This is a genomic window from Gibbsiella quercinecans, assembly GCF_002291425.1.
GTDB classification, from domain to species: Bacteria; Pseudomonadota; Gammaproteobacteria; order Enterobacterales; family Enterobacteriaceae; genus Gibbsiella; species Gibbsiella quercinecans.
The window spans coordinates 5,236,242-5,349,977 of record NZ_CP014136.1 but is presented as its reverse complement, the minus strand read 5'-3'; the positions used below and the strand labels follow the sequence as shown (position 1 = coordinate 5,349,977).

Below are 113,736 nucleotides of genomic sequence, written 5' to 3'. Positions count from 1 at the left end.
AACAGTCGAATTGGAGGAAGAGGATGATGGCTGCCAGATATTTCATTTAACTGTATTAGCTCAGACCTGATCTGACAGTTACCGGTTATTTATACAGGTATCTGTCAGGTTACATCTGGCTTAAATTTTTCTCGGCCCAGATGCGCTTTCCATCAAGTAATGTTTCCATTGGCGTCCGGCCACAGCACATTTTCCCCTGATGAGTTCGCTCATTATTATAGTGAGCCAGCCATTCATCAAGATCCGATTGTAATGTATCAAGATCGCCATATAACTTTTTGCGGAACGTCACCTGATAAAACTCGTTCAGTATCGTTTTATGGAACCGCATCGCAGATGCCGTTGGTCTGTGGTGACATCGCCTTAGTTTTTGTGTGTCCGATGTCATTTATCGCCAGATAAAGCTGATAATCATGGTGGTCCACTTTGCCGCAATATTCTGTACCTCTGTCTGTCAGTATTCTCAGCATCGGCAGGCCCTGAGACTCATAAAATGGCAGTACACTATCATTCAGCAAATCAGCTGCTGTAATCGGCGCTTTGGTGACGTAAAGCTTTCAGTGAGCCACCTTCGAGTACGTATCAACGAACGTCTGTTGATAGATACGCCCGACGCCTTTCAGGTTGCCCACGTAGAACGTGTCCTGTGAACCCAGATAACCCGGATGAGCGGTTTCAATCTCACACAATTTAACTTATGTTGAGTGCAAATCTCGTTCATTGAATACATGGTTATTAAATATTTGTTTTTAAATTAATTTTCACTATCATTAATCACCCTCCAATAATTCACTTCATGAACGAGTGCTATGGGACCATTTTTTGAACTATTTTTACACGTAACTAACCTACCTGATTATATCTATCTATCCGGCAAGGGTACCTACAAGCACACCTGTTTTATTGAAGCCGATGCGACGCTGATAGACGACATTTTCTTGGAAATGATGGAATACGCCGAGAAAAATCCCCGTCCGGTATTCCACTTGAATGAGTTATACCATGCCTCGCGCAATCTGAAAAAGCATGACTACTATGTCATTCGTCATTTTGTGAAACATTTCGGAGAGGATTACGGTTTTTACTTTGACGGAAAATCTCAGGCGGATTCGGTCGGGCTGGAGAAAGGCTTTAAGAACATCACGCAAAAGGACGTCATCGTTGAAGCGATGAACAACAACGATAAGCCACTAACGAAACCTGAAATTGCCAATTTGCTGAAGAGTAAAAGCCTAGCACATGCGTCGTTTTATCTGGACAACATGATTGAACAGGGGAGTGTTGTTCAGGTGGATCGCATGCTCTACACCACGCCTGCCTGTGCCTATAAAAACATCGTCATCGACGACTATTTAGCGGCCCTTCATGCCCTGCTTCTGCATTTTGGTAAGCCGGTGGAGCCATCCATTTTTAAAGAACAATTGAACATACAATTTGAGCGAAGCTACTCGAAATATTTCTATGCTTCCCTTGCCCGGTTAAATGCCAAAGCAAAGGGTTGGCACCGTAAACATAGCCTCTATTCGGTCACGGAGATCCCTTTTAGCAATATATCATCGGCGATGGATACGCTCTGCGATTCAGGGGCCGCACTGCAGCAGAATATTGATGTCCTGCAGGCAAATATCGCTATTACTCGTGAAACGGCCGCCATTGCCATTCAAAACTGGCGCACTGCACGATTTACGGTCAATGGCTAACCTTGCAATTTCCCCAGTATAACGGGAAGCGCAGCAATATTTTGCAGTGACCATAAGATCATGAAACTTGATGAAGTGGAATGGTAATCCTCCCATTTTTAACGGAGGTGATAAGTAGAATCAGGTCATGCGTTGAATATGCTGCATCGGCGTGTAGCCATTCAATGCCATATTCGGACGCTCGTCCGGTTTATCAGCGCATCCACGCCACCTTCATCGGCCAGTTCGCGGTAACGATAAAATGTATCACGTGAAACGCCCATGATTTTACAGGCTTTCGATACGTTGCTGAGTTCTTCCGCCAGATTGAGCAAACCGGCTTTGTGTTTGATAACGGGCTACAACTTAACTTTAGCAAACGACTGATTCACCGGTAAGTTCCTGAAAGAGAGGCGCTCATGAACTTAAGTACAAACCCAGCATATTTAACATAATATACATTATGCGCACCATGGTTGAGATAGGCGGAATCTAACACTTTGCACGCTGTCATTGCTGGTTCTGCTTTTCTGCACAAACGTCTTTCTCTAGCCGAATCGCCATTGCATCCGCGTTTCGTTCTGGACTTTGGGGATCTTGTCTTGCCCTTGAGCGCCGTTTCCGGCGCTCAGGAACTTCATAATCCAAACCAAACGTCAGATCATAATCCATTGTGTTATGACGATTCACCAAACCCTTCAGCAAAAGCAGTTTTAAGTTCATTCATAAAAGCCTGTTCATCTTCTCCTTCACAAATCAGTTCTATCATCGTGTTGCCTTTCACGCCGGCACCAAGAATGCTCATCATACTTTTAATCGGGATGGCCTTGCCATTATTCACCAACACCAGTGACGACCGGTATTTCTTAACGATTTTCGCCAGCGTTGCTGCGGGCCTGGCATGTAATCCCGTACTGTTAACCACCCGTATGGATTGCTTAATCATTTCCGCGTCCCTCATGCAATTATTTAGCCTGGTGCAACGCTGAGTGATCTTTGTTCATCATAATGATTTTGGCATAGACATCCTCTTCGACTGCCTGTTTAGCGTTTGCCATTACCCGCGCCAGATTCGCCTCGTTATTATTGTGCACATACGCCTTGCCAACCGCAGTAATAAAAGCCTTGCGTAAATCGCTGGCGATATTCACTTTCACCACGTTGTAATTCACAAAGCTACGCAAAATATCGGCATCAATTCCTGAACCACCGTGAATCACCAGTGGCACCGGAGTAACGGCGGCAATACGCTGAAGCAGCGGGATATCAATACGCGGAATATCCTCCAGACCATGTACGTTGCCCACCGATACGGCCAGCATGTCACAACCGGTTTGCTCAACAAACCTCTGCACCTTCTCCGGCTCGGTTTTGCAATCTGCTTCGCTGACGTGATCGTCTTCTTTGCCGAGAATCGCACCAAGTTCAGCTTCGACAGGTACGCCGAAAGACTTGCAGAAATCCACAGCCGCGCGAGTAAAATCAATATTCTCTTCAAAAGATAAGGCTGCACCATCAATCATCACGGAGGTGAAACCCGCGCGCACAGCCATTTTAACATCATCCAGGGTTTTACCGTGGTCGAGATGTAGGCTTACCGGAACATCCATTTTATCGGCATGGCGTTTAACGATTTCATAAATATAGTCGTAACCTGAAAGTTGCGCATTGGTGGGTGCAATCTGAATAAAATTCGGTAATCCAGAGCGCTCAATAGCGTTCAGAATTGAAATTGTGGTTTCCAGATTGGTGGTATTAAATGCACCCGCAATCACGCGTTTTTCCTGAATCCGGTTGAGTAAAACCCTACCATTAACTAAAGGCATGTTAACTCCTTATCTCTGGATGATATTAATAAAATATAATTACCTATTGCATGGAATTATCTAATGGTGGGAATACCTAATGGTGGGAATACCCTCCTGTGATAATTTGAAATTATAAAATTCCAGCCAGTGCTTTTGATATTCCTTTATTTTTCCTGCCCGTTGCGGATTAGGAAAGTAACGGCCAGCAAGCGTTATTGAGGGCGGCGATAAATCCGGGCAGGCAACCAATAATGCGCCAACAGAAACCGCCTCATCAAAAGCTATTGCTTCTACCGGGCATTGCAAGACATCGGCTTTTAACTGTAGCCAGAACGGATTATTCACTGCTGGGCCAATGACCTTCAGTGGACGCCCTGCTGGTACGTTAAAACAGCCATAACAGTTAGCGAATTCCATTGTCAGGCCCATAAAAATGCTTTCCACCAATGTATCAACCCCCAGCGTATCCCCCAGGCCATACAGCAATCCACGGGTAGCACGGTTTTTATTTGGCGAACCCGAGCCCCGCAGATGAGGAATAAACACGGGCACGGCGTTTGGCGACCACGAAGCCTGTTGATAGCGAAGCCAGACTCGCGCTAGCGCTGAGTCTATTTCTTCCTCTGTTAAGCGGAATGTACGGCGCAACCACTCAAGGGCGTAACCGCCAATCGGCAGAGAGGCAAACAGTGTGCATAAATCACCGTCAGAGTAACGGCCATTCGCCAACTTATTTCGCTGGGCCTGTGCATCCAGTAAAGGCTGTGGGGTTAGCAGTAAAATGCCTTCGGTGGTTCCCGTCGAGTTCAGTGCTTCACCTGGCACCAATTGCAACGCCCTCGCCCCAACCATATGGTCATGTCCCGCCAGGGTGACGCTCACGTCACTCGTTATGCCGAGTTCTTTAGCAAGCACAGGAGTGACCCATCCCGCGATCTCGCCGGGTTCCAGCAGTGGCGCCAATACATCAAACGGGATTTTCAGCAACTCAGCGGCTTGTTGTGACCACTTGCACGTAGTGACGTCCAAACACAATGTGCGGCTGGCGAGCGTAATTTCGGTACGTTTTTGCCCGGTCAGCAACCACAACAACACTTCTGGCGCATGTAACCAACACATCCCGCGGTGTTTCGGCAGCGGATAGTTTTCCAGCAGCCATCGCATTTTGAATGCGGAGTAATTACTGTGCGGCGGCAAACCGGTAATCGAATACAGCTCCTGCTTTTGTGCTTCATTCAGCGCTGAAAGATAATCCTCACCACGCCGATCATACCAGGCCAGCATCGGCGTCAGGATAGTACCGTCTTCGTCGATAAACACCCCGGATTCACCAAAACTGGCGATACTGATGCGGCTGATCGCCACGGGCGTTAGCATGATCAGTTCAGCCATAACGCACTTTATTGTTTGCCAAAGTTGGTTAATATCAAAATCGACATCGCCCTGCCCTGAAACCCGTTTTGGCGTCGGGAATTTACGCACATCCATTACACTTGCATCGAGGCAGGAATAACAGCTGACTTTACAGTTGGTGGTACCAATATCGATAACGATCGCCGCCGTGTTGTCAGGCATATACCGTTCCTTTTGTCAGACGAAATACAGCATAAAGCGCCAGCGCGACAACCGGAATTAAGCCCATTGCAATGAAATTGCCATTGAAGATTTCCAGCAACCAAAAACGGAACGGATTCCCCCCGTCCAGAAAGCTGGATACTTGCCCGCTAGAACCTTCAGCGAATTTGAAATTAACATCTTTCGCCATCTCGGTAATAAATGGCGCAATTTTGGTAGCAATCCACAGGTCGGCCACGATGACGGGAATAGCGGTGATCACGGCACGGAAGATATTGCCGCGGCAGGCCAATACGATCATGGATGCCATCACCGCCAAGTTGGCCAGATCGCCAAGCGGCAGCACTTGATTACCCGGCAGGATAAAGGCGATAAAGACCGAGATTGGGGTCAGCAGCAGAGCCGTGGAGATAATCGCTGGATTCCCTACCGCTACAGCAATATCTAGCCCGATATAGAGATCGTCGCGGCCCGGATATTTGGCATTGAGGTATTTCTTAATGGCTTCAGACAAAGGCAACAGCCCTTCCATCAGGATACGTACCATGCGCGGAAGAATGAACATCACCCCACCAATGCTGATACCAAGCAGCAGAATGTGTTTAATATCGTAGCCAGCAATCACGCCCAACATGACACCAAGAATGGTGCCGACCATCATTGGCTCACCGAAAATACCGAATTTTTTCTGAACACTTTCCGGATCAATATTAATTCGGTTCAGCCCGGGAATTTTGTTGATCACCGCGTCGAACAGTAACCCGATGGGGAAAAAGACTGCCGACGATAACGTGGGTAAGGAGATCCCTTCTAGGCCAAAGTATTTACGGACCAGCGGCGCAGACCAGTCTGCCAGTTTCAAAACCACGATGGCTGCTACTGCTGCCGCCAGCAACCCCAACACAAAACTGCCGGTGCTGTAGTAAACTAGTGTCCCTGCTAATGCAAAGTGCCAATAGTTCCACATATCGACATCCACCGTGCGGGTTTTATTTAACGCCAGCATAGCGACGTTAATTAGAATGGTGAGCGGGATAACAAAAGGCGCTATCGGTGAACCCCAGGTAATTGCGGATAGCGGTGGCCAACCAAGATCGACGACCGGCAGGTTAATACCGGTCCGTTCAACCATCGCCTGGGCCGCCGGGCCTACACTGCTGGTGAGAATATCGAATATGGCGTAAATACCGACAAAGCCGATCCCTACCGTTAATGATGAGCGAAGCGCTTTCGCCGGTTTGACTTTAAAACAAAGGGCCAGAATAAAGAGTACCAGTGGCAATAATACAGTCGGGCCAAAACCCAGAATATATTGCACAATGGTATAAAGTGTATGTGCTAAATTGTTCATATCAGACCTCTACTCAGGTATAACCAGATACTTTATAAGCATCCGGATATCTTGGCTGAATTTATTTAATTTAATTATTATTGGCTTTTAAAATGGCGACTATCTGTTCAAGGACCTTATCTTCACCTACACCGGTAATAATAGGAAGGCCATTAACCACGGGGATATCAAGTTCATAGGGAACTTTCGTGGTCGAAACTATCAGTGTGGCGCCACTTGTGTTATTGGGCAACGAAGCAACATTGGTCTGTGAATAATCAACCTTTAGGCCATGTTCTTTGCAATACACCATTACTTTTTCAGTTACTGCTGTGGATGTCGCAATGCCCGTTGCACAAACAAATAATATTGTTTGACTCATAATTCACCTCTTTCCACTATTTTAGTTAAAATGGATTGATAAATCTCCTCATCATCCATGGCAAGAAGGCGTTGCATAAACTCGCCATCCTGAATGATATCCATGATCAACCCCAGGACGTTGAGCTGTTTATTGCTTTCTCCCAGAGCCAACAGAAATACTACCTGAACAGCTACCGATTCGGGAGCTCCACCCATATCGGCAAATATCACTGGCTTTGGCAGCACACCGATGCTGATAGCATTGTGGCGTACGTATTTGTGGTCGGTATGTGGAATCGCTACCCCTACCGGCTCAACTGGAAGCCCCGTGGGGAACTTTGCTTCGCGCGCGATCACATGGCTGGCGAAATCCTCTACAACCATGCGATCGTTAATTAACGGACCGGCAAGCTGGTGAATTAGCGCTTCTACCGACAATCCCTGAGGAAGATGTTGTACATAGTGACGACGAAAATGAATATCTTGCATAATATCCTCGTGACTTAGTTGGCGTCTCTGCGTTGTAATATGGTGCCAAGATAATATTTATTACCTTTTAACCAGACGTTCCCGAACTCTACCGGTAAACCATGAGAAAAAAACACCAGTTGTTCAAGGTGTAATACAGGGGCATCTTCACTAATATCGAGGTAATGCCCACGGTCATTCCCAATTAGTCGTGCTGCATAACGGCTTTCTGAGTATCTGATTTTATTATTTGATAGTTTTTCAATCGTGGGGAATAAGTTATTTTGTGTAAAATCCACATCTGTTATTCCTGGGCAGAGTTCAATGTTAATACGGTTTTCAATTAACATCACTTTCTCGTCGCCAATACAGCGGAGACGTTCGAGAAATAAAATATCTTGGCCGGATTTAATATTTAGCTTTTCCGCCACATAGCGGTTTGCCGGCTCAACCCGTGAGGTGATCACTCTGGTTGTGAAGTGTATTTTTTGGCTTTCCAGTGATTCTGCAAAAGATAGCAGCCCTTCACCTAGTGGATAGGCAATATTCTCTTTTTTCACGAAGGTGCCTTTCCCCTGAACCTGAACCAGTACGCCCTCCCTGACCAGTTGGTTAACCGCTTTTTTTACCGTTCCCCGGCTGACGTCCAGCATATCCATAATCTGAAATTCAGAAGGAATGCGATCGTCTTCAACCAGTTCACCGCTATAAATGTTCTCCCTAATCCACTCAACCACCTGTTGGTAGAGTGGGATTTGCGAACTTTTGCTTAACGTTTTCGAGCCATTCATCTGAACGTCCAAAGTTGTCTATAGACAATCATGTACAATGTAGTGCTTATGATAGGTAAATCTGTTGGGAAGTGGCTCGAAGGGGGTCACACTTTGGGGGAGCGATTCAGGATCCATTTTCTGTGAGTCACATCACGAACCAGGTGAAATCCTTGGTGAAGAAAATGAGGGCGACTGAAAATGGGGGAAAGAAAAACAGAAGGGAAATGGGCAATACAAGCACCGAAAACAGAGCCAACTGCGGCCCTTTTCCCGATCGCGCTACGCGAAATCTGTAAAACATGACCAGCTAAGTCCCTGCAGATTTGTTCAAAACGCACCAATGGAATCGCCGAAAAGCTGGCCGCAAAATCAAACGCATACCACCCACTTCGGCTCTAACCAGAATGGTGAATTTCAATAAGACTGATGCTGTATTTAACATAACAAAGTGACATTGTCACTCATGATGGGTGCAATTACGCCCCTTTCCAGGCTTAACCAGCAACAACCTCGCCGTTGCTGGCCATGTGTAACATGTTAGTTCAGCGTATATTGCAGCGTGATTTCTGCTTTGAGCAGTTGCGACACCGGGCAGCCGGCTTTGGCTTTGTTGATGATTTTATCGAAGGTGGCTTCATCAATCCCCGGCAGTTTCACCGTGCTGGTAAGCTCAATTTTGGTGATGGCAAAACCGCCGTCGACTTTATCCAGAGAGACATTGGCCGTGGTATCAATCGATTCGGGCGTGTAACCTTCTTCGCCAAGCATCAGCGATAACGCCATGGAAAAGCAGCCTGCGTGCGCAGCGCCGATCAGTTCCTCCGGGTTGGTGCCCGGTTTGCCCTCGAAGCGAGTATTAAAACCGTACGGCTGCTGTTTCAGCGCGCCGCTTTCGGTCGAAATGGTGCCTTTCCCACGCTTAATATCGCCTTCCCAATGTGCCTGGCCTTTCTTATGAATCGTCATGCCGTCTCCTTTATCCGTTCAGATTGGCGCCTGGCAGGCACCACCGTCGTGACATTCAACATTGTCACCTCACCTTAAACCCTAGTTCACATCCGGCAAAAAAGCCAAGCCGGTATAGTTAACTAATTGATTTTTATTAATTCATATATTGAGGGGGAATGTTGAGATGATAATCGGCCCCCACGCTATGCCGGGGCCGATGCAAGGCCGCATCGGGCCAGTCAGGCGCGAGCTGCCTGCTGCGGCACTAATGCAATATGGGATAAACGGAACGTCATTCCCGCGGCAATCAGCGTGATAACGCTGCAAACCAACAGGCCGGCATCAATGGCGTTGATCAAGGTATGACGCGCCAGGATCACGTCTGCGGTGATCGGGTTGTTGCCCAGGCTAAGCAACTTGCCGGGATCGGCCCAGTGCTGCCAGGCTTCTTTTAACTCGTTACGTTGTAACAACCAGTGGTACAGCGTCATCAACAACAGGCTGGTTGCCGCGGTGCCGAGCAGCCCGCCCACCAGGCGGAAAGATTGCAGTAATGCCGTGGCAATGCCCAAATGTTCGCGTGGTGCCAGCGTTTGGGTGAAAATGGTCAGGTTTAGCAAAATAAAGCCCAGCCCTACGCCGGCCATCAGCATCAACAGCAGCAACTGGTGAAAACTGCCCTGCGCCCCGCTTAGCGCCAGCCCCAGGCAGGCAACGCCAAGCAACAGAAAACCGGATACCGGCAACAACGCCGGGTTGCGCAGCCGGGTGACGATCCGCCCGTTGATGATTGCGCCAACGGTAATGCTCACGCCCATCGGGGTTAACAGCAACGCGGCCTGTTGTGCCGAGTAGCCATAGCCGGCCTGGAATAACAGCGGCGCGAAATACAGCAGAATAAACATCACCGCGCCTGCCAGCGTGGAGAGGATGAACAGTTGCCGCAGCGTGCCGGCAACGAACAAAGATGGCGGTAACAGAGGAGATACGGCGCGTTTTTGCTGGGCAAGCAGCGCCAAAAGCGAAGCCAGCGCGGCCAGCATCAGCGCGATAACGCCAACTATATTCATCTGTGAAGATAATCCCGTCACCCCTAACTGCAGGCAGCCAAGCAACGTTATCACCAACAGCCCACCCAGCCAGTCCAGATGAATATCGTGCTGTTGCACCGGCTTAAAATAGGGCAAATAACGCCAGGCGATGACTAACGCCACCACGCCGCACGGCACGTTCAGGTAGAACACGGCGCGCCAGCCGTAATGTTCAGTCAGGATCCCGCCGACCGTCGGCCCCAGCGCGTTGACGATGCTAAACGCGGTGCTAAGCAGGATTTGCCAGCGCAGCCGGCGGCGCATATCGGGGAACAGCTCGGGAATGCAGGCAAAAGCGGTGCCGATCAACATCCCACCGCCAATGCCCTGCAGCGCCCGCCAAATCACCAGCATCAGCATACTGCCGGCCTGGGCGCACAGCAGCGAGGCCAGCGTAAACACCAGCGTTGCCGCAATCACAAAATATTTGCGCCCAAAATAGTCGCCCAAGCGGCCAAAGATCGGCACGGTGACGATGGATGTCAGCAGGTAGCCAGTAGCCAGCCAGGCATAGAGATCAAAACCACCGAGATCGGCCACAATGTAAGGCATGGTATTGCCGATCACGGTCTGATCAAGCGCCGAGAGCATCAGCGTCAGTGAAAGCCCCAGCATAGCCAGCAAAGCGCGCCGGAAACCTAACGGCGCTGGCGTTTCTATTTTGGGCATGGTCATTCCCCGTATTTAGCGCAGCTGTGCCACGGCGCGCGCCATACGGTTGGCGCCTTCAAGCAAAGTATCGATATCCGTGGCGATCGACAAACGGAAGAACGGTGAAATGCCATAGGCGGCGCCCGGCACCACGGCCACCCCTTCGCTTTCCAGCAGATACAGCACCACATCATTGTCATTCTGCAGCGTGTTGCCCTGCGGCGTTTGGCGCCCAAGGATGCCGGCGCAGTTGACATACAGGTAAAACGCCCCATCTGGCTTTTTGCACGCCAGGCCTGGAATGTTGTTGATGGCTTCCACCATCCGATCGCGCCGCAACCGGTAGGTTTCGCGGCTGCGATCGATAAAATCGGTGCCGCTGCCCAGTGCCGCCAACGCCGCCGCCTGGCTCACCGAGCAGGCATTACTGGTTGACTGTGATTGCAGCGTGCCCATCGCGGTGATTAACGCTGCGGGGCCGGCGGCATAGCCAATGCGCCAGCCGGTCATGGCATAGGTTTTTGATACGCCGTTCACCACCAGGGTGCGGTCTGCCAGCGCAGGCTCAACCGCCAGCAGATGGCAAGGTTGGCTATCGTCAAAACGAATGTGCTCGTAAATATCATCCGTCATGATCGCCAGCCCCGGGTGCTCCAATAGCACATCGGCCAGTGCGCGCAGTTCGCTCTCGGTATAGCTGGCGCCGCTGGGGTTGCTGGGTGAATTGAGTAACAGCCAACGGCACTCTGGCGTGATGGCCGCTTGCAGCTGTTCGGCGGTCAGTTTAAAGCCGTTCTCTTCCTGGCAGGCCAGGATCACCGGTTCCCCTTCACAGGCCAGCACCATATCCGGGTAAGAAACCCAGTACGGCGCCGGGATCAGCACTTTGTCGCCCGGCTCCAGCGTGGCGGTCAGCGCGTTGAAAATCGCGCTTTTGGCGCCGCAGGTGACGATAATGTTGTCGGGTGAGAAGCTCAGCCGGTTTTCCCGTTGGAATTTGTCGGCAATCGCCTGGCGCAGCGCCGGTGTACCGTTATTCTGCGTGTAGCGTGTTTCGCCCCGCTCAATCGCCGCACAGGCGGCCTGGCGAATAACCTCTGGCGTATCAAAGTCCGGCTCGCCGGTCACCAAATTAACGATCGATTTGCCGGCGCGGCGCAGCGCGTTGGCACGATCGGCCGCCGTGCTGCTGGGCGAGGTCTTGATGCGGGTGATGCGTGAAGCGATGCGAATTGCACTCATGACAAACTCCTGATGCCTTTGTGGATTGAAAATACGGTAATAGAGAGCCTGTACCGGCGCTAAGAGGAGTTCGTTCTGGTTCAATCGCGTTGGCTTATGGATAAGCACCAGCAATAGCATAAATGCATTGCTACTGTGCAGCACGGGAGCGAGCACCATTGCTGCTCTCGTGATTATTTTCAAAATAACAATTAAATTACATATAGTTATAGTGTATTGAACATTAATGGCAAAAGCTGGCTTAAGAATTGCTTAACCCTTCATGATATCTTTTGTTATGAGGGTAAAGACCATGAATCTCAGGCGATTAAAGTACTTTGTGAAAATTGTCGATATCGGCAGTTTGACTCAGGCTGCTGATATTCTGCATATTGCCCAACCTGCGTTAAGCCAGCAATTGGCGACGCTTGAGAGCGAAGTAAAGCAGCAACTGTTGATCCGCACCAAACGTGGCGTAACCCCCACCGATGCCGGCAAAATCCTTTATACCCACGCCCAAGCCATCCTGCGCCAGTGCGAGCAGGCGCAAAGCGCCATCGACGGTTCCGCGCAGTTGCTTTCCGGCACCGTCTCCGTTGGGCTGGCGCCCGGCACCGCCGCCAGCCAACTGGCGCTGCCGCTGTTCAAGGCCGTTAAGCAACAACACCCCGGCATCCTGTTGTATTACAATGAAAACTTCGGCATTACGCTCAGCGAGCTGATCATGAGCGGGCGTATGGATATGGCAGTGCTGTACGGAAACCGCCAGATCCACGGGTTATCGTTTGTCCCACTGATGAAAGAAGACCTTTACCTGGTCAGCAGCAGCGCCAAAAAACCGCAAGGCAACACGGTTGATCTTGAACAGGTGGCGGCAAAAGATCTGTTTTTACCGCAGTCTTATAACTTTATGCGCAAGATGGTGGATGATGCCTTTGCCGCCCGCGGGCTGACCGGGCGCGTGGTGTGCGAGATCGAATCGGCCACCACGCTCACGGCGGCCGTGGCCAGCGGTTATGGCGCCACTATTCTGCCGGAGTCTGCCGCGCGCACCCTGCTCGCGCCCGCCGGCGCCTGGATGGCGAAGATCGTCAACCCAGGGATCCAGGCCCCATTATCATTCTGTTCGTCCGACCATCTGCCGCTTTCACAGCCTGCACAGGCGGTGAAAAAAATCCTGCTAGCGTTGATGGCCGAACGGGCGCCGGATAATCGGCCCCTTGCGTTGGCCTAACGCGCGGTGTGATAAGTCTCGCTTATTACCACAAAACGAAACCCTCTTAGTGGATGGGATAAACGGCACGCTACAGTGCGAATACCACTCACAAGAAGCCCCTTTCGCCGCTTAAGGGGCCATAAGAGGTAACGATGGACCTTGCGCAACAGTGGGTTAACCCGCAATTGAGTTTATTAGGTACGCGGACAATGCTATTTGAAGCGCCTGGCTCGCTGTGCCTGGAAAACCAGCAGCGTATCTGGGCGCTGGCCAAATTTGCCGAGGAACTGCCGGAGATCGCAGAAACGGTGCCGGGCATGAACAATTTGATGCTGGTGCTGCGCCGGGCGCCGGAAGCCCCTGAAGAGATGTTCAGCAAGCTGCTTAAGCAGTGGCAGCGCGATGAACGTATGCAACTGCAGGGGAAAACCATCGAACTGCCGGTGGTATACGGCGGTGAATATGGCCCGCATCTGCACGATGTCGCCGAACACAGCGGCCTCAGCGTGCATGAGGTCGTCACGCGCCACTGCGCCCCGCTCTATCCGGTATATGCCCTCGGCAGCCACCCAGGTTATTGCTATCTCGGCGATATGGATCCCAGCATCGCTACCCCACGCCGCCAAACGCCGCTGATGAGCATCCCCGGCGGCGCCGTTTCAATCGGTGGGCTGCAAACCGGGGTATCCGCTTCGGCTGGCCCCAGCGGCTGGAATACCATCGGTCATACCGATTTCGTCTTTTTTGATGCCTACGCCTGCCCACCGGTCACCCTGCAACCGGGCGATAATATCGCCTTCAAAGCCGTGGGGGTGCAGGCATGATCGTCATTGACAGAACCACCCCACTTAGCAGCGTGCAGGATCTTGGGCGCACGGGCTGCCTGCACTACGGCGTTGGCACGGCGGGCGCCATGGATCCACTGGCGCTGCAATTGGGCAATGCCTTGCTGGGCAATGATCTCAACGCCGCCGCGATAGAAATCCCGCTGTTCCCGTTCCAGGTGCGCTTCCTCGCCGATTGCCGGTTTGCCGTGACCGGTCATGACGGCAAGGTGATGCTGGACGATGAGCCATTGCCTTTCTGGTGGTGCACCCAGGCGCGTAAGGGCCAACGTTTAACCTTGTCGGCATCGAATAAGACCACCCGCGCGTATCTGCATTTGCCTGGCGGCGTTGATGTGCCGCAGGTGCTCGGCTCCCGCAGTACCCAACTGCGCGGCGAGTTCGGCGGTTACCAGGGGCGTGGCCTGCAAAACGGCGATCGGCTCAACGCCGCCGCGCCAAGCCAGGATGGCCCGGTAGATTTCGGCATTGTTCCCCCGCTGTTGGCGTTTGGCCTGAATGATGCGCCCGAACGGGTGATCCGCGTGCTGCCGGCGGCGGAAAACAACGCCTTTACCGAAGCCTCGCGCCGGGCCTTTTGGCGCCAGGCCTGGCAAATCACCCCACAAAGCAACCGTTACGGTTACCGCCTGGCGGGTGAACGCCTGGTGGCCAACGCGCCGATGGAAATGCGCTCACACGGCATTATCCCCGGCGTTATTCAGGTGCCGCACAACGGGCAGCCGATTATTCAGATGCGCGACGCGCAGCCGAGCGGCGGTTACCCCAAATTCGGCACCGTGATTGATGCCGACATGTGGCTGCTGGGGCAAATTCCGGTCGGTAGCAAAGTGCGTTTTGCCGAGGTGACCTATCAGCAGGCGCGGGAGGCCGAGTGCCAACAGCAGGCTTATCTGCACAAGGTGATTGAGCAAATCGCCTGTTACCGGCGCTATGCGGATTAACCCCCTATTTTGGAGATGATGTGATGTTGGCGATTGCCGAACTGCGCCAGATTGCGCACAAAATAAGCCAGTCTGGGGTGCAAGACATTGAAATTGCGGGCAGCCACTACCGGGTGCGCATGCGGTGTGCGCCCCGCTACCCCCAACCGCGACCACAGGCGGAACCCCTGCCGGTGGCGCAGGCCGAGCCTGAAAACAAAGTTATCACGGCGCAACGGCCGGGCATTATTTGGTTTACCCATCCGCTGAACGGCAAAGCGATATCCACACCGGGCGAAACCGTCAAGCCCGGCGCGTTGCTGGCGCTGCTCAGCATTGGCCACCTGATGCTGCCGGTGCGCAGCCCGGTTGGCGGCACGTTGCTGGAACACTGCGCCGCCAACGGCAGCGTGGTGGAATACGGCAGCGAACTGGTTGCCCTGGCCGAGAACGATTAAGGAGAACACGATGAACGTCATTGATCTGAACGCCGATCTTGGCGAAGGCTTCGGCGATTACACCATCGCCGACGATACCGCGCTGATGGGATTAATCTCTTCCGCCAACGTGGCCTGCGGTTTCCATGCCGGTGATGCCACCATCATGGCCAACAGCGTGCGGATGGCCAAAGAACGGCAGGTCGATTTGGGCGCGCACGTCGGCTTCCCTGATTTGCTGGGTTTTGGCCGCCGCCGCATGCAAATCGATGTCCCCACGCTGGCGAACTACGTGACCTATCAGTTAGGCGCCCTGGCGGGCTTTGCGCAGGCCGCCGATTACCCGATGACCCACATGAGTTTCCATGGTGCGTTGGGCAACATGGCCGCGGAAGATCCCGCGCTTGCCCTGCCATTGTTGAAAGCGGTCAAGGCGTTTAACGCCGATTTGATTATCAGCACCACCGCCGGCAATGCGGTTGAACATGGCGCGCGCGAGCTGGGCTTTAAAGTCGCCACCACCTTCCTGGCCGATCGCGCTTACGATCGCCACGGTATGCTGGTGCGGCGCGGCCTGCCCGGCGCGGTGATCCACGATGCGCAGCACATCAGCCGGCGAGTTACCCGCCTGTTGACCGATGGCACGGTGGAAAGCATCGAAGGCGAAACGCTGGCGATGCCGGTCACGTCCATCCTGTTGCATGGCGACACGCCGGGCGCGCTGACGCTGGCGCAGCAAATACGCAGTGATATCGAAGCGATGGGCGTGAAGATCGTCCCTATTTCACGGCATTCGCGATGATGTACGGGGAACCATAAGGCAGCCTTATTGCCACACAGGCTTTCTGTCTTATCTCACCCACAGATTACTGGTTACAGTCCATTTATAGCTTTTTTCCCGTTTGCCTTACGCGCAAATGGCCGATCATTCAGGGGAGTTACTATGCCATTTTCAGATTATAAAACCGCGTTGGTCACCGGCGCTTCCGCCGGCCTGGGTGAAGCCATTGTCGAACGTCTGTGTAAGGAAGGGATCACCGTGCACGCCGTCGCCCGGCGCCAGGAACAGCTGGCGGCCCTGGCCGAACGCACTGGTTGCATCCCGCACGCCGTGGATATCTCTGATACCCAAGCCGTGGCCCAGCTGTGCGAAGGGCTGGAGATCGATATTCTGGTTAACAACGCCGGGGTTTCACGTTCCGGCTCGCTGCTTGATTCCGACGAAGAGGGCATCGACAGCCAGGTTGACGTCAACCTGCGCGCGGTGCTGCATTTAACCCGCCTGTTGGTGCCCGGCATGGTCAAACGTGACCGCGGCCATGTGATCAACATTTCTTCCATTGCCGGCGTGTACAACTTCAACGGCAATACCATTTACCACGCCACCAAAGCCGCGGTGCATATGCTTTCGCGTCAGTTGCGCATCGACGTTTACGGCAAGCGGGTGCGCGTGACCGAGATCTGCCCTGGCCGCGTCGCAACCGATATTTTCGGCAACGTTTGGGGCGACGCGGAAGAAGCGCGCAAGCGGTTTATTGATGGCTTTGAGCTGCCGCAGGCTTCTGACGTAGCCGACGCGGTGGCGTTCAGCATCGCCGCCCCTATCGCCGTTAATATCGGCCATATTGAACTGACGCCGACTCTGCAGGTGCCTGGCGGGCTTTCGACCATGCGCCCTGATGATGCAACCCTATGATATCAGGGCATTGGCACCGTTAATGGAGAGGGAATGGTGATGAAAAACACGTTTGATTTTAACGCCATCTTGCAAGGGCAGTACGGTGAGATGCTGTTGTCCGGCATCAAGCTGACGCTGGAGCTGGCACTGGGCTCCTGGCTGCTGGCGATGGCGTTGGCCATGCTGTTGGTGGTGCTGCGCCTGGCGAATAAACGGCTGGCGACGGCCTTTGTGGCGGTTTACGTGTCTTATCACCGCAATGTGCCGACGCTGGTCCAATTGATGATGTGGTATTTCGCCATTCCTACCCTGCTGCCGGAGTCTTTGCAGATGTGGTTGAGCGATTACAACACCGAGTTTGTCTTTTCGCTGATTGCACTGGGGCTTTGCCAGGCGGCTTACTTCTCTGAAGATATCCGCAGCGGGCTGCGCGCCATTCCCGATGGCCAGACTGAAGCGGCGCGGGCGCTGGGCATGGGCCACATCCGCGCCATGCAACTGGTGATCCTGCCGCAAGGCATTCGCAACGCGCTGCCGGCGCTGATCAACCACACCGTGCTGCTGTTTAAAAACACCAGCCTGGCGATGGTGATTGGCGTGGCGGAGCTGACCTATGCAACGCGAGAGGTTGAAAACTACACGTTCCGCACGTTTGAAGTTTACCTGCTCTCTTCGCTCGCCTATCTGGCGTGTTCCCTGCTGCTGATGGGCATCGGCGCGGTTATGGCTCAGCGTTATCAACGCGCTCTGGAGAGGTAACTATCATGCTGGATTTCTTCTCGATTATTCATCAAAACTGGATGCTGTTCCTGATCGGCCAGTACCCGAACGGCCCAATGGGCGGCATTGTCTGCACCCTGCTGCTGTCGTTGCTCGCGATGCTATTTTCCTTTCCGATCGGTGTGCTGCTGGGCATGGCGCGCATTTCCCCTTTCCGCTGGCTGCGCTACCCGGCCACCGCCTGGGTGTATGTGCTGCGCGGCATCCCGCTGATGATGGTGGTGTTCTGGACTTATTTCTGCGTGCCGTTGCTGCTGGGCCACAACATTGATGGTTTCGCCACCATGCTGTGCACTCTGGTGGTTTATGAAAGTGCCTATATCGCTGAAATTGTCCGCGCCGGCATCCAGGCGCTGCCTTCCGGCCAGTATGAAGCGGCGCGTGCCATGGGCATGAGCTATCTCAAGGCTTTTCGCCTGATCCTGTTGCCGCAGGCGCTGTACAACATGCTGCCCAGCCTGATCAGCCAGCTGGTTTCCATCATCAAGGACAGTACCTTGGGCTACGTCATCAACGTGCAGGAACTGACGTTCGCCGCCAACCAGGTCAACAACCAGCTGCTGACCAAGCCCTTCGAGGTATTTGCCATCGTGGCGCTCAGCTACTACATCATTTGCTTCAGCCTGACCTGGCTGGCGAACCGCCTGGAGCAGCGTATTGCCCGTAAACGCCTGAATTCGGCGCCTGCTGGCGCGGCCAAAGCCGCCCTGTTGTCCTCAACGTCTTAATATAAAAGGAATATCTCTATGATTCCGATGATTATGTTTAACCAGGTCAATAAATGGTACGGCGATTACCAGGCGCTCACCGATCTCAGTGCAGAAATCAAGAGCGGCGAGGTAGTTGTGGTTTGCGGGCCTTCCGGCTCCGGTAAATCCACGCTGATCCGCACCGTTAATCGCCTGGAGCCGATCGAAAAAGGCCAGATCCTGTTCGACGGCCACGATATTCATGGTTCCAGCACCCGCCTGAACCAGTTGCGTACCCGCATCGGGTTTGTGTTCCAAAGCTTCAATTTATTTCCGCACATCACAGTGTTGGAAAACATCATGCTGTCGCCGATAAAAGTGCTGGGGCTGCGCCGTGCAGAGGCACGCAAACAGGCGATGGCGCTGCTGGAGCGCGTCGGCCTGGAGCACAAGGCCGATGCCTACCCCGCCCAGCTCTCCGGCGGCCAACAGCAGCGTGTCGCCATTGCGCGGGCGCTGGCGATGAAACCGCCGGTGATGCTGTTTGATGAGCCCACCAGCGCGCTGGATCCGGAAATGGTGGGCGAAGTGCTGAACGTCATGCGCGATCTGGCGCAGGAAGGCATGACCATGATGTGCGTTACCCACGAAATGAATTTTGCCCGTGAAGTGGCCGATACCATTTGGTTCATGGACGCCGGCAAGATCCTGGAACAGGCGCCGCCGGAGCAATTCTTCACCCGGCCGCAACACCCCCGGGCACAGCGTTTTCTGGCCGATCTGCGCCAGCACTGATGATTTAGCCACTGGAGCTACTGACGATGAAAAAACTGAATAAATTGAGTTTAGCCGTGCTGACCGGCTCGTTACTGCTGGGCGCGCTCCCATCCTGGGCGGATATGTTGACGGATATTCAAGGCCGCGGGGTGCTCAACTGCGGAGTTTACTCCGACGTACCGCCCTTTTCGTCACCCGATCCTAAAACCCGCCAGTTGGCCGGTATGGACGTGGATCTGTGCAATGCCCTGGCAAAACAGATGGGCCTGAAGCTCAACCTGATGCCGGTTTCCGTTGAAGCGCGCATTGCCGTGCTCACCACCGGCCGGGTAGACGTGCTGATCGCTAACCTGGCGTATACCAAAACCCGCGCGGCGCAAATTCAGTTCAGCGATCCCTACTACGTTGCGAAGGAAGTCCTGGTGGTGAAAAGCGCCAACGCCGACAAAACCCGGGCGGATTTCAAAGGCAAACGCATCAGCTCCACCAAAGGCTCCACCTCGGAACAGTCCATCCGCCTGGCCGATGCCAAGCCGGTGACGTTCCAGGACACCGCATCCGCCTACCTGGCGCTGCAGCAGAATAAATCGGTCGGTTTCGTTACCAACAATATGACCGCCGCCAAACTGGTGATGCAGGCGCAAAAAGACGGCGTCAATCTGGCGATCATCAAAGAACCGATGGCGCTGGAGCCCATTGCGATTGGGCTGAAACAAGGGGAACCGGCGCTGCTGGCGAAGGTAAACAGCAGCCTGAAGGCCATGGATGACGCCGGCGAGATCGACCAGATCTGGAACCACTGGATCGGCCCAAACACCGATTACAAAATGGTGCGCGAAGAGAAGGTCCAGCCGCTCAGCAGCCTGAAGTTTGTGCCGTTGGAATAACAACGATCATGGGTGGCGTTACGAATTAACATGCTCTCTGCAGTAGCGGCGTTTCCAGACTGCGGGCGTCAGCCCGGTATGTTTACGGAAGATTTGCCGAAAGTAGCTGATGTCGTTGAATCCACACTGGAGACTCACTTCAGTCAAAGACAGCGAATTGTTGATCAGCAGCTTCTCTGCCGCCAGTACGCGCTGGCGGTGGAGGGCTTCCGTCAGTGTGAGGCGAAAGGTTCGGCGATAGACACGCCCGAGATAATCCGCGTTGCAATGCAGCTCTTTTGCCAGCGACGAAGTGGATAGAGGGAGATGGAATTGCGTGCGAATGATCTTATGTGCTCTCCACGCCAGCGCCAGTCCGGGGTATGCGTTGGTGCTTTCCTGTGGGCCAGGGGCGACAATCTGCTGCAGAATCAGCAACAAAATGCACTCCAGTGCTATGCTGCGGTGAATATTTTCCTGCTCGCTGAGAAACTGGCGAAACAGTGAAATAACATATTGTGGATCACTCACTCGCTTGTACTGGGGAATACTCAACAGCGCCGGATGTAACCCCGTTTCTGCCACGCCTTGCAACCAGTCAAAGTGCAGCCAATAGAATTTGAGATCGGCAGGAAATGCCCCTTCCCCCACATGGCGGTGACCGGGCCTCAGCAGCAAACACTCTCCCGCCTGTACCCTGAACAGGCGATCATCTTCGCGGATTTGCAGTTGTCCACGCTCAACAAAAATGATTTCCCACGAGGTGAGTGTGCGCGCGGGATGGCTCCCTACCCCGCGTGAAATGAACAACCCACCATTTTGTACCTGGATCGGAAATGCTATGGATAATTCGAGCATAAATATTCAATTTTCCGCTTTATGAGCAATCATAAAACTCGCCTTGTGATTGATTATTAAATATAAATTCGTTTATCGCTCGATCCAGTTCACACTTTACGAACAAGGTCGGAATTACCCTCTTTTTATACTTTTCTCTTCCCTTGTTGGGCGGAGTATTCCGGGCAGAATAAATCAGTACCTACAAATAAGCCCACACTGATGTGGGCAATAGACTCTGACCCTGATGAGGAGTTTGCGATGACTTCTACCTCTATAACCCAAACCGGGCTGGCGCAGCAGGAAGCGAGTGATGTACTCCCTCTGCGTGAGAAAATCGGTTACGGGCTGGGTGACGCCGGTGGCACGGTGATCACCTGCCTGATCATGAATTTCCTGACATTTTTCTATACCGATGTTTTTGGTCTGACACCCGCGCTGGTCGGGACACTGTTTATGGCGTTGCGTGTATTTGATGCGATATCCGACCCGATTATGGGAATCATTGCCGACCGTACTCAAAGCCGTTGGGGACGTTTTCGTCCGTGGCAGTTATGGATTGCGGTGCCGATTAGCATTATCGGCGTGCTGACCTTTACTGTTCCTGACGTCAGTATGAACATGAAGATTGTCTGGGCGTTTGGCACCTATCTATTACTTTCTGTCAGCTATACCGCGATTAACGTGCCTTACTGCGCGCTGATCAACACTATGACCAGCCACCATAGTGAAGTGATTTCCTGTCAGTCATGGCGTTTTGTCTTGTGTGGTGTGGCGGGCTTTCTGGTGTCAGTTGGTCTGCCGTGGCTGGTATCGGCCCTGGGTAAGGGTAATGCAGCCCAAGGCTATCAATGGGGCGTGGGGATCCTCTGTACTTTGGCGATGGTGATGTTTCTGTGTTGCTTTTTCTGGGTGCGGGAGCGTGTATCACTCGACATCATGGGGAGATTTACCCTGCGCGAACACCTGGCAGGATTACGTAAAAATGACCAGTTGCTGCTGATGTTGCTGATGTCGTTCCTGCTGATCAATGTCTTCAACATTCGGGGTGGAGGCTACATGTACTTCATCACCTACGTACTACATGGCAGTACCTCTTACACCTCGCTATTTTTTACGATGGTGACTTTTGCCTCGATTCTTGGCTCAGTGATTGTCAGCCCGTTGTCAAAACGCGTGGATACCGTCAAGTTGTACTACTGGACCAATATCGTGCTGGCTGCGCTGGCAGTATTAATGTGGTTCCTGCCCACCGGGCCGGCGTGGCAAACCCTCTGGCTGGCGGTGATCCTTGGCAACGGTATTATCCTTGGCTTCACCTTGCCGCTGCATTTTTCGCTGATGGCCTTTGCCGATGATTACGGTGAGTGGAAAACCGGGGTGCGCTCCTCGGGCATGAACTTCGCTTTCAACCTGTTCTGCATCAAACTCGCTTGGGCTTCCAGTGCCGGAATTATCAGCCTGATATTTATCGTCGTTGCTTATAAGCCCGGTGCGGGCAACCAGACGGCGGCGTCACTGAATGGCATCACCAGCATGGAAACGCTGTTGCCTGCCCTGTTTCACTTGCTGTTGGCGTTCACCATACTCGCCTGCAAACTCAATAATCCACTGATGGCGCGGATTGCCAGCGATCTGCGTGTTCGTCATGTTCAGTCTTAAGGGGAACATTATGTCTGTGATGGAAGTCGATCTGCACAAGCTCAAAATTAATGATCCGTTTCTCGGGCAGTATCAGCAACTGGTACGTGATGTGGTGATCCCCTATCAGTGGGATGCACTGAACGATCGTATCGCGGAAGCCGATCCCAGCCATGCAATTGAAAATTTCCGTATCGCTGCCGGGTTACAGCTCGGGGAATTTTACGGCATGGTGTTTCAGGACAGTGACGTGGCGAAGTGGCTGGAGGCGGTTGCCTGGTCGCTGTGCCAGCAGCCAGACGCGGAGTTAGAGAAAACCGCCGATGAGGTGATTGAACTGATAGCGGCTGCCCAGTGTGACGACGGGTATCTCAACACCTATTTCACCGTCAAAGCACCGCAGGATCGCTGGACCAATCTCGCGGAATGTCACGAACTGTATTGTGCCGGACATATGATTGAGGCCGGTGTCGCTTTCTTTCAGGCCACCGGCAAGCGCTGTCTGCTGAAGGTCGTAGGTAAACTCGCCGACCATATCGACAGCGTGTTTGGGCCAGGCGACACGCAGTTACACGGTTATCCGGGGCATCCGGAAATTGAGCTGGCGCTGATGCGCCTGTATGAAGTGACACAGGAACCGCGTTATATGACGCTGGTGAACTACTTTGTTGAACAACGAGGAACGCAGCCGCATTTCTACGATATCGAGTATGAAAAGCGTGGCAAAACTGCTTACTGGAACACTTACGGCCCGGCATGGATGGTGAATGACAAAGCCTACAGCCAGGCGCATAAACCGATTACCGAACAACAAACCGCCATCGGCCATGCGGTACGTTTTGTCTATCTGATGGCCGGTGTAGCGCACCTGGCAAGACTTAGCCAGGATGAAGCGAAGCGTCAGGACTGCCTGCGCCTGTGGCATAATATGGCCCAGCGTCAGTTGTATATCACGGGCGGCATCGGTTCGCAAAGCAGAGGCGAAGCCTTCAGCAGTGATTATGATTTACCGAACGATAGCGTGTATGCCGAAAGCTGTGCTTCGATTGGCCTGATGATGTTTGCCCGGCGCATGCTGCAAATGGAAGCCGACAGTCAGTATGCCGATGTAATGGAACGCGCATTGTATAACACCGTGCTGGGCGGAATGGCTCTGGATGGCAAACACTTCTTCTACGTTAATCCGCTGGAGGTACACCCTAAAACCCTCAGGTTTAACCATCTCTATGACCACGTAAAACCGGTGCGTCAACGCTGGTTCGGATGTGCCTGTTGCCCGCCCAATATTGCCCGCGTGCTGATGTCACTCGGCCACTACATCTACACGCCGCGCGAAGATGCGCTCTATATCAATCTTTATGTGGGTAACAGCATTGAGGTGCCGGTAGGTAAAGAGATGCTGCGGCTACGTATCAGCGGCAATTTCCCCTGGCAGGAGAAGGTGACTGTCGCCATTGATTCGGCGCTGCCGGTTCAGCATACCCTTGCTTTACGCATGCCGGACTGGTGTGATGCTCCGAAGTTAATGCTCAATGGTGTTGAGGTTGCCCAGGATGTGCGCAAAGGTTATCTGCATATTAACCGCCTCTGGCAGGAAGGCGATACGCTAACCCTGTTCCTGCCCATGCCAGTGCGGCGCGTTTACGGTAATCCGCTGGTGCGCCATGTTGCCGGAAAAGTGGCCATTCAGAGGGGGCCACTTATCTATTGTCTTGAGCAGGCAGATAACGGTGAGGAACTGCACAACCTGTGGTTGCCACAAACCGCGACCTTCAAAACTATTGAAGGCAAAGGGATATTCGCGCACAAAATACTGATTCAGGCTGAGGGAAATAAGCGTACCTCCAGTGCACCAGGAAAACAGTTGCTTTGGCACTATGACCGTTCACCGTCAACCCAGCAGCCACAGACGTTAATCTTTATACCCTGGTTTAGCTGGGCCAACCGAGGAGAAGGTGAGATGAGGATTTGGGTAAACGAAGAATAGAGATTTCTTTTATCGCCAGATTACGTGGCGGCGGGTTTACCTATTCACTAAACTTTTCAGTATGTCTTTCCATGAGCTGACAAGCTAAATAAGTCCCTACGGCCTTCCGGCTTATATTGCCGCACCGGCGGGGGCAAAGCCTTGTGCGAAGGCGGCTTTCAAATAGCGGCTGAACTCCGCCACCGCCCGCGATACCTGCGGCGTGTAAGGCCGCACTACGTACAGGCTCTCGGCAAAGATCCCGACCGGTTGCCAATCCGGAAGCAGTTCCACGAGCCGCCCGTCGGCAAGCGCTTGCTGGGCCGTAAAGTCCGGCAGCAATGCGATGCCTAAACCGCTGGCGGCGGCATCGCGGATCGCTTCACTGTTATTGGTGATAAATACCCCGTTAACCGCCACATTCAGGCGTGGGCTTTCTGCCGCCTGGCGGCGAACAAACGCCCACACCGGCTGTTCGCCACCGCGTGGGTAACACAAGCATTGGTGTTGTTTCAGCTCATCTGGTGTTTGCGGCATGCCGTACTGGTGAACATACGCCGGGGCGGCCACCATCACCGTGCGGGTGGCGCATAACCGCCAGGCCACGTGGGTTTCCGGCATGGCGTCGCTGTGGCGGATGGCCATATCAAACCCTTCGGTGGCCAGCGAAGCCAGATGGTTCGATACATCAAGCTGAATGCGCACTTCCGGGTTGGCGTGCAAAAACGCGGTAATATGCGGCACCAGATGCTGGCACGCAAAGGCGACCGGTGCGGTCACCCTCACCATGCCACGCAGCGGTCCGCTGGAATCGCACAGACCGACAAAACTCTGTTTGATCTGCGCAAAAGGCTCGCGCAACGCCGCCACCAGGTTCGCACCGGCTTCAGTCAAGCGCACGCTGCGCGTGGTCCGCTGCACCAGCGGAACACCGGCCTGGGTTTCCAGTTCCTTAATTTTTTGGCTGACCGCCGCTTTGCTCACTTTCAACCGCTGCGCGGCGCGGGTGTAACTGCCCTGTTCGGCCAGCACCGTCAACCAGTGCAAGTGCGTCCAGAGCGCTTCGGCTCTTTCATTCATATTGATTGTTCAGATTTATAAACAATGAATTCAAATGATAGCGCTTTTTTTGCACTAAACGCCAGCTTAATATGGCCCGGTATTCGCCACCAAAAAGGAAATGAAAAATGCCATTGTTAATCTTTGATGTGATTGAAGGCCGAAGTGAACAGCAGTTGAAAACGTTGCTGGATGCCGCTCATCGCGCCGTGCTGAGCGCATTCGAAGTGCCCGAACGCGATCGCTATCAGATTGTTCACGAAAATAAGGCCCATCATATGGTGATTGAAGATACTGGGTTGCCGTTACAGCGCACGCGCGATCTGGTGGTGGTCAGGGTGTTTACCAGCCCGCGCAGTGACGCGCAGAAACAAGCATTCTACGCTGAACTGGCCCGTGAACTGCATGACAGCTGTAGCATCAAAGGCGACGATCTGATGGTGTCGATTATCACCAACACCAAGGGGGACTGGAGTTTCGGCAACGGTGTTGCCCAATATATGACGGGTGAACTGTGAACCCGTGGCGGTGCTTTGGCACCGCCACCCGGTAATAACCGGTTATGAAGCCGATTCTTCTTCGTCGTCCGCCAGTTTTTTTGCCTGCTGTTTCATAAACACCACTTCCTGCGGGCTAGACAAGCTCACTTGTTGTTCACGCAGCAGCTTCAGGATGTTGAACAACAGTTCGCTCTTGCTGGCGCCCACCATTCGCGGGCTGGCAACGTAGCCGGTAACGCTCAGGATGATGCCATCCGGCCCCAGTTGGCTAAAGCGCACATAGGGCGATGGGCTATCCTGAATCGCGTCAAAGTCGCGGTAGGCGCTGAGCAAAAGATTGCGCACCTGCTCCGGATCGATATCCGTCGGGAAGGTCAAGGCGATGGTTACCACCCCCTGCGCATTGCCCATTGTTGCGTTGCGCACGTTCTGCGAAATCAACTGCGAATTGGGCACGATCATGGTTGAACGATCGCTAAGCTGGATTTCGGTGGCACGCACGTTAATGCGCCGTACGTCGCCTTCAACCCCGGCAATGCTGATCATATCGCCCACTTTCACTGGCCGCTCGGTGAGGAGGATCATGCCGGAGATAAAGTTCTTCACGATTTCCTGCAGGCCGAAACCGATCCCCACAGACAGCGCGCTGACGATCCAGGCCAGGTTGTTCCACTGAATGCCCAGCGCCGCCAGCGTCACCAGAATCAACAGCACATAGCCCACGTTGCTGAACAGCGTGACCAGCGATGCGCGGATACCGATATCCATAATGGTCTTCGGCAACAGCTCGTTGCTTAGCCAGCGCTGGGTGATGCGCAAAATATAGATACCGATCGCCAGGCAGATTACCGCATTAATCAGGTTGCCGGGCACGATATTCAGCTTTTTCAGCCCTTCGCCCGTGAGGATGGCGGCAATTTTTTCCAGCAGCGCATTTGGCGTGGTGGTGCCAAACGAACCGTTCACCAGTGAGACAATCATCAGCAGCAGCAAGGAACATTTGGCGATGGCGGTGGTGATAATCGCCATCTGCTCCAGGTGCCGATCGCTAAAGTTAAATGAGCGCTTCAGTGCTTTACCGCTGGCGGTCTGGTTGGAGAACAACGCCGCGCACAAATCGGTGATGCATAGCACCAGGAAATAGAACGACATCAAAACCAGCGATATCCAGATAATCTGGTAGATCAGGAAACGGGCAAAAGCGATATAGCCAATCAGCAATGCCGCCAGCACCACCAGTGAGGAGGTCAGCACCACAATGTGCACCAAGCCGCCGAGGGTGGAACGTTTGTCCTGGCTCTCGCCGTGCAGTTCAATACGGCGGCGCAGACGGCGCGCGCGCAGCGGCATTGCCAGCAGCACCAGCGCCATCAGCGTCGCCACCAGCCCATTGCCGAAAATCGTGGTGTTCAAACTGGCGCCGACCACGTTATTCGTCAATTCCACCGTGCCGAACAACAGCGCCAGGACCGACAGCAGCGGCGAGAAGAATCGCATGCCGGTAGCCATTTCATCGTCCAGCGGCGCCAAACGCCAGGACGGGCGGTTGATAGATAAAAATGCCCGCCCCAGGCCAGCGACCAACGCGCAAAAAATCGCCAGCCGGGTAAAGCTGTCGGTAAAGTCTTGCACCAGCGGTGGGAACGGCGCGGCGCGTGACATCGCCTGATACACCAGATCCAGCGCGATGGTGGTGCCAAACAGGGTAACCAGGACGGTCGCCAGCGCCATAAAGCTGCGGCGCAGACGGCCGTCCGGCAGGTAGCGGATGCTGAACCAGGATAAATAACGCTCGGAGAAATAGCGCCCTAACGACCACACCACCACCGCCGCCAGCAACAGCAGGAACGTGCCTGTTCGCCACGTCTCCTGCCAACTGGTCGTCCAGATTTGTATCAACGCTTGGTTAATCTGCTCAAGGCGCCGCAGATCGTCGGCCAATGGATGGGTGATCGGTTGCCAGAACTGTGTGCCAAGGATGCTGCCGGAGTTGAGCGCCAGTTGGCTTTTAAACGCCACGCGGCGCAGATCGCTGATTTGCTGGCCAAGCGACAGCGCGCTGGTGCGGATGGCCTGCGCACGCTGCACCGCATCATCCAACTGCTTTTTATTGCTGTTGAGCGCATTGCGCTGCTGGATCACCACACGGTTCTCCGCCTGCGCCCCCGGCGCCGGCGTTGGGCCCAACACGTCCAACTGCGCCTGCAGTTTTTCTTGCAGCGGTTGCAGATCCGTTTCCAATTGATCCAGATCCGCTGCCAACACCTGCGTGCTTTCAAACAGTTTACTGAGTTGGTTATCCGTGGTGGCATTGGATACCTGCTGCTTAATGCTATCTAGCTCCTTTTGGAAGCTTTTCAACGCAGTGGCAGTATCCGCCAGGCTTTGTTCCGTGGTATCAGCCGGCGCCGCCGATGCGGTTTGGGGGCTTAGCGGCAGCCCAAACAGCAACAAAAGGAGGAACAGGATCTGCAGCGGTCTTCTCATAGGTTTCGGGGCTCAACGGGCAGTTAGCGGGCAAATGAAACAGGCGGGCCGTTGGCATGGCCCGCCTGATTGACAATACTCGCTGATTATAATCTGCGGCGAACTTAAGGCAATATATCCTGAACGATCGCGGAAATTAACCGACGGCGGGGGGTGAACTTTAGGAACAATCCGGCACGTGCGCAGGTTCCACGTCGATAATTTTTAGCTGGCTGCCAGAGCGTGTGAGTGCGGCCACCGAACGGCGCCGTAAATAAAAACGGTAACAATGCGATGGCAGATAGAATGTTGCGTTGGTTGTACAGGCGGCGCGATGGCGGTTTATTTTTTTATTCTTGTGCCGGTCGTGAAACGCCAAACAAACAGTATCAGCAGCGTGCCGACGGCAAAGGTTAGCGTCAGGCTGGTCAGAAATGCGGTGTTACCCGTGGAGTATTGATAGATTTCATTAACACCGACGGCAATCATGAATAGCGCGTATAAAAAACCGAAAATAAGCATCGTTATTATCCCCTGGTTCAGGTGCGGTGAGGAACTTATTGCCACCTCCCTACCGTTAATTGCCTAGCGACAGGGAGGTGGCGTTGGGGTGGACCGTTATCGTTCATTAATCATCCCATTTCGTGCTCATGTAGGCGGCCAACAGGCCCAGTGAGCTGATGAATCCCAAAAATCCGATAAAAAAAGTCATGTTTTCCATTTCTACATCCTCAAAATTGGCTGTTATCGATAAGTACCTCGTGAGTTCATTGTGTGTTTATCCCTCCCTTCTTTGCTGTTAACAACGCCCTGGCCTCTGCCGGGGCTTGGAATATGGGCAACTGGCTTGGCGATGATAACCAGGCCGCCCGTTCTGAATTATAAAATAATCCAGATTTATATTTGCCAGCGAGCCCGTAGGTATTTTTCGCGGCCAGTATAAAATAATAAAAAAACGGCTGCCGGATAATCAGGCAGCTGTTTATGAAATATTTAGAAAAGAATAACGATCAGCGGCAGGTTTTATCATGCCGTGGTTTTTTCGGCGCCAGCAGGTAGTCAACCACCGTGTCATCCACACAGCGGTCAATGCCATGCAGTGCCAGCGTATGGCCGTCACGTTCCTGGGTCACCAGCGGGCTTTTGAACCAACTGGCCATCATGCGGGCGCTGCGGTACGGCGTGGCGGCATCGTAACGGCGCGCAACGAACAGCAGCGGCGGCAGCGCCGGGGACAGGCGCGGTACATGGGGGCTGTCTTTTCCGGGGTATGGCCACAGATCGCACATTTCCAGCGGGTATTCATGCAGCGGTAAGTAGTGGGTGAAGGTGGCGGTGGTGTTGATCGCCTGGCGTTTGCGGCGCAGCATTTGCTCATCGGCCCCCGGCGTGGCGCTGTCTGCACAGGTAATCACGTTGCGCGCATCTTCCGCATCCGGCGCATAGCTTTCATCGATCAGGGTGCTGGCCTGCTCACCGGCCTGGCCGCTGGCGATTTGTTCCAGCACTTGCGCCAGCTCCGGCCAACGTTGGGGCCACAGTAACAAGGCGCGGGTCACGGCAATCACATCGTCGGGGTAAATTTCATAGCCCGCTTGGGTGACGAACGGCGCCGCATGCAGTTTGCTTAACAGCGCATGGAATGCCTGAATGGCGAGGTTAGGGTCGCTCGGCAACGGGCAACGGGTGGTTTTGGCGCAAAAGGCGGCAAAGCGCAGGAAGCTTTGCTGGTAGGCGCGCTCCTGGCTTATCCGCCGGGTGAACTCATCCTCCGAAATATCCACCACGCCATCCAGCACCAGCGCGCGGGTTCGCTTGGGGAAGCGTTCGGCATACAGCGCCGCCACTTTAGTGCCGTAGGCATAGGCAACGGCGTTAAGCGCCGGTTCGCCCAGGGCGTAGCGTATCGCGTTCAGATCGCTGACCGCTTCTTCCGTGCCGACATGCTGCACCACCTGCGCGCCGGTTTGTTTGATGCAGGCGGTGATCATCGCCCTCACCTGCGTTTCCGCGCCGGCGATATCGTTATCGTCCAGCGCCGGCGTTTCATCATCGTCCGCCATCTGACAAGAAATCTTTGGCGCTGACTGGCCGACGCCGCGCGGATCATAACCAATCACATCGTAAGATTTACGCAGCTTTGCGATCGCCGGCTCGGCAGGCAGATAGGGGTTAATGCCAGATAACCCCGGCCCGCCGGGGATCATCACCACGCTGCCCTTCTTCTCACCGGTGGCTGGCAGCCGGGTCAACGCCAGGCGCACAACCTCCCCCCTGGCCGGCAGTGGGTTGCTGGCGGTGCCATAGATTAACGGCACGTCCAGATAGCCACACTGCAAGCCAGGCTGCGGCGGCGTGTCCTGGAACCAACGCTGAAACATGGCGTTGTGGCACGGTTGCCAGCGGATGCTTCCACCATCGTGAGCCGGCGCCGGTTTGGCATAGGCGGGCAAGCCGGCGGCAACGAAAATAAACAGTAAAACACGCACTACTGACATGACGAATCCTTTCAACGTAGGACAACGATCTGAAAAAAGGCCCTGTAATCAGCCTGCCAATAGAACACAAAAAGCCCTTGGGTTGAAGGCCATGGCCCCTGGTCGGTCGAAAAAGCGTCAACCGCTACGCGCCGTATAACATGCCTTTTTCGCGCAAAGCCGCATGGCAGCGCCCGTTCAGCCCGGGTAGATTGCCCCAAATATGATGGCCAAAACTAAGATTATTCTTATTCACACAATGTGTATTGACGAATATGAGAAAATTCTCATTTAATACAACTTCAACTTGCTAGCTCTGGGTGAACGCTATGGAATACCTGTCACTAGTAATCCTCGTTGTACTGATAGCAGTTGTCATCGTTTCATTTTCCATGTACTGGAAACAAAAAAGAGCTCGGACGCTTTCCACCCTAAAGAAAAGACGATAGCAGTCTGGGTGCGTATGAGAATGCGCCCAAACTGCTATCTCCTCGCCCTTTCACGCCATGCCACCCGTACCCTCTCTGTGAGAGGGTACGAACGGCTTCTGCACCGCTGGTAATAACCCTTGAGTATTATCCTGCTCATTGTTCGACTTTATTCGTATTGGCGATGGCAGCGATAGCTGCATAGAATCGAGGTTATCGGCTAAGCTCAATCGGACAACAGCTAACCGTGTTTAGCGGACAGGCAATGCTATTACTCTATAAGACTGGCCGGGTCTCGCCCACCGCCTGTTGGGAAAGAACCTGCGCCGCCCCACGCCAAATGGCTAAGTAAGGTTGATTATGGCACGTACTACCCCCATTGAACGCTACCGCAATATCGGCATCTCGGCGCATATTGATGCCGGCAAAACCACGACGACCGAGCGGATTCTGTTTTATACCGGGGTCAGTCACAAGCTGGGCGAAGTGCACGACGGCGCCGCCACCATGGACTGGATGGCGCAGGAGCAAGAGCGCGGTATTACCATCACCTCAGCCGCCACCACCTGTTTCTGGAACGGGATGGAACACAGTTACCCACAGCACCGGATCAATATCATTGATACCCCAGGGCACGTCGATTTCACCATTGAAGTTGAGCGCTCAATGCGCGTACTGGACGGCGCGGTGATGGTGTATGACTCGGTGGGTGGCGTGCAGCCGCAGTCGGAAACCGTCTGGCGCCAGGCCAATAAATACCGGGTGCCACGCCTGGCGTTCGTCAACAAAATGGACCGCATGGGCGCCGATTTCTTCCGCGTGCGGCAAATGATGATCGATCGTCTGAAAGCCAACCCGGTGCCGATTGTCATTCCGATCGGCGCCGAAGAGCACTTTGCGGGCGTGGTGGATCTGGTGCGCATGCAGGCCATTTTCTGGGATGATGAAACCCAGGGCATGCGGTTCAGTTTTGAGCCGATCCCGCCGGAACTGTTGGAATCCGCCAATGCATGGCGGGAAAAGATGGTCGAAGCGGCGGCCGAAGGTTCGGAAGCGCTGATGGAAAAATACCTTGGCGGCGAAGCGTTGAGCGAACAGGAGATCGTCGCCGGCCTGCGCGCCCGCACCATCGCCGGTGAAATCCAGCCGATGCTGTGCGGTTCGGCCTTCCGCAACAAAGGCGTGCAGCGCATGTTGGATGCAGTAATCGAGCTGATGCCCTCACCGCTGGATGTGCCGCCAATGGAAGGCCACGATGAGCACGACAACATCGTGACGCGCCGCGCCGACGACAACGAAAAATTCTCTGCGCTGGCCTTCAAACTGATGACCGACCCGTTCGTCGGCCAGTTGACCTTTGTGCGCGTCTATTCCGGCGTGCTCGCCAAAGGCAGCAGCGTTTACAACCCGGTGAAAGGCAAGAAAGAGCGCATTGGGCGCATTGTGCAAATGCATGCCAACGACCGTAAAGACGTGGATGAGCTGCACGCCGGCGATATCGCTGCCTGCGTGGGCCTGAAGGATGTCACCACCGGCGACACGCTGTGCGATCCGAACGCCATCATCACGCTTGAGCGGATGGTCTTCCCAGAGCCGGTGATCGCCCAGGCGATCGAACCCAAGACCAAAGCCGACCAGGAAAAAATGGGCATCGCCCTGCAGCGCCTAATGTCTGAAGATCCGTCGTTCCAGGTGCGCTCCGATGAAGAGTCCGGCCAGACGCTGATTTACGGCATGGGCGAACTGCACCTGGAGATCATCGTCGATCGCCTACGGCGTGAATTTGGCGTGGAAACCAATACCGGCAGGCCGCAGGTTTCCTACCGTGAAACCATTCGCCGTAAAGTGGTTGATGTGGAAGGCAAATTTGTTCGCCAATCCGGCGGTAAGGGCCAGTATGGCCACGTGGTGCTGACCGTTGAGCCGAACGAACCCGGCAAGGGCTTCGAGTTTTTCGATGAAATCAAAGGCGGCGTGATCCCGGGCGAATATATCCCGGCGGTGAAAAAAGGCGTTCAGGAAGCGATGAACAACGGCATTTTGGCCGGTTACCCGGTGGTGGATATCAAGGTGCACCTGACCTTCGGTTCTTACCATGACGTTGACTCCTCCGAACAGGCCTTCCGTATGGCGGCCATCTTCGGTTTCAAAGAGGCTTGCCGCCAGGCCGAGCCGGTGATCCTGGAGCCGATCATGAAAGTTGAAGTGGAAACGCCGGAGGATTATGCCGGCGGCGTGATGGGCGATTTGTCGTCACGGCGCGGGCAACTGCAAGGGATGGAAGACATTCCCGGCGGCGGCGGCAAAGCCATCCACGCCACGGTTCCGCTGTCGGAGATGTTCGGTTATTCCACCACCCTGCGTTCGATGACCCAGGGCCGCGCCACCTTCACCATGGAGTTTGGCCATTACGCCGAAGCGCCGCGCAACGTGGCGGAAGAGATCATCAACCACCGAAAACGCTAACCTCCCCCTGCCTGCCGCATTGTGCGGCAGGCGCTATTTCTCTACGCTCACCTGTACCACCACCGGCTTCGGGCGGATCCGCATGGCGGTAATCACGCCCAATATCAGGCAGGCAATCCCAGCCACGGTCAGCAATGGCGGCCAGGCCTGGCGCAGCATGAAGGTATACGCCAGCCCGGCAAGCGTTTCAAACACGATAAGAGGCCCCACCAACACCGTTGGCAGGCGTTGGCTCGCTTCATTCCAGCATAACGCCCCCACCCATGAACACAGAATGCCGATCGCCAGCATCAGCGTGATAAACACCGCCGGCCGGGGGCCAAACGGCACGGCGAATGCCGGTTGGCTGATGGCCAACTGCCCACAAACCGCCAGATAGCCGACCAGCGCCAGCGGCAACGTCACCACCCCTTGCGCGGTGGCCCAGGTGGATGGGCGCTGCGTCGGGTTCTGCCGCAGCCAGCGGGCGTTGCGCAGCGGGTACCAGGTCCAGCAGATCACCGCCGTGATGGCCAGCAGCAGGCCGCTGCCATAGCGCCAGGCATTGACCGGCTCGGCGTTGGCCCGCAGTTCGGCAATGTTGACCAGCACCAGCCCGACGACGATCAGCGCTAGCGCCGGCGCAAGCCGGTGCCACGGCAGTTGGCCGTCGTGCCGGCCGTAAAACAGGTTGGCGCTGATCGCGATCACCACCGGCAGCGTGCCGATGATCATGGTGGAGACCGGCGCGCCGGTGCGTTGAATCGCGCTGGCGAGAAAAAAGTAATACAGCAGATTGCCGATTAACGTCAGCTTCAGCGCCTCCACCCAGTCTTGCCGTTGCAGCCGCAGCAAACGGCGGCGATCCCACCATGCCAGCGGCAGTGACAGCAGGCCAAAGGCCAGATAGCGGCCGGTGGACTGCAACGCCGCCGGGTAGTCAGGCACCATTTCCGGCCCAACGAAAATCAGCCCCCACATCAACCCGGCGGCCAGCGCAAACAACACCCCTGCAAACATAAAGACTCCATCAACCACGCACAGCCGCGTAGGCATACACTTCGGGTATATTCGTGTGCCAGCTTACGGTTTTTTCAGGCGTTTGTCTTATTACGCATCGCGCGGCGCCATGCATTAGCTTAACCGGCTGCCGTTGAAGCCGCAGCCTCACGTTTCAACCACTGCTGCAACTCTTGCCCTTCCTGGGAAAGCTCTGTGTCTTGGCGCACGCACAGGTAGTAATCACGGCCATCGTCAATCGGCAAATCGAACAGCTTCACCAGTTCGCCGCGCTGAAGATAGTTTTCGATCAGCGGCTCGCGCATCAGCGCACACCCCAGCCCCGCCTGAACGGCGGCCAGCGTCAACAGGCCATCTTCAAACATCGGGCCGGTGCTGCGCAGCGGGCGCTTCACCTCGGCCAGTTGGAACCACTGCATCCAGGTATTGCGCTCCTCATCGTGCAGTAGCGGCAACGGCGCCAACTGATCCGGCGTATCCAGCACGCCGTGCAGTTGCATAAAGCCGCGGCTGCAAACCGGGATCATCTTGCCGGACATCAGTTTTTCACTGTGATAACCGGGCCACTGGCCCATGCCGAAGCGGATCGAGATATCAGCCGCATCGCTGAAATAATTGCGGTGGTTGGCATAGACCACGTTAATGTCGATATCCGGGTTTTCCCGCAGAAAGCCGCGTAGCCGCGGGATAAACCAGCCCATGCCGAACAAGGGGATCAGGCTGATGGTCACCTGGCGCGATGCGGACTGCTCACGCACGTGCTCGGTCGCCTGGCGCAACACGTTAAATGCGGAGCGGATAGAACGGTAATATTCGCGCCCTTCGTTACGCAGGATCAGGCGCCGCCCCTGGCGCTCGGTCAACGGCATTTGCAGAAACGCCTCCAGCGTTTTCAACTGGTGGCTGACCGCCGAGGGCGAGATCGCCAGTTCGCGCGCGGCGGCGCTGATGCTGCCCAGGCGAGCAATGGCCTCGAACGCACGCACCGCGCGCAGCGGTGGATCGTTGGGCATGGTCGGCAACGGATGTTCGTACTGTTCTGTTTTTTTCATATATTGACTATTTTTCAGTAGGCGCAGTGAGTGGGTAAAATTAATGTAGATTAAAATCAATAAATTAAAAACACACAATTTTTGTATAAGAAATTATTTTTCCGTATTTCACAAAAAATTTTAATTCTCTACTGTGAACGGTAAATCACGCCTTTAGAGAATTTGCCCTATGGATACGTTGATACAGCAGACCATCAACGGGGTACTGCTTGGCAGCATTTATGCCTTAATCGCCCTGGGTTACACCATGGTGTACGGCATTTTGCGCATTATCAATTTCGCCCATGGCGACGTGCTGATGGTCGGCGCATTGAGCGCCCTATCCACCATTACACTGCTACAACAGCATTTTCCCGATATTTCTCCTTACCTGGTGCTAGGGATTGCGGCCGCCATCGCCGCGGCGACCTGTGCGTTGGTTTCGATGGGCATTGAACGCCTGGCCTACCGCCGCCTGCGCAATGCGCCGCGCCTGGCGCCGCTCATCAGCGGCATTGGGGTATCGCTGTTGCTGCAGACGCTGGCGATGTTGATTTGGTCACGCAACCCGCTGATGTTCCCGCAGCTACTGCCGATGGAGCCTATCGCGTTAACCCCCGGCAGCGCCGGCCATCCGCCGGCGGTGATCACCGGCACCGGCATCGCCACGGTAACCGCGGCCCTGTTGGTCATGGGCGGCTTATTGCTGTTGGTTGAGCATTCACGCCTGGGGCGGGCAATGCGCGCCACGGCGGAAAGCAGCCAGGTCGCCAGCCTGATGGGCGTTAACCCTAACCGCATCATCACCGTCACGTTTGCTCTGGGCGGTGCTTTGGCTGCGTTAGCCGGCATCATGATGGCCAGCAACTATGGCAGCGCCAGCTTCTCGATGGGTTTCCTGCCCGGTATTAAAGCCTTCACGGCGGCCGTGCTGGGCGGCATTGGCAATCTGCGCGGCGCCATGCTCGGTGGCCTGCTGCTGGGGTTGATCGAATCGCTCGGCACCGGTTACCTCGGCACGCTGACCGGCGGTGCGTTCGGCAGTAATTATCAGGATGTGTTCGCCTTCCTGGTGCTGATCGCCGTGCTGATTTTTCGCCCGTCCGGCCTGCTGGGCGAACGCGTTGCCACCCGATCCTAAATGGAGCGCCAAAAATGATGACACTGACTTCTCCTGCCAAGGCCTCAGCGGCACGGCGCCCCTGGTTCGGCACCACGCTGTTCATCGCCGGGCTGCTGTTGGCGCCGTGGCTGGTGGGGGCCGCCGGCGGCAATTACTGGGTGCGGGTAATGGATTTTGCCCTGCTGTACCTGATGTTGGCGCTGGGGTTGAACATCGTGGTGGGCTTCGCCGGCCTGCTGGATATGGGCTTTATCGCCTTTTACGCCGTGGGCGCCTATCTGGCCGCGCTATTGTCATCGCCGCATCTGGTTACCCAGTTCCCGATGCTGCTGCAATGGTTTCCCGGCGGCCTGCATATGCCGATCCTGTTGTTGATCCCGCTGGCCGCCGTGCTGGCTGCAGTGTGCGGCATCCTGCTTGGCGCGCCGACCTTGCGCCTGCGGGGGGATTACCTGGCCATCGTCACTCTCGGCTTTGGTGAAATCATCCGTATCCTTATGCGCAATCTGGATCGGCCGATCAATATCACCAACGGCCCAAAGGGCATTTCGGGGATTGAGCCGGTCAGCCTGTTCGGGGTGAAATTTACCGGCATGCACGAGCTGTTCGGCATCCGCTTTTCATCGTTATATTTCTACTATTATCTGTTCGCCGCGCTGTTGGTGGCGATCCTGTTCGTCTGCATTCGGCTACAGCATTCACGCATCGGCCGCGCCTGGGGCGCCATTCGCGAAGATGAAGACGCCGCCCGCGCTATGGGTATCAATACCCGCAACTTCAAACTGCTGGCATTTGCCATTGGCGCGACCTTCGGCGGCATAGCCGGCGCCTTGTTCGCCGCATTTCAGGGCTTTGTCTCGCCGGAATCCTTCACCTTGCAAGAATCGATTGCCGTGCTGGCGATGGTAGTGCTTGGCGGTATGGGGCATATTCCCGGCGTGATCCTGGGTGCCCTGCTGCTGGCGGCGCTGCCGGAATTTCTGCGCAGCAGCATGGGGCCGTTGCAACAAACGCTGTTCGGCCAGGTGCTGATCGATCCCGAGATTATCCGCCAACTGTTTTACGGGCTGGCGCTGATTCTGGTGATGCTCTACCGCCCTGCCGGCCTGTGGCCCGCGCGCCACCAACAAGGAGGCGCCTCATGATCCCGTTGCTTCAACTGGCTGATGTCAACAAACGCTTTGGCGGACTGGTCGCGGTCAACAACGTCAGTATGGCGGTCCGGCAAGGCGAAATTTACGGCCTGATCGGCCCCAACGGCGCGGGCAAAACCACCTGTTTCAACTTGATCACTGGGTTGTATCGCGCCGACAGCGGCGACTTTAGCCTGCAGGGGCAGCGATACAAACCGCAGGCGATCGACAAAGTGACGCAGGCCGGCATTGCCCGCACCTTTCAAAATCTCCGGCTGTTCAATGAGATGAGCGTTCTGGAAAACGTCATGGTGGGTTGCCATGCCCGCACCCGCAATGGTCTGTGGGCCGCGATCGCCCGTCACCGGCGCGCCAGGGAGGAAGAAAACCATACGCTGGCGAAATCGCATGCGCTGCTGGAATACGTCGGCATCGGCCAATTCGCCCATTATCGCGCCGGGGATTTGTCCTACGGGCACCAGCGCCGCCTGGAAATCGCCCGCGCGCTGGCAACCGAGCCCAAACTGTTGGCGCTGGATGAACCCGCCGCCGGGATGAACGCCGGCGAAAAGGTCGCACTGCGCGAACTGCTGCTGCGCATCCGTGACAGCGGTAAAACCCTGTTGCTGATTGAACATGACGTCAAGCTGGTGATGGGGCTGTGCGATCGCCTCACCGTGCTGGACTACGGCCGGGTGATTGCCGAAGGCCGGCCTGAACAGGTGCGCCGCGATCCGGCAGTCATACAGGCCTATCTGGGAGGATCCGCTCATGTCTGAACCTTTGCTGGCGGTTAAACAGCTGGCCGTCTCCTACGGTGGTATCCACGCGGTGAAAGGCATTGATTTTCACGTTAACCAGGGTGAACAGGTCACGCTGATTGGTGCTAACGGCGCGGGAAAAACCTCCAGCCTGCGTGCGCTGACCGGGCTGCAACCTTTTGGCGGCGAGGTGTACTTCAACGGTAAATCTATCCGCGGCGTTCCCCCACATCGTTTATTGCAACAGGGGCTGGTGATGGCGCCGGAGGGGCGCGGCATTTTTGCCCGCATGACGGTGCTGGAGAATTTGCAGATTGGCGCCTACGCACGCCGCGACAAAGCGGCGATTCGGCAGGATATGGCACGCGTCAATGAGATATTCCCGCGGCTGCGCGAACGGTTGCAGCAACAGGCGGGGCTACTTTCCGGGGGCGAACAGCAAATGCTGGCCATTGGCCGCGCTCTGCTAAGCCGCCCACGGTTACTGGTGCTGGATGAGCCTTCAATGGGGCTGGCGCCAATCATGGTAGAAGCGATTTTTGAGGTGATCAAAACGCTGGCAAAAAGCGGCGTAACGCTGCTGCTGGTCGAACAAAACGCGCGCCTGGCGCTTGAGGCTACCGATCGGGCCTATGTGCTCGACAGCGGCAACCTCAGCCATAGCGGTCCTTCGGCCGGCATGCTGGACGACGAAAAAATCAAACAGGCCTATTTAGGCGAATAATCATTGGCTCACTACACCGGGAAACAACATCATGAAAAATAAAACGTTGCACACTCTCTCACTGGCGGCTGCGGTTATGGCCGCGCTCGGCAATAGCCCGCAGGCAGCCGCCGCCGACACGGTTCTGATCGGCCTGGCCGGGCCGCTGACGGGGCCGTCGGCCAGGATTGGTAAAGATCTGGAGAACGGCGCACAGTTGGCAATCCGCGACGCCAACAGCCAGAACCCAACTCTGGGCGGCAAACCGGTGACGTTTAAGCTGGTGTCGGAAGACGATCAGTCCGATCCGCGCACCGCGGTTGCAGTCGCGCAGCGCCTGGTGGACCAGGGTGTGGCGGGCGTGGTTGGCCACTGGAACACCGGCACCAGTATTCCGGCCGCCCGTATTTATCATGACGCGGGCATCGCCCAGGTGGCCCCGGTTGCCACCGGCCACGCCTATACCCAACAAGGCTTTGATACCAGCTTCCGCGTGATGGGCCACGACGATGACGGCGGCAACTACGCCGGGCAGTATGCGGTCAATGTGTTGAAGGCCAAACGCGTAGCGGTCATTGACGATCGCACCGCTTTCGGCCAGGGGCTGGCGGATGAGTTTATCAAATCGTTGGCGGCGCAAGGGGTGCAGGTTGTCGCCCGTGAGTATGTCGATGACAAAACGGTGGATTTCAGCGCCGTGCTGACATCCATCCGCAGCAAAAACGCCGACCTGATCTTCTTCGGCGGCGTGGACTCGCAGGCCGCGCCGTTAGCGCGCCGTATCAAACAACTTGGCATCAATGCCACGCTGATGGGCGCCGGCGGGTTTGTCAGCCAAACCTTCCTGACGCTGGCGCAGAAGGAAGGCGAAGGCGTGGTGGCGCTGGAGCCCGGCCTGCCGGTGGAACAAATGCCGGGCGGCAAGGCGTTTGAGCAGGCCTATCGCGATCGCTACAAAACCCATATCGAACTGCATGCGCCCTTCGCCTATGACGCCACCCGGGTGCTGATCGCGGCGATTGAACAGGCGGACTCCGCCGATCCGGCTAAGTACCTGCCGAAACTGCGTGCGATTCAGTACCAGGGCGTGACCGGTACCCTCGCCTTCGATGCACAGGGCAACCTGCTGCAGCCAAGTTTCACCGTTTACAAGGTGGTGGCGGGCAAATGGCAGCCGCAAACGGTGCTGGGCGGCACGAAACAGTAATCAACACAAAGAGGAACAAGGTAATGAGCTGTGCAAACGACCAATTAGGCATTCTGGCCCGGCGGCGGATCGAAGCGGAGATTATCAAACCGATTTATCAGATCCTGGTGCGTGAGATAGGCAAAGCGCGCGCGCAGGCAGTGATTGGCGAAGCCATCGAAAACGCCGCCGTGGCGGCAGGCCGGGAATTCGCGGCTCAGGAGCCCAATGGCGCTGATTTGCAAAGTTTCGTCGCCTTGCAATACCTGTGGGAAAAAGACGACGCGCTGCAGGTGAAGGTGATCCATCAGGATGAACAGCACTTTGACTATGATGTGACCCGCTGCCGCTATGCCGAGATGTATCACGAAATGGGGCTGGGCGAGATAGGCCACCTGCTCTCCTGTGCGCGCGACAGTCAGTTTATCGTCGGTTACGCGCCGGAGGTGGCCTTGCAGCGCAAGCAAACGATCATGGGCGGGGCGCCCTGCTGCGATTTCCGCTATGCGGTTCAAACGCCCAAGGAGGAAAAATGACGATACAGGTGAATGGTGAACGCCTGTGGCAAAGCCTGCGGGATATGGCGCAGTTCGGCGCTATTCCTAAAGACGGTGTCACACGCCTGGCGCTCAGTGAGGAAGACCGGTTAGCGCGCAACCAACTGCGGATATGGGCGCAAGAGGCCGGCTGTAGCGTGCGGATCGACCAAATGGGCAACATGTTTTTGCGCCGCGAAGGCGCCCGCCCCGATCTGCCGCCAGTGGTGACCGGCTCGCACGTGGACTCGCAGCCCAACGGCGGCCGTTTCGACGGGGTTTACGGCGTGCTGTCCGGCCTGGAGGCGCTTCGTAGTTTGAATGACCGGCAGATCACCACCGAACGTGCAATTGAAGTGATCAACTGGACCAATGAAGAAGGCGCGCGCTTTGCGCCGGCGATGATCGCCTCCGGCGTGTTCGCCGGCGTGTTCGATCTGCCCTACGGGCTTTCGCGCGCCGATGCTCAGGGCGTCACGATCGGCCAGGCGCTGCAACAGATTGGCTATGCCGGCGAGCATCCGGTCGGCGGCACGCCGATCCACGCCGCCTTTGAATTGCACATCGAACAAGGCCCTGTGCTGGAAGCCGAACAGGTGCAGATTGGCGTGGTTACCCATGCGCAGGGCCAGCGTTGGTATGAACTGACCATCGTCGGCTTCAGCGCCCATGCTGGCACAACGCCGATGGACCGCCGCCGCGATGCTTTGCTCGGTTTTGCCCGCACCGTGGAGGCGGTTAACCGCATCGGCCTTGATTTTATGCCGGATGCGCGCGCCACGGTGGGAATGGCGCAGATTACGCCGAACTCCAGGAACGTGGTGCCGGGCAAGGTATTTTTCAGCGTGGAGTTTCGCCACCCGCAGGAAGCGGTGCTGGAACAGATGGAACAGCAACTGTTCGCTGCAGCAGCCGCCGTTAACGGCAACGGGCTGGCCGCCTCTGCCGAACGCATATTCCAGTATCCGCCAGTGAGCTTCAACGCCGGTTGCATTGCCAGCGTGCGCCAGGCGGCGCAGCGGTTGGGCTATTCATATCGCGATATGGTGTCCGGCGCCGGCCATGATGCCTGCTACCTTAGCCGGGTTGCGCCCACGGCGATGATATTCATCCCCTGCGTTGACGGCATTAGCCATAACGAGCTGGAAAACATTACGCCGGCCTGGTCTACCGCCGGCGCCAATGTGTTGCTTCATGCACTGATCGATCAGGCCGGCGTGCCGGCAACCTGACCTTGGAGCGCTATTCGTCGCGGCGTTTTAACGCCAGATAGCCGGTAACCAGCGTGAAGGCGCCGACCAGCAGCACCAACAGGATAAACCCGTGGTGGTTGCCCGCCAGCGGAATGCCGCCCACGTTCATGCCGAAAAAGCCGGCGACGATGTTGATTGGCAACGCCAGCACCGTGATCACCGTCAGGGTATACAGCGTGCGGTTATTTTGCTCCATGCGCTTGGCGCCGATCTCTTCTTGCAGCAGGCGAATTCGCTCGGTCAACGCCACCAGATCGTTCAGCACCACGGTGAACTCTTCGGCGAACTGGCGCAAATCCTGCAGTCCTTCGCGGCTCAGCCAGGCCGGCGGGCGGTTCAGCAAGCGGAATAGCGATGCCGGCTCGGGGGCCAGCAGACGTTGAAAGCGCAACAGTAGCCGGCGCATCTGCCCCAGTTCGGTGCGGTTTTGTTGCACGTGATGGCTAAGCAGCCGGTCTTCGATCGCGTCGACGTTTTGGTTGGCCTGGCGCACTATTTGCTCCAGCACGTCCTCTTGTTCTTCCAACAGCTGCGCCAGAAGTTCGGTGGTGGAGGCCACAGATAACGCATCAAGCCGCCGCAGCACCTGCTCGATGAGCCGCAGCGGCTTATGCCGCACCGTCACAATCAGTTGGCTGCAGCAATACAGCCACAGCGTTGAAACTTCCGGGTTGGTTTCTTTCGGGTGGAAATTGACATCGTTGAGCACCGCAAACAGATCTTCGCCCTGCCGCTCAATGCGCGTGGTGTATGAGCCTTGGCGGATTTCCTCAAAGAAAAAGTCCGGGATGGCGAAATGATTTTTCAGCCACTTTTCCGCTGCAGCGTGGTTAAGGTTCAGGTGCAGCCAGACAAAACCGCCCCCGGGCGGCAACGCGCGGTAGGCCTGGCAAATGGTTGACGAAGACATTTTCTGCGGCGCTTCGTCAGGGCGAAACACGTGGCCGCAAATCAGGCCGGTCACCTCATCATCAAAATCCAGCCTGTGTATTCTTTCAGCAACCGTCTGAACCATATATCAAATGTCCCATTATTCCGTAGAGCCAGCTATTTACCCTTCATACTTCAAGTTGCAGGTGTGTTGGCTTAGTTACTCGGCCCATCCCTGGGCCTCGCCCCTTCGGGGCCGCTGCCAACAGCGTTCAAATCTGCTCCCGGCAGATTTGTCGCTCACCCCAGTCACTTACTGGAGTAAGCTCCTGGGGATTCACTGCGTTGCCGCCTTCCTGCAACTCGAATTATTTTGGGTATAGTATTTTGCGCCGGGCGCCATGCGTTAAACTTATTTTAATTGCCGGATCAATTCAATCCCAAAGCGACTACATCTTGGCCGAGGCTTAATTTTTGCGTCATAAAAAAGTCATAATTATTGCGAATAATTAAAATGCCCGCGAACGAGGTAATAGCGGGAATCTTTCGTAATTTTGAAAAATGAAGGTAATTTATGAGCGATAACAGTGCTATAGAGTCAAGTGCGCAACCCGCGCCAGGCCGACCGCAAATATACAAACAGAACAGCCGTATGACTGTTCTTTTTTTTGTGTTTTTATTAGTCATTGGGATCGCGTTTGCAGGGGTTAATTTATTTAATGATGTCACCGATGCTGGCGGAGTATACACCAGTTACGTTCCCTTTTTGTTATTAGGTATGGCCCTGTTGATTGCGCTGGGCTTCGAATTCGTCAATGGCTTTCACGATACCGCCAATGCGGTGGCAACGGTTATTTATACCCACTCATTATCACCGACGGTAGCCGTGGTTTGGTCCGGCTTTTTTAATTTTCTGGGCGTATTGCTCTCCAGCGGCGTCGTGGCGTTTGGGATAATATCCCTGTTGCCGGTGGAGTTGATTTTGCAGGCGGGCACCGGCAGCGGGTTTGCCATGGTGTATGCCCTGCTGTTTTCCGCCATTATCTGGAACCTGGGTACCTGGTGGCTCGGCCTGCCGGCATCGTCCTCGCATACGTTGATTGGCTCGGTCATCGGCGTTGGCATCGCCAATGCCTTGATTCACGGGCGCACCGGCACCAGCGGCGTTGACTGGGATCAGGCACTGAAAGTCGGCTACTCGTTGCTGCTGTCGCCGGTGATTGGTTTTGTTTTCGCTGCGCTGTTGCTGATAGTGCTGAAAGCGTTCGTTAAAAATCGCCAGTTGTATACCGCGCCCAAAGGCAACACCCCGCCGCCGCTGTGGATCCGCGGCCTGTTGATCCTGACCTGCACTGGCGTCTCTTTTGCTCACGGCTCCAATGACGGCCAAAAAGGCATGGGGCTTATCATGCTGATCCTGGTTGGCACCATGCCGATCGCCTATGCCCTGAACCGGGCGCTGCCGCCGGATCAAATTCCGCGGGTTGCCGCACTGGCAACGGTAACCAAACACGAGCTGCTGCGCCAATTCCCACCGGTTGGCCAAGCCCCGGCGCGTGAGGTGCTGACCAACTATGTGCGCACCGGCGAACTGGTGCCGGACGTGCTGCCCGCGTTGGCGCAACTGACGGGCATTATCGGTGATGGTATCCGCCAATACGGTTCGGTCGATAAGATCCCGGCGCAGGTGGTTTCCAACACCCGTAATGATATGTACCTGGCTTCAGAGACCATTAAACACCTGAAAAGCGAGAAGCAACTGACGCTACCAGCCAACACCGTGCGTAATTTGGACGCACTGAAGACCGAGCTGGATCACTCCACCCGCTTTATCCCCTTCTGGGTGAAAGTGGTGGTCGCCATCGCCCTTGGCCTGGGTACGATGGTGGGTTGGCGGCGCATTGTGGTCACCGTGGGCGAGAAAATTGGCAAAACCCACCTGACCTATGCCCAGGGCGCCAGCGCCGAGTTGGTCACCATGACCACCATCGGCGCCGCGGACGCTTTCGGCCTGCCGGTTTCCACCACCCACGTGCTCTCATCCGGGGTTGCCGGCACCATGGCGGCCAACAAATCCGGCCTGCAGATGGCCACGTTGCGTAACCTGCTGATGGCCTGGGTGCTGACGCTACCCGCGTCAATCCTGCTCGCCGCCGGCTTATACTGGTTCTTCAACCATTTCTAACCTTCTCGTTGCGCCAACGTGGCACAGGCAGCGTTGCCGTTGCTGGCCGTTGGCGCACGATTTCACCCCGATGCGCTAAAACAGCGCATATCCTGCCCCACAATGAATCAATGATCTGCAATCTGCCCGCATCACTGCGGCCACCGGCGATGTAAAACACTGGTATGAAAATTGCTTTCCTTAGGTAGCAAAAAAGGAGAAAAACATGAAAGCAATTGTTATTGGCGGTGGTATCGGCGGGCTATGCGCGGCTATCGCATTACGGCGCTTCGGCATCGAAACCGAGGTCTATGAAGCGGTAAAAGAAATTAAGCCGGTCGGCGCAGCCATTTCGATCTGGCCGAACGGCGTGAAGTGCCTCAACTATCTGGGAATGAAAGAGCAGGTGCGCCAACTGGGCGGGCCAATGCACTACATGGCCTATAACGAGTACCAAAAAGGCCAAACCCTGACCCGTTTTAGCCTGGATCCTCTGGTGGAAAGCGTGGGTGAGCGCCCTTACCCGGTCGCACGCGCCGAACTGCAGGATATGCTGCTGGAGACTTACGGCCGCGATAAGGTGCAGTTCGGTAAACGTGTTAGCGGCGTTGAAGAAACCGCCGCCGGCGTCACCGCCTGGTTTGAAGACGGCAGCCAGGCGCACGGCGATTTTCTGGTGGCGGCGGACGGCACCCACTCGGTGATCCGCCCTTACGTGCTGGGCCAGCAGGTTGAGCGCCGCTATGCGGGGTACGTTAATTGGAACGGGCTGGTCACCATTGATGAAAGCATCGCGCCGGCCAACCAGTGGACCACTTTTGTCGGCGAAGGCAAACGCGTTTCGCTGATGCCGGTTTGCGGCAACCGTTTTTACTTTTTCTTCGATGTGCCGCTGGAAAAAGGCTTGCCGGAAGATCGCAGCACGGTGCGCGACGATCTGCAACGCTACTTTGCCGGTTGGGCCGCTCCGGTGCAAAAACTGATCGCCGCGATTGATCCGGCCACCACTAACCGTATCGAGATCCACGATATTGAACCGTTCGAGCAGTTGGTGCGCGGGCGCGTAGCGTTGCTGGGCGACGCCGGGCACAGCACCACGCCGGATATCGGCCAGGGCGGTTGCGCAGCGATGGAAGACGCCGTGGTGTTGGCCATTGCCCTGCAAACCAACTCGTTGGGCATAGCCGATGCCCTGCAGCGCTATCAGGAAAAACGCAGCTACCGGGTAAAAGATCTGGTGTTAAAAGCGCGCAAACGCTGTGATGTGACCCACGGCAAAGAGATGGCCGTGACTCACGATTGGTACGAAGAGCTGAAAAGCGAAACCGGTGAACGCATCCTTACCGGCATGCGGGAAACCATTCTGGGCGGGCCGTTGGCCTAAGGTTGCAGCGGCTTGCCAGTAAGTACAGGGCGCCGGCGGCGCCCTATTTTTTTACCCTTATTGGGCTTCCAACCCGCGGTTAATCAGCATCGGCGTGATGCTCGGCGCTTGGCCGCGCCAGTTTTCATACATTTTTTCCAGATCTTCGCTATTGCCGCGCGACAGGATTTTATCGCGCAGGCGCTGCCCATTTTCCGCCGTCAAACCGCCCTGCGCCTGAATACCCTGGAAAGCATCATCCGCCAGCATTTGCGTCCACAGATAGGCATAATACCCCGCGGCATAGCCATTGCCCCAGATATGCTGAAAGTAGCTGGAGCGGTAGCGCGGCGGAACATAACCAAGCTCGATGTTTTCCTGCTGCAACGCCTGCGCCTCCAGCTTATCGACATCCTGCAGCGGCTGATCCGCACCCAGCATGTGCCAGTGCATATCCAACAAGGCCGCGGCCAACAGTTCCGTCATGTCATAGCCTTGGTTGAAGGCGTTGGCTTTGTTGATTTTATCGACCAATGCCTGAGGCATGGCCGCGCCAGTTTGATAGTGCCGCGCATAGTGGGCGAACACCTGCGGATCACGCGCCCAGTGCTCGTTAAGCTGGGATGGAAATTCGACGAAATCGCGCGGCGTGTTGGTGCCGGACAGGCTGGCATATTGCTGATTGGCGAACATACCGTGCAGGGTATGGCCAAACTCATGGAACAGGGTTATCACATCGTCGAATGACAGCAGCGCCGGCTGGCCCGGCACCGGTTTGCTGAAGTTGGCGACGTTATAGATCACCGGTTTGCTGCCGTTGAGCGCCGACTGTTCGACGAAGTTGCCCATCCAGGCGCCGCCGCCCTTGTTATCGCGCTTGAAATAATCGGTGTAAAACAGCGCCAGCGGCGCGCCGTTTTTGTCGATCACTTCATAGACCCGCACGTCCGGGTGATACACCGGGATATCATGGCGCTGTTTGAAGCTGATGCCATACAGGCGGTTAGCCGCATAAAACACGCCGTTATTGAGTACGGAATCCAGTTCGAAATAGGGTTTGATCTGGCTTTCATCCAAATCGTAACGCGCTTTACGCACCTGTTCTGCGTAAAACGGCCAGTCCCAGGCAGCCAGTGTAAAACCGCCACGCTGCCGATCGATCGCCGCCTGAATATCGTTGGCCTCGCCTCTGGCGCGCGCCGCCGCCGCCGGCACTATTGCACGCATGAAACTCAGAGCGGCATCCGGGGTTTTCGCCATCTGATTTTGCAGTTTCCAGGCGGCATAGTTAGGGTAGCCCAGCAGCTTGGCCTGTTCGGCACGCACCTTCGCCAGGCCGGCGATAGTCTGGCGGGTATCGTCGCCGTTGCCCTTCTCTGCCCGGGTGGTGGAAGCGACGAACAGCGCCTTGCGGGTATCGCGATCCTGTAGGCTTTGCAAAGCCGGTTGCTGGGTGGTGTTTTGCAACGCCAGCAGCCAGTGGTTACTCAATTTGCGCTCACTGGCTGCCTGTGCGGCCGCGGCCAGTTCCCCTTCGGAAAGGCAGCTCAACCGGGTTTTATCGGCGATTGTCAACGCACCGTTTTTGCTGGCCGCCAGCAGTTTGTTGGTGAACTGACTGCTTAACGTGGCCGCTTCCTGATTCAGCGCCTTGAGTTTGGCTTTGTCGGCGTTGGGCAAATTGGCGCCGGCCAGCTCAAAGTTTTGATAGGTAATCTCGAGCAAGCGTTGCGATTCCGCATCCAACCCCAACTGCTCGCGTTGCTGATACAGCGTTTTTATTCGTGTGAAAAGCCGCTCGTTAAGCTTGATGGCATCATCAAGTGCGGCCAGTTTAGGGGCCGTGTCCTCATCCAGTTGCTGCAGAGCATCGCTGGTGTTGGCCGCGGTCATGGCGCTAAAGACGTTGAGCACCCGGCTCAGCATGGCGCCCGCTTGCTCCAGCGCCACTACGGTGTTGGCAAAGGTCGGCGCCGCCGGGTTATTGGCGATTTTTTCTGCTTCGGCCAACTTCTGCTGGATGCCCGCCGCAATCGCCGGCGCGTAGTCTTTCTCTTCGATCAGATCAAACTGCGGCGCTTGGAACGGCAGGCGGCTTTGAGTAAAGAATGGGTTTTCATGTTTGCTGTTGTGTTGCAGCGTTGTGCTGGTCACGTCTGCCTCCGTGGTCTGCCCGCCTGGCGGTACCTGATGTACCGCCTGCGATTCATTGTTTATGGCCTGTGCCTGCGATGCCAGCGCCGAGCCGATTGCCAGCACTAAAACAGATAAACGCTTCAAAGCTAAGCTCCTTTTAGTAGAGGAAACGATCCTCCTTAACATTCCCTAGCTTAGCCCAGCCGGCGGCTATGGCAAAAACAGATTGCAGGCTTATGCGGCCATCTTAAAATGGTACAGACGTCAGATAAATGGGAACCAAAAATAATGAATCATTCACCCGATAAACTGAAGGGGCGTTAAACGCAAATACCGCGCCCTTCACAGATAAATAAATCGCGTTCTTGTCAACTTTCTGAAGCGCATTGCGGTCAGAGGTGACAAGAAACGGCTTGGTATCGTCACGTAAACTATCCATGAACGCGTTGTCACTCTTACTGGCGTCAAACAGATAAAAGCGATAGGAGAAGTCAGTAGTGGCACCAGCGCTGGCTTCAGTGATGTAGAGATTTGCCAGGTTGTTAACTTTCACTTTTTTAACGATAGACTGTTCAAGCGGTGAAAATTTAGAAATCTGATACCCCCCAATAGATAAAGCCGCCAGCAGGATTAGCAGCAGGATATACCGTTTCTTAAAACCCCGCGCGTTTTGCATATTCAATACCTGCTCTTATCCAATATTGGTCATCTGGGTCATCGCCATACGGTGCCGAGTCGTACCAGCTACCATACTCTGGTCTGCTGGTTCCCGTTTGCCGCTGTGCCCAACCAGCCCCCCTAAGTAGGATGTCGTCAGTAATGCCTGCGGCATGACCTGCCGCCCCATAATTAAAGTTGCCAAAATTGGCATACAGACGGCCATTCTGATTTTTATAATCCCAGGGGCCGTGCCCTCTAACCTGGTAATAAAACCATATATAAGTCAGTGCAGATGGGCCCTTGTGAAACCGTGCCATCATCATGTTGTTCATGATTGAGACACCTGGCGGTGCAAAGGAACCGATATCATACGGTGGATGAGGTGAGGCCGCTATTGCTGGATACCTCATAATTATGCTCGCTCATTCCAGCTATCTGAAAAAATGATATTGCCGTCGCAATGTTTCCAAGTGATCTTTGTATAAGCCAGCTCAACGCATTCCAGATGATTATGCTTTTCTTTAGCCGAGTCTTTGGTGTCATGCATGATTGGGGAAACACTAACAATTTTCACCCCTTCTAAAAGCATGTTGTAATATTCCACCTCTTGCCCTGCATCGTTAATGTGGTACCACTTAAATTCAGCCGATTTGAGGTTTTGCCCAGTTGCTACGGCTTTCATTAAGTAGGGGGATGAAGAGTCGAACTCTTTCTGAAACATGACTGGAGCATGTTTTCGCGGGCCAGTTGGCTTTCCGTTCATCGGGTCTGTAGGAAGACGAAGATTATGAGCGAATCCAGTAACTTCAATGCTACCCTCTCGTTCCTGAACGTCGACGGAACCTTTAATATCTGCGCCACCGTCATCTTTTAGCCATAGGTAAGATGGAATTGCCATAATTTCTATATCCTTATTGATTTATTTATATCCGCATGTTTATGAGACTACATGAAATCGACCTTTTTATATGCGACATGTAACAAAAAAACAGCAAGCAGGCCAGATTTAGGCCGAGAAAAGTAAGCATCCTGCTCGCTTTTGACGGTTCCCACTTAACCGGCCTGATAGACCACCTTGCCGTCGACATAGGTGCGGTAAATATTGCGATCGTCCCCTAACGTCATCAATATAAACAGCTGTTCGGCCAGTTCGCGGCTATTTTCATGGCGCAGCTTTTGCAACGGAGAAACCGCCGGATCGAGCACCACAAAGTCGGCCTCTTTGCCCACGTTGAAGTTGCCAATGTGCGCATCCAGCCCGAGCGCCCGCGCGCCGCCGAGCGTCGCATGATAGAACGCCTCACATGCAGAAAGTTTATAACGCTGCAATTGCCCCACCTTGTATGCCTCGCCCAGCGTTTGCAGCATATTGAAGGTGGTGCCGGCGCCAACATCGGTACCCACCCCCACCTTCACCCGTTTGTGCCACGCCTTTTGCATATCGAACAGGCCACTACCGAGAAACAGATTGGAGGTTGGGCAGAAGGCGATTGATGAATGGGTGTCGCACAGGCAATCCCACTCGGCCTCTTCCAGATGCAGACAATGGGCAAACACGCTTTTATCGCCGGTTAAGCCATATTGGTGATACACGTCCAGGTAACCGCTGTGTTCCGGGAACAGATCTTTCACCCACGCCACTTCATCCGAGTTTTCGCTTAAATGGGTATGCAGGTAAACATCCGGGAACTCTTCGCGCAGGCGCTGCACCTGGGCCAGCAACTCCGGGGTGCTGGTCGGCGCGAAACGCGGGGTAATGGCGTAACCCAGCCGCTGTTTGCCGTGCCAGCGTAGAATTAATTCCCGGGTTTGCTGATAGCTTTGCGCCGGGGTTTCCAACAGCGCCTCCGGTGCGTGACGATCCATCATCACCTTGCCGGCGATCAAGCGCATATTCAAATCTGCCGCCTGTTCAAACAGCGCGTTCACCGACTGCGGGTGGACGGTGCCGAATACCAACGCGGTGGTCGTGCCGTTGTTCAACAACTGTTGCAGGAAAAACGCCGACATGCGTGCCGCGTGTTGCTCACAGCCGTACTGGCTCTCCGTTGGGAAGGTATATTGCTGCAGCCAGGACAACAGTTGCTCGCCGTAAGCACCGATCATCTCGGTTTGGGGATAATGAATGTGGGTGTCGACAAAGCCCGGCACGATCAGCTTGCCGCGGTAATCCACCACCTCAAACCCCGCAGGCAGCAACGCTTCACCCTGCAGCCAACTGCCGTGCCAGACGATAGTGCCGCCATTGAGCAGCAGCAGCCCGTCGGGAATATGCCGTAGCGCGTGTTCCAGCTGTTGCGGCTGATCCACACAGGCTGCCATGTCAAAAAAATTGCCACGAATCGCCGTGGTAAAGTGCATGCTCATCAGTTGTTCCTTATTATGGCTAACCGGTTGTTGTTCTCTCTCTGTACTGACGGTCGATGGCCCGCTGCAGATGTTAATAGAAGGTTAGCAATCAACATGCCAGGATATACACTCCTGATTTTTACCATTTAAAAACAATGAGATAAAAACAATAAAAACGGCGATTAAAAATAGCGACGACGCCGAAAAATAAGCAAACGGTTGCATTTTCAGGCAACCGTTTGCTTATTTGCGCCGATGAACGGCATGCACCAACGCTGGGCACCAGCCCGCTCGCCCAAGAATCAAACATGAAAAATCGCCCATCCCTACGCCTGCTAATAATCGCACCCGGCGTGCTTTTTATGCCGGCATCATTGCGCTATGCTCATCATTCCGCATTAGTTTTGGTTTTGGGATAGCACCTAAGCCCGCCGTAATCTGATGGATATTATTCACGCATGAGCGTATTCACCCGCCTTAACGCCCTGCCACTGCTGGTTGCCGGTGCGATGTTTATGGAAAACCTTGACGGCACGGTAATCGTGACCGCTCTGCCGCAAATGGCGGCGTCTTTTGGCGTGCAGGCCGTTGATATGAACATCGGCGTTTCCGCCTATTTGCTGGCGCTGACGGTGTTTATCCCCGCCAGCGGTTGGATCGCCAACCGTTTCGGCGCACGCAATGTGTTTGCCGCTGCGATAGTGGCATTCACCCTGGCCTCGGTGCTGTGCGCGCTCAGCATCAGCCTGCCCACCTTCACGGCTGCACGCATTTTGCAGGGGATTGCCGGCGCGCTGATGGTGCCGGTCGGCCGCCTGGTGGTGCTGCGCAACACCGCAAAGACTGACCTGATCAAAGCGATTGCCACCATCACCTGGCCGGGACTGGTGGCACCGGTTCTGGGGCCGCCGGTGGGCGGTTTCATTACCACCTATGCTTCCTGGCATTGGATTTTCATTCTCAATGTGCCGCTTGGGCTGATCGCATTGTTTTTCACCTGGCGCCTGATCCCGCATGAAGATACGCGCAGCCAGGTTCCATTCGATATGCTGGGCTTTGTGCTTACCGGCGTTGCCTGCTTCGGCCTGATGTTCGGCCTGGATATGATAAGCCACCCGCAGTTGCCGTGGCTGGTGCCAGTGCTGTGCGTTTGCGCCAGCGTGGCGCTCGGCGTGCTGGCGGTATTCCATGCCAAACGCAGCGCTGCCCCGCTAATCGAACTGTGGGCGATGCGGTTAAAAAGTTACGCCGTCACTATTTGGGGCGGTACGCTATTCCGCATCGCCATCGGCGCAGTGCCCTTTCTGCTGCCGCTGATGTTCCAACTGGCGTTTGGACTAAGTGCTTTTACCGCCGGGTTACTGGTGCTGACGGTGTTTGCCGGCAACCTGGCAATGAAACCCTTTACCACCGCCATTTTGTATCGCTTCCCGTTCCGCACCACGCTGGTGGTCAACGGCGTGTTGAACGCGGCGGCCATTTTCGCCTGTGCGTTACTTACGCCGCACACGCCGTTCTGGCTGATCGTCATTCTGCTGTTTATTAGCGGCCTGACGCGCTCCATGCAGTTTACCGCGATGAACACGCTGGCGTTTTCTGAAGTGCCGCAGGCAAAGATGAGCGGTGCAAATACCCTTTTTAACATGGCCCAGCAGCTCGGCGGCGGCCTGAGCATCGCCATCGGCGCGCTGGCCCTGCGGCTGGCGGAAATGCTTTTGCCCGGCGACAGCAACGCGGTACCGTTAGGCGCATTTCAGCTGGCGTTCGTGGCGATCGGCATCATTGCGCTATTGGCGGTAGCCAATGGGCTGACGTTGACCCGCGACGCCGGCGATGTCATCCGCCAACGGAAACTGGCGCCGGCCAAGGAGAGCGCGGCGGGCAAGCAGCAACGCGAATAATCACGCCACAAGAAAAATCATTCTCATTGGCGATTAATCAACGTAGTATTGATGATCCGCTCCGTTTTTAACCGGCGCGGATTTTTTGCCTTTATTGGCCTGAAAAGCGAGGTAATAATAATGATATACAGTGACCTTTCTCAGTGCCGCCTGAATACCGACCGGTTGTTAATTGCCCCTTTTACCGCAGCAGACGCCGAAGAGGTTTATCAGGCGATCACCCCTACCCTGACCCGCTATATGAACTTTGAACCGTCGCCTTCGCCTGAAGAGTTCGCCAACGTCTGGCAAGGCTGGCTGCCGTTGATCCGCGAAGGTGAAGAAGCGATCTTCATCGCCCGGCTATGCGGCAGTAAACAGTTTGTCGGTATGGTCGGCGCGCACAACCTGCAGAGCCAAACGCCGGAGCTGGGTGTTTGGGTGGCGGAAAGCCTGCACAACCAGGGCTATGGGCGCGAAATGGTGCGCGCCGTCGCCGCCTGGGCCAGCGAGCGTTATCACCCCAAACATTTTGTTTACCCGGTCGCGGAACAAAATACCGCCAGCCGGCGCATTGCGGAAGCGCTGGGCGGCGTGATCAACGGCCGGCGTGACAACATCAAATACGACTGTGTTGTCTATCACCTGCCGCCACAGCATTGATCCAGCTCAGGGCCGCACGTCTGGCCCTGCATTAGTATTCACTTTGCTTTATTATTCGCGTATTCATCATTATGCAGAACAAGGGATTACCTGTGCAAAAAGACGCAATGCAAGAAATGCTGATTCTGGTCAACAAGGATGATAAACCGATCGGCGCCGATACCAAGCTGCGGGTTCACCAACTCGGTATGTTACACCGGGCGTTCTCACTGTTCATTTTTGATGAACAAGGCCGCTTTATGCTGCAACAACGTGCAGCGTGCAAGTATCACTCCGCCGGGCTGTGGAGCAATACCTGTTGCGGCCATCCACGCCAGGGGGAAACGCTGGAATCCGCGGCGCACCGCCGCCTGCAGGAGGAAATGGGTTTTGATTGCCCGCTGCAGGAAGTCGCGACGCTGACTTACCGCTCACCGTTGCCCAACGATCTGATCGAGCACGAATACGATCATATTCTGGTTGGCCATTATAACCGGGCCCCCACGCCCAACCCATCCGAAGCCGCCGCCTGGCAATGGCTGGAAGAAACAACGATCGCCGCGCAGTTGCGCAGCCAACCGCAGCACTACACCATCTGGTTCCAAACCATCTTTCAGCAAACGCCGAGCGCCGAGTTTAAACGCTGGCAGAATTTAGCCAGCGCCGCTGCCCAATCTTAATGCCTTAAATCAGTGAGTTAACAGCACAGAACCCCGTTTTTTTGTCTTGCAGACCATTCCCTCTGCCACTTGGTATAGGATTATGCTAATGGTAGTAAACGGTAAAACAGCAGAGGAACAGGATAATGATCATTTTTGTCACCGGCGCCACCTCCGGTTTTGGTGAAGCGATTGCCCGCAAGTTTATACGTGAAGGCCACCAGGTTATTGGCGCAGGCCGCCGCATCGAACGCCTGCAAACGTTGAAAAACGAATTAGGCGATGCGCTGCATATCCTCCGCCTTGACGTGCGTAACCGCGCCGCCATCCAGGAAGCCATCGCCAGCCTGCCGGCGGAACTGAAAAATGTCGACGTACTGGTTAACAACGCCGGGCTGGCATTGGGGCTGGAGCCAGCCTATAAAGCCAATGCAGACGACTGGGAAACCATGATTGATACCAATGCCAAAGGGCTGGTGAACATGACCCGCGCGCTGCTGCCCGAAATGGTGGAACGTAATGTCGGCCATGTGATTAACATCGGCTCAACCGCAGCCAACTGGCCTTATGCCGGCGGCAATGTGTATGGCGCCACCAAAGCCTTCGTCCGCCAGTTCAGCCTGGGGCTGCGGGCGGATCTGCATGGCACCCAGATTCGGGTTACCGACATCGAGCCAGGGCTGGTCGGCGGCACGGAGTTCTCCAACGTGCGCTTTAAAGGGGATGACGGCAAAGTCAGCAAAACCTACGAAGGCAGCAATGCGTTGACGGCAGAAGATGTGGCGGAATCCGTGTTCTGGGTGGCTACCCTGCCGGCGCATGTGAATATCAATACGCTGGAAATGATGCCTGTCAGCCAGTCATTTGCCGGGCTGAACGTTTACCGCGGTGCCTGATGCCTTGCCGGCGGCGCCATAGCCGCCGGCCTCAATAGGGTCCCTCTTTCCCCTGCGCCATGATCTCCCTCTCTAAAAAGTAAACGAATGCGGCAGGTAACTGGCATCGTCCAAGATCGTAATGGTATAGTGCCGCCTACGCCCAGTGGCGAGATTATATGGCGTTGTTATCACCGCGCAACGCGAAATCATAAGGATGAATCGATGAAGAAAATGTCTACTCCGTGGTTGCTGCGTGGAATGCTGCCAGCCGCAATGTTGGTGTTTATTGGTGCGTGGCAGGGGCCGGCCGTTGCCGCTACCTGCACACAGGGCAGTACCTGCGTCACCGTCGATGGCAGCGGCAATAGCGCATTAAACAACGAAGCGGCCCGCCAGAGCAAAGAGCAGTGGAACGAGACGCGTACGCTGCGTAACAAGGTTAACAATCGGACAGAGAAAGAGTTCGACAAGTTCGATAAAGCGATTGATGATGAAGATCGCTGTAACGATAGCACCAACGTCAACGCTTATTGGGAACCCAATACCCGTAAATGCCTGGATCGCCAGACTGGACGTCGGATTAATCCTTAATCGGCAGGCGAAGGCGCGCGTTGGTTAAACTCTGTGATAACAGCTGTTATCCTCAGAAACGGAATTCATGGCAAATAAGGATGGTAGGATGAAAAAAGCGCTTATAGCAAGTGTACTTGTGCTGGCTGCCGCACCGCTGGCCGCTTTTGCGTCATGCGAAAGCGTAAAGGCAGACATCGCCCAGAAGATCATCAATAACGGCGTGCCCGAATCGGGTTTCAAGCTGGATATTGTGGCTAACGATCAGGCCGACCAGGCCGGCGGCCAGGTGGTTGGGCACTGCGAAAACGACACGCAGAAAATTGTCTATACCCGCTTGTCCGGCGATGGCGAAGGCAGTGATGCCAGCCAGGATAGCGGCGCGCCGCAGTAATCCGCACTTCCCCAGGGGCCGTAGCAACGGCCCCTCTCTTTTGGGATAATCCCACCTATTGTTCCCTGCGCAACAATTCTCTGGTTTTCACCTGCACAGACACGCACAATGTACGCATCGCCTTCCCTTTTTCGCTTACTTTGAAAGACATATGAAACCTTGGGCCCACCTGTACCAATATCGCGCCCTGCTGCGGCGGCTATTTATCGCCATTTTTATTGGCCTGGCCGCCGCACTGGCCGTCTGGGGATTCCATAGCGCCATGCTGCTGCTTGAATGGTTGCTGTTGGATCACAACAGCGGCAGCCTGGTTGCCGCGGCGGCAGCGCTGCCGGGCTGGCGACGGGTGCTGACGCCGGCTCTGGGCGGGTTGGCGGCAGGGCTGCTGCTCTGGATCTATCAACGCTACCGGCACCAACGCCCGGCGGCGCCAACCGACTACATGGAAGCGATCGAAACCGGCGACGGGCGGCTTGGCGTCAGCGCCAGCCTGGTGAAGTGTCTGGCTTCGCTGTTAGTGGTCTCCAGCGGCAGCGCTATCGGCCGTGAAGGGGCGATGATTCTGCTGGCGGCATTGGTGGCATCGGTGTTTGCCCAGCGCTTTACCCACGCGCGTGAATGGAAACTATGGGTTGCCTGTGGCGCCGCCGCCGGTATGGCCAGCGCCTATCATGCGCCGCTGGCCGGCAGCCTGTTTATCGCCGAAATCCTTTTCGGTACCTTGATGCTGGCCTCTCTGGGGCCAGTTGTGATCTCGGCTGTCAGCGCCCTGCTGCTTACCAACCTGCTCAATGGCGGCCAGGCGCCGCTGTATGCCGTCGAAAACCTTCCTTCGCCCTGGCCGTTGCAATATCTGCTGATGGCCTTGCTGGGCGTCGTGGCCGGGATTGGCGGCCCGTTGTTTCTGTGGGGGCTGGCGGCCAGCGGGCGTGGTTTCCGCGCGTTGCGCCTGAAGCCGCCGTTTCAGTTGGCGCTCGGCGGGTTGATTGTCGGTTTGCTTTCGCTGGTGTTTCCCCAGGCCTGGGGCAATGGTTACAGCGTGGTGCAGGCGCTGCTCTCGGCACCGCCGGGCGCGTTGCTGGTCAGTGCGATCCTGCTATGTAAGCTGCTGGCGGTGCTGGCCAGCAGCGGCTCCGGCGCCCCGGGCGGCGTTTTCACCCCCACGCTGTTTGTTGGCGCGGCTTTGGGTTCAGTCATTGGACAACTGTGCGCCATGTGGCCGGCGCTGGGCGCCACTACACCATTGCTAATGGCGCTGACCGGGATGGCAACCTTTCTTGCCGCCACGACTCACGCGCCGGTCATGGCCGCGCTAATGGTATTTGAAATGACGGGAGAATATGCGTTGCTGCCGGGGTTTTTGCTTTCTTGCGTGGTAGCCACCACCGTTTCACGCGGGCTACGCCAGGTTTCGGTTTACCACAATGCTTAGGCATTCACGCCCGCGCCAAAGCTGCGGGCGTGAACGAACTGCACGTTATGCCTCGCGATCGAGCAATGGGGAAATATCCAGATAGTGCGCCAGTTCCCGCTGCTCGGCACGTGGGAGATACGGGATCTCGCCCAGCAATGGCGCCGGGATACGCAACTGTAGCGCATCGATGGTTTCAGCATAGTGAGCCAACCCCGGGTTGATGCGGTTGGCTACCCAGCCCAACAGCGGCAGGCCATCGTTAATGATCGATTGCGCCGTCAGCAATGCGTGGCTGACGCAGCCTAATTTGATGCCGACCACCAGGATCACCGGCAGTTGCTCCTGCACTACCCATTCTGCATATGGGCGTAAATCATTCATCAGCACCCGCCAGCCGCCGCTGCCTTCAACCACCACGGTATCTGCCTTGGCGGAAAGCTGCTGCAGGCCGCGGCTCATGACATTGTATTCAATATCCTGCGTTGCATGGGCGTGGAAAACCTCATCCATACAGGTGATAGGATTAACTTCTTCATAAGACAACGGCATGGTTGACGATGCCTGTAAAACCAAAGCGTCTTTATTGCGCACGCCTTCATCAGTTTCCAGGCAGTGCGCCGCAATCGGCTTATACCCTGCCACAGAACGTCCTTGTGCCGCAAAAGCCTGCAACAACGCGCGAGAAACCACAGTTTTACCGACGTCGGTATCCGTACCTGTCACAAATAAACGCTTTAACATGAATGCCCCGGAAAACTCCGTTAATAAAAATGATGCTGAATATGCAGACTGAAACCCAGAGAGAGAACCAAGCGCCACCACCGTTCACGTTGACGGCAAAACGTTAGCGTGGCGCAGCGGCCAAAAGAGACACAGCCTATGACAAGCAAAAGTCTATGGGATGGCGATCCGAAGCGGATTGAGGTAGCTCAATATTTGTTGTTAAAACAGAAAATGTTATTACGCCTGTTTATTAACCCTGCAGCAGTTTCACTAGCAACGAGCCGTTATATAACGCTTCTTTTACTAGCGCCGCGCCGGGCATCGTGCCCTGATTGAAAAACTGCGTCGAGATCACTTTAATCTGCTCGCTGTAGGCGGGCAGCGACTGCTGGCGAATGCAGGAAAGAATGGCCGGGAAAAGAATATCGGCGGCGCGGTTTAACGGCGAACCCACCAGGATTTTTTCCGGATTAAACAGGTTAACCATGATCGCCAAAATGCGCCCCACGCTATGGCCGACGCCAAGAATAACGTCCTTCGCCAGTTGATCGCCCGCCAACGCCGCATCACACAACGATTCAATGCTCAACGGCACGCCCTGCAACATCGAATCTATCGCACCGTTCAGGCGCTGCTGGGTGAGTTCCAGAATGCTTTCAATGCTGGCGACAGTTTCCAGGCAGCCGTGATTACCGCAGTAACAACGTTTCCCATAGGGATCAACCTGGGTATGGCCAATTTCCACCACGCTGTGGCTGCCGGCATGCAGCACCCTGCCGCCGGAAATAACCCCGGCGCCGACATTATGGTCGATCACAACCTGAATCACGTTCTGGTTGCCGCGGGAAGCGCCGTACAGCGCTTCAGCCATAGTCCAGGCACTGATATCATGCTGTATGAACACCGGCAGCCCGGTGCGCTCTTCCAGCACCGGGCCGAGCGGCATTTCACGCACGTCGTAAAACGGCATGCTGTGCACGATGCCGTTGGCGACGTCAATGATGCCCGGTAAAGTGATGGCAATCGCGGTGAGGCGTTCGAGTTTCTGTTGATGGCGGATAAAAAACTGGTCGATTTCAGTGACGATCCGCTGCAATAGCGCCTCTGGGTGATCTGCCGCAAGCGCCAGCAGATCTTCAACCACCAAACGGCTGCTAAGATCCCGCAGCGCCAGCGTAATACTGCCCCGGCTGATGCGGATTGAAAGGTAATGCCAGGCTTCGGTATCCAGCACCAACCCCACCGCCGGCCGGCCGCGACTGCCTACTTCCTGGTATTCGGTTTCTTTCACCAGGTGGGCTTCAAGTAACTCACGCACAATTTTGGTAATGCTGGCTGGCGCGAGCTGCGCGCGTTTTGACAACTCAATGCGCGAAACAGGCCCCCACAGATCAATCAGCCGATATACCGCACCGGCATTGGTCTGCTTAATCTGGTCAATATGCCCAGGCTTCCCGTCCGCGATCACACGCTGCTCCTACTATTTTCGCGCTTCTAAATAAAGATTAGTGGCTATGGTGGAGCTTTTATCAGAAGGCGTCAACTGTTTGATTATTTATGTGATTTACAGCACAAATTCGCCATTTTTCGCTGCAGGTAACACCAATTTGTGCCACGTAAAGTTTGGCGGTTAACGCCGTAGCATTAGCGCCTGCAGCGTCTTGGCCGCTGCGGTTAGCGGCCGTTGGCGATGGAATACCAGCCACACTTCGGTCAACGCTTCCGGTTCCGCCAACGGCAGGTAACGAACGCCATCAATTTTAACCCGGGCAAAAGACGCCGGCAGAATGGAAATACCCAGCCCGGAGGAGACCAGGCCGATGATGGTCATCGCTTCCCCCACTTCCTGGGTAATGAACGGAGTGACACCCGCGCGGCCGAGCATCGAGAGCGTTTCGTCGTATAACGCCGTGCCGACTTCACGCGCGAAAAACACGAACGGTTCCTGCGCCAGATGGTGAAAACGCAGCCCGCCGGGCGCAATCTGGTTAAGCGAGTGCCCCGCCGGTACCACTGCCACAAGCGGCTCATGCAACAACACCTCATGGCAAAGCGCGTCCGGCAGGCGGGTATTACGCATAACGCCCAGATCCAGTTCGCCGTTCAGCAATGGGTTCAACTGCTGCCGGGAGTTGATTTCCTGCATTTTGATGTGCACTTCCGGGTGCTGATGGCGAAATGCCCGCAGGCTTCGGGCCACGGCGGTAATGAACGGCGCAGAAGAGGTAAAGCCGATGGTCAACTCCCCTATTTCGCCACGCTCAAGGCGCGCGGCCTTTTCTGCCGCCCGGTTTACCTGATCGATAACCTGATAGGCTTCCTTGAGGAACATTTCCCCTGCCTGCGTGAGCGTCACGTTGCGGCTGTTACGGGACAACAGCCTGGCGCCGACCATTTCTTCCAGTGCCTGAATTTGTTGGCTCAGCGGCGGCTGGGAAATACGCAGCCGCTCTGCGGCGCGGCCAAAGTGCAACTCTTCAGCCACGGTAATGAAATACCGGAGGTGTCTTAGCTCAATATTCATATTTAATACGTATCAATTTTAATGATTAATATATTAGACAAAATAGTACGGGCTACCTATCATTTTCCACACCAACGTAGCACCTATTTAACTCACCCGAAGTTCGGTAAGGAAACACTGTGACAACCCCTCAGCGTTCAGCGGCCGCTATGCCGTCGACGCCGGCCGCCAATGATGACACGGCCCCAGCACCAAAAACCAAACGCGCTTCCCTAAATAGACTCCCTTATATTGAACGTGGCACGCCGCAATTTATGCGCGTGACGCTGGCGCTATTTTCTGCCGGGTTAGCGACCTTCGCCTTGCTCTACTGCGTGCAACCCATATTGCCGGTGTTATCGCAGGATTTTGGCATCTCGCCGGCGGAAAGTAGCCTGTCACTGTCGCTTTCCACCGCATTATTGGCGATAGGCCTGATGTTCACCGGGCCGCTTTCCGATGCCATCGGCCGCAAGTCGGTGATGGTCGTCGCTTTGCTGCTGGCCGCCGTTTGCACGCTAATCTGCGCGTTTATGAGCAGTTGGCAAGGCATCTTGCTGATGCGCGCCCTGATTGGCCTTTCGCTCAGCGGTGTGGCGGCGGTTGGCATGACCTATCTAAGTGAAGAAATCCATCCCAGCTTTGTCGCCTTTTCCATGGGGCTTTATATCAGCGGTAACTCTATCGGCGGCATGAGCGGGCGCCTGATCACCGGTGTGCTGACGGATTTCTTCAGTTGGCGTATTGCCCTGGCGTTCATTGGGCTGTTGGCGTTGGCCGCCGCCTGTATGTTCTGGCGCATTCTGCCCGCTTCACGGCACTTCAGGGCCAGTTCGTTACGCCCGCGCACGCTGCTAATCAATTTTAAACTGCACTGGCACGACAAAGGGCTGCCGTTGTTGTTTGCCGAAGGCTTCCTGTTGATGGGCAGCTTTGTCACGCTGTTTAACTACATTGGCTATCGCCTGCTGGAAAACCCCTATCACTTAAGCCAGGCCGTTGTGGGGTTGCTGTCGGTGGTGTACCTCACAGGTTCATACAGTTCGCCGAAAGCCGGGGCGTTGACCGCCCGCTTCGGGCGTGGGCCGGTGTTGCGGGCGTCTATCCTGATCATGCTGGCTGGCGTGGTGATCACCGCCCTGGCGCCGATTGCCGTGGTGTTTATCGGCATGATGCTGTTCTCCGCGGGCTTTTTCGCTTCCCACTCGGTGGCCAGCAGTTGGATTGGCCGCCGCGCCCGCCGGGCAAAAGGCCAGGCTTCCTCGCTATACCTGTTCTGTTACTACGCCGGCTCCAGTATCGCCGGGACGTTAGGCGGCGTATTTTGGCACAGCTTTGGCTGGATCGGCGTGGTTGGCTTTATCAGTATTATGCTGCTGCTGGCTCTGCTGGTTGTGCATTATCTGAAACAACTGCCGGAAGCTGCACGCATCTAATCGCCCTATCTTATGCTGAGGGCCCGCTGGCCCTCGGCATGACAATTTCTTGCTGCATGACGTGGTTTCCGCTTTATTTCCTATGTTCACCGTTGCTGATGTTGCCCCCTTTGGTTGATGCCTTATAATATATGTTGTAACTAAAATGGGGTAACATAATGAGCAAATACGATGTTATAGGCCGCATGAATACCTGCTTCAACACCCTGGAGCAGGAACTGGCGACGTTGCAACAGCAAATCCTGCCGCTGCGCCTGCTGGCCGCGCGGGTGTTCACCCTGCCGGAAATTGAAAAAGGCAAAGAGCACCAGGAAATTACCCAGATCCCGGTTGAACAACACCTTGGGCAACAGGCGCGCGATTTGGCGCTGGCGCACTATCAGCGGCTGTTCCTCCACCATAATAAGCAGCATATCAGCAGCAAGGCCGCAGTACGCCTGCCCGGCGTGGTGTGCCTGGCGGTGGAACACCACGACTACCAGGCGTTAACCCAGCGCATCGCCACCATTAACCGATTAAAAAACGAGCTGGAGCACATTATCACCGTGGAATCCGGCCTGGCACCGGAACAGCGCTTTGACTTTGTGCATACCCATCTGCATGGGCTGCTCACTCTCAGCGCCTACCGGACGATCCCCCTGCTCACTAACCCGGACTCGGTGCGTTTTGGCTGGGCCAACAAGCACATCATCAAAAATGTACGCCGGGACGATATTCTGCGGCAGTTGGAAAAGAGCCAAAAGGCCGGGCGCACCGTGCCGCCCTACAACCGCGAACAGTGGGCTGAAATGGTAGGCCGCGAGATAGCGGATATCGCTCGCCTGCCGCAGCAGGCGGTGCTGAAGATCAAACGGCCGGTCAAGGTACAGCCGATCGCCCGCGTGTGGTATCAGCAGCAGCAAAAACAGGTGCAACACCCCTGCCCGCTACCGCTGCTGGCGCTGTGCCAGATAGAAAGCGGGCCGCAGATACCGCGCATTGGCGAACTGCTCAATTACGATGCCAATGCGGTAACACACAAATACAAACCTGAAGCCCGCCCGCTGCGGCTATTGATTAAGCGGCTGCATTTATACACCAACGCCTAGGCGGCATTACGACGCGTTATTTAACGTATAAACGCGCAGGCGGTGGCGATCGGGATCGGTCGCCACAAAGGTATAGCCAAACTCCATTTCTATCGGCGGCTGAATGATTGGCGCATTTTTCCCGCACCACTGTTGGTAGAGCGCATCCACCTGCTGCGCGGTCGCACACAAAAAACAGAACTCTGCCCCGCCGCCACCAGTTTCAGCCGGCGGCACTACCTTATCGCGCTGCCATAAGCCCAGTTTGCTGCCGTTATCAAACACAAATAACGCAAAGGTCGGTGAAAGCTCGACCGGCTCCAACGCCAACAGTTGGCGGTAGAAAGCGGCGCTTTTTTCGGGATTGTCGACGTACAACAGGGTAAGGCCTGGGGTATTCATAATGTTCTCCTGATGGATAAAGGCCGGCTGGCCCGATACCCATAGGCTAAACAATCACGCTGTCAGTTTTTGGCAGTAGCGATCCCTTCCTGTTGCCGCCAGTCTTTCAACAGTGCGCGGCGGCGGCGCGGATAGCGCTGTTCCAGCGCGGTAATTTGCCCAATGCGGTCCAGGCGAAAATGGCGAAATGTCTGGCGGAGTTCGCACCAGGCAACCAGCAGTTGCACCTGTTCAAAATAACCGATAGCAAACGGCCACAGCACCCGCTCGCTGGCGCGGCCTTCGGCATCCACATACTGGATAACGCACTTGCGTTCCTGGCGGATCAGCGCGCGAACCAATACCATCACGTCATCCGCCACCGGCGTGGCGTCCGCCGGCCCGATAAACAGCGTGCTACTGTCCAAATCATCGCGCAATGCGGCGGGCAACACGGCCGCGATCTTGGCTTGCGCATGGTTTGCCGCATCGGCCAATTGGCTGTCGCCACGCCGGCTCACCCAACGCATCCCCAGCACCAAAGCCTCAATTTCCTGCGGTGAAAACATCAGCGGCGGCAGCGTGAACCCCGGCTTCAACAGATAGCCAACGCCGGCTTCGCCGCAAATGTCGGCGCCCTGCTGCTGCAGCGTCGCAATATCGCGGTACAGGGTGCGCATGCTGATCCCCAGTTCCTGCGCCAGGGTATGGCCGGCGATCGGGTAACGATGTTGCCTGAGTATTTGCATCAACGCTAAAAGGCGCTGGGTACGTGACACCGCATTTTCTCCATAAAAAAAGCCTATGCAGGCGATAATGCCTGCCAGCTCAACCCCCGCGGTTTAAACGGGCGTTGACGGCTGGCGGGCATTATCGCCCCATAGGCCTGCATAACAACGGTTTATTTCTTCAGGCTGCCGACCATATCTTCCGGCCGCACCCATTCATCAAACTGCGCTTCCGTCAGGTAACCGAGCTGCAGCGCCGAGGCTTTCAGCGTCAGCCCTTCTTTGTGCGCCTTCTTGGCAATCTGCGCCGCCTTATCATAACCGATATGCGTATTCAGCGCGGTCACCAACATCAACGACTCATTTAGCAACTGGCTGATGCGCTCGCGGTTCGGCTGGATCCCCACGGCACAGTGCTCATTGAAGCCGCTGATACCGTCGGCCAGCAGGCGAACAGACTGCAGGAAGTTATGGATCACCAGGGGGCGGAACACGTTCAGCTCAAAGTTGCCGGATGCGCCGCCAATGTTCACCGCCACGTCATTGCCCAATATCTGGGCACACAGCATCGTCATGGCTTCGCACTGGGTCGGGTTGACTTTGCCCGGCATGATCGAACTGCCCGGCTCATTTTCAGGAATGGCGATCTCGCCAATGCCGCAGCGCGGGCCGGAAGCCAGCCAGCGCACGTCGTTGGCGATTTTCATCAGCGAAGCCGCCAACCCTTTCAGCGCGCCGTGGCCATGCACCAGCGCATCGCAGGTGGCCAGCGATTCAAACTTGTTAGGCGCCGTGATGAACGGCTGCCCGGTAAGCTCCGCCAGCGCCTTGGCCACCCGCACCGCGTATTCCGGGTGGGTATTAAGCCCAGTGCCGACCGCCGTCCCACCGAGCGCCAGTTCGCAAATATGCGGGATGCTGGCCTCGATATGGCGAAGATTGTGCTCAAGCATGGCGGCCCAGCCGGAAATTTCCTGCCCGAGCGTTAATGGGGTGGCGTCTTGCAGGTGGGTACGGCCAATCTTGACGATATCGCTGAACGCCGCGGCTTTCTCGTTCAACGTGCTATGCAGCACCTTAAGCTGCGGAATTAACCGTTCGCGCAAGGCGATCACCGCCGCCACGTGCATCGCAGTCGGGAATACGTCATTTGAGCTTTGGCTCTTGTTGACGTCATCGTTCGGGTGCACCCGCCGCCCTTCGCCGCGTTCCCCGCCCAACAGCTCGCTGGCGCGGTTAGCCAGCACTTCGTTCATGTTCATGTTGGTCTGGGTACCCGAGCCGGTTTGCCAAATCGACAACGGAAACTCGCTTGGGTGCTTGCCCGCCAGCACTTCGTCGGCGGCATCGATAATGGCGTGGCCACGCTCCCCCGGCAGCAGGCCAAGATCCATATTCACACTGGCGGCGGCACGTTTGGTCAGCGCCAGCGCATGAATCAGTTCGGGCGGCATTTTCTCCGAGGAAATGCGAAAATGCTCCAGCGAGCGTTGTGTCTGCGCGCCCCATAGTTGAGCGGCGGGCACTTCGATCGGGCCCATAGTGTCTTTTTCGATACGAACGGCTGCCATTAGTGTCTCCTCAGCAGTAGCTAAACTTGCAAGGGCCGGCGACGTGCCAGCCCCATGACAAACATTCCAGCATAGTGACATAATAATCATTCGCATTAAGAGAGGCATCTCACAGCATTTTGAGACATCTTCCACTTGCATGCCAGTCACGCACATTGTTTACTTAGCAACAATTTCCTTATTTAGCAGGCAGTAATCATGCAAAAAATGATTAATACGGTACAAAACTACGCATGGGGCTCACGCGATGCGCTAACCAACCTGTATGGCATTGCCAATCCGGACGGGAAGCCGATGGCGGAACTGTGGATGGGCGCCCACCCGAAAAGCAGCTCGCGCGTCGCCGCCGCCGGTGATTCTCGTTCGCTACGGGATATTATAGATGCAGACCAGCCACGGCTGTTGGGCGCGCAAGTCGCCGAACGCTTTGGCGAACTGCCCTTCCTGTTCAAAGTGCTGTGCGCCGATCAACCGTTATCGATTCAGGTGCACCCGAGCAAGTCCGCCGCGGAAGTCGGCTTCGCCAAAGAAAACGCCGCCGGTATTCCACTGGATGCGGCAGAGCGCAACTATAAAGACCCGAACCACAAACCGGAGCTGGTTGTTGCCCTGACGCCGTTCCTGGCCATCAATGGCTTTCGCGAACTGGATGATATTAAGGCCCTGTTGCAGCCACTCGCCGGCGCTCACCATGATATCGCTGCTTTCCTGAACCAACCGGACACCGCCCACCTCGCCACCCTGTTTGCCAGCTTGCTCAGCATGACCGGTGAGCAAAAAACACGCGCGCTGGGCGTGTTGAAGGCGGCGCTCAACAGCCAGCAGGGCGAACCCTGGGATACCATTCGCTTTATCGCCGGCTTCTACCCGGAAGACAGCGGCCTGTTCTCGCCGCTGTTGCTCAATGTGATCAAGCTGGCGCCGGGCGAAGCGATGTTCCTGTACGCAGAAACACCGCACGCGTATCTGAAAGGCGTGGCGCTGGAAGTAATGGCCAATTCCGATAACGTGCTGCGCGCCGGCCTGACGCCGAAGTTCATCGATATCCCCGAATTGCTGGCTAACTTGCAGTTCCGCCCGCAGCCGGCCAGCGGGTTGCTTACCCAGCCGGAACAGCGCGGCAATGAGCTGTTCTTCCCGATCCCGGTGGACGACTTTGCCTTTTCACTGCATGAGCTGACTACGGCACCGCGGCCATTAGCGCAAAACAGCGCCGCCATCGTATTTTGCGTTACGGGTGAGGCCGTGCTGGAAAAACAGGGTGAGACAGTGCGCCTGCAGCCCGGTGAGTCTTGCTTTATCAGCGCCGACGAGTCACCCATCACCGTCAGCGGCCAGGGCCGCATTGCGCGCGTGTATAATTTACTGGCGTAATCATCAAGTAAATTTTGCAAACCAGTTGCTATACCACGTGCATTACCTTCACAATTAAACGCCTGCGGGCGTTTTTTTGTTGGCCCATTTAGCCCACATGCCCCGCTCTGGGGCTCGAAAAAGGATGAACAGAACTATGAAAAAATCGTTAGTCGCTGTCAGCGTCATTGTAATTCTTGGCGCAGCATGGACTGGAGCGGCCTGGTACACCGGCAAACTTATCGAACAGCGCATGGGCGAAATGGTGGATAACGCCAACAACCAGCTAAAAAAGGATATGCCGCAGCTCGGCATGACGTTGAGCTTCGACAACTACCAGCGTGGGCTGTTCAGTAGCCAAGTGCGCTATGTGCTGCGCACCGATAACGCCGCCGGCTATGGGCTACTCAAACCGGGCGACGAAGTGGTATTGCAAGATACCATCGATCACGGCCCGTTCCCGCTGGCGCAGTTGAAAAAGTTCAACCTGATCCCCAGCATGGCTTCGCTGCATACCCGCCTGGAGAACACCCCGGCGCTGAAAACGCTGTTTGACATCACCAAAGGCCAACCGCTGTTCAGCGCCGATTCGCGCATTTCCTACAGCGGCACAATCTCTACCGTTGCCGAGGTGATCCCGGTTGATTACCAAAAAGACGCGACGTCAGTCAAATTTAGCGGTGCCACCATCAATTCCGAGATCTCGCGGGATATGAAGGGCATGTCGATGAGCCTCCAGAACGCCAGTACGGTGTTCAGCGGGCCTAACCAGTTTGGCCAGGTCGAGCAAATCACGCTGCAGGATGTAAAATATACCGGCAACAGCCGCCTGAGTTCCGTTGAGCTGGCCCTGGGCGATCAATTGGCAACCATCAAACAAATGAACGTGGCCATTGACGGTAAAGATACCGTACAGTTGGACGGTTTCAGCTTAGTGAGCAAGTTTGGCGAACAGGAGAGCAACATCAACGGCCAGCTTGACTACACCCTGGATGCGATGAAAGTGCTGGGCAACGATTTCGGCTCCAGCAAGCTCACGATCAAAATCGACCGGCTGGACAGCCAATCAGTAAAAGCCTTCGCTGAGAACTACAACAAACAGGCGTTGGCCCTGGTGCAGAAGATCAACGAACTGGATAAAACCGAGTACCAACGGCAGGCAACGGATACCCTGCTGCAAAACCTGCCGCTGTTGCTGAAAGGCAACCCGTCAGTCAGCATCGCCCCGCTGAGCTGGAAAAACAGTAAGGGCGAAAGCAGTTTTACCCTGAAGCTGGATCTGGCCGATCCAACCCAGGGCGGCACCACGGCAGCGCAAAATCAGCCGTTGGCGAACGCGGTGAAAACCTTGGACGCTAAGCTGAGCATTCCTGTCGCCATGGCCACGGAAACCACTGCGCAAGCCGCGCGCTTGCAAGGCTACAACACCGAAGAAGCCCAAAAGCTGGCGCAGCAGCAGGTTCAAGGGCTGGCGGCTATGGGGCAAATGTTCAAACTGACCACGTTGAAGGACGACGTGATCGGCAGCAGCTTCCACTATGCCGATAATCAGGTGGATCTGAACGGCAATAAAATGACGCTGCAGGAATTCATTGGCCTGTTCGGCCTGATGTCTGGCCCGGCGCAGCAGTAACCTTCCCCACCCCGGCGTTTAGCCGGGGTTTACCCCATACACGGCATCACGAATCTGCAGCGTATATTGGCCGTTCATCCCCTCATAAGCCGTGTTGGTTAACGCCACCACGCTCAACTGTGCAACCGGATCGATAAACCAACTGCTGCCATACACGCCGCCCCATTGCAGGGTACCGTTATGCTGTGGCGTTGCCGCCAGTTGCGCATCCGCCAACAGCGCGCCGCCAAAACCGAACCCCCAGCCAGGCCCCATCACTTCGGCCTCTGGCCCTACGTGCGGTTGGCGCATCAGTTCGGCGGTCTCTGGCCGGAGCACGTTATCACCGGTGCGCATCGCTTCCAACAGCGCCAGTACATCCTGAGCACAGCCCACCATGCCACCCCCACCGGAGGGATAAGCGGCGGCATCCAGCGCACGCGAAGGCGCAAACTCCACAATACAGTCGAAATCAGGCGGAATGGGCAGCTTAATCCCGTCATACATCAGCTGCGGGCCGGTTGCGCTGTTATAGTAGGCCGTTGCCAGATTCGCCGCGTTCTCCGTGCTAAAGCCGGTGTTGCGCAGGCCAAGCGGCTGCGCCACCCATTGTTCAAACACCTGGGGCAATGGCAAACCCGTCACCCGTTCCAGCACCGCCCCTAGCACGTCGATCGCCAGCGAATAATTGAACATCTGGCCCGGCTCTGCCAGCAAAGGCGCGCTGCTCAGACGGCGCAGGTTTTGCTCCAGGCTGAGCGACGATGGCCCCAGGCCATCCTCTACCCCCAGCGCGTGGTAAGGCCCGTCAGGCGGCTGATGGAAGCGGTAATCCAGCCCGGCGGTGTGGGTTAGCAATTGGCGTATGGTTATCGCCGGGCGCCGCCCATCCGGCAGCGCCGGGGTAAACCAGGGCAACCACTGGCTGACCGTATCGCTCAGCGCCAGTTTTTGTTGCTCGATCATCCGCATGGCCGCCAGAGTGGTAAACGGCTTGGAAACGGAAGCCAGCCGGAATTGCGTCGTAAGTTGCATCGCCTGCTGCCGCTCACGATCGGCATCACCGCAGGCCTCGGCGCAAACCAAAGCCCCCGCGCGCGCCACCAGCACCACGCTGCCGACCAGGCGCCCTTCCGCCAGCGCTTGCTGGTTGGCGTGCCGTACGCGCGCGGTTAAACGCTCATCTTCATTGTGCATCTGCTACTCCATCAATCGGTTATAGCCTCATTTTACAAAGCACATCAGAAAGTTAAAGGCATTAAAAATCAGACTGCGGATTTAATCCGCAGAGCCGATAACCCGCAGCCCCAGTGCAGCTAAACTGGCAACCTGGTGTTGGTTTTTTATAAATTAAATGCGTTCTTTATGTTGGTAATGGTGTTCATCGGCAGACCTTAAGCTGAGAGCGCAAGCCCCACGGATGAAGACATGAAAATGTCACCGCCGTCGCCATTAACAGCCCATAGAAACAGGTGTCACCGTTTCTCGCTGGAAAGGTCACCGTATACCACCTGCCCACGGAAACCGCGCCGCACCTGCTGGAACAACGCGCGGAATGCTGGATAGTCCTGCGGCTGACAAAGCGCATCCTTGCCACGGATGGCATTTATCTGTAGCCGGTGGTTGACGATCACCCGCTGCCCGTCACGCCGCCATTCGACCTGATATTCGCCCGCTGCATTGCGAAATTGTTGATTCGCCGGTATGGCGATAATCGGCACCTTGGCCGGTAATTGCAGGCGATAGGTTTCATCATATTGTTTCGCATGGCAATAGAACGGCGTCTCGTTGGTGGGTGCCACAGTGGCCGTGTACTGATTGCGGAAAGAGCGATCGCCGGGAGGGTTAGGCAAGGTCATTCCGCCAACGACGTTAAAATCAACGTAATCGTCGGCCCGGAAACGATAGCCGTAACTGAAGGGTTTTTTGAGATCGAGAGGATTATCGTTCATAACAATCTCTCCGTGGCCATCGATGCCGGAAGTCGCCATGATCGACTCTTCGACTCGCGCCCGGTTCTGCGGGTTGACTTGGGAGAAATAGCGCCGCATGACGATCTCGTCTACGTCCCCCAACTTGCGCTCGGTTTTTCCCCGTAAATTGCCTGAGTCATCAAAAGTGAGATCAACGTTAAGGGAGGAGCTATTGCGTTGCTCGTCATTATCCGGGGTACGCGCCAGCTTTGCTTCACGTGTAAGCAGGACCGGTGCGCCCAAATCAGCTTCTGGCAGTTGGCCAAAACGCGCCCAGGCACTGGTCGAGTCCAGATACAGATCGAACTCCGGCACGTAAGTGATGGCATGATTAAAACGTCCTAGCACCGGCACGGCAGGCAGTAACGGGCCTTTATTCGCACCGATAAGCACCGGCGTGCTGTCGATGCCTTTGGCAGCCAACAGAGCTTCCAGCAAGACGACATGATCTTTACAGTCGCCATAATGGTTATCCAGCACGCTTTGCGCCGAATTCGGTTCCAGCCCGCCATTACCCAGATACACCGCAACATAACGGATATTCTGTGCTACCCAGCGATAAAGGGCCGCGGTCTGTTCGCGGCGATCATCGATACCGGCGGTGATGTTTTCCGCCAGTGTCCTGATCGCCGGGGTAACCTGCGCGGCTTCTCCCGCCTTCAACTGATAGGCGTTGGCCATCTGTGACCACTCGCGGTAAGTACCGGCCATGATGACCGGACTAAACGTCCATTTTTCTGCCGTCCAGTTTGGCGCCTTCAACGGCGTGCTACGCTGATAATGCCAGCGCCAGTGTGCCTGCCCGTCACGAAGCTGCGGCTTGTCACTGCCGTCCACATCCCGGGTATAAATCTGCATCGGCAGGCTGGCCGGTGCCTGTAAAGTAACTTCGGCATCGTCAAATTGATCGAAGGCGCTGAACGTTTCCCACAGGCTAAAATAGCCGGGGAAATACGGCGTATTTTGCGTGCGGCGCAGTTGATACACCACCCGGGAGCCCGGCGCCAGATTGGAAAACACGATCACCCGCACCTTGCGATCGGCATAAATCGGTGACAGGGCGCTGGAATAACCATCCTGGGTATAAATGCGCTCAGGCGCGACATCATAACGCTGGCCGTCAGCCGTCAGCGTATAGGCCGACAGAACTTCCAGCGTTTCCATTTTTTCACTGTAACTCTGGCGGATTTGACTAAACTTTTCGACCGCGACCTTGGTCTTGAGCAAAATCTCATAGCTTTCGGTAGTCACGCTGCTGGCGTCAGCATGAACCTGATAGTCCGCATGATAGCGCACGAAACTGAAATGATTGCCAACTGCCGCGGCTTGCTTCGCTGGCGCGGGAGGCTCTGCGGCCAGTATTGGCGCGGGTTGTATCGCCAAACCGGCAAGCAATACTATTGAGGAGATAGTGATTTTCATCTTCATTCCCTTACGAACATGAAAGAATAGTGATAAAGCAGCAAATTTACCCATGGAAATGTACGGTGACACACCAATATTACAGAGTAATGCTTTCACCGCGGAGGCATGTCGAGACATGGTCCCTCATGAATTAACTGTTTATAAAACCAGCGCATTATACAGGAATCATGACGGTTACCCGCAGTGAATACCCGTCACTAAAAAAGAACAGGCTTAACGTAGGTGCGGTTGCGATTTTCAAACGCCATTAGGTCCACCATTGGCGCCTGATGCTGGCATTGTGCGCAATTAACGTGATAAACATCACTTTTTTATGCAACATGATGGATATTTTCATCCGTTTGTTTTTATACTGCTCTGCACTTTACCCATACCAAAACGACGAGTGCACATCATGATTGATTCCCGCCTACCGCTTACCGATATCCACCGCCATCTTGACGGCAACATCCGTGCGCACACTATTCTCGAACTTGGTCGCCAGTTTGCTATGGATCTGCCGGCCGAAGATTTGGAGACGCTACGCCCGCATGTGCAAGTGACCCATACCGAGCCGGATCTGGTGAGCTTCCTGCAAAAGCTGGATTGGGGCGTGGCGGTGCTGGGCGATTTGGATGCCTGCCGCCGCGTGGCCTACGAAAACGTTGAGGATGCGGTAAACGCCGGGCTGCATTATGCGGAACTGCGCTTTTCGCCCTACTACATGGCGATGAAGCACCAGTTGCCGGTGGCCGGCGTGGTTGAAGCAGTGATCGATGGGATCCGTTCCGGCTGCCGCGATCATGATATTGATGTGCGCCTGATCGGCATCCTGAGCCGGACCTTCGGTGAACAGGCTTGCCTGCAAGAGCTGGAAGGCTTACTGGCGCACCGCGACGGCATTACCGCGCTGGATCTGGCCGGCGATGAGCTGGGTTTCCCCGGCACGCTGTTCCTGAGCCACTTCAAGCGCGCCCGCGACGCCGGGCTGCGGATCACGGTGCACGCAGGCGAAGCCGCTGGCCCGGAAAGCATCTGGCAAGCGATTCGCGAACTGGGCGCCGAGCGCATCGGCCACGGCGTAAAAGCAATCCAGGATCCGGCGTTGATGGATTACCTGGCGGCACAGGGCATCGGCATTGAATCCTGCCTGACGTCCAATATCCAAACCAGCACCGTGCCTTCCCTTGCGCAGCACCCACTGGCCCAATTCCTGCGCCATGGGGTAACCGCATCAATCAACACCGACGATCCCGCGGTTCAGGGCATTGAAATTGAGCACGAATACCGTGTCGCCGCCCCGCAAGCCGGGTTAACACAGCAAGAAATCCGCACCGCACAGGAAAACGGCCTAAAAATGGCGTTTCTGAGCGAACAGGAAAAGCAGGCGCTGCGCGCCAAAGTGCAAGGCTGATTGATTGCGCATCAGGGGCTTTCGCCCCTGATGGTTATTCCGCGCTTAACGGCGGCAGCGTCCCCTGCTCGCGCCAACACTGTTCCAGATAAGCCACCAGCGCCATCACCACGCTGTAATTCCCGCAGCCTGGCATCAGGCCGTTTTTGCCTCTTCAGCCGCCGCCTGTGCGGCGGTTTTGCGCGCATAGCGCTGCGCCAGCACCGCACAGACCATCAACTGCACCTGGTGGAAAATCATCAGCGGCAACACCATGGCGCCAACGGCGGCCACCGGGAACAGCACGTTGGCCATCGGCACCCCGTTCGCCAGGCTCTTTTTCGAACCGCAGAAGACGATGGTGATCTCATCGGCGGTATTAAAGCCCAACCAGCGTGCAGCATAGGTATTCACCACCAGCACAAACGCCAGCAGCACCAGCGACATCACCAAAATCACCAACAGTGACCAGCCGTCAATCTGGTGCCAAATGCCTTCTACCACCGCCGCGCTGAAAGCGGTATACACCACCAGAAGAATTGATGACCGGTCAGTGATATTAATCATCTTGCGATGACGATCAACCCATTTGCCGATCAGCGGCCGCGCCAGGTGGCCAATGACAAACGGCACCATCAACTGCAAAATAATCGCGCCAATCGCATGCCATACGTCAATGTTGCCGTCCTGGGTGTGCATCAGCGCACCGACCAGCAGCGGTGACAGGAAAACCCCCAGAATGCTGGATGCCGACGCGCTGCAAACTGCTGCCGCCACGTTACCGCCGGCCGCAGAGGTAAAGGCAATCGCCGATTGCACGGTCGCCGGCAAGGCGCACAGATACAGGAAGCCAAGGTAAACCGTGGGCGACATCACCCCCGGCACCAGCAGGTTCATCGCCAGCCCCAGTAATGGGAACAGCGCAAAGGTACTGAGGAATACCACCAGATGCAGTTTCCAGTGCCCCATGCCGGCCATAATCGCCTGACGCGACAGCTTGGCGCCGTGCATAAAGAACAGCAGCGCGATCGCCACCGTGGTCAGGCGATCGAAAAAGACTTTCCAGATCCCTTCACAGGGAAAAATGGAGGCGATGATCACCACCATGACCATCACCAATAAAAATTTATCAATGCGCAAGCGCTGCAGCCAGGACATGTATCGTTTTTCCTCAACGTTGAACAAAAAAATAACGGGTTGGGATGCACCAACCCGCATTGGTTATGATGATTACTCCGGCGGGCAAACTGCGCCTACCGCCACTGAATCACAGTGCTTCACGGTTTTCGATACGATGGCCGTGAATGCCGGGAAGCAACTTCAGGCTACCGGCAGGGTTTTCCCCTGGCTGGCGGAAGCGATGCCCAGTTCAATCAGCGCCATGACGTCAATCGCCTGGCTGGCCGGCACGGGGTTTTCCCCGATGCCATTAATCGCATCGCGAATAGCAGCATAGTAGGCCGGGTAATTACCTGGAATGGTCAACAGCGGCTTTTCCGCCAGCAGTTCATCTTGTGACAACGTCACCACGCCGTCACGCATATCATACCCCCAGTCGGCCTGTGGCGGCCGCTCGCCGGCTTTCAGCCGAGCTTCCTGCGGATCTTCACCGTATTTGACGTAGCTGCCCTGGGTGCCGTGTACAATAAAACGCGCACTGGCAGAGGCCGCCACCAGCGTGCCATGCAGCACAACGCGGCGTTGGCCATAATTTAACACGGCATGAAAATAGTCCACCGCCTGCGCGCCCGGGCGCAGTTCGCCCAGATCGACATACAGGGTTTGCGGTTTGCCAAACAGCTGCAGCACCTGATCGAGCAAATGCGGGCCTAAGTCGTACCAGATGCCGCTGCCGGCACCGCCCTGTTCGCGCCAACGCTGGCGCACCTGCGGCCGGAAGCGATCAAAATGCGACTCAAGGTAAACCACCTCGCCCAACGTGCCATCTTCCAGCAGCGCTTTGACGGTGAGAAAGTCGCTGTCCCAGCGGCGGTTATGAAACACCGAGAGCAGTTTGCCCGCCTGCGCGGCCTGCTGTTCCAGCGATTGAGCTTGTGACAACGTCACGGTAAACGGTTTATCCACCACCACATGTTTGCCGGCGGCCAGCGCCTGCTGCGCTAATGGGAAGTGGGTATCGTTCGGCGTAGGAATAACGATTAAATCCAGCGACGGATCGGCAAACAGCGCCTGCGGGTTATCGGCCACGGCCATCGCTGGCCAGTCCGCCTGCACTTTCTCGGCGCTGCTGCTGGATATCACAGCCAGCTCCAGGCCCGGCGTGCCGGCAATCAGCGGCGCATGAAATGTTTTGCTGGCAAAACCATAACCCACCAGCCCGACACGAATTTTTTCACTCATGGTGTTTCCTCAAAAGGACACTTCATCCTCTCTGATTTGACACTATGATGCCGGCGGGAACAAGCGGTAATTCAAGCCACGCGGCCCCAATCCCTTTCACCGGCGATCTTGGCGTTACCGCCGGCTATGCCAGTTAAGAGTGACGAACGCCTTTTTAGCCGTTAAGCTATGCGGCTAATCGCATTGGCACCTTTCTGGAGCGTTATGTCTCAAGCTGAATACACTCGCATCGGCGGCTGGCTACTGGCCCCAATGGCCTATCTGATCGTCACGTTGTTGAGCGCCAGCCTGATGTTGGCCCTGTATACCATGGCTTTCATTACGCCGGAATCGCGTGAATATCTGTTGACCAATGCCCAGGCGTTTACGCTTCAGTGGTATATTTCGCTGGCCACGACGCTGCTGATGTGGTGTTACACGCTGTGGTTGCTGTGGCTGTTCTGCCACCGCTCGCGCCGCTTCCCCAAGCTGTTTATGCTATGGTTACTGCTGACCGTACTGCTGGCGGTTAAAGCCTTTGCCTTCTCGCCGGTGCCGGATGAGGTGGCGGTGCGCGGCCTGTTCTGGCCATTGCTGATGGCCGCGTTGCTGGTGCCGTATATGAAGCGTTCCGTGCGGGTGAAAGGCACCTTTACCGAGCTGTGACGCAGCGAGTGCGCCAAATGCACTAATGCAGGGTAAAATGTGCGCATCCGGCGCCAAAGCGTGAATATCCCTGCAATTCATATGTTGTCGTTAGGCCGCTGATTCCCGATAATAGGCGGCTTTTATTTTTTTAGGCGTTGCAATGACCGAATACCTGCTGCTGTTTGTTGGCACCGTACTGGTGAATAACTTTGTTCTGGTGAAGTTTCTTGGCCTGTGCCCCTTCATGGGTGTGTCCAAGAAGCTTGAGAGTGCCATCGGTATGGGTATGGCCACCACCTTCGTCATCACGTTGGCTTCAATCTGCGCCTGGATCATCGATCACGCTATCCTGCTGCCGTTGGATCTGGTGTATCTGCGCACCCTGGCGTTTATTTTGGTTATCGCCGTGGTGGTGCAATTTACCGAAATGGTGGTGCGCAAAACCAGCCCGGCGCTGTATCGCCTGCTGGGGATTTTCCTGCCGCTGATCACCACCAACTGTGCGGTGCTGGGCGTGCCGTTGCTGAACATCAACCTTGGCCACAACTTCCTGCAATCCGCCGTATACGGCTTTAGCGCCTCGCTGGGCTTTTCCCTGGTGATGGTGCTGTTTGCCGCCATCCGTGAGCGCCTGGTGGTTGCCGATGTGCCGGCGCCGTTTCGCGGTTCATCCATCGCGCTGATTACCGCCGGGCTGATGTCTCTGGCCTTTATGGGCTTTAGCGGGCTGGTAAAATTCTAATGAGCGCTTTATGGATTGCGATTGCCGCGCTCAGCGCGCTTGGGTTGCTGTTTGGCATGCTGCTCGGCTTTGCCGCGCGCCGCTTCGCCGTGGAAGAAGATCCGGTCGCCGAACAGATCGATGATGTGTTGCCGCAAAGCCAGTGCGGCCAGTGTGGCTACCCCGGCTGCCGCCCGTATGCCGAGGCAGTGGCCAACGGCGAGAAAATCAACAAATGCGCGCCCGGCGGCGAAGGCGTCATGCTGAAGCTGGCCGAACTGCTCAACGTTGAGCCGCAGCCGCTGGATGGCGGCGAAGAAGCAAGTAAACCGGTGCGCAAGGTCGCCTATATCGACGAGGCCAGTTGCATCGGCTGCACCAAGTGTATTCAAGCCTGCCCCGTGGATGCCATTGTCGGCGCAACTCGCGCCATGCATACGGTAATTAGCGATCTCTGCACCGGCTGTGATTTGTGCGTTGCGCCCTGCCCGACAGACTGTATTGAAATGCGGCCGGTTGCCACCACTACCGCCAACTGGAAATGGGATATGAAAACAATTCCTGTGCATGTGATTCAGGTGGAGCAACATGTTTAATCTGTTTGCCGCGTTAAAGAAAGACCGCATCTGGGATTTTGACGGTGGGATCCACCCGCCGGAAATGAAAACGCAGTCCAGCTGCACGCCGTTGCGCACCGCACCCTTGCCCGAAACCTTCGTGATCCCGTTGCAGCAGCATCTGGGGCCGGAAGGCGAACTGTGCGTTCAGGCCGGCGATCGGGTATTGAAAGGCCAGCCGCTGACCGTGGGCCGTGGCCGCACATTGCCGGTACACGCCCCCACCTCGGGCACCATCAGCGCGATTGCGCCGCATATCACCGCCCACCCCTCCGGGCTGGAGGAGCTGTGCGTGATCATCCAGCCCGACGGTGAAGACCGCTGGTGCCCGTTAGACCCCATCACCGACTACCGCCAGCACGATGCGGCCGATCTGATCCACCGTATTCACCAGTCCGGGATTGCCGGCCTGGGCGGCGCCGGGTTCCCGACCGCCAGCAAACTGCAAGGCGGGTTGAAAGGCGTCGAGACACTGATCCTTAACGCCGCCGAGTGCGAACCTTATATCACCGCTGACGATCGCTTGATGCAAGAGCACGCGGACCAGATCATCGAAGGCACCGAGATCCTGCGCTACCTGCTGCAGCCGACGACAACGCTAATCGGCATTGAAGACAATAAGCCGGAAGCGATTGCCGCGCTGAAACAGGCATTGCGCGGCAACAAGGCTATCCAGTTGCGGGTGATCCCGACTAAATACCCTTCCGGCGGTGCCAAACAGCTCACCAAGATTTTAACCGGCAAGGAAGTGCCGCAGGGCAAACACTCCTCGGCTATCGGTGTGCTGATGCAAAACGTCGGTACCGCATTCGCCATCAAGCGGGCGATTATTAACGGTGAGCCGCTGATTGAGCGCGTGGTCACCCTGACCGGCGAGGCTATCCAGCAGCCGGGCAACCTGTGGGCGCGTATCGGCACCCCCGTGCAGCATTTGCTGGCGTTCACCGGTTTCCAGCCACAAGGCCAACAAATGGTCGTCATGGGCGGGCCGCTGATGGGCTTTACCCTGCCGGCCCTCAACGTACCGATCGTTAAAATCAGCAACTGTATCCTGGCGCCGACCCATAATGAGATCGCAGCGGAAGAGCCCGAACAGTCTTGTATCCGCTGTGGCCTGTGCGTTGACGCCTGCCCGGCCGGCCTGCTGCCGCAGCAGCTTTACTGGTTTAGCCGCGGCGAAGAGCATGAAAAAGCCCGCAACCACAACCTGTTCGACTGCATTGAATGCGGTGCCTGCGCATACGTCTGCCCCAGCAATATTCCCCTGGTGCAGTACTACCGCCAGGAGAAAGCCGAAATAAAAGCGATCGATCAGGAAGCCGCCCGCAACGCAGAGGCCAAAGCACGCTTTGAAGCCAAGCAAGCGCGGCTGGCGCGTGAAAAACTGGCGCGTGAAGAACGCCACCGTAAAGCGGCGGTTAAACTGACCGAGACCGATCAGGATGTGGTGCAGGCTGCCCTGGCGCGCGTGCGCACCCAGGCGGCACCGGCCGACACGCCCGCCGGCGAGATGGACCAGAGTGCGATGATCGCCGCCCGCGAAGCGCGCAAGGCTCAAGCCCGCGAGCGCCGTGCGCAGCAAGCCTCGCAACCCGCGCCGGTTTCCAGCGCCGCGGCCGCTGAAGACGATCCGCGCAAGGCCGCGGTAGCGGCCGCTATCGCTCGCGTGAAGGCGAAAAAAGCCGCGCAGCAGGCGGAAAGCACCACAATCGCAGACGCTACCCAGCCCGCGCCGGAAGACGATCCGCGCAAAGCCGCAGTAGCTGCCGCCATTGCTCGCGTGAAGGCGAAAAAAGCCGCGCAGCAGGTAGAAAGCGCCGCAACCGCAGATGTGGCCCAACCCGCGCAGGATGAAGACCCACGTAAAGCCGCGGTGGCCGCCGCCATCGCCCGTGTGAAGGCCAAAAAGGCCGCGCAGCAGGCGGAACGGTCAGCGGCAGCCGAGGAAGAGTGACAGGCGCCGTGCCTTGGCAAATACAAGGCACGGCCATGGTTAGTCAATTGAAATCAGGTAGGTATAACTCACATCAATTTCGCGTAGTTTTAAATCCAAATCCCAGGCTTTGATTTCAATAATCTCCATTTCCATACTGCCTTTCACTTCATCACGCAGCCCCGGCATCACGTTGGAGATCAGGTAGGAAAAAAACTCCAAACACTCTTTGGCCGTGCCCTGATGAGAAATCGCCATGTATTCACGTTCTGGCACAAGAATAGTTTCAATCTGGTGGCCAGAGACAATGTCTTGCCGATGTTGCGGATCGACCGCCATCACCAGGGTTGACGAGCATTCACCGGCGGCACTGGGGTTAGGCGTGCGCAAGCTGTAAACCTTGCGGCAATCTACGCTCAGCCCTTTGAAAAAATCATTGAAAATTTCGTCTTTCATCGCAAGGCAGGACGAATGTTCGATCGCCTGTTGCGTATCAAAATCCAAGCGCCGGCTAAACCCCACCAGTTGTAACGCCGGCAGTATCTGCCGCCTGATCTCCGGGTAGTAGCCGTTACCGTATTCCGCGTCAAAGCGAAAACGCGGCATCAGTTTACTGACGTCCCAATGTTCCATCGAACGGTAACGGTTGGGCGTGGTGCCAAAACGCTGTTTGAACATGCGGGTGAAGGTTTGTTGCGAATCAAAGCCCAGCTCATCAGAGATATCAATAATGGAACGGCGCGTGATGCGCAACGCGACGGCGGCGCGCGTCAGGATCCGCAAACGGATGTAGGTCGCAAGCTGCACACCGGTGGTGCGTTTAAACTTCCGCTGCAAATGCCATTTCGAATAGCCAGAGATACGAGCCACCTCATCAAGACTTGGGCGCTGCTCCAGGTGCAGCTCTACCCACTCAATGAGTTCTTCAATAAAAAAAACGGCTTCTTTCGTCATTAGAATTCATTCACTACTGAGTAAGGAATAGGATAATAATCCGTAAGGATCAGGTGAAAGTTGTTATTTTGTGCGACCATGTTTAAAAATAATATTATATTCATTAAGTTACAACACTAATCGTAACTCATTGAGCCTAAAGGGCCACGTTAGCGCTTTCTGGCGAATCGTTACGGTGCTCCGTGGCGCGGCAGAAGAACACAGCGGCGAAAAGCGCCACATCGGGCCAGCCGCGGCGAAAAACCCCTATATCCCTATGATTAAGACGTATTACCCACGCGATGATTGCGGTAGAATGCGGCGCTAGAATTTTTCCGGCGCCCCGCTTGGCGCATGAACATGCCGTGAGTATGGCAAAGATAGGTGCAGTGACTGTATGAAGTTCAGGCCAGTACAACAGACAGCCGCCAAAGGCTTACACATCGCCAGTTCCCCGTTCACCCACAACCAGCAAAGCACCAGCCACATTATGTTGTGGGTCATGCTGGCCTGTATTCCGGGGATGGTGGCACAGTTGTGGTTCTTTGGCTATGGCACCCTGGTGCAGACCGCGTTGGCGATGGCCGTGGCGCTGTTGGCCGAAGGCGCCATTCTGGCGCTGCGTAAGCAGCCGGTGCGCGCACGGCTGGCGGATAACTCCGCGCTCCTGACCGCATTGCTGCTCGGCGTCAGCCTGCCCCCGCTGGCGCCGTGGTGGATGATCGTTATCGGCACCGTGTTTGCCATCGTCATCGCCAAGCAGTTGTACGGCGGCCTGGGGCAAAACCCGTTCAACCCGGCGATGGTCGGCTATGTGGTGTTATTGATTGCTTTTCCGGTGCAGATGACCAGTTGGCTGCCGCCGGAAGCGCTGCGCGCCAGCGCACTGCCGTTCCAGGATGTCATCATAACCATTTTCAGCGGCCATACGCTACAGGGCGCCACCATGCACGAACTGCAGATGGGGGTTGATGGCGTAAGCCAGGCCACGCCGCTCGACGGCTTTAAAACCGGCCTGCGCAGCGGCCACTCGGTGGAACAGCTCCTGCAGCAGCCGATGTTTGGCGGCCTATTGGCCGGTATTGGCTGGCAGTGGGTCAATATCGGCTTCCTGGCCGGCGGACTGTTTATGCTCGGCCGGCGGTTGATCCACTGGCAAATCCCCGGCAGTATGCTGCTGACGATCGCCGTCTGCGCTACGCTGGCCTGGTGGATTAACCCCACACACCAGGCGCCGCCGCTGGTTCACCTGTTTTCTGGCGCCACCATGATCGGCGCGTTCTTTATCGCCACCGATCCGGTCAGCGCCTCGACCACGCCGCGTGGCCGGCTGATTTATGGTGCGCTGATTGGCCTGCTGGTGTGGCTTATCCGCGTCTATGGCGGTTACCCTGACGGGGTGGCGTTCGCCGTGCTGTTGGCCAACATCACCGTGCCGCTCATCGACCACTACACGCGCCCACGCGTGTACGGCCAACGCTAAGGAGCCATGATCATGATGTTGAGCTCAATGAGAAAGCATGGCACCCGTTTGGCGATATTTGCCGCGGTCACCACCGGGTTAACGGCAGTGGTCAATGCGCTAACGCAGAAAACCATTGCCCATCAATCGGCGCTGCAGCAGCAGGCGCTGCTCGATCAGGTCGTGCCGCCGGAACACTACGATAACCACATGCAGGCCGACTGTTTTCTGGTCAGCGATCCTGCCCTCGGCAATGCCGCGCCGCACCGCCTGTACCTGGCGCGTAAATATGGCCAACCGGTGGCGGCGGCTATCGAAACCACCGCGCCGGACGGTTATTCCGGCGCGATCCAACTGTTGGTGGGGGCGGATTTCAGCGGCACCGTGTTGGGCACCCGCGTCGTGGAGCACCACGAGACACCGGGCCTGGGGGATAAAATCGAGTTGCGCATCAGCGATTGGATCACCTTCTTCAGCGGCCAGAAAATCACCGGCCCGGATGACGCCCGCTGGGCAGTGAAAAAAGACGGCGGGATGTTCGATCAGTTCACCGGTGCGACCATCACGCCGCGCGCGGTGGTTAACGCCGTGCGCCGCACGGCATTGTACCTGGAAACGCTACCACCTAAACTTGATACCTTACCTTCCTGTGGAGCCAGCGAATGAGTGAAGCCAAAGAGTTAATCGTTCAGGGGTTATGGAAGAACAACTCCGCGCTGGTCCAGTTACTGGGCCTATGCCCGCTGCTGGCGGTCACCTCAACCGCCACCAACGCGCTGGGGCTGGGGCTGGCAACCACACTGGTGCTGACGCTGACCAACGCCTCCATTTCTGCCGTGCGCCGTTGGGTGCCGAACGAAGTGCGTATTCCGATTTACGTGATGATTATTGCCGCGGTGGTGAGTATCGTTCAGATGCTGATCAATGCCTACGCCTTCGGTTTGTATCAATCGCTGGGGATTTTTATCCCGCTGATCGTTACCAACTGTATCGTGGTGGGCCGTGCCGAAGCGATCGCCTCGCGCAAGCCTGTCGGCCTGTCGGCGTTGGATGGCTGCGCCACCGGCCTGGGGGCGACCTGCGCGATGTTCGTACTGGGCTCGCTACGTGAACTGCTGGGCAACGGCACGCTGTTTGACGGCGCCGATATGCTGCTGGGCAGTTGGGCCAAAGTGCTGCGGATTGAAGTGGTGCACTTCGACAGCCCGTTCCTGCTGGCGATGCTGCCGCCCGGCGCGTTTATCGGCCTGGGCATGATGCTGGCGGCCAAGTATCTGATTGATGAAAAAATGAAAGCGCGTAAAGCCAAAGCCGCGCTGGCTGAAACCAACCTGGCGCATGGGCAGGCAGAGAAAGCGTAATGAATAAAGAAAAACGCCGGGAGATCCTCACCCGTTTACGTGATAACAACCCACACCCGACCACCGAACTGGTGTACACCACCCCGTTCGAGCTGCTGATCGCCGTGCTGCTTTCGGCGCAGGCAACCGATGTCAGCGTCAACAAAGCCACTGCCAAGATGTATCCGGTGGCCAATACCCCCGCCGCGATACTGGCGCTGGGGGTTGATGGGGTAAAGGAATACATCAAAACCATCGGCCTGTTTAACAGCAAGGCGGAAAACGTCATCAAAACCTGCCGCATTCTGTTGGAACAACACGGCGGTGAAGTGCCGGAGGACCGCGCTGCGCTGGAGGCACTGCCGGGCGTGGGGCGCAAAACCGCCAACGTGGTGTTGAACACCGCCTTTGGTTGGCCAACCATTGCCGTCGATACGCATATCTTCCGCGTCTGCAACCGGACGCGTTTTGCGCCGGGGAAAAACGTCGAGCAGGTGGAAGAAAAGCTGCTGAAGGTGGTGCCGGCGGAATTCAAGGTTGATTGCCACCATTGGTTTATTCTGCACGGCCGCTATACCTGTATCGCCCGCAAACCGCGCTGCGGCTCCTGTATTATTGAAGATCTGTGCGAGTTTCCGGAAAAGATCTACCCCGAAGCCTAGCCCCTCCCGGGCGCGCCGGCGCCCATCGTTCCACTGCATTCATCTGAACTGCGGCGCGCACTTACCGCCCACGGCCGCCATCGATCCGAGAAACTCTTCTCGTTTAATTAATTCTCGACAAGAATTATGGCAAAAAAATAGCCGATCGGCACATACCACACAGCCTAAATGCCAGACAAACACACGCTATAAAAAATCAGACGATAAAACGCCAAAAAAGCAAAATTACCAGAATAACAATCCGACAATTAATAATTAAACGGAATTAAATAAATGTAAAACTTAAAAACACAGGGTAATGCGCTAAAAAAAACAAAGCAGGCTCTCAGCTAATATAAAAACCTACAGATCAAGGAAATACCCTATTTTATACGATATATTTTTTCAATTTGTTCACATAAAACCATAAAACTGATATGTAACCAGATATAAAAAAGTGATTGCCCCGTTGACAAAGATCGTGAACATTACGCGGCTATGTTGTGCGAAACCCTACGGAAGAAGTACCGCCCTCACCGTATTCGCCGTGATTTTCACCACTTTATACGCTTAATAAAAAAAGAGGCATTCGTGTCGACAGCAAACAACTCACAACCTGAAAACGTTAGCCTTAACGCGTTCAAACAACCACGGGCGTTTTACCTGATATTCTCCATCGAACTGTGGGAACGCTTCGGCTATTACGGCCTGCAAGGCATCATGGCCGTTTATCTGGTCAATATGCTCGGCCTGAGCGAAGCCGAGTCAATTACCCTGTTCTCCTCGTTCAGCGCGCTGGTGTACGGTTTTGTCGCCATCGGCGGCTGGCTGGGAGATAAAGTGCTGGGAACGAAACGCGTCATTGTGCTTGGCGCGCTGGTGCTGGCCGTGGGCTATGCGATGGTGGCGTATTCCGGCCACGACATCTTCTGGGTTTACCTGGGCCTGGCAACCATCGCGGTAGGTAACGGCCTGTTCAAGGCGAACCCGTCTTCGTTGCTTGCCACCTGCTACGCCAAAGATGATCCTCGTCTTGATGGCGCCTTTACCATGTACTACATGTCGGTCAATGTGGGCTCGTTTTTCTCGATGCTGGCAACCCCTTGGCTGGTCGCGCATTACGGCTGGAACGTGGCGTTTTCGCTGAGCGTGCTCGGCATGCTGTTAACCCTGATTAACTTTATGTTCTGCAGAAAATGGGTGCGGGCACATGGCTCAACACCGGACTTCGCCCCGCTGCAGGTAAAAAAGCTGCTGCTGGTTTTGGCCGGTGTGGTTGCTCTGGTTGCGGTCTCCAGTTGGTTGCTGCATAACCAAAGCGTGGCGCGCTGGGCGCTGGCGGTGATTTCGCTGGGCATTGTGATCATTTTTGCCAAAGAAACCTTTGCGCTGCACGGTGCGGCCCGGCGCAAAATGATCGTCGCATTCCTGCTGATGCTGGAAGCGGTGGTTTTTTTTGTGCTGTACAGCCAAATGCCGACGTCGTTGAACTTCTTCGCCATCCATAACGTGGAACACGCTATCTTTGGTATCCGCTTTGAGCCAGAGCAATACCAGGCCTTGAACCCGTTTTGGATCATGGTGGCCAGCCCTATTCTGGCCACCCTGTACAATAAAATGGGCGATCGCCTGCCGATGCCGCACAAGTTCGCTTTCGGCATGGTGCTATGCTCCTGTGCGTTCCTGGTGCTGCCGTTGGGCGCCAGCTTCGCCAACCAACAAGGCATTGTTTCGGTCAACTGGCTGATTCTAAGCTATGCGCTACAGAGCGTTGGCGAGCTGATGATTTCAGGCCTGGGTTTAGCCATGGTGGCACAGTTAGTGCCGCAGCGCCTGATGGGTTTTATCATGGGCTCCTGGTTCCTGACTACCGCCGCCGCGGCTATCATCGCGGGTAAAGTGGCCGGCATGACCGCAGCACCGAGCGACATCACCGATTCCAATGCTTCACTGGCCATTTATAGCCATGTGTTTATGCAAATCGGCGTGGTTACCGCCGTCATCGCACTGCTGATGCTGCTGACTGCGCCAACGCTGAACCGCATGACGCGCGATACGGCGCAAGCTAACGATACCGCCACGCGGCCTGCACTCGCCAATTAAGCCGGTGGCAATAGCAAAAAAGCGGGGTAACCCGCTTTTTTATTAAGAAAAACAATATTCCACCAAACCGGCTGCATCGCGAGACCGATAGCACAAGCAAGCGTTACATTGTCACCTAAAGCCGATAAACGCCGTTATTATTAATGCTTATTTGCCGTGGTCGCCCAGGTGCGCCCATAGAAACTCGCTGACCAGCGCGGTATGAAAAGCGGCCTGTTTTTTATCCGCCGCGGCGCTGTGCCCGCCTTCGGTATTTTCATAGAAATAGGCCTGCGGATATCCCAACTGCTGCATGCGCGCCGCCATTTTGCGCGCGTGCGCCGGGTTGACGCGATCGTCACTGGTGGCGGAATAAAACAGCACCGGGGGGTAGGCCTTATTCGGCTGCACGTTATGGTACGGCGAAAAGGTGTTGATATATGCCCACTCCTGCGGTTTTTCCGGATCGCCGTATTCCGCGATCCAGGACGCGCCGGCAGAAAGTTGCGTGTAACGCCGCATATCCAGCAGCGGCACTTCACACACGATGCAGCCAAACAGCGCGGGATACTGCGTCAGCATATTGCCCACCAGCAACCCACCGTTACTGCCGCCGCGTGCACCCAGTTTTTGTGACGATGTCACGTTTCGTGCAATAAGATCCTCGGCGACGGCGGCAAAATCCTCATAGGCGCGGTGGCGTTTATCCTTTAGCGCCGCCTGGTGCCATTGCGGGCCAAACTCGCCGCCGCCGCGGATATTAGCGATCACATAAACCCCACCGCGCGCCAGCCATGCCGGCCCTTGGCTGGCCAAATAGCTTGGCTGCAGCGCAACTTCAAAACCGCCGTAGCCATAGAGCAAGGTCGGGTTGCTGCCATCCAGCACCATGTCCTTCGGGGCAACCTGGAAATACGGAATTGCCGTGCCGTCTTTCGACGCCGCGAAATGCTGGCTCACCTGGTAACCGGCTGCGTCGAAAGCGTGCGGCGCCTGCTTGAGCAACTGCGGATCCTCGGCACTGTCAAGGTTGCCCAAATACAGAGAGGTGGGCTGCAGGAAGCCGCTGGTCGTGAGGAAATAGGCATTACTTTCATCATCCACCCCACCGGCCGAGATGCTGCTAAGCTCGCCTGGGCGGCCCAATGGCCTACGTGCCCATGCGCCCTGCCGCGGCGTCAGCACCTCCAGCCTGTTGACCACGTTCTCCATAATGCTGAGAATAAGATGGTCACGGGTGGTGCTGTAACCGCTTAACGCCGCGCGCGCCGTCGGGGCAAACAACACCGTCAGTTCGCGTTTGCCCGCCAGATAGTCGGCAAAGTTCACCGCCAGCAGCGAACCCGAAGGATAACTGGCCGTGCCGACCTGCCACTGGCTAGCCGGTTTAATCAACAGCCATTCGCGGTGGCTGCCGATCTCAGCATCAAGCGGCACATCCAGTTTGGTTTTGCGGTCTTGATCATCAAGCACGAAGACTTCACGCTGATAGAAATCCACGATGCGTATCACATAGTCGCGTTCAAAGCCCGGCGTAGTGTCGTGATAGGCATAAGCCCGCATATCCGTCATTTGCCCTTCATACAGGGTTTCTGCGGCTTCCAGCGGCGTGCCCCGCCGCCAGCGTTTGGCAATACGCGGGTAGCCGGAGTGCGTCAACGACCCCGGCCCAACGTCGGTGGCGACGAAAAGGCGATCGCGATCGATCCACGACACCACGCTTTTGGCCGCCGGCAGCGAAAATCCCCCCTCGACGAAGCGCTTTTCCACCAAATCGAACTCGCGCATGGCCGAAGCGTCCCCGCCGTCCGGCGACAGAAACACCAGGCAATAGCGGTATTCCGGCGCAAGAGGCTGCGAGCCGTGGAAGACCCAATCCACGCCTTCCGCTTTGCTTAAGGCGTCAATATCCAGCACGGTTTCCCACTGCGGTTTGTCTTTACGGTATTCATCAAGCGTGGCGCGCCGCCACAGCCCACGCGGATTATGCTCATCCTGCCAAAAGTTGTAATAGGCATCGCCATATTTGGCTACCCACGGGATCTGGGTCTCTTTGTTCAGGTTATCCAATACCTGTTTTTCAAGCCGCGGGAAGTTATCCCCCTGGGCAAACTGCGCCAGCGTGCGCTGGTTCTGTTGCGCAACCCACGCCAGCGCGGGTTCCCCCTGCAGGGCTTCCAGCCACAGGAAAGGATCGTCTGAAGATACAGGGTGGGCCTGCGCCAGATCCTGGCGGGGGGAATTAGGTAATGAAGGCATAGTGAATATCGCTCCTGCTGGTTTCCACGGGATTATCAGGGCCAACGCGGCGCCAAATACGCCTGATGGGAGAGGTAGAGTCCGTCGCTTACAAGGTAGCATTCGGCGATGTGAAGTCAAAGCCTGTGCGGGTGCAACGCGTTACGTTAACGCGGCCAGAGTTGCTGCAGGGTAAAAGCGGACTCACCGGCCGGCACCGGCAGGCCCAATGCCCTTGCCGCCAGCTCCGCCACGCGAAAATCGATATCCGCCAGTTGGCCATCCTCCAGAAACCAGGCGGCGGAAAGCCCGGCCCAGGCCAGAATCCATTGCAGCAGGCGCTGCCGATCAAGCTGCGCTATTTGGCACACCTGTTCAACGCGCCGCGTGAAGATAGCCGGATCGGTGGCGACGCCATAGTTGGGGTTACAAAAGAGATTGGCATAGTCGAAGCAGCGTTCGCCGTACAGGCGCTTGGGGTCGATCGCCAGCCAGCCGCGCGTGCCGAAATCCAGCACGTTATCGTGATGGATATCCCCGTGTAATACGCTTTGCTGCCGCGGGCTGGCCAGCAGCTCCGCCGCGCTGGTCGCGCACAGGCGCAACATGCCTTCATGGGCCTGCGCCGCGGGCCACAGAGCGGCGAACCAGTGATGCAGCGGGATCAACGCCGGCAAGGACTGCGGGCGCGGCGCATGCAAGCGGGCAATCACGCGGCATAAAATCTCCGTCGCTTGGGTATCGTGCCCTTCACGCACCATCTGCGCCAATGATAACCCGCCCTGCGCCCGTTCCAGCAACAGACCGTCATGGTGCCATGCCAGTACCTGCGCCGCTCCCTGGCCCTGCCACCAGCACATCAGCAAGCCGCCGAACTTTTCTTCCTGTTCGTGCGCGATTTTCAACATTGCCGCTTTTCCCTGGTAGCGCACCGGCAACAACAGGCTACTGTGGGTGGCAAACGGCTGCCCATCCGTCTGCAGTTGCCAACGCTGTAGATAGGGAAGAAACGCTGGGTTCATGGCCGGATCAATCGTTGACGAACGCCCCCCCGATTACAGCGTGGTGACTTCATCAACCCAGTGGTGGAATACGTAAGGATCGGATATCAGGCCGAAGGCCTCATCCTCCGGGTAAGTCACGGCGACCTGGTACTGTTTGCCGGCGAAATTTTTAATGGCCGGTAGCGAAGCCCAATAGGTCGCCAGGAAAAAATGGGCATACTCCCCCTGCACCTCTTCCCGGACAAATGCGCCACAGTTACCGGCGGTTGCTTTAGCATGCTGCACACCGGTGGCGTTCAGGTGTGCGGCGAATCCCTTGCGATGCTGTAATGGCACGCAGCCGTGCCAGGTCCGGACGATCATACCCACCCCGCATTGAATAAAAACCCACAATAGATGAATAAATAACTTATCATTCTCGCGAATGAATTCAATACGCAGCCACAGGTAAATTTCTGCGCACCACAATAAAAATAGCGCGCCGGACAGCAGAGTGCTCTGCCGCCGGCGTGAAGATTCTGGTAATTTATAATGAGCTGTAGTTTTACGATGGTTACCTATGCAAAAAAAGCCCGTTCTGGATGAAGCCCGGCAGTTGAAACGCCTTAATGCCGCCACGCGCAGGCAATCCCACCTCTATAAGTGGATTTGCTTTATCGCGGCGCTGGATGCGTTGCTGATCGTTTGTTACGACCAAGATGTGCGCAACATTACCTTTTCGTCAATTGTCGCGCTGGTCTGCGGCTATTTGTGGATCCGCGATCGCAACAAAGCGCGGGCCTATCGGCGGGAGTACGACAGAAAATTTGGCAAAAACAGTGGCAATACGCCCCCCTAAAAGGATTATGCGATGCATTTACCGCCTGAGGAATGGCTGGCCCCTTTCGCCCCCTACCAATCATTAGCACGGCGGCTCTTGCCAGAAGCCTTCAGCGCTGTAGACGGCGCCCATGACGTGGCGCACCTGCAGCGCGTGTGGAAAAACGCCAGCCGCATCCAGCAACAAGAAGGCGGCGACCGGCGCATTTTGTGCGCCGCGGTCCTACTGCATGACTGCGTCACGGTTGAAAAAAACTCCCCCCAGCGGCCGCTGGCCTCACGCCTGGCGGCGCAAAAAGCCAGCAGGCTATTGGCGCAACTGGGCTGGCCGAACGCAGATATCCATGCCGTTGCCCATGCGATCGAGGCCCACAGCTTTTCTGCGGCCATCGCGCCAGAAACGCTGGAAGCCAGGATCGTGCAAGACGCCGACAGGCTAGATGCGATCGGTGCGATTGGCATTGCGCGCTGCTTTTATATCGCCGGGCGCTTGGGCAGATCACTGTACGACGCCGCCGATCCGCTGGCACAGCACCGGCAATACGATGACAGCCGTTTCACTCTCGACCATTTTCATACCAAGCTCTTCAAACTGCAGACCGGGCTCCAGACCGCAGCCGGCCGCCAAATGGCCGCATCACGCACTGAACGTATGCGGCAGTTTCTGGATAATGTGTTGGATGAGATCTGAGCCGGTGCGGAGCTTATCGCCCCGCCGGTCGGTTTAGAAGTTTTGCGCTAGCGAGGCCATATCAATCACAAAGCGGTATTTAACGTCGCTTTTCAGCATCCGGTCATAGGCCTGGTTAATGTTCTGTATATCAATCACCTCTACGTCGCTGGCGATACCGTGTTCAGCGCAGAAATCCAGCATTTCCTGGGTTTCTGCAATCCCGCCGATCAGCGAGCCGCTGATTGATTTGCGCCCCATGACCAGACCACCCCCGCTAACGCCCGGTTCCAGCGGCTGCATCTGCCCGACCAGAATCAAATTTCCGTCACGCGCCAACGCCCCCACATAAGGGTTAATATCATGCGGGTTGGGTATGGTATCGAGAATAATATCGAAATAATCGCTGACCGCCGCCATTTGCGCGGCGTCAGTGGAAATGATCACGTTGTCGGCCCCCAAGCGTTTGGCCTCTTGTTCCTTGCCCGGCGTTCGGGTAAACAGCGTCACTTCCGCCCCCAGCGCTTTGGCAAACTTCAGCCCCATATGCCCAAGCCCGCCCAGCCCGGCGACGGCCACCTTCATACCGGGGCCAACCTGCCAGTGCCGCAGCGGCGACCAGGTGGTGATGCCGGCGCACAACAGCGGCGCCGCCGCTTTCATATCCAGCTTTTCCGACAGTTTCAGCACAAATTTGTCGGATACCACAATCTTCTCGGAATAGCCGCCGAAGGTCGGCAGGCTGTCGTGGCGATCCACCCCGTTATAGGTCGGCGTGAACCCCTCCTCGCAATACTGCTCCAGATCCTCTTCACAGGCCGCACAGTGTTGACAGGAATCGACCATACAGCCCACGCCGACCCAATCCCCCACCTGAAACTGGCTGACCGCGCCGCCGACCTGGGCCACTTTGCCGATAATTTCATGGCCCGGCACCATCGGGTAAACGCTGTGCCCCCATTCGTTACGCGCCTGATGCAGATCTGAATGGCAAACGCCGCAATAAAGAATATCAATCACCACATCATTATCGCGCGGATCGCGGCGGATAAAATGATGAGGGGCTAACGCACTGGTTGCCGACTCGGCGGCAAATCCACGGATATTTAACGGCATCACTTTTCTCCTGAGACTTAATACAAGGCACCCGGCCCGCCTGGCTACGCCTAGCCAAGCGGCGTTACTGTTCATGGCGCAAGCTGATGCCTGCCCGCATGAAGCACGCTTATCAGTATGGCCAACCTGAAGCATTGTGCATTGCATAATCCTCGCCGATGCTTGCCTAAAGCTGGTTTTTTAATCCGGCATCGCCGCGCGCGCATTAGCAATACTCATTACCTGCGGATAATCATTAATAACAAAACGATCAAGGCGTTATAAATTGACAGCGAGATGAAGAATATTCATCATCGGATCTCATTCCTCTTTTGCGAGATCGCCATGGCCCAGGTTTCCTCCTATAACCGCCCGTCGCTGCCAGCGCTGTTGGTCGGTGGCCCATTGGCGCTCAAGCAGAAGAAACAGACGCTCGTTTGACCGGGGCGTGCTGTCCGGTCAGATGAACTGACAGGACGGCGCAGGTTTGCCCCGCTTGTTTCCTCATCTGACTTCATCTGGCGGTCACACACAGAAGGAGTTTTTCATGGCCTTATTTTCCGGCATCTGGGTTGCAATGGTGACCCCATTTGATAACAACGCGGTCGATCTACCGGCGGTAAAACGCCTGGCAAAACATTTGATTGCCAGCGGCGTTTCCGGGCTGGCGGTGTGCGGCACCACCGGTGAAGCCGCAGCCTTAAGCAAGGAAGAACAGCTGGCGGTGTTGGATGCGGTGTTATCAGTGGTGCCGGGCCATCAGGTAGTGATGGGGCTGGCGGGCAATAACCTGGCCGGATCGCTGCAGATGCTGCAAGCGATCCAGCAGCGCGATGTCGCCGGCGTGTTGGTTCCGGCCCCTTACTATATTCGCCCATGCCAGCAAGGGCTGGTCGATTATTTTACCACGCTGGCGGATGCGGCCCGTGTGCCGGTGATCCTGTATAACGTGCCTTACCGCACCGGCGTCGCCATGGAGTTGGACACCCTCCGCCAGATCGCCCGCCACCCACAGGTGAAGGCGATTAAAGACTGCGGTGGCAACCCAAACGCCACCATGGCGCTGATTGACGACGGCGAAATCGATGTGCTGACCGGTGAGGACAACCTTATCCTCTCCACGCTCTGCCTGGGCGGCCGCGGCGCCATCTCTGCCACGGCGCACCTGTATCCCGAACGTTTCGTGCAACTGGTGCAACAGGTGGCCGATGGCGATCTGGCGGCGGCGCGCGCTAATTTTTATGCCTTGCTGCCGATGATCCAACAGATGTTCAGCTTCCCCAACCCGGCACCGGTCAAGGCCGCGCTGACGCTGCAAGGGCTGATTCACAATGAGCTACGCGCGCCCATGCAACCGGTGCCACAGGCTTTGCGCCAGCAAATTGCCGCACAATTGGCGCTGCTGCAACCGGCGACGGCTGCGACGGTGTGAGGCGGCGGGCGGACCGATTCCGTGCCAACGCATGCCGCTACTGCGCGCGGTGGCCGGAAAGCGCCTAAGCTACAAAGAGCATCGGTTCGCCTTTCGTCATCTGTAACAAGGAGCTTGCGATGAAACTGTTTTGCACGCCGGGTACCTGTTCGCTGTCACCGCACATTATCCTGCGGGAAGCAGGGCTGGACTTTACGCTGGAGAATGTCGATCTGGCGCAGAAAAAAACTGAAAGCGGCGCTGATTACCGGACGATCGCGCCGAAGGGGCAAGTACCGGCGCTGCTGCTGGATAATGGCGCCCTGCTGACGGAAGGCGTGGTGATTGTGCAGTACCTGGCAGACCAGGTGCCAAGCCGCAAACTGATCCCCCCTGCCGGCAGCCTGTCGCGTTACCACGCCATAGAATGGTTGAACTTTATCGCCACGGAACTGCACCAGCAGTTCGCCCCGCTATTTTCCGCGGCAACCCCGGCGGCCTATCAGACCATCTGCCGGCAAAAACTGGCAAAACAGTTCCACTATCTGGCGGCCGAATTAAAGCAACAACCGTTTTTACTGGGTAACCGCTTTAGCGTTGCCGATGCTTATCTGTTCACCGTGCTGGGATGGGCTAAACATGTGCAGCTCGATCTGGCGGACTATCCGCCGCTGGCCGCCTATTACCAACGCATCGCCGCCCGCCCGGCGGTCGACGCCGCGTTGCAGGCGGAAGGCCTGCTATAACCACGCCGGCCCTGGGTTCAGGTAAAAATAAAGGGGCCATACAGGCCCCTTTATTTGTCATCGCGCGGTGATTACTGCCATTCGACCAAGCAGTAGTGTTTCTTGCCGCGGCGCAACAGAGTGTAACGCCCAAACAGCCGATCGCTGTCGCTGAAGGTGTATTCAGCGTTGGCCTGTTTCTCGCCGTTGACGGTCACCGCGTTGGAGCCGATCAGGGTGCGCGCCTGGCCACGGGATGGCGCCAACTCGGCATTCACCAGCGCCTGTTGCAGATCGGCCTCGGTGCCCAACTTGATGCTCGGCATACCGTCTTGCGCCAGTTGGGCGAAGTCGGCTTCGGTCAGCTCGTGCAGTGCGCCAGAGAACAGGCTCTGGGTAATGCGCTTGGCCGCGGCCAGCCCTTCCGCACCGTGCACCATGCCGGTCACTTCTTCGGCCAGCACGTACTGGGCGCGTGGCGCTTTGCCGCTGTTCGCATCTTCGGCCTGCAGCGCGTCGATCTCTTCCAGGCTCAGGAAAGTGAAGAACTTCAGGAAGCGGTAAACATCGGCGTCCGCGGTGTTGATCCAGAACTGGTAGAATTTGTACGGGCTGGTTTTTTCTGGGGCCAGCCACACGGCGCCGCCTTCCGTTTTACCGAATTTGGTGCCGTCGGCTTTAGTGATTAACGGCACGGTCAGGCCGAACACCTGTTTCTGGTGCAGGCGGCGGGTCAGATCGATACCGGAGGTGATGTTGCCCCATTGGTCTGAGCCCCCGATTTGCAGCTCAACCTGATGGCGGCCGTGCAGCTCGGCGAAATCGTAGCCCTGCAGCAGGTTGTAGGAGAATTCGGTGAAGGAGATCCCCACATCGTCACGGTTCAGGCGCTGCTTGACCGCTTCTTTGTTGATCATCTGATTCACGGAGAAGTGTTTGCCGATATCGCGCAGGAAGGTCAGCACGTTCATGCCGCCAAACCAATCGTAGTTGTTCGCCGCCACTGCGCTGTTGGCGCCACAGTCGAAATCAAGGAACGGGGAAACCTGCCTGCGGATTTTTTCTACCCATTCGTTGACGGTTTCGTTGGTGTTCAGCTTGCGTTCCGTCGCTTTGAAGCTCGGATCGCCAATCAAACCGGTCGCCCCGCCCACCAGCGCCACCGGCTTGTGGCCGGCCAGTTGGAAACGCTTCAGGCACAGCAGCGGAACCAGATGGCCCAAGTGCAAGCTGTCAGCGGTCGGATCGAAACCGCAATACAGTGCAATTGGCCCCTGCGCCAGTCGCTCTGCTAACGCTTCCTCATCCGTAACCTGGGCAACGAGGCCCCGCTCTTGCAGTTGTTTAATCAAGTTACTGCTCGCCATCAATGTCTCCATGTATCAACAAATGTGCCGTTATTGGCGCACGGTTTTCGCCCGGTGGCGAAATCAAAAATTTGGGTAGCGCATAGGATAAAGCGCCAGCGGCAACAGTGCCAGCGCTTAAAGGGATATTTCCATACCTACGGCGCCAAGCGGTCGATTTTCCACTCATTGCCTTCGCGTTGGTACAGAAAACGGTCGTGCAGACGGTGTTCGCCCCCTTGCCAGAACTCGACGGAATCGAAACTGACGCGGTAGCCGCCCCAGAAACTGGGCAGCGGCACTTCGCCCTGTTGGAACTTTTGCTTTATTTCGAGGAATTTGCTTTCCAGCACGCCGCGGGCAGAAATACGCGATGACTGGCGGGAAACCCAGGCGCCGATCTGGCTATCCTTCGGCCGGCTGTGGAAGTATTTCATCACTTCCAACGGCGACAGGCGCTGCGCCGTGCCCAGAAAGCTCACCTGGCGCTCCAGCATATGCCAGGGAAAATGCAGGCTGATTTTTGGATTGTGGGCCAACTGCTGCGCTTTGCGGCTGCCCAGGTTGGTATAGAACACCAGCCCGTTGTCATCAAAATGTTTGAGCAGCACGATACGTTGGTAAGGCTGGCCGGTTTCATCAACCGTGGCCACGCACATGGCGGTGGGATCGGCCAACCGCGCTTCGCAAGCCTGTTTCAGCCAGCGCTCGAACAAATCCAACGGGTTTGCGGTCAAATCGCCGCGGCGCAGGCCGCCGCGGGTGTATTCGCGGCGGAGATCCGCGATATCAAAATGCGTGTTATCAGTCATTTGGTGTATCAACCAACCAGAGAATTCGTGGCCCCATTCTGCGCCCACCGCCACGGAATCTCAATAACGCGGCTGGGGGGCGCCGCTTAGTTGACCAGCACGCAGTCGCTGATAATGACGTTGTCGTTACGCGCCACCTGCGCATGCTGGCCCTTGGACCAGAAGGTATATTTGCCGTCGCTGTACCTGGCGCCGGATGCCGCCAGCACCTGTTTCAGGTGCAATTGTTCACCGTCCAGCAGGAAGTTGGCGGTTCTGCCTTCGGCTGCCAGGGTGACCGTCAACGGTGTCGTGCCGCACTGGTAATGCAAAACCTGCCCTTTCTGCGGTAAAAAGTAGCTGCACCCTGCCAACGCCAGAGTGCCGGCGGTTATCAAGATTTTTTTCATCGCTCGCTCCTGCCGGGCAAACCACGCTGCACACCGGCCTGATAGTGGGGGAATCGCTTTTATCCTAACACCGCGGGTTACCGCCCGAAGGGAAAACCGGATAAATCCCACCCAGTAAGGTTTCGCGGCTGGCGCCGGTGACCGACGGCAGATTGCCGGGCTGGCCGGAAAGCGTGCGGAACGCCAGCCAGGCGAAGGCCAACGCTTCCATATCGTCGCCGCTCACGCCAAACCTGTCGGTCGGGCTGACTTCCGTTCCCGGCAACAGCGCAGACAGCCGCGCCATCAACAGCGGATTACGCGCCCCACCGCCGCAAACCAGCAGCCGATCGCAGCCGCCGGCCAACAACACCTGCTCACAGATCGTCACCACCGTCAGCTCAACCAGCGTGGCCATCACATCCACGGGCGCGATGGCCGGCATGGTGGACATCTGCTGTTCCAGCCAGCCGATATTGAAATACTCACGCCCGGTGCTTTTCGGCGCCGGCAGCGCGAAATAAGGATCGCCGCACATTTGTTGCAGCAGAGGCAGGCTGACGCGCCCTTGCAGAGCCCAGGCGGCGTCTTTATCGTACGGTTTGGCGCGGTGGCGCCAAACCCAGGCATCCAGCAGCATATTGCCTGGCCCGGTATCGAAACCGCGCACCGGCAGGCCCGGCAACAGTAGGGAAAGGTTGGCAATGCCGCCAATATTCAGCACCATGCGCCGCTCATCCGGGTGCGCCAGCAGCGCCTGATGAAACGCCGGCACCAGCGGCGCGCCCTGCCCGCCGTAAGCCATGTCGCGGCGGCGGAAATCCCCCACGGTGGTAATGTTGGTCAGCGCCGCCACCCGGTTATTGTCCCCAAGCTGCATGGAAAAGCGCATGTCGCCTACCGGCTCATGCCACACGGTCTGCCCATGACAGCCGATAGCGGTCACCTCATGCGCCGGTACGCCGGTTTGCCGCAGCAGCCCCAGCACCGCCTCGCCGAACAGGTTGCCCAGTTGAGCATCCAGGTGCCCCACCGCCGACAGCGTTGTTGGTTGCCCCTGGCACATGCCGAGAATGGCCTTCTTTAACGCTATCGGTATCGGGTGGCTGTAGCTGGCCTGTTGCGCAACCATTCGCCCGTCTATCGCGGCCAGCACGACATCAATGCCGTCCAGGCTGGTGCCAGACATCACACCTATATAACGGCCTGACTTCATAACCACATCCTTTAACCCATCACGGGGAAAATACGTTGCCATCCTGCTCACTAAACCAGAATTTTTTAATTAACGCTATGAATTATTATGATTTTCCTGGTTACGCACAGTGATTTTTACCCATTACCGGGCACCGGCTTAAGTTAACGGTACTAACACGTTGCTCTGCAATAGCCGATAATCTTATGATAAACATAAACAGCCGTTTATTATTGGTTGAATCGCGCAGCGTTAAGCTGCAAAGCAGAATGGCAGGGTGAGCCGCGTAGCTTTAGGCCATACTTTGACCTATTATGTTCTCTGAATCTGGCCTGGATGGTCTGGTCAGGTTACGGACTATTAAACTCAGGAGTTTTATATGATCAAACGTCTTCTCGTGGTTGCCATCGCTGCAGTTACGCTGGCGGGTTGTGCCAATGAATCCATGTCAGGCGATGTCTATTCTTCCTCCCAGGCAAAACAGATTCAGACCGTAACTTACGGTACGCTGGTATCCGTTCGTCCGGTGAAAATCCAGGGCGAAGAAAGCTCCAACACCATTGGTGCCGTGGGCGGTGCCGTTCTGGGCGGCCTGCTGGGCAACACGATAGGCGGGGGCACCGGGCGGACGCTGGCAACCGCAGCGGGCGCAGTCGCCGGCGGCGTGGCAGGTAACAGCGTCGGCGAAGTGGCCGGCCGCACATCCGGTTATGAACTGGAGATCAAAACCGACAACAAAGAAAACATTGTTGTGGTTCAGAAGGCCGGCAACACCAAATTCAGTCCTGGCCAGCGCGTACGTATGGCCCGCAGCGGCAATACACTGACGGTATCCCCGCTGTAAGCGTGGTGATGCGCGGCTAAAAAAAGCTAAACGATACCCAGCCAGTGAATTCTGGCTGGTTTTTTTTGCGCTGGCCCAAGCGGCGCGACATGAAGGCAAGCAGCCCTTCGCCTGCCGGGCGGTAACCCGAAGTATGCACGATCGCAACTGTATTTACCGCGTATTATCACCGCTTTATGCGATGCGTTATATACATTGCTATAAGACGCTATCGAACAATAAGATAAAACGGAGGCTAAAAGCCTCCGTTTCGGTATCTGGTGCTGTAAATTATTCTCATTCAATCACATCACTATATTATTGTTTGTCCTGGAGTTCCGTGATGTTTCTTTCCAGTTGTCCAATCAGTTTTATTAGCAGTTGTACTTCTTCGTCAGAGATTCCATTCAAGATTTTACGCCGTGTAGACGTGATAACATTGTCCAGTTCCCGAATTATGGGTTCTGCGGTCTCTGTCAACTTGATGCGTTTGGCACGCCGATCGTTCGCGCAGGTGTGGCGGGTAATCAGCCCTTTCTCTTCCAACTGATCCAATGTCCGCACCAGAGAAGGTTGCTCAATACCAATCGCCTTTGCCAACTGAATTTGCGACTGCTCCGGCGGCAACCGATTGATATTATGCAGCGTAATCCAGTGTGTTTGTGTCAGTTCCAACGGTTTAAGCCGATGGTCAATCAGTGCACGCCAAACACGAACCAAGCGCGCCAAGTCCGAACCTAATGTTGACTCCACTTTTCCTCCTTTATAAAAAGTATATTCACATCCTGCTCCCAGAGTGCAGCCTATGATTAGCAACGAATATTAATTTACATAATATAGCCACTTATTTAGTCAGCTTATACCATTCTACATATAAATAATTGCTCTGTCCGCTTAACGCACCGCTATGGCGAATAAATTCTCCCCATCGCACCCGTCATTTTACTTAATCCAGCCACATACCGGTGGTTTCCAGTCCCGCTTACGGCATTATTACCGTGCCCAAATAACATTTTGATATTATTAGGCCGCAAGCTTTTAGTCGGCGGTGCAATTAATTCTCGTTGTTTTTAGCGTGCCGCCCCCCACTACGGCACGTCATAGCCCAGAGCCGCTTTGCGAATGCGGAACCACTGCTGGCGGTTCATCACCAGATCCTGTGCGAGCAGCGCTGAACGCACACGTTCTATCTTGCCGGAGCCGATGATCGGTAACGGCGCGCAAGGCAGGCGCATCACCCAGCAATAGACCACTTGTTCCAGCGTTTGCGCGCCGATTTCTTCAGCGACCAAGCGTAATTCTTTACGCAGGTGGTGATATTCCGGCGCGCTAAGCAGGCGCCCGCCGCCCAGGCAAGACCACGCCATCGGCCGGATACGCAACTGCTGGCACTGATCCAGCACGCCATCCTGAATGTTGGCCTGATGGATCGGTGAGATCTCTACCTGGTTGGTCACCAGCGAGAACGGCAGCCGGGATTGCAACAGGGTAAACTGCGCCGGAGTAAAATTAGAGACGCCAAAATAGCGCACCTTGCCGCTTTGATGCAGCGCGACAAAGGCCTCGGCCAGCTCATCGGCATCCATCAGCGGATCCGGGCGGTGGATCAATAAAACATCAAGATAATCGGTATGCAGGTTAACCAAGGATTGCTCGGCGCTGCGCACAATATGCTGCCGGCTGGTATCGTAGTGGCCAATCGGATTGCCCGGCTTGGCGGTTGTCACAATACCGCACTTGGTCACCAGCTCCATGGCCTGGCGCAGCGCCGGTTTGAGACGAATGGCTTCGCCAAAGGCCTTTTCACAGCCGTAATCGCCATAAATGTCGGCATGATCGACGGTGGTGATGCCCAATTCAAGGTGCTGCTCAATAAAAGCCAGCCGTTGTTGCGGCGACATCCCCCACGCCAGCAACCGCCAGTATCCGCAGATCATCCGTGATAATTGAGGCCCCTGCGGCGCGAGTTGGATACGGTTCAGCATCTGCACACTCCATGACAACGTTTTGCACAGCATACACAAGCCGGCTCGCGTAGGGAAAGCAAAACACAGCGCTGCAAGCGGCATGCCAACAGGCTGAAAGTTAAAATAAAGAGGGTTGTTCTGGCTGCGGTTCATCCGGCTGTTTCGCGGCGCGCTGCTGGCGCAGGAAGCGTTGGCGGCATAGGCGCAGCACGTCGCGCTTTTGCGCATCGTTCATTTGCAGCCAGCCAAAGCGTTCGTCACGGCTGCGCATGCAGCCACGGCAAAAGCCACGCTCGTCGGTTTGACAAATACCGCGGCATGGGCTTGGGATATCGAAAAACTCAAGTTGCTGCGCCACACATCCTCCTGTTTCCCAGGCGCTGGCCCGGTGAGGTACATACCTCATGTTAATTGAAGACGTATTCGGCAACGCTGGCAAGTGGCTTTACCGCCGGCTGAAAAAATAATGCAAAGCGGAAATACCAGGCAAGAGAGAGGAAAGCGCGCCGGGAGCGTTCCCCCCGGCGCAGGGGAATCAACCAAGCACTTTTTTCACACAGGCCTTAAATACCTGCACGCCGGTTTCCAGCGCGGACAGTTCAAATTTCATCTCCGGATGATGCAACCCCGGCGTCAGATTGACGCCCAGGCCCCAAAACCCGGCCTTCACATTGGCAATCCGCAGCGGATAATGGAAGAAATCTTCACTGCCCGGCGTGGTCTTTTCCGCCACCAGCCCCTGTGGCCCCAGCACGTCAGTAATTGATTCAGCGATCAACGCCGTCATTTCACTACTGATTTCAGCGGCCGGCATCTCTTTAAGGATTTGGATCGCAACCGTTGCGCCAAACGCAGCGGCGCTGTGGTTGATCGCCCGCTGCACTTTGGTTTTCAACGTTTCCATCGGTTCATTGAACTGGGAGCGCAAATCCCAGCAGACGCGTGCTTCACCGGGAATGGCGTTGGTAACGCCGGCGTCGCTGATAAAGCGCGTCGCCTTGGCGCTATAGGTCAGATTCGGCGCCAAGTGAATGGCATTGACCGCCTGCACCGCCGCCGCCGCGGCATCCAGGGCGTTCACCCCTAGGTGCGGGCGCGCTGCGTGCGCAGGCACCCCGGTGAATACCGCTTCCACCGTTGCCGAAGCGGAATAATACATGGCTGCGACCGCCTGCCCCATCGGGCACTCTTCCAACGGGCGCAGGTGGAAGCCCAGGATCATTTCCACATCGTCGAGCGCGCCATTTTCCGTCATCGCCAGTGCACCGGCGCCCACCTCCTCGGCCGGCTGGAAGATGATCTTCAGCTTGCCGCGTTTCACCGTGCCCTCGGCGATAATTTCCTGCGCGGCCGCCAGCATCACCGATGAATGGCCGTCATGGCCGCAGGTATGGCGTGCACAAGGTTGGCCGTCAATAATGTGCCCCAGAGCATCCATATCCGCCCGCAGCGCCAATACCGGCCCCGGCAGGCCGCTGTCCAACTCGGCGATAATGCCGGTGGTGCCATTCACATTTCGCGTCAGGGTAAAACCGGCCTCTTCCAGCTTTTGTGCGATATAAGCCGAGGTTTTGAATTCTTCAAAAGCCAACTCGGGGATCTGGTGCAGATGGCGGTAGTGCTCTAATGTCTTAGACACGCGTTAACTCTCCTACTTGCTGGTAAACAGGAACCGTGATCCTGCGGCGCCCAACTCATGCGGGCGCCGCAGGCGGCGATGCTAGTGTGCCTTACGGCGCTAACTAGGCAAAAATCCGCATAATAATCATTGCTATCACTGAATTTAAGATGCTGGTCAGCATCAACAGCGGCCAATATTTCTTCGGCACATCGGCCACCCCAAGTAACCGCCCCATATACTGCAACTGCGAGCCCATCAGGAAAATCGCTGGCGCCAGGATAGTAATGTGCGTGACGTCCAGCGTGCCTTTTGTCAGTAAGCTCACCGCCACCCCGGTGCCTGCCGATGACGACAGCCAGGCCGTCAGCAGCACGGTAATCGCCTCGCCGGGCAACCCCAGCAGCCCCATCAACGGCGCAAAGAGTTTGCCGATGATGCCCATTACGCCGAGCAGATTCAGCATTTCCGAAATGACATAGGCCATCAGAACGTTGGGCAATAAATTATTGATGGCGATATTGAAGCCTTTGCGCGCACCAATCACGAAAATATCAAACGGGTTATTAGTGACCTTTGTTGCATTACTCATTTTCGAAGTCCTTTTTATACACCGTATTTAAAATAACCCGTACAAATGCCGCGCCGACGAATTTCAATACAAACATCACCACCAGCGGAAGAATCACCGGCAACGTTAAAGAGGTAAACAATGCAGAGCCAATGGAGAAATAGTTATTGATCAAGCCTGCGCCCGAATATTGCCAGGCGCCCATGATTACCACATCTTTTTTAGTGACCTGCTTGTTGTCATACAGTTCTTTGCTTAACGCCGCACCGGCATCGGTACTTTGCAAATCGGTAATTAGCGCCAGCCCGGTATAACCGGGAATGCCGAGTATTGGTTTCAGCAACGGGGTAAGCAAGCGGTGCGCCGCCCTGATCGCCCCATAGTGGGTAAAGATTTCCAGCAACCCCAACGCCAACATCACCGTTGGCGTTAACGACAACGCGAACAGAAAGCCCGCTTTAGCGCTGACGCCGCCGGCGCCGAGGAAGGTATTGGTGGTGGGATCCTTCATGGTGCCGAATGCGCCGCCGAGCGTGGTGAAGTCAAACGCGCCCAGCCACTTCATGCCATCGACTTTAAAAAACAAGCCGGAAAATAACAAAACGACCAGAATCAGCGCCAGATAGGCCCCTTTTCCCACTCGCCACTCATCGTTTGCAGAAGTTACCTTCTCTTCTGCCGAATTTATATCTGCCATACTTACCCTATCTCCTGATGTAAAATTAAAAAGGCCGAATGCCGATTTAACAAAAAATCATCACCTGTACTTTATAAATAATGCGGCAGGTTATTCCATAATAAGCCGTGCGTTGCTCATGCCATCCGAACAAAATAGAAAGCAGAAAATATGCAACGTCATTTATTAGCGGCTACGCCATCCCCTATATTTATTATAATTAAGGGTGGCAGGCACGATAACCGCACCATAATAACGCACCTCGCCCCACAATGAAGCACCACCCTGGTGCGATCTGACCTTATACTGCACGTTGTTGGTCATTTGTGCGTTTTTTTGATTATGTCCATATGCGTAGGTAATATAAATGTGGTTTTAAACACTTTATTGTTGCCCTGAAAGCAACGGTTACGCGGAGGCAGAAGCCCGTTGTTCCACGAAAAGCAGATAAGCTATCTTTACGAAGTCGGCATCCAGGGCGGGATCCGCCGGGCGGCCGACATTCTGGGCGTCAACCCTTCGGTGATCAGTCGACAAATCGCCATCCTTGAGCGCTCGCTACAGTTACCGCTGCTGGAGCGGCGGGGGCGCAACGTGGTCTTGACGGAAGCGGGCAAACTGCTGGCGGAAGATTTCTACCAAACCCGCCTGCGGCGCGAAAAGCTGGAGCGCCACCTGAAAGATCTGCGTTACATGCAAGGCGGTTCGGTCATTCTCCACGTGGGCCCTGGTCTGATCGAAGACTTCGTGCATCATGTGTTAACCGTATTTTCCGCCGCCTACCCCGATGTGTTTGTCGATATTTTGTCCGGCAGCATGCAGGCCATGATGACCGAAATCATCCGCGGCGAGGCCGATATGGCGCTGGCGTTCGGGCCGATCGGCAACCCGGAGCTGAAGCGGCATAGTTTCCCGTGGGGGCCGATTTGCGCCATCGTCAACCCGGAGCACGCCATCGCACAACACCATAGCGTGACCATTGAAGCATTGATGGAGCACCGCCTGATTGCGCTCAGCGACGTGTTCGGTCTGCAACGGCATATGAACGCCATGTTCCAAAGCAAAGGGATGCTGTTCACCCCTGCTTACCGTTGCAACCTGTTTTCCACCGCGCTGACCCTAAGCGCATCCGGGCTGGGCGTTTCTTTTATGACGGCGCGGGCGGCCGGTAGCCATTTGAAAGACCATTCGCTGGTTGCGGTGCCGATCGATCACCCCATTGCGCGCGAATCGCAGTGCCACCTGCTGCGCAATTCGGATCGTCGTTTTACACCGGCGGCGCAACATCTGTGGCAACTGCTGCTGCGCTTTTTGCAAAACGAGGTGTAACCGGGGCCAGATTCCGCAAAGCGGCCCACATTGAATTCCCTTCTGGCGCAAGGCTATACTAGGTCTGTCCAAGCCGCTCGCGGTTAAGCACGGCGGCTTAATTAGCCATCATCAGAGGATATTATGCGCTTACTCCATACCATGATCCGCGTCGGGGACCTGCAACGCGCCATCGACTTTTATACCAAGGTATTAGGGATGCGCTTGCTGCGTACCAGCGAAAATCCGGAATACAAATATTCGCTGGCGTTTGTAGGCTATACCGATGAAAGTGAAGGTGCCGTCATTGAACTGACTTACAACTGGGGCGTTGACAGCTATGATATGGGCACCGCGTTCGGGCATCTGGCGCTGGGCGTCGATGACGTGGCGGCAACCTGTAACAGCATCCGCGCTGCCGGCGGCAAGGTCACGCGTGAAGCCGGCCCCGTCAAAGGCGGCACCACAGTGATAGCCTTTGTTGAAGATCCGGACGGTTATAAAATCGAGCTGATCGAAAACAAACATGCCGGTCATGGCCTCGGCAACTGATTAATTCCTCCAGGGCGCGCTCAGCGCCCTTCTTTTTATCCCCTGCATCACGGCGCAAAATTTGCAATAATGCGCGCTGAATTCGATGAAGATAAGAAACTAATGGCAGAAAAAAGTGATCTTAACGCCCTGTGTGGCCGTTTTCGGGGTTTTTACCCCGTAGTGATTGACGTTGAAACCGCAGGCTTCAACGCCAAAACCGATGCATTGCTGGAAATCGCCGCCGTCACGCTGAAAATGGACGAAAACGGCTGGCTACAGCAGGACGAAACCCTACACTTCCACGTTGAACCGTTCGAAGGCGCCAACCTGCAGCCCGAAGCACTGGCGTTTAACGGGATCGACCCAAACAATCCGCTGCGTGGCGCGGTGAGTGAATACGATGCGCTGCATGCGATTTTTAAAGCCGTGCGTAAAGGCATCAAAGATCAGGGCTGCAACCGGGCGATCATCGTGGCGCATAATGCGACCTTTGATCACAGCTTCCTGATGGCGGCGGCTGAACGCGCCGGGCTTAAGCGCAACCCGTTCCACCCGTTTGCGACCTTCGATACGGCGGCGCTCAGCGGTTTGGTGCTGGGGCAAACTGTGCTGGCCAAGGCCTGTATTGCCGCAGGCATGCCGTTTGACAGCAGCCAGGCCCACTCTGCGCTGTACGACACAGAGCAAACCGCCCTACTGTTTTGCGAATTGGTTAACCGCTGGAAGCGCCTTGGCGGCTGGCCGCTGGCCGTTGCCGAAGATTGCTAACGCGTTAAAACAAACAGGGCGGCCAATTGGCCGCCCTGTTTTTTACTGCCAACGCCATTAAGGCTGCTGGTTTTCCTGTTCTTTGTACTTCTCTGCGGTTTCTTTGATCAGTTGCTGCAACTCGCCGCGCTGGTACATTTCGATGATGATGTCACAGCCGCCAACCAATTCGCCGTCAACCCAGAGCTGGGGGAAAGTCGGCCAGTTGGCATATTTCGGCAATTCAGCGCGGATATCCGGGTTTTGCAGGATATCCACATAGGCGAAACGTTCACCACAGGCAGACAGCGCCTGGACGGCCTGCGCGGAAAAACCGCAGCTTGGCAGTTTCGGCGAGCCTTTCATGTACAACAGAATGGGATTGCCGGCAATCTGCTGTTGAATTTTTTCAATCGTCGTCATTTATTGCTTCCTCAAGCCACGTAATGGCTACAACTTACATCACATTCACTATTGTAGCGGCTGGAACCGGGGCAAGAAAACACCATCTTTAACAAGGGTATTATCCAGACGCCGCTCGTGCTGCACAGGTCACGCCATTCCGGTAGAAATATGCGCGCAGAATAACATTTTTAATCAGCCCGTTTCACTACTATATTTTTACTGCGGCCTGACGTTGTTTTTTTATACATACCAATGACACATTTTAGCCTTACCTTAGCAAATAATTTGCGTTGCCGGAAAAAGCGCCAACTGCGCGCAGCCGCATAGGGGCGCGGCCTGACGTACAAAATCAACGCACCTGCAGCGCGAAGTATGAAGGGTATTAAAGGCTATTAACTTTTTCTCACAATATGCATTATTATTTTTAGGTTCTGCTCTGTTTTATATGACGATTATCGGGAATACTGTAATCCTTTTGTGGCAAGCTTCGGGACCAAGGTTGGTAATATCAAAATGCGTTCACTGTTTACGCTCTTTGTGATGCTCTTTACTATGCTCTTCTTCAACCTGGCGCATGCTGCGCCACAGGCTCGCGTTTCTGCCGAGCAGCGAAAAAGCCACGTTAATGATGCCCGGGCTGACGATCGCAAGAAAAAGAAGCAGGACAAAGCCGGTAAAAAAGCCAAAGTGGCCGCCCCACAAAAAACAGTAAAGCATGAATTAACCCAGCACAGCGAAAAAAAGACCGCCCGCCTGCGTAAAAGCGTTAGCAAAACGCAACGCGTAACAAAAATAAAAGTCACGCCGCCGAAAAAGGGCTACAAGAAAGGCTACGGCCGGCACCGCGAAGCCGGCATCGCAACTGCCAAACTGCTTGGCGCTGAAAAACCGCTCAAACTTAGCCCCGCCCACAAAAAACGTTATCAGCATGCCAAACAAACCGCGATGGCAAAACTGTTGGATCAAATGGGGAAACCCTACCGCTGGGGGGGCGCATCGCCAATGACCGGCTTTGACTGCAGCGGCCTGATTTATTACGCCTATAAAGACGTGGTGAAGATAAAAATGCCGCGCACCGCCAATGAAATGTATCACCTGCGCGATGCCGCGCCGATCAGTCGCAGCGAGCTGGAACGCGGCGATTTAGTGTTCTTCCGCATCAATAACCGCGGCGCAGCCGATCACGTTGGTGTTTATTTGGGCAATGGCAAATTTATTCAGTCGCCACGTACCGGCGAAGAGATCCGCATCAGCCAGTTGGATAATGACTACTGGCAAAACCATTATATCGGCGCACGCCGCGTCGTTACGCCAAGCACCATCCGCTAATCCCCTCCTACGGCCGGCGCCTTAAGCCTGCCGTATTGTTATCCCGATCCTGCCGATGCTTTAATCAATCAGACAGTTAGCACACTTTAAACCTTTTTTTCACCGGCAAAGTTGTTAAGATTAATATCCACACAAAAAATATAACAACTCTCTTTTACGGCGGCGGCACCCAGTACTACGGCCACCGCCGAAGCAGTCGTTGTAAATAAAAAGGAGAAAGCAATGTCGTTTGAATTACCTGCATTACCGTATGCAAAAAACGCCCTCGAGCCGCACATTTCCGCCGAAACGCTGGAATACCACTATGGCAAGCACCATAACACCTACGTGGTTAACCTGAACAATTTGGTGAAAGGCAGCGAGTTTGAAGGGAAATCCCTGGTTGATATCATCAAAACCGCCAGCGGCGGCGTGTTCAACAACGCCGCACAGGTATGGAACCACACCTTCTATTGGCACTGCCTGTCGCCACAAGGCGGCGGTGAACCTAGCGGCGCGGTGGCTGATGCCATCAACCAATCCTTCGGCTCTTTCGCCCAGTTCAAAGAGGCATTCACCAAGTCTGCCATCGGCAACTTCGGTTCCGGCTGGACCTGGCTGGTGAAAAAAGCAGATGGTAGCCTGGCTATCGTCAACACCTCCAACGCGGCAACCCCGCTGACCGGTGACGACAAACCGCTGCTGACCGTGGATGTGTGGGAACACGCCTACTATATCGATTACCGCAATGCACGCCCCAACTACCTGGAAAACTTCTGGGCGCTGGTCAACTGGGCATTTGTGGCAGAAAACCTGGCGTAAAATGGCAGGAAAATAAATATCCTCCGGCATAGCCGGAGGTTTTTCTGATGCGCCTATAAGGCTCTGTTACCAGCCGCGCCCTAACAGGCGCATACGATCTGACATTTGCATCAGACTCCGTTACTTACGGCCCGTAAACGGGCTGCCCGGGTAAGGGATCGATAACTGCTCGCCCATTTTATCCTCTTCAAGTTGGTGCTTTATGTATTCCTGTATCTTCGCGGTGTTCTTCCCCACCGTATCTACGTAGTACCCCCGGCACCAGAACTCCCTGTTTCTGTATTTGAATTTCAGATCTCCAAACTGCTCATAAAGCATCAGACTGCTTTTCCCTTTCAGATATCCCATAAAGCCAGATACGCTCATTTTGGGCGGGATTTCCACAAGCATATGGATATGATCTGCGCAGCATTCAGCTTTCAGGATCCGTACATTTTTCCACTCACATAGCTTTCTTAAGATACTGCCTATCGCCAGACGTTTCTCTCCGTAGAACGCTTGTCTTCGGTATTTTGGCGCAAAAACTATGTGATATTTACAGTTCCATCGGGTGTGCGCTAAGCTCTTTTCGTCCCCCATTGGGACCCCCTTTTGATTTCTTGTTGAACTTTTGCAGTTGCCAGACCGCAAGATGTTTTAACAAATCAAAAGGGGTTTTAATAACTGGCTTAAAGCTGAAAGCTTTCCGGAACCCCCAGCCTAGCTGGGGGTTTTCCATAGACAAGCAAAAGGCGCAGCCAGGCTGCGCCTTTTTTATGTCAGGGGATCAGTGCATCACAGCGGTAAAGCTAAAGATAATAATCATCGCCAGCGCACACACCGTCGTAAACAGCGATAACTTCAGATCGGTATCCATCAACAAACTCCTTATCAGATTGGCTGGTTCGAGCATAAAAGCCATTATATTAATACGTCAATGATTCTCCCACAGTTTACAGATAAAATCTTGTGCTATGACAACGCCGCGACGCAGCGGGTGCCGTCGGCGGCACGCGCCGTTATTGCCGGGCCGGCAATAACCCGCCTGGCCTGGCGGCGGAACATGATTAATGTTGATTAGCCCTTTCACTTTTTCTCAAGATAGGCCAAAATTCGCAGTTCACTGCTGTGCACCGGCAAAAGAGCCCTCACTCACCAAGCGCTGACGACTTCCACATTAAAAACTCAGTTTTCGCTTTTTTGAGGAGAGTTATATGCACGCAAACGATTAACAATGCGCTTACATGCTGTAACATGCGAATCCAGGAGTCATTCTTTACATGGCAACGATAAAAGATGTGGCCAAACGCGCGGGCGTTTCCACCACCACCGTTTCCCACGTCATCAATAAAACCCGTTTCGTCGCCGAAGAAACCAAAGCGGCCGTATGGGCAGCCATCAAGGAACTGCATTATTCCCCAAGCGCCGTGGCCCGCAGCCTGAAGGTCAACCACACCAAGTCCATCGGCCTGCTGGCGACCTCCAGCGAAGCCCCCTACTTTGCCGAAGTGATCGAAGCCGTCGAAAACAGCTGTTACAGCAAAGGCTACACGCTGATTTTGTGCAACTCCCATAATAACCTGGACAAACAGCGCGCTTACCTGGCGATGCTGGCGCAAAAACGCGTCGATGGCCTGCTAGTGATGTGCTCGGAATACCCGGAGCAGCTGCTGGGCATGCTGGAAGACTACCGTAATATTCCCATGGTGGTGATGGACTGGGGCTCGGCGCGCGGCGACTTCACCGACACCATCCTGGACAACGCCTTTGAAGGCGGCTATCTGGCCGGCCGTTACCTGATCGAACGTGGGCACCGCGACATTGGCATTATCCCCGGCCAGCTTTCGCGCAACACCGGCGGTGGCCGCCACCAGGGCTTCCTGAAAGCGCTGCAGGAAGCCAATATAGAGGTGCGCGAAGAGTGGATTGTGCAAGGGGATTTCGAGCCGGAATCCGGCTACCAGGCCATGCACCAGATACTGTCGCAAAAACACCGCCCGACCGCCGTGTTTTGCGGGGGCGACATTATGGCGATGGGGGCGATCTGCGCCGCGGACGAACTTGGCCTGCGGGTGCCGCAAGACATTTCCGTCATTGGCTATGACAACGTGCGCAATGCGCGCTACTTTAGCCCGGCGTTGACGACCATTCACCAGCCGAAAGAGCGCCTGGGCGAGATGGCGTTCGCCATGTTGCTTGACCGCATTATCAGCAAGCGTGAAACATCGCAAGTGATTGAAGTGCACCCTAAGCTGGTTGAACGCCGCTCCGTGGCCGACGGCCCGTTTATCGACTACCGCCGTTAATCATACACGCCGGGGCATGCATCCCCCGGCGTATGCTCGCTAAGCCACTCTTGATTCAGCGTTTCGCTATCGCCAAGATACTCCAATAGCCAGGCCATCGCCGGCGCCAATGCCTGCTGCTGCCAGGTCAGGCAGCAAGCACTGGGCGGATAGGCCTCTTCCAGTTGCAGTTCGTGCAGTTCGCCGCTGGCGATCAATGGCCGCCCGCGGTGGGCCGGCACCATACCCATGCATAATCCACTGCGCAGGCAATCGATCGCCGATACCCAATCCGGCACCACCAGCCGCCGCTGATTATTCAACGCCCAGGTCACGCGTTTGGGCAGGTTGCGCGAGGTATCCTCCAGCATCAGCGCCGGGAATTGGCGCAGTTGATCGTCCTGCAGCGGCCCAGCGTATTGCGCCAATGGGTGATCGGGGCTGACCACGCACTGCCAGTTCATAAACCCCATATCGCGGAAACTAAAACCACCGCCCACCGGTACGGCACGGGTGGCGCCAATCGCCATATCCACCCGCCCGTCGGCCAGCGCGTCCCACACGCCGTTGAACACTTCGGGATACAGCATCAGCTCCACATCCGGAAAGTGACGATAAAAATCCAGGATCAATTGGCGGCTGCGCTGGGGTTTAACGATGATATCCAGCGCGATTTTCAACTGCCCGCGCCAACCGTTGGCCACCTGCTGGCAGCGGCGGCGCGTATCGAGCATATTTTTTATAACCACGCGTGCTTCCTGCACAAATAGCGCCCCGGCCGGGGTCAATTCAACGTCACGGTGGCGCCGTTCAAACAGCGGCACCGCCAGCCACTGCTCCAGTTGGCGCACCGTATAGCTGACCGCAGAAGGCACCCGGTGCAGCTCCTGCGCCGCGGCGCTAAAGCTGCCGGTACGCGCAACGGCATCCACCACCTCAAGTGAGTATTCAGACCACATATTTTGCCTTCAAATTTTTTCATAGCACCTTGCAAATATTAGCGTTTCACAAGCGAAGATCCAGCCGGTTAGACTGGCGCCGCTGCAAAACCTCTAGCATAAAGAACTAACGAGAGCATTAAATGCGTAATTTTGGACTACTTTTTTACCTTTCCGGCCTAAGCATGCTGGGCTACCAGGCGACGGATATGTATCTGCCGGCCTTTGGCGTCATGCAACAAGAACTGCAAATTTCCGCTGGTGCGATCAGCGCCAGCCTAAGTATTTTTTTAGCCGGTTTTGCCTTCGCTCAACTGCTGTGGGGGCCGCTGTCCGACAAACTGGGGCGCAAACCGGTGTTGTTGATCGGCCTGACGCTATTTGGCCTGGGTTGCCTGGGCATGCTGTGGGTACAAACGGCGCTGCAACTGTGGTGTCTGCGCTTTATTCAGGCTATCGGCGTGTGTTCAGCCGCGGTGAGCTGGCAGGCGCTGGTGGTGGATCGCTACCAGGGTAGCCGGGCCAACCAAATTTTCGCCACCATTATGC

109 protein-coding genes and 3 pseudogenes (1 of these 112 cut by a window edge) are annotated in these 113,736 nt (G+C 55.8%); 57 read left to right on the top strand and 55 right to left on the bottom strand.

Annotation, left to right across the window (positions count from 1 at the left end):
- Positions 1–109: 109 nt before the first annotated feature.
- Positions 110–683 (bottom strand): annotated as a pseudogene (locus ACN28Q_RS24330) (integrase core domain-containing protein); the annotation flags it as partial.
- Positions 684–845: 162 nt separating this feature from the next.
- Here ACN28Q_RS24330 and ACN28Q_RS24325 point away from each other — a divergent pair.
- Positions 846–1,700: pseudogene (locus tag ACN28Q_RS24325) on the top strand (sigma factor-like helix-turn-helix DNA-binding protein); the annotation flags it as partial.
- Between the two features lie 182 nt (positions 1,701–1,882).
- Here the strand turns inward: ACN28Q_RS24325 and ACN28Q_RS24320 are convergent.
- The 11 genes and pseudogenes from ACN28Q_RS24320 to ACN28Q_RS24270 form a co-directional block, all read right to left on the bottom strand.
- Positions 1,883–2,032: pseudogene (locus ACN28Q_RS24320) on the bottom strand (helix-turn-helix domain-containing protein); the annotation flags it as partial.
- Positions 2,033–2,355: 323 nt separating this feature from the next.
- Entirely contained in the window at positions 2,356–2,625 is a 270-nt protein-coding gene (locus tag ACN28Q_RS24315) for an HPr family phosphocarrier protein (RefSeq protein ID WP_095849187.1), read from the bottom strand.
- A gap of 19 nt (positions 2,626–2,644) precedes the next feature.
- Positions 2,645–3,505 carry a class II aldolase gene (locus tag ACN28Q_RS24310; RefSeq protein ID WP_095848692.1) on the bottom strand — a complete coding sequence of 287 codons (861 nt, stop codon included), beginning with the start codon at positions 3,503–3,505 and terminating at the stop codon, positions 2,645–2,647.
- Between the two features lie 60 nt (positions 3,506–3,565).
- Positions 3,566–5,062, bottom strand: a complete 1,497-nt coding sequence (locus tag ACN28Q_RS24305; protein WP_095848691.1) for an FGGY-family carbohydrate kinase — start codon at positions 5,060–5,062, stop codon at positions 3,566–3,568.
- On the bottom strand, positions 5,055–6,413 hold the full coding sequence (locus tag ACN28Q_RS24300) for a PTS galactitol transporter subunit IIC (protein ID WP_095848690.1): 1,359 nt from the start codon (positions 6,411–6,413) through the stop codon (positions 5,055–5,057). The genes ACN28Q_RS24305 and ACN28Q_RS24300 overlap by 8 nt, the downstream gene beginning before the upstream one ends.
- 70 nt (positions 6,414–6,483) lie before the next feature.
- Positions 6,484–6,774, bottom strand: coding sequence for a PTS sugar transporter subunit IIB (locus tag ACN28Q_RS24295; protein WP_095848689.1), 291 nt, complete (start codon positions 6,772–6,774; stop codon positions 6,484–6,486).
- Entirely contained in the window at positions 6,771–7,244 is a 474-nt protein-coding gene (locus ACN28Q_RS24290; RefSeq protein ID WP_095848688.1) for a PTS sugar transporter subunit IIA, read from the bottom strand. Before ACN28Q_RS24290 ends, ACN28Q_RS24295 begins: the two co-directional genes overlap by 4 nt.
- Before the next feature lie 14 nt (positions 7,245–7,258).
- The gene (locus ACN28Q_RS24285; protein WP_095848687.1) at positions 7,259–8,014 is read right to left on the bottom strand and encodes a GntR family transcriptional regulator; all 756 of its coding nucleotides are present in this window, start codon (positions 8,012–8,014) and stop codon (positions 7,259–7,261) included.
- A gap of 519 nt (positions 8,015–8,533) precedes the next feature.
- The gene (locus ACN28Q_RS24280; protein ID WP_095848686.1) at positions 8,534–8,962 is read right to left on the bottom strand and encodes an OsmC family protein; all 429 of its coding nucleotides are present in this window, start codon (positions 8,960–8,962) and stop codon (positions 8,534–8,536) included.
- Positions 8,963–9,183: 221 nt separating this feature from the next.
- On the bottom strand, positions 9,184–10,704 hold the full coding sequence (locus ACN28Q_RS24275) for an MFS transporter (RefSeq protein ID WP_095849186.1): 1,521 nt from the start codon (positions 10,702–10,704) through the stop codon (positions 9,184–9,186).
- Between the two features lie 15 nt (positions 10,705–10,719).
- The gene (locus tag ACN28Q_RS24270) at positions 10,720–11,928 is read right to left on the bottom strand and encodes an aspartate transaminase (RefSeq protein WP_095848685.1); all 1,209 of its coding nucleotides are present in this window, start codon (positions 11,926–11,928) and stop codon (positions 10,720–10,722) included.
- 292 nt (positions 11,929–12,220) lie between these two features.
- On the opposite strand from ACN28Q_RS24270, the gene nac reads away from it, so the two are divergent.
- The 10 genes from nac to ACN28Q_RS24220 all read left to right on the top strand — a co-directional run bounded on the left by nac (position 12,221) and on the right by ACN28Q_RS24220 (position 20,139).
- Entirely contained in the window at positions 12,221–13,141 is a 921-nt protein-coding gene (nac, locus tag ACN28Q_RS24265) for a nitrogen assimilation transcriptional regulator NAC (RefSeq protein WP_095848684.1), read from the top strand.
- Between the two features lie 191 nt (positions 13,142–13,332).
- On the top strand, positions 13,333–13,947 hold the full coding sequence (gene pxpB / locus ACN28Q_RS24260) for a 5-oxoprolinase subunit PxpB (protein ID WP_230469535.1): 615 nt from the start codon (positions 13,333–13,335) through the stop codon (positions 13,945–13,947).
- Positions 13,944–14,912: a 5-oxoprolinase subunit C family protein gene (locus ACN28Q_RS24255; RefSeq protein ID WP_095848682.1), complete on the top strand. Its 969-nt coding sequence runs from the start codon at positions 13,944–13,946 to the stop codon at positions 14,910–14,912. Before pxpB ends, ACN28Q_RS24255 begins: the two co-directional genes overlap by 4 nt.
- 20 nt (positions 14,913–14,932) lie before the next feature.
- Entirely contained in the window at positions 14,933–15,349 is a 417-nt protein-coding gene (locus tag ACN28Q_RS24250; RefSeq protein WP_131928983.1) for an acetyl-CoA carboxylase biotin carboxyl carrier protein, read from the top strand.
- Positions 15,350–15,359: 10 nt separating this feature from the next.
- Complete coding sequence (locus ACN28Q_RS24245) at positions 15,360–16,130, top strand: LamB/YcsF family protein (RefSeq protein WP_095848680.1); 771 nt, start codon at positions 15,360–15,362, stop codon at positions 16,128–16,130.
- Positions 16,131–16,271: 141 nt separating this feature from the next.
- Positions 16,272–17,024 carry an SDR family oxidoreductase gene (locus ACN28Q_RS24240; RefSeq protein ID WP_095848679.1) on the top strand — a complete coding sequence of 251 codons (753 nt, stop codon included), beginning with the start codon at positions 16,272–16,274 and terminating at the stop codon, positions 17,022–17,024.
- 39 nt (positions 17,025–17,063) lie between these two features.
- Positions 17,064–17,765, top strand: a complete 702-nt coding sequence (locus tag ACN28Q_RS24235) for an amino acid ABC transporter permease (RefSeq protein ID WP_095849185.1) — start codon at positions 17,064–17,066, stop codon at positions 17,763–17,765.
- 5 nt (positions 17,766–17,770) lie between these two features.
- Positions 17,771–18,514: an amino acid ABC transporter permease gene (locus tag ACN28Q_RS24230; protein ID WP_095848678.1), complete on the top strand. Its 744-nt coding sequence runs from the start codon at positions 17,771–17,773 to the stop codon at positions 18,512–18,514.
- An 18-nt stretch (positions 18,515–18,532) separates the two neighbouring features.
- Positions 18,533–19,270 (top strand): amino acid ABC transporter ATP-binding protein, encoded by a 738-nt coding sequence (locus ACN28Q_RS24225; protein ID WP_095848677.1) that lies wholly within the window; start codon positions 18,533–18,535, stop codon positions 19,268–19,270.
- A 26-nt stretch (positions 19,271–19,296) separates the two neighbouring features.
- The gene (locus tag ACN28Q_RS24220; RefSeq protein WP_095848676.1) at positions 19,297–20,139 is read left to right on the top strand and encodes an ABC transporter substrate-binding protein; all 843 of its coding nucleotides are present in this window, start codon (positions 19,297–19,299) and stop codon (positions 20,137–20,139) included.
- Between the two features lie 18 nt (positions 20,140–20,157).
- On the opposite strand, the gene ACN28Q_RS24215 is transcribed toward ACN28Q_RS24220, so the two are convergent.
- A complete protein-coding gene (locus tag ACN28Q_RS24215) occupies positions 20,158–20,976 on the bottom strand; it encodes a helix-turn-helix domain-containing protein (protein WP_095848675.1) in 819 nt (272 codons plus the stop codon).
- 240 nt (positions 20,977–21,216) lie between these two features.
- On the opposite strand from ACN28Q_RS24215, the gene ACN28Q_RS24210 reads away from it, so the two are divergent.
- Both ACN28Q_RS24210 and ACN28Q_RS24205 read left to right on the top strand, forming a co-directional pair.
- Entirely contained in the window at positions 21,217–22,617 is a 1,401-nt protein-coding gene (locus tag ACN28Q_RS24210) for an MFS transporter (RefSeq protein ID WP_095848674.1), read from the top strand.
- Positions 22,618–22,627: 10 nt separating this feature from the next.
- Positions 22,628–24,583 carry a glycoside hydrolase family 127 protein gene (locus ACN28Q_RS24205; RefSeq protein ID WP_095848673.1) on the top strand — a complete coding sequence of 652 codons (1,956 nt, stop codon included), beginning with the start codon at positions 22,628–22,630 and terminating at the stop codon, positions 24,581–24,583.
- A gap of 111 nt (positions 24,584–24,694) precedes the next feature.
- Here ACN28Q_RS24205 and ACN28Q_RS24200 read toward each other — a convergent pair whose 3' ends face one another.
- Positions 24,695–25,642 carry a LysR family transcriptional regulator gene (locus ACN28Q_RS24200; protein WP_095848672.1) on the bottom strand — a complete coding sequence of 316 codons (948 nt, stop codon included), beginning with the start codon at positions 25,640–25,642 and terminating at the stop codon, positions 24,695–24,697.
- 107 nt (positions 25,643–25,749) lie between these two features.
- Here ACN28Q_RS24200 and ACN28Q_RS24195 point away from each other — a divergent pair, with 107 nt between their 5' ends.
- A complete protein-coding gene (locus ACN28Q_RS24195; RefSeq protein ID WP_095848671.1) occupies positions 25,750–26,139 on the top strand; it encodes a tautomerase family protein in 390 nt (129 codons plus the stop codon).
- 42 nt (positions 26,140–26,181) lie between these two features.
- Here ACN28Q_RS24195 and ACN28Q_RS24190 read toward each other — a convergent pair whose 3' ends face one another.
- From ACN28Q_RS24190 to ACN28Q_RS24175, 4 genes are all read right to left on the bottom strand, one after another.
- Positions 26,182–28,608, bottom strand: coding sequence for a DUF3772 domain-containing protein (locus tag ACN28Q_RS24190; RefSeq protein WP_095848670.1), 2,427 nt, complete (start codon positions 28,606–28,608; stop codon positions 26,182–26,184).
- 321 nt (positions 28,609–28,929) lie between these two features.
- The gene (locus tag ACN28Q_RS24185) at positions 28,930–29,109 is read right to left on the bottom strand and encodes a hypothetical protein (protein WP_230469534.1); all 180 of its coding nucleotides are present in this window, start codon (positions 29,107–29,109) and stop codon (positions 28,930–28,932) included.
- A gap of 106 nt (positions 29,110–29,215) precedes the next feature.
- The gene (mgtS, locus tag ACN28Q_RS24180; protein WP_230469540.1) at positions 29,216–29,299 is read right to left on the bottom strand and encodes a protein MgtS; all 84 of its coding nucleotides are present in this window, start codon (positions 29,297–29,299) and stop codon (positions 29,216–29,218) included.
- Positions 29,300–29,597: 298 nt separating this feature from the next.
- On the bottom strand, positions 29,598–31,085 hold the full coding sequence (locus ACN28Q_RS24175) for an alpha/beta hydrolase (RefSeq protein WP_095848669.1): 1,488 nt from the start codon (positions 31,083–31,085) through the stop codon (positions 29,598–29,600).
- A gap of 767 nt (positions 31,086–31,852) precedes the next feature.
- On the opposite strand from ACN28Q_RS24175, the gene fusA reads away from it, so the two are divergent.
- Entirely contained in the window at positions 31,853–33,958 is a 2,106-nt protein-coding gene (gene fusA / locus ACN28Q_RS24170; RefSeq protein WP_095848668.1) for an elongation factor G, read from the top strand.
- Between the two features lie 33 nt (positions 33,959–33,991).
- Here fusA and ACN28Q_RS24165 read toward each other — a convergent pair whose 3' ends face one another.
- On the bottom strand, positions 33,992–34,957 hold the full coding sequence (locus tag ACN28Q_RS24165; protein WP_095848667.1) for a DMT family transporter: 966 nt from the start codon (positions 34,955–34,957) through the stop codon (positions 33,992–33,994).
- A gap of 119 nt (positions 34,958–35,076) precedes the next feature.
- Positions 35,077–36,009, bottom strand: a complete 933-nt coding sequence (locus ACN28Q_RS24160; protein WP_230469533.1) for a LysR substrate-binding domain-containing protein — start codon at positions 36,007–36,009, stop codon at positions 35,077–35,079.
- Positions 36,010–36,178: 169 nt separating this feature from the next.
- Here ACN28Q_RS24160 and ACN28Q_RS24155 point away from each other — a divergent pair, with 169 nt between their 5' ends.
- The 7 genes from ACN28Q_RS24155 (at position 36,179) to ACN28Q_RS24125 (ending at position 42,662) form a co-directional block, all read left to right on the top strand.
- Positions 36,179–37,129 (top strand): branched-chain amino acid ABC transporter permease, encoded by a 951-nt coding sequence (locus ACN28Q_RS24155; RefSeq protein WP_095848665.1) that lies wholly within the window; start codon positions 36,179–36,181, stop codon positions 37,127–37,129.
- Between the two features lie 14 nt (positions 37,130–37,143).
- On the top strand, positions 37,144–38,256 hold the full coding sequence (locus ACN28Q_RS24150; protein ID WP_095848664.1) for an ABC transporter permease subunit: 1,113 nt from the start codon (positions 37,144–37,146) through the stop codon (positions 38,254–38,256).
- Positions 38,253–39,023 carry an ABC transporter ATP-binding protein gene (locus tag ACN28Q_RS24145; RefSeq protein ID WP_095848663.1) on the top strand — a complete coding sequence of 257 codons (771 nt, stop codon included), beginning with the start codon at positions 38,253–38,255 and terminating at the stop codon, positions 39,021–39,023. Before ACN28Q_RS24150 ends, ACN28Q_RS24145 begins: the two co-directional genes overlap by 4 nt.
- Positions 39,016–39,729: an ABC transporter ATP-binding protein gene (locus ACN28Q_RS24140; protein WP_095848662.1), complete on the top strand. Its 714-nt coding sequence runs from the start codon at positions 39,016–39,018 to the stop codon at positions 39,727–39,729. The genes ACN28Q_RS24145 and ACN28Q_RS24140 overlap by 8 nt, the downstream gene beginning before the upstream one ends.
- Before the next feature lie 76 nt (positions 39,730–39,805).
- Entirely contained in the window at positions 39,806–40,915 is a 1,110-nt protein-coding gene (locus tag ACN28Q_RS24135; protein WP_230469538.1) for a branched-chain amino acid ABC transporter substrate-binding protein, read from the top strand.
- A gap of 23 nt (positions 40,916–40,938) precedes the next feature.
- Complete coding sequence (locus ACN28Q_RS24130; RefSeq protein ID WP_095848660.1) at positions 40,939–41,430, top strand: L-2-amino-thiazoline-4-carboxylic acid hydrolase; 492 nt, start codon at positions 40,939–40,941, stop codon at positions 41,428–41,430.
- Entirely contained in the window at positions 41,427–42,662 is a 1,236-nt protein-coding gene (locus ACN28Q_RS24125; protein ID WP_095848659.1) for a Zn-dependent hydrolase, read from the top strand. Before ACN28Q_RS24130 ends, ACN28Q_RS24125 begins: the two co-directional genes overlap by 4 nt.
- Positions 42,663–42,672: 10 nt before the next feature.
- Here ACN28Q_RS24125 and ACN28Q_RS24120 read toward each other — a convergent pair whose 3' ends face one another.
- Positions 42,673–43,698: a transporter gene (locus ACN28Q_RS24120; RefSeq protein ID WP_095848658.1), complete on the bottom strand. Its 1,026-nt coding sequence runs from the start codon at positions 43,696–43,698 to the stop codon at positions 42,673–42,675.
- 429 nt (positions 43,699–44,127) lie between these two features.
- Between ACN28Q_RS24120 and ACN28Q_RS24115 the strand changes: the two genes are divergently transcribed.
- Complete coding sequence (locus ACN28Q_RS24115) at positions 44,128–45,738, top strand: inorganic phosphate transporter (protein ID WP_095848657.1); 1,611 nt, start codon at positions 44,128–44,130, stop codon at positions 45,736–45,738.
- Positions 45,739–45,943: 205 nt separating this feature from the next.
- Entirely contained in the window at positions 45,944–47,101 is a 1,158-nt protein-coding gene (hpxO, locus tag ACN28Q_RS24110; protein ID WP_095848656.1) for an FAD-dependent urate hydroxylase HpxO, read from the top strand.
- A 57-nt stretch (positions 47,102–47,158) separates the two neighbouring features.
- Here hpxO and dcp read toward each other — a convergent pair whose 3' ends face one another.
- From dcp to guaD, 5 genes are all read right to left on the bottom strand, one after another.
- Entirely contained in the window at positions 47,159–49,360 is a 2,202-nt protein-coding gene (gene dcp / locus ACN28Q_RS24105) for a peptidyl-dipeptidase Dcp (RefSeq protein WP_230469532.1), read from the bottom strand.
- Positions 49,361–49,463: 103 nt separating this feature from the next.
- A complete protein-coding gene (locus ACN28Q_RS24100; RefSeq protein WP_095848654.1) occupies positions 49,464–49,892 on the bottom strand; it encodes a hypothetical protein in 429 nt (142 codons plus the stop codon).
- Entirely contained in the window at positions 49,870–50,208 is a 339-nt protein-coding gene (locus ACN28Q_RS24095) for a polymorphic toxin type 44 domain-containing protein (RefSeq protein ID WP_230469531.1), read from the bottom strand. Before ACN28Q_RS24095 ends, ACN28Q_RS24100 begins: the two co-directional genes overlap by 23 nt.
- Before the next feature lie 80 nt (positions 50,209–50,288).
- Complete coding sequence (locus ACN28Q_RS24090) at positions 50,289–50,774, bottom strand: Hcp family type VI secretion system effector (RefSeq protein WP_095848652.1); 486 nt, start codon at positions 50,772–50,774, stop codon at positions 50,289–50,291.
- A gap of 155 nt (positions 50,775–50,929) precedes the next feature.
- A complete protein-coding gene (gene guaD, locus ACN28Q_RS24085; protein WP_095848651.1) occupies positions 50,930–52,243 on the bottom strand; it encodes a guanine deaminase in 1,314 nt (437 codons plus the stop codon).
- A gap of 440 nt (positions 52,244–52,683) precedes the next feature.
- Here guaD and ACN28Q_RS24080 point away from each other — a divergent pair, with 440 nt between their 5' ends.
- The 7 genes from ACN28Q_RS24080 (at position 52,684) to clcB (ending at position 58,680) form a co-directional block, all read left to right on the top strand.
- Positions 52,684–54,126, top strand: a complete 1,443-nt coding sequence (locus tag ACN28Q_RS24080; protein ID WP_095848650.1) for an MFS transporter — start codon at positions 52,684–52,686, stop codon at positions 54,124–54,126.
- A 120-nt stretch (positions 54,127–54,246) separates the two neighbouring features.
- Entirely contained in the window at positions 54,247–54,768 is a 522-nt protein-coding gene (locus ACN28Q_RS24075) for a GNAT family N-acetyltransferase (RefSeq protein ID WP_095849183.1), read from the top strand.
- Between the two features lie 107 nt (positions 54,769–54,875).
- Positions 54,876–55,427: an isopentenyl-diphosphate Delta-isomerase gene (gene idi / locus ACN28Q_RS24070; RefSeq protein ID WP_095849182.1), complete on the top strand. Its 552-nt coding sequence runs from the start codon at positions 54,876–54,878 to the stop codon at positions 55,425–55,427.
- A 125-nt stretch (positions 55,428–55,552) separates the two neighbouring features.
- Positions 55,553–56,302: a bifunctional NADP-dependent 3-hydroxy acid dehydrogenase/3-hydroxypropionate dehydrogenase YdfG gene (ydfG, locus tag ACN28Q_RS24065; protein ID WP_095848649.1), complete on the top strand. Its 750-nt coding sequence runs from the start codon at positions 55,553–55,555 to the stop codon at positions 56,300–56,302.
- 240 nt (positions 56,303–56,542) lie between these two features.
- Positions 56,543–56,875: a DUF1283 family protein gene (locus ACN28Q_RS24060; protein ID WP_230469537.1), complete on the top strand. Its 333-nt coding sequence runs from the start codon at positions 56,543–56,545 to the stop codon at positions 56,873–56,875.
- Between the two features lie 88 nt (positions 56,876–56,963).
- Complete coding sequence (locus ACN28Q_RS24055) at positions 56,964–57,248, top strand: DUF1161 domain-containing protein (protein ID WP_095848647.1); 285 nt, start codon at positions 56,964–56,966, stop codon at positions 57,246–57,248.
- A 151-nt stretch (positions 57,249–57,399) separates the two neighbouring features.
- Positions 57,400–58,680, top strand: coding sequence for a voltage-gated ClC-type chloride channel ClcB (gene clcB / locus ACN28Q_RS24050; RefSeq protein ID WP_095848646.1), 1,281 nt, complete (start codon positions 57,400–57,402; stop codon positions 58,678–58,680).
- Positions 58,681–58,725: 45 nt separating this feature from the next.
- Here clcB and bioD read toward each other — a convergent pair whose 3' ends face one another.
- The 3 genes from bioD to ACN28Q_RS24035 all read right to left on the bottom strand — a co-directional run bounded on the left by bioD (position 58,726) and on the right by ACN28Q_RS24035 (position 61,909).
- Positions 58,726–59,403, bottom strand: coding sequence for a dethiobiotin synthase (bioD, locus tag ACN28Q_RS24045; protein ID WP_095848645.1), 678 nt, complete (start codon positions 59,401–59,403; stop codon positions 58,726–58,728).
- A 232-nt stretch (positions 59,404–59,635) separates the two neighbouring features.
- On the bottom strand, positions 59,636–60,853 hold the full coding sequence (mlc, locus tag ACN28Q_RS24040; protein WP_095848644.1) for a sugar metabolism global transcriptional regulator Mlc: 1,218 nt from the start codon (positions 60,851–60,853) through the stop codon (positions 59,636–59,638).
- 162 nt (positions 60,854–61,015) lie between these two features.
- A complete protein-coding gene (locus ACN28Q_RS24035) occupies positions 61,016–61,909 on the bottom strand; it encodes a LysR family transcriptional regulator (protein WP_095848643.1) in 894 nt (297 codons plus the stop codon).
- Between the two features lie 149 nt (positions 61,910–62,058).
- Between ACN28Q_RS24035 and ACN28Q_RS24030 the strand changes: the two genes are divergently transcribed.
- Together ACN28Q_RS24030 and tus are read left to right on the top strand one after the other, a co-directional pair.
- Positions 62,059–63,324: an MFS transporter gene (locus ACN28Q_RS24030; protein ID WP_095849181.1), complete on the top strand. Its 1,266-nt coding sequence runs from the start codon at positions 62,059–62,061 to the stop codon at positions 63,322–63,324.
- 158 nt (positions 63,325–63,482) lie between these two features.
- Positions 63,483–64,412 (top strand): DNA replication terminus site-binding protein, encoded by a 930-nt coding sequence (tus, locus tag ACN28Q_RS24025; protein WP_095848642.1) that lies wholly within the window; start codon positions 63,483–63,485, stop codon positions 64,410–64,412.
- A 6-nt stretch (positions 64,413–64,418) separates the two neighbouring features.
- Here the strand turns inward: tus and ACN28Q_RS24020 are convergent, their stop codons facing one another.
- The 3 genes from ACN28Q_RS24020 to fumC all read right to left on the bottom strand — a co-directional run bounded on the left by ACN28Q_RS24020 (position 64,419) and on the right by fumC (position 67,071).
- Complete coding sequence (locus tag ACN28Q_RS24020; protein WP_095848641.1) at positions 64,419–64,793, bottom strand: VOC family protein; 375 nt, start codon at positions 64,791–64,793, stop codon at positions 64,419–64,421.
- Between the two features lie 62 nt (positions 64,794–64,855).
- Positions 64,856–65,551 (bottom strand): helix-turn-helix transcriptional regulator, encoded by a 696-nt coding sequence (locus tag ACN28Q_RS24015; protein WP_095848640.1) that lies wholly within the window; start codon positions 65,549–65,551, stop codon positions 64,856–64,858.
- Positions 65,552–65,673: 122 nt separating this feature from the next.
- Positions 65,674–67,071 carry a class II fumarate hydratase gene (gene fumC / locus ACN28Q_RS24010; RefSeq protein WP_095848639.1) on the bottom strand — a complete coding sequence of 466 codons (1,398 nt, stop codon included), beginning with the start codon at positions 67,069–67,071 and terminating at the stop codon, positions 65,674–65,676.
- Positions 67,072–67,269: 198 nt separating this feature from the next.
- On the opposite strand from fumC, the gene manA reads away from it, so the two are divergent.
- Positions 67,270–68,445 (top strand): mannose-6-phosphate isomerase, encoded by a 1,176-nt coding sequence (gene manA, locus ACN28Q_RS24005; protein WP_095848638.1) that lies wholly within the window; start codon positions 67,270–67,272, stop codon positions 68,443–68,445.
- 136 nt (positions 68,446–68,581) lie between these two features.
- Positions 68,582–70,057 carry a YdgA family protein gene (locus ACN28Q_RS24000; RefSeq protein WP_095848637.1) on the top strand — a complete coding sequence of 492 codons (1,476 nt, stop codon included), beginning with the start codon at positions 68,582–68,584 and terminating at the stop codon, positions 70,055–70,057.
- Between the two features lie 18 nt (positions 70,058–70,075).
- On the opposite strand, the gene ACN28Q_RS23995 is transcribed toward ACN28Q_RS24000, so the two are convergent.
- Entirely contained in the window at positions 70,076–71,233 is a 1,158-nt protein-coding gene (locus ACN28Q_RS23995) for a serine hydrolase domain-containing protein (protein WP_095848636.1), read from the bottom strand.
- Positions 71,234–71,511: 278 nt separating this feature from the next.
- On the bottom strand, positions 71,512–73,431 hold the full coding sequence (locus ACN28Q_RS23990) for a DUF3857 domain-containing protein (RefSeq protein ID WP_095848635.1): 1,920 nt from the start codon (positions 73,429–73,431) through the stop codon (positions 71,512–71,514).
- Between the two features lie 397 nt (positions 73,432–73,828).
- Here ACN28Q_RS23990 and add point away from each other — a divergent pair, with 397 nt between their 5' ends.
- On the top strand, positions 73,829–74,827 hold the full coding sequence (add, locus tag ACN28Q_RS23985) for an adenosine deaminase (protein ID WP_095848634.1): 999 nt from the start codon (positions 73,829–73,831) through the stop codon (positions 74,825–74,827).
- A gap of 135 nt (positions 74,828–74,962) precedes the next feature.
- On the opposite strand, the gene ACN28Q_RS23980 is transcribed toward add, so the two are convergent.
- Positions 74,963–75,964: a bile acid:sodium symporter family protein gene (locus tag ACN28Q_RS23980; protein WP_095848633.1), complete on the bottom strand. Its 1,002-nt coding sequence runs from the start codon at positions 75,962–75,964 to the stop codon at positions 74,963–74,965.
- A gap of 162 nt (positions 75,965–76,126) precedes the next feature.
- Entirely contained in the window at positions 76,127–77,167 is a 1,041-nt protein-coding gene (locus ACN28Q_RS23975) for an oxidoreductase (protein WP_095848632.1), read from the bottom strand.
- Positions 77,168–77,371: 204 nt separating this feature from the next.
- On the opposite strand from ACN28Q_RS23975, the gene ACN28Q_RS23970 reads away from it, so the two are divergent.
- From ACN28Q_RS23970 to rsxC, 4 genes are all read left to right on the top strand, one after another.
- Positions 77,372–77,812, top strand: coding sequence for a DUF2569 domain-containing protein (locus tag ACN28Q_RS23970; RefSeq protein WP_095848631.1), 441 nt, complete (start codon positions 77,372–77,374; stop codon positions 77,810–77,812).
- Between the two features lie 142 nt (positions 77,813–77,954).
- Positions 77,955–78,536, top strand: coding sequence for an electron transport complex subunit RsxA (gene rsxA, locus ACN28Q_RS23965; RefSeq protein WP_095848630.1), 582 nt, complete (start codon positions 77,955–77,957; stop codon positions 78,534–78,536).
- On the top strand, positions 78,536–79,111 hold the full coding sequence (rsxB, locus tag ACN28Q_RS23960) for an electron transport complex subunit RsxB (RefSeq protein ID WP_095848629.1): 576 nt from the start codon (positions 78,536–78,538) through the stop codon (positions 79,109–79,111). The genes rsxA and rsxB overlap by 1 nt, the downstream gene beginning before the upstream one ends.
- Positions 79,104–81,086 carry an electron transport complex subunit RsxC gene (gene rsxC / locus ACN28Q_RS23955; protein WP_095848628.1) on the top strand — a complete coding sequence of 661 codons (1,983 nt, stop codon included), beginning with the start codon at positions 79,104–79,106 and terminating at the stop codon, positions 81,084–81,086. The genes rsxB and rsxC overlap by 8 nt, the downstream gene beginning before the upstream one ends.
- A gap of 39 nt (positions 81,087–81,125) precedes the next feature.
- Here the strand turns inward: rsxC and ACN28Q_RS23950 are convergent, their stop codons facing one another.
- Positions 81,126–82,019: a helix-turn-helix domain-containing protein gene (locus ACN28Q_RS23950; protein WP_095848627.1), complete on the bottom strand. Its 894-nt coding sequence runs from the start codon at positions 82,017–82,019 to the stop codon at positions 81,126–81,128.
- A gap of 376 nt (positions 82,020–82,395) precedes the next feature.
- Here ACN28Q_RS23950 and rsxD point away from each other — a divergent pair, with 376 nt between their 5' ends.
- The 5 genes from rsxD to dtpA all read left to right on the top strand — a co-directional run bounded on the left by rsxD (position 82,396) and on the right by dtpA (position 87,544).
- Positions 82,396–83,481 carry an electron transport complex subunit RsxD gene (rsxD, locus tag ACN28Q_RS23945; RefSeq protein WP_095848626.1) on the top strand — a complete coding sequence of 362 codons (1,086 nt, stop codon included), beginning with the start codon at positions 82,396–82,398 and terminating at the stop codon, positions 83,479–83,481.
- 15 nt (positions 83,482–83,496) lie between these two features.
- Positions 83,497–84,126, top strand: a complete 630-nt coding sequence (gene rsxG / locus ACN28Q_RS23940; RefSeq protein WP_095849180.1) for an electron transport complex subunit RsxG — start codon at positions 83,497–83,499, stop codon at positions 84,124–84,126.
- Positions 84,123–84,821, top strand: a complete 699-nt coding sequence (locus ACN28Q_RS23935; protein ID WP_095848625.1) for an electron transport complex subunit E — start codon at positions 84,123–84,125, stop codon at positions 84,819–84,821. The genes rsxG and ACN28Q_RS23935 overlap by 4 nt, the downstream gene beginning before the upstream one ends.
- Complete coding sequence (gene nth, locus ACN28Q_RS23930) at positions 84,821–85,462, top strand: endonuclease III (RefSeq protein ID WP_095848624.1); 642 nt, start codon at positions 84,821–84,823, stop codon at positions 85,460–85,462. Before ACN28Q_RS23935 ends, nth begins: the two co-directional genes overlap by 1 nt.
- Positions 85,463–86,032: 570 nt before the next feature.
- A complete protein-coding gene (gene dtpA / locus ACN28Q_RS23925) occupies positions 86,033–87,544 on the top strand; it encodes a dipeptide/tripeptide permease DtpA (RefSeq protein WP_095848623.1) in 1,512 nt (503 codons plus the stop codon).
- A gap of 147 nt (positions 87,545–87,691) precedes the next feature.
- Here the strand turns inward: dtpA and ACN28Q_RS23920 are convergent, their stop codons facing one another.
- The 3 genes from ACN28Q_RS23920 to ACN28Q_RS23910 all read right to left on the bottom strand — a co-directional run bounded on the left by ACN28Q_RS23920 (position 87,692) and on the right by ACN28Q_RS23910 (position 91,128).
- A complete protein-coding gene (locus ACN28Q_RS23920) occupies positions 87,692–89,782 on the bottom strand; it encodes a prolyl oligopeptidase family serine peptidase (RefSeq protein ID WP_095848622.1) in 2,091 nt (696 codons plus the stop codon).
- Between the two features lie 146 nt (positions 89,783–89,928).
- Positions 89,929–90,783: an aminoglycoside phosphotransferase family protein gene (locus tag ACN28Q_RS23915; RefSeq protein WP_095848621.1), complete on the bottom strand. Its 855-nt coding sequence runs from the start codon at positions 90,781–90,783 to the stop codon at positions 89,929–89,931.
- 33 nt (positions 90,784–90,816) lie between these two features.
- Positions 90,817–91,128 (bottom strand): hypothetical protein, encoded by a 312-nt coding sequence (locus ACN28Q_RS23910; protein ID WP_095849179.1) that lies wholly within the window; start codon positions 91,126–91,128, stop codon positions 90,817–90,819.
- A gap of 196 nt (positions 91,129–91,324) precedes the next feature.
- On the opposite strand from ACN28Q_RS23910, the gene ACN28Q_RS23905 reads away from it, so the two are divergent.
- Together ACN28Q_RS23905 and ACN28Q_RS23900 are read left to right on the top strand one after the other, a co-directional pair.
- Entirely contained in the window at positions 91,325–91,603 is a 279-nt protein-coding gene (locus tag ACN28Q_RS23905) for a hypothetical protein (RefSeq protein ID WP_095848620.1), read from the top strand.
- 12 nt (positions 91,604–91,615) lie between these two features.
- Positions 91,616–92,275: an HD domain-containing protein gene (locus ACN28Q_RS23900; protein WP_095848619.1), complete on the top strand. Its 660-nt coding sequence runs from the start codon at positions 91,616–91,618 to the stop codon at positions 92,273–92,275.
- A 33-nt stretch (positions 92,276–92,308) separates the two neighbouring features.
- Here the strand turns inward: ACN28Q_RS23900 and ACN28Q_RS23895 are convergent, their stop codons facing one another.
- Positions 92,309–93,370 (bottom strand): NAD(P)-dependent alcohol dehydrogenase, encoded by a 1,062-nt coding sequence (locus ACN28Q_RS23895; protein WP_095848618.1) that lies wholly within the window; start codon positions 93,368–93,370, stop codon positions 92,309–92,311.
- 526 nt (positions 93,371–93,896) lie between these two features.
- On the opposite strand from ACN28Q_RS23895, the gene dapA reads away from it, so the two are divergent.
- Positions 93,897–94,781 carry a 4-hydroxy-tetrahydrodipicolinate synthase gene (gene dapA, locus ACN28Q_RS23890; RefSeq protein ID WP_095848617.1) on the top strand — a complete coding sequence of 295 codons (885 nt, stop codon included), beginning with the start codon at positions 93,897–93,899 and terminating at the stop codon, positions 94,779–94,781.
- 119 nt (positions 94,782–94,900) lie between these two features.
- Complete coding sequence (gene gstA / locus ACN28Q_RS23885; protein ID WP_095848616.1) at positions 94,901–95,506, top strand: glutathione transferase GstA; 606 nt, start codon at positions 94,901–94,903, stop codon at positions 95,504–95,506.
- A 71-nt stretch (positions 95,507–95,577) separates the two neighbouring features.
- On the opposite strand, the gene tyrS is transcribed toward gstA, so the two are convergent.
- From tyrS to anmK, 4 genes are all read right to left on the bottom strand, one after another.
- Positions 95,578–96,852 carry a tyrosine--tRNA ligase gene (gene tyrS, locus ACN28Q_RS23880; protein ID WP_095848615.1) on the bottom strand — a complete coding sequence of 425 codons (1,275 nt, stop codon included), beginning with the start codon at positions 96,850–96,852 and terminating at the stop codon, positions 95,578–95,580.
- A gap of 137 nt (positions 96,853–96,989) precedes the next feature.
- The gene (pdxH, locus tag ACN28Q_RS23875; RefSeq protein WP_095848614.1) at positions 96,990–97,643 is read right to left on the bottom strand and encodes a pyridoxamine 5'-phosphate oxidase; all 654 of its coding nucleotides are present in this window, start codon (positions 97,641–97,643) and stop codon (positions 96,990–96,992) included.
- An 86-nt stretch (positions 97,644–97,729) separates the two neighbouring features.
- A complete protein-coding gene (locus ACN28Q_RS23870; RefSeq protein WP_095848613.1) occupies positions 97,730–98,032 on the bottom strand; it encodes an MliC family protein in 303 nt (100 codons plus the stop codon).
- A 64-nt stretch (positions 98,033–98,096) separates the two neighbouring features.
- Positions 98,097–99,227, bottom strand: coding sequence for an anhydro-N-acetylmuramic acid kinase (gene anmK, locus ACN28Q_RS23865; RefSeq protein WP_095848612.1), 1,131 nt, complete (start codon positions 99,225–99,227; stop codon positions 98,097–98,099).
- 358 nt (positions 99,228–99,585) lie between these two features.
- On the opposite strand from anmK, the gene ACN28Q_RS23860 reads away from it, so the two are divergent.
- On the top strand, positions 99,586–100,050 hold the full coding sequence (locus ACN28Q_RS23860) for an outer membrane lipoprotein (RefSeq protein WP_095848611.1): 465 nt from the start codon (positions 99,586–99,588) through the stop codon (positions 100,048–100,050).
- Between the two features lie 297 nt (positions 100,051–100,347).
- Here ACN28Q_RS23860 and slyA read toward each other — a convergent pair whose 3' ends face one another.
- The 6 genes from slyA to ACN28Q_RS23830 all read right to left on the bottom strand — a co-directional run bounded on the left by slyA (position 100,348) and on the right by ACN28Q_RS23830 (position 104,882).
- Positions 100,348–100,782, bottom strand: coding sequence for a transcriptional regulator SlyA (gene slyA / locus ACN28Q_RS23855; protein ID WP_095848610.1), 435 nt, complete (start codon positions 100,780–100,782; stop codon positions 100,348–100,350).
- Positions 100,783–101,117: 335 nt separating this feature from the next.
- Positions 101,118–102,014 carry an aldo/keto reductase gene (locus tag ACN28Q_RS23850; RefSeq protein ID WP_095848609.1) on the bottom strand — a complete coding sequence of 299 codons (897 nt, stop codon included), beginning with the start codon at positions 102,012–102,014 and terminating at the stop codon, positions 101,118–101,120.
- Positions 102,015–102,114: 100 nt separating this feature from the next.
- Positions 102,115–102,354 carry a DUF1289 domain-containing protein gene (locus ACN28Q_RS23845; RefSeq protein ID WP_095848608.1) on the bottom strand — a complete coding sequence of 80 codons (240 nt, stop codon included), beginning with the start codon at positions 102,352–102,354 and terminating at the stop codon, positions 102,115–102,117.
- Positions 102,355–102,531: 177 nt separating this feature from the next.
- On the bottom strand, positions 102,532–103,635 hold the full coding sequence (locus tag ACN28Q_RS23840; protein ID WP_095848607.1) for an amidohydrolase: 1,104 nt from the start codon (positions 103,633–103,635) through the stop codon (positions 102,532–102,534).
- Positions 103,636–103,738: 103 nt separating this feature from the next.
- Positions 103,739–104,206 carry a YjiG family protein gene (locus tag ACN28Q_RS23835; protein ID WP_095848606.1) on the bottom strand — a complete coding sequence of 156 codons (468 nt, stop codon included), beginning with the start codon at positions 104,204–104,206 and terminating at the stop codon, positions 103,739–103,741.
- Positions 104,199–104,882 carry a nucleoside recognition domain-containing protein gene (locus ACN28Q_RS23830; protein WP_095848605.1) on the bottom strand — a complete coding sequence of 228 codons (684 nt, stop codon included), beginning with the start codon at positions 104,880–104,882 and terminating at the stop codon, positions 104,199–104,201. Before ACN28Q_RS23830 ends, ACN28Q_RS23835 begins: the two co-directional genes overlap by 8 nt.
- Before the next feature lie 408 nt (positions 104,883–105,290).
- Here ACN28Q_RS23830 and ACN28Q_RS23825 point away from each other — a divergent pair, with 408 nt between their 5' ends.
- The 3 genes from ACN28Q_RS23825 (at position 105,291) to rnt (ending at position 107,471) form a co-directional block, all read left to right on the top strand.
- Complete coding sequence (locus ACN28Q_RS23825; RefSeq protein WP_095848604.1) at positions 105,291–106,190, top strand: LysR family transcriptional regulator; 900 nt, start codon at positions 105,291–105,293, stop codon at positions 106,188–106,190.
- A 123-nt stretch (positions 106,191–106,313) separates the two neighbouring features.
- Entirely contained in the window at positions 106,314–106,721 is a 408-nt protein-coding gene (gene gloA / locus ACN28Q_RS23820; protein ID WP_095848603.1) for a lactoylglutathione lyase, read from the top strand.
- A gap of 69 nt (positions 106,722–106,790) precedes the next feature.
- A complete protein-coding gene (rnt, locus tag ACN28Q_RS23815; RefSeq protein WP_095848602.1) occupies positions 106,791–107,471 on the top strand; it encodes a ribonuclease T in 681 nt (226 codons plus the stop codon).
- Positions 107,472–107,528: 57 nt separating this feature from the next.
- Here rnt and ACN28Q_RS23810 read toward each other — a convergent pair whose 3' ends face one another.
- Complete coding sequence (locus tag ACN28Q_RS23810) at positions 107,529–107,873, bottom strand: Grx4 family monothiol glutaredoxin (RefSeq protein ID WP_095848601.1); 345 nt, start codon at positions 107,871–107,873, stop codon at positions 107,529–107,531.
- 495 nt (positions 107,874–108,368) lie between these two features.
- Between ACN28Q_RS23810 and ACN28Q_RS23805 the strand changes: the two genes are divergently transcribed.
- On the top strand, positions 108,369–109,184 hold the full coding sequence (locus ACN28Q_RS23805) for a C40 family peptidase (RefSeq protein WP_095849178.1): 816 nt from the start codon (positions 108,369–108,371) through the stop codon (positions 109,182–109,184).
- Positions 109,185–109,406: 222 nt separating this feature from the next.
- Complete coding sequence (sodB, locus tag ACN28Q_RS23800; RefSeq protein WP_095848600.1) at positions 109,407–109,985, top strand: superoxide dismutase [Fe]; 579 nt, start codon at positions 109,407–109,409, stop codon at positions 109,983–109,985.
- A 120-nt stretch (positions 109,986–110,105) separates the two neighbouring features.
- On the opposite strand, the gene tnpA is transcribed toward sodB, so the two are convergent.
- Positions 110,106–110,564 carry an IS200/IS605 family transposase gene (gene tnpA / locus ACN28Q_RS23795; protein ID WP_145957814.1) on the bottom strand — a complete coding sequence of 153 codons (459 nt, stop codon included), beginning with the start codon at positions 110,562–110,564 and terminating at the stop codon, positions 110,106–110,108.
- Positions 110,565–110,751: 187 nt separating this feature from the next.
- Positions 110,752–110,841: a cytochrome bd-I oxidase subunit CydH gene (gene cydH / locus ACN28Q_RS23790; protein WP_165907102.1), complete on the bottom strand. Its 90-nt coding sequence runs from the start codon at positions 110,839–110,841 to the stop codon at positions 110,752–110,754.
- 403 nt (positions 110,842–111,244) lie between these two features.
- Here cydH and purR point away from each other — a divergent pair, with 403 nt between their 5' ends.
- The gene (gene purR, locus ACN28Q_RS23785; protein WP_095848598.1) at positions 111,245–112,270 is read left to right on the top strand and encodes an HTH-type transcriptional repressor PurR; all 1,026 of its coding nucleotides are present in this window, start codon (positions 111,245–111,247) and stop codon (positions 112,268–112,270) included.
- Here purR and punR read toward each other — a convergent pair.
- Positions 112,267–113,208 carry a DNA-binding transcriptional activator PunR gene (gene punR / locus ACN28Q_RS23780; RefSeq protein WP_095848597.1) on the bottom strand — a complete coding sequence of 314 codons (942 nt, stop codon included), beginning with the start codon at positions 113,206–113,208 and terminating at the stop codon, positions 112,267–112,269. The genes purR and punR overlap by 4 nt on opposite strands.
- A 122-nt stretch (positions 113,209–113,330) precedes the next feature.
- On the opposite strand from punR, the gene punC reads away from it, so the two are divergent.
- A protein-coding gene (punC, locus tag ACN28Q_RS23775; RefSeq protein WP_095848596.1) for a purine nucleoside transporter PunC crosses the window boundary here: on the top strand, positions 113,331–113,736 show its 5' portion. Its footprint extends 800 nt past the window's final position; only the first 406 of its 1,206 coding nucleotides appear in the window; its start codon is at positions 113,331–113,333; the stop codon falls past the right edge of the window.

Bases quoted from the DNA above. Each gene is read 5' to 3' on its own strand.
- ACN28Q_RS24315 (WP_095849187.1), bottom strand. From the start codon at position 2,625: ATGATTAAGCAATCCATACGGGTGGTTAACAGTACGGGATTACATGCC.
- ACN28Q_RS24310 (WP_095848692.1), bottom strand. From the start codon at position 3,505: ATGCCTTTAGTTAATGGTAGGGTTTTACTCAACCGGATTCAGGAAAAA.
- ACN28Q_RS24305 (WP_095848691.1), bottom strand. From the start codon at position 5,062: ATGCCTGACAACACGGCGGCGATCGTTATCGATATTGGTACCACCAAC.
- ACN28Q_RS24300 (WP_095848690.1), bottom strand. From the start codon at position 6,413: ATGAACAATTTAGCACATACACTTTATACCATTGTGCAATATATTCTG.
- ACN28Q_RS24295 (WP_095848689.1), bottom strand. From the start codon at position 6,774: ATGAGTCAAACAATATTATTTGTTTGTGCAACGGGCATTGCGACATCC.
- ACN28Q_RS24290 (WP_095848688.1), bottom strand. From the start codon at position 7,244: ATGCAAGATATTCATTTTCGTCGTCACTATGTACAACATCTTCCTCAG.
- ACN28Q_RS24285 (WP_095848687.1), bottom strand. From the start codon at position 8,014: ATGAATGGCTCGAAAACGTTAAGCAAAAGTTCGCAAATCCCACTCTAC.
- ACN28Q_RS24280 (WP_095848686.1), bottom strand. From the start codon at position 8,962: ATGACGATTCATAAGAAAGGCCAGGCACATTGGGAAGGCGATATTAAG.
- ACN28Q_RS24275 (WP_095849186.1), bottom strand. From the start codon at position 10,704: ATGCCCAAAATAGAAACGCCAGCGCCGTTAGGTTTCCGGCGCGCTTTG.
- ACN28Q_RS24270 (WP_095848685.1), bottom strand. From the start codon at position 11,928: ATGAGTGCAATTCGCATCGCTTCACGCATCACCCGCATCAAGACCTCG.
- nac (WP_095848684.1), top strand. From the start codon at position 12,221: ATGAATCTCAGGCGATTAAAGTACTTTGTGAAAATTGTCGATATCGGC.
- pxpB (WP_230469535.1), top strand. From the start codon at position 13,333: ATGCTATTTGAAGCGCCTGGCTCGCTGTGCCTGGAAAACCAGCAGCGT.
- ACN28Q_RS24255 (WP_095848682.1), top strand. From the start codon at position 13,944: ATGATCGTCATTGACAGAACCACCCCACTTAGCAGCGTGCAGGATCTT.
- ACN28Q_RS24245 (WP_095848680.1), top strand. From the start codon at position 15,360: ATGAACGTCATTGATCTGAACGCCGATCTTGGCGAAGGCTTCGGCGAT.
- ACN28Q_RS24240 (WP_095848679.1), top strand. From the start codon at position 16,272: ATGCCATTTTCAGATTATAAAACCGCGTTGGTCACCGGCGCTTCCGCC.
- ACN28Q_RS24235 (WP_095849185.1), top strand. From the start codon at position 17,064: ATGAAAAACACGTTTGATTTTAACGCCATCTTGCAAGGGCAGTACGGT.
- ACN28Q_RS24230 (WP_095848678.1), top strand. From the start codon at position 17,771: ATGCTGGATTTCTTCTCGATTATTCATCAAAACTGGATGCTGTTCCTG.
- ACN28Q_RS24225 (WP_095848677.1), top strand. From the start codon at position 18,533: ATGATTCCGATGATTATGTTTAACCAGGTCAATAAATGGTACGGCGAT.
- ACN28Q_RS24220 (WP_095848676.1), top strand. From the start codon at position 19,297: ATGAAAAAACTGAATAAATTGAGTTTAGCCGTGCTGACCGGCTCGTTA.
- ACN28Q_RS24215 (WP_095848675.1), bottom strand. From the start codon at position 20,976: ATGCTCGAATTATCCATAGCATTTCCGATCCAGGTACAAAATGGTGGG.
- ACN28Q_RS24210 (WP_095848674.1), top strand. From the start codon at position 21,217: ATGACTTCTACCTCTATAACCCAAACCGGGCTGGCGCAGCAGGAAGCG.
- ACN28Q_RS24205 (WP_095848673.1), top strand. From the start codon at position 22,628: ATGTCTGTGATGGAAGTCGATCTGCACAAGCTCAAAATTAATGATCCG.
- ACN28Q_RS24200 (WP_095848672.1), bottom strand. From the start codon at position 25,642: ATGAATGAAAGAGCCGAAGCGCTCTGGACGCACTTGCACTGGTTGACG.
- ACN28Q_RS24195 (WP_095848671.1), top strand. From the start codon at position 25,750: ATGCCATTGTTAATCTTTGATGTGATTGAAGGCCGAAGTGAACAGCAG.
- ACN28Q_RS24190 (WP_095848670.1), bottom strand. From the start codon at position 28,608: ATGAGAAGACCGCTGCAGATCCTGTTCCTCCTTTTGTTGCTGTTTGGG.
- ACN28Q_RS24185 (WP_230469534.1), bottom strand. From the start codon at position 29,109: ATGCTTATTTTCGGTTTTTTATACGCGCTATTCATGATTGCCGTCGGT.
- mgtS (WP_230469540.1), bottom strand. From the start codon at position 29,299: ATGACTTTTTTTATCGGATTTTTGGGATTCATCAGCTCACTGGGCCTG.
- ACN28Q_RS24175 (WP_095848669.1), bottom strand. From the start codon at position 31,085: ATGTCAGTAGTGCGTGTTTTACTGTTTATTTTCGTTGCCGCCGGCTTG.
- fusA (WP_095848668.1), top strand. From the start codon at position 31,853: ATGGCACGTACTACCCCCATTGAACGCTACCGCAATATCGGCATCTCG.
- ACN28Q_RS24165 (WP_095848667.1), bottom strand. From the start codon at position 34,957: ATGTTTGCAGGGGTGTTGTTTGCGCTGGCCGCCGGGTTGATGTGGGGG.
- ACN28Q_RS24160 (WP_230469533.1), bottom strand. From the start codon at position 36,009: ATGAAAAAAACAGAACAGTACGAACATCCGTTGCCGACCATGCCCAAC.
- ACN28Q_RS24155 (WP_095848665.1), top strand. From the start codon at position 36,179: ATGGATACGTTGATACAGCAGACCATCAACGGGGTACTGCTTGGCAGC.
- ACN28Q_RS24150 (WP_095848664.1), top strand. From the start codon at position 37,144: ATGATGACACTGACTTCTCCTGCCAAGGCCTCAGCGGCACGGCGCCCC.
- ACN28Q_RS24145 (WP_095848663.1), top strand. From the start codon at position 38,253: ATGATCCCGTTGCTTCAACTGGCTGATGTCAACAAACGCTTTGGCGGA.
- ACN28Q_RS24140 (WP_095848662.1), top strand. From the start codon at position 39,016: ATGTCTGAACCTTTGCTGGCGGTTAAACAGCTGGCCGTCTCCTACGGT.
- ACN28Q_RS24135 (WP_230469538.1), top strand. From the start codon at position 39,806: ATGGCCGCGCTCGGCAATAGCCCGCAGGCAGCCGCCGCCGACACGGTT.
- ACN28Q_RS24130 (WP_095848660.1), top strand. From the start codon at position 40,939: ATGAGCTGTGCAAACGACCAATTAGGCATTCTGGCCCGGCGGCGGATC.
- ACN28Q_RS24125 (WP_095848659.1), top strand. From the start codon at position 41,427: ATGACGATACAGGTGAATGGTGAACGCCTGTGGCAAAGCCTGCGGGAT.
- ACN28Q_RS24120 (WP_095848658.1), bottom strand. From the start codon at position 43,698: ATGGTTCAGACGGTTGCTGAAAGAATACACAGGCTGGATTTTGATGAT.
- ACN28Q_RS24115 (WP_095848657.1), top strand. From the start codon at position 44,128: ATGAGCGATAACAGTGCTATAGAGTCAAGTGCGCAACCCGCGCCAGGC.
- hpxO (WP_095848656.1), top strand. From the start codon at position 45,944: ATGAAAGCAATTGTTATTGGCGGTGGTATCGGCGGGCTATGCGCGGCT.
- ACN28Q_RS24100 (WP_095848654.1), bottom strand. From the start codon at position 49,892: ATGCAAAACGCGCGGGGTTTTAAGAAACGGTATATCCTGCTGCTAATC.
- ACN28Q_RS24095 (WP_230469531.1), bottom strand. From the start codon at position 50,208: ATGAACAACATGATGATGGCACGGTTTCACAAGGGCCCATCTGCACTG.
- ACN28Q_RS24090 (WP_095848652.1), bottom strand. From the start codon at position 50,774: ATGGCAATTCCATCTTACCTATGGCTAAAAGATGACGGTGGCGCAGAT.
- guaD (WP_095848651.1), bottom strand. From the start codon at position 52,243: ATGAGCATGCACTTTACCACGGCGATTCGTGGCAATTTTTTTGACATG.
- ACN28Q_RS24080 (WP_095848650.1), top strand. From the start codon at position 52,684: ATGAGCGTATTCACCCGCCTTAACGCCCTGCCACTGCTGGTTGCCGGT.
- ACN28Q_RS24075 (WP_095849183.1), top strand. From the start codon at position 54,247: ATGATATACAGTGACCTTTCTCAGTGCCGCCTGAATACCGACCGGTTG.
- idi (WP_095849182.1), top strand. From the start codon at position 54,876: ATGCAAGAAATGCTGATTCTGGTCAACAAGGATGATAAACCGATCGGC.
- ydfG (WP_095848649.1), top strand. From the start codon at position 55,553: ATGATCATTTTTGTCACCGGCGCCACCTCCGGTTTTGGTGAAGCGATT.
- ACN28Q_RS24060 (WP_230469537.1), top strand. From the start codon at position 56,543: ATGCTGCCAGCCGCAATGTTGGTGTTTATTGGTGCGTGGCAGGGGCCG.
- ACN28Q_RS24055 (WP_095848647.1), top strand. From the start codon at position 56,964: ATGAAAAAAGCGCTTATAGCAAGTGTACTTGTGCTGGCTGCCGCACCG.
- clcB (WP_095848646.1), top strand. From the start codon at position 57,400: ATGAAACCTTGGGCCCACCTGTACCAATATCGCGCCCTGCTGCGGCGG.
- bioD (WP_095848645.1), bottom strand. From the start codon at position 59,403: ATGTTAAAGCGTTTATTTGTGACAGGTACGGATACCGACGTCGGTAAA.
- ACN28Q_RS24035 (WP_095848643.1), bottom strand. From the start codon at position 61,909: ATGAATATTGAGCTAAGACACCTCCGGTATTTCATTACCGTGGCTGAA.
- ACN28Q_RS24030 (WP_095849181.1), top strand. From the start codon at position 62,059: ATGCCGTCGACGCCGGCCGCCAATGATGACACGGCCCCAGCACCAAAA.
- tus (WP_095848642.1), top strand. From the start codon at position 63,483: ATGAGCAAATACGATGTTATAGGCCGCATGAATACCTGCTTCAACACC.
- ACN28Q_RS24020 (WP_095848641.1), bottom strand. From the start codon at position 64,793: ATGAATACCCCAGGCCTTACCCTGTTGTACGTCGACAATCCCGAAAAA.
- fumC (WP_095848639.1), bottom strand. From the start codon at position 67,071: ATGGCAGCCGTTCGTATCGAAAAAGACACTATGGGCCCGATCGAAGTG.
- manA (WP_095848638.1), top strand. From the start codon at position 67,270: ATGCAAAAAATGATTAATACGGTACAAAACTACGCATGGGGCTCACGC.
- ACN28Q_RS24000 (WP_095848637.1), top strand. From the start codon at position 68,582: ATGAAAAAATCGTTAGTCGCTGTCAGCGTCATTGTAATTCTTGGCGCA.
- ACN28Q_RS23995 (WP_095848636.1), bottom strand. From the start codon at position 71,233: ATGCACAATGAAGATGAGCGTTTAACCGCGCGCGTACGGCACGCCAAC.
- ACN28Q_RS23990 (WP_095848635.1), bottom strand. From the start codon at position 73,431: ATGAAAATCACTATCTCCTCAATAGTATTGCTTGCCGGTTTGGCGATA.
- add (WP_095848634.1), top strand. From the start codon at position 73,829: ATGATTGATTCCCGCCTACCGCTTACCGATATCCACCGCCATCTTGAC.
- ACN28Q_RS23980 (WP_095848633.1), bottom strand. From the start codon at position 75,964: ATGTCCTGGCTGCAGCGCTTGCGCATTGATAAATTTTTATTGGTGATG.
- ACN28Q_RS23975 (WP_095848632.1), bottom strand. From the start codon at position 77,167: ATGAGTGAAAAAATTCGTGTCGGGCTGGTGGGTTATGGTTTTGCCAGC.
- ACN28Q_RS23970 (WP_095848631.1), top strand. From the start codon at position 77,372: ATGTCTCAAGCTGAATACACTCGCATCGGCGGCTGGCTACTGGCCCCA.
- rsxA (WP_095848630.1), top strand. From the start codon at position 77,955: ATGACCGAATACCTGCTGCTGTTTGTTGGCACCGTACTGGTGAATAAC.
- rsxB (WP_095848629.1), top strand. From the start codon at position 78,536: ATGAGCGCTTTATGGATTGCGATTGCCGCGCTCAGCGCGCTTGGGTTG.
- rsxC (WP_095848628.1), top strand. From the start codon at position 79,104: ATGTTTAATCTGTTTGCCGCGTTAAAGAAAGACCGCATCTGGGATTTT.
- ACN28Q_RS23950 (WP_095848627.1), bottom strand. From the start codon at position 82,019: ATGACGAAAGAAGCCGTTTTTTTTATTGAAGAACTCATTGAGTGGGTA.
- rsxD (WP_095848626.1), top strand. From the start codon at position 82,396: ATGAAGTTCAGGCCAGTACAACAGACAGCCGCCAAAGGCTTACACATC.
- rsxG (WP_095849180.1), top strand. From the start codon at position 83,497: ATGTTGAGCTCAATGAGAAAGCATGGCACCCGTTTGGCGATATTTGCC.
- ACN28Q_RS23935 (WP_095848625.1), top strand. From the start codon at position 84,123: ATGAGTGAAGCCAAAGAGTTAATCGTTCAGGGGTTATGGAAGAACAAC.
- nth (WP_095848624.1), top strand. From the start codon at position 84,821: ATGAATAAAGAAAAACGCCGGGAGATCCTCACCCGTTTACGTGATAAC.
- ACN28Q_RS23920 (WP_095848622.1), bottom strand. From the start codon at position 89,782: ATGCCTTCATTACCTAATTCCCCCCGCCAGGATCTGGCGCAGGCCCAC.
- ACN28Q_RS23915 (WP_095848621.1), bottom strand. From the start codon at position 90,783: ATGAACCCAGCGTTTCTTCCCTATCTACAGCGTTGGCAACTGCAGACG.
- ACN28Q_RS23910 (WP_095849179.1), bottom strand. From the start codon at position 91,128: ATGATCGTCCGGACCTGGCACGGCTGCGTGCCATTACAGCATCGCAAG.
- ACN28Q_RS23905 (WP_095848620.1), top strand. From the start codon at position 91,325: ATGCAAAAAAAGCCCGTTCTGGATGAAGCCCGGCAGTTGAAACGCCTT.
- ACN28Q_RS23900 (WP_095848619.1), top strand. From the start codon at position 91,616: ATGCATTTACCGCCTGAGGAATGGCTGGCCCCTTTCGCCCCCTACCAA.
- ACN28Q_RS23895 (WP_095848618.1), bottom strand. From the start codon at position 93,370: ATGCCGTTAAATATCCGTGGATTTGCCGCCGAGTCGGCAACCAGTGCG.
- dapA (WP_095848617.1), top strand. From the start codon at position 93,897: ATGGCCTTATTTTCCGGCATCTGGGTTGCAATGGTGACCCCATTTGAT.
- gstA (WP_095848616.1), top strand. From the start codon at position 94,901: ATGAAACTGTTTTGCACGCCGGGTACCTGTTCGCTGTCACCGCACATT.
- tyrS (WP_095848615.1), bottom strand. From the start codon at position 96,852: ATGGCGAGCAGTAACTTGATTAAACAACTGCAAGAGCGGGGCCTCGTT.
- pdxH (WP_095848614.1), bottom strand. From the start codon at position 97,643: ATGACTGATAACACGCATTTTGATATCGCGGATCTCCGCCGCGAATAC.
- ACN28Q_RS23870 (WP_095848613.1), bottom strand. From the start codon at position 98,032: ATGAAAAAAATCTTGATAACCGCCGGCACTCTGGCGTTGGCAGGGTGC.
- anmK (WP_095848612.1), bottom strand. From the start codon at position 99,227: ATGAAGTCAGGCCGTTATATAGGTGTGATGTCTGGCACCAGCCTGGAC.
- ACN28Q_RS23860 (WP_095848611.1), top strand. From the start codon at position 99,586: ATGATCAAACGTCTTCTCGTGGTTGCCATCGCTGCAGTTACGCTGGCG.
- ACN28Q_RS23850 (WP_095848609.1), bottom strand. From the start codon at position 102,014: ATGCTGAACCGTATCCAACTCGCGCCGCAGGGGCCTCAATTATCACGG.
- ACN28Q_RS23835 (WP_095848606.1), bottom strand. From the start codon at position 104,206: ATGAGTAATGCAACAAAGGTCACTAATAACCCGTTTGATATTTTCGTG.
- ACN28Q_RS23830 (WP_095848605.1), bottom strand. From the start codon at position 104,882: ATGGCAGATATAAATTCGGCAGAAGAGAAGGTAACTTCTGCAAACGAT.
- gloA (WP_095848603.1), top strand. From the start codon at position 106,314: ATGCGCTTACTCCATACCATGATCCGCGTCGGGGACCTGCAACGCGCC.
- rnt (WP_095848602.1), top strand. From the start codon at position 106,791: ATGCGCGCTGAATTCGATGAAGATAAGAAACTAATGGCAGAAAAAAGT.
- ACN28Q_RS23810 (WP_095848601.1), bottom strand. From the start codon at position 107,873: ATGACGACGATTGAAAAAATTCAACAGCAGATTGCCGGCAATCCCATT.
- ACN28Q_RS23805 (WP_095849178.1), top strand. From the start codon at position 108,369: ATGCGTTCACTGTTTACGCTCTTTGTGATGCTCTTTACTATGCTCTTC.
- sodB (WP_095848600.1), top strand. From the start codon at position 109,407: ATGTCGTTTGAATTACCTGCATTACCGTATGCAAAAAACGCCCTCGAG.
- tnpA (WP_145957814.1), bottom strand. From the start codon at position 110,564: ATGGGGGACGAAAAGAGCTTAGCGCACACCCGATGGAACTGTAAATAT.
- cydH (WP_165907102.1), bottom strand. From the start codon at position 110,841: ATGGATACCGATCTGAAGTTATCGCTGTTTACGACGGTGTGTGCGCTG.
- purR (WP_095848598.1), top strand. From the start codon at position 111,245: ATGGCAACGATAAAAGATGTGGCCAAACGCGCGGGCGTTTCCACCACC.
- punR (WP_095848597.1), bottom strand. From the start codon at position 113,208: ATGTGGTCTGAATACTCACTTGAGGTGGTGGATGCCGTTGCGCGTACC.